The sequence below is a fragment of the Kitasatospora sp. NPDC056446 genome (assembly GCF_042796115.1).
Lineage (GTDB): Bacteria > Actinomycetota > Actinomycetes > Streptomycetales > Streptomycetaceae > Kitasatospora.
This window is the reverse complement of sequence record NZ_JBHTRF010000006.1, coordinates 32,969-147,213: the sequence shown is the minus strand read 5'-3', so window position 1 is coordinate 147,213 and position 114,245 is coordinate 32,969. Positions and strand designations below refer to the sequence as shown.

96 protein-coding genes, 1 pseudogene and 1 riboswitch (1 of these 98 cut by a window edge) are annotated in these 114,245 nt (G+C 74.0%); of the genes and pseudogenes, 35 read left to right on the top strand and 62 right to left on the bottom strand.

All coding sequences use genetic code 11. The features are described 5' to 3' along the window. A protein-coding gene (gene fabG, locus ACFQ6N_RS06385) for a 3-oxoacyl-ACP reductase FabG (RefSeq protein ID WP_380647297.1) crosses the window boundary here: on the top strand, positions 1-82 show its 3' portion. The gene continues 677 nt to the left of window position 1, outside the view; the window shows 82 of its 759 coding nt (coding positions 678-759); its start codon lies off the left edge, out of view; it ends in the stop codon at positions 80-82. A 213-nt stretch (positions 83-295) separates the two neighbouring features. Next, positions 296-1,666 carry a S8 family serine peptidase gene (locus tag ACFQ6N_RS06380; RefSeq protein ID WP_380647296.1) on the top strand — a complete coding sequence of 457 codons (1,371 nt, stop codon included), beginning with the start codon at positions 296-298 and terminating at the stop codon, positions 1,664-1,666. A 208-nt stretch (positions 1,667-1,874) separates the two neighbouring features. Here the strand turns inward: ACFQ6N_RS06380 and ACFQ6N_RS06375 are convergent, their stop codons facing one another. Continuing rightward, positions 1,875-3,875 (bottom strand): hypothetical protein, encoded by a 2,001-nt coding sequence (locus tag ACFQ6N_RS06375; RefSeq protein WP_380647295.1) that lies wholly within the window; start codon positions 3,873-3,875, stop codon positions 1,875-1,877. Between the two features lie 397 nt (positions 3,876-4,272). Here ACFQ6N_RS06375 and ACFQ6N_RS06370 point away from each other — a divergent pair, with 397 nt between their 5' ends. Then, a complete protein-coding gene (locus ACFQ6N_RS06370) occupies positions 4,273-4,791 on the top strand; it encodes an HAD domain-containing protein (protein WP_380647294.1) in 519 nt (172 codons plus the stop codon). 121 nt (positions 4,792-4,912) lie between these two features. On the opposite strand, the gene ACFQ6N_RS06365 is transcribed toward ACFQ6N_RS06370, so the two are convergent. The 13 genes from ACFQ6N_RS06365 to ACFQ6N_RS06305 all read right to left on the bottom strand — a co-directional run bounded on the left by ACFQ6N_RS06365 (position 4,913) and on the right by ACFQ6N_RS06305 (position 19,393). Next, a complete protein-coding gene (locus ACFQ6N_RS06365) occupies positions 4,913-8,881 on the bottom strand; it encodes a LysM peptidoglycan-binding domain-containing protein (protein ID WP_380647293.1) in 3,969 nt (1,322 codons plus the stop codon). After that, entirely contained in the window at positions 8,881-9,345 is a 465-nt protein-coding gene (locus ACFQ6N_RS06360; RefSeq protein WP_380647292.1) for a hypothetical protein, read from the bottom strand. The genes ACFQ6N_RS06365 and ACFQ6N_RS06360 overlap by 1 nt, the downstream gene beginning before the upstream one ends. A gap of 160 nt (positions 9,346-9,505) precedes the next feature. Next, positions 9,506-9,931 (bottom strand): TadE/TadG family type IV pilus assembly protein, encoded by a 426-nt coding sequence (locus ACFQ6N_RS06355; protein ID WP_380647291.1) that lies wholly within the window; start codon positions 9,929-9,931, stop codon positions 9,506-9,508. 179 nt (positions 9,932-10,110) lie between these two features. Further along, positions 10,111-10,485, bottom strand: a complete 375-nt coding sequence (locus tag ACFQ6N_RS06350; RefSeq protein WP_380647290.1) for a TadE/TadG family type IV pilus assembly protein — start codon at positions 10,483-10,485, stop codon at positions 10,111-10,113. A 38-nt stretch (positions 10,486-10,523) separates the two neighbouring features. Continuing rightward, entirely contained in the window at positions 10,524-10,808 is a 285-nt protein-coding gene (locus tag ACFQ6N_RS06345; RefSeq protein ID WP_380647288.1) for a hypothetical protein, read from the bottom strand. A gap of 80 nt (positions 10,809-10,888) precedes the next feature. Beyond that, on the bottom strand, positions 10,889-11,767 hold the full coding sequence (locus ACFQ6N_RS06340; protein ID WP_380647286.1) for a hypothetical protein: 879 nt from the start codon (positions 11,765-11,767) through the stop codon (positions 10,889-10,891). Continuing rightward, on the bottom strand, positions 11,764-12,726 hold the full coding sequence (locus ACFQ6N_RS06335; protein ID WP_380647285.1) for a type II secretion system F family protein: 963 nt from the start codon (positions 12,724-12,726) through the stop codon (positions 11,764-11,766). Before ACFQ6N_RS06335 ends, ACFQ6N_RS06340 begins: the two co-directional genes overlap by 4 nt. After that, positions 12,726-14,351 (bottom strand): CpaF family protein, encoded by a 1,626-nt coding sequence (locus tag ACFQ6N_RS06330; RefSeq protein ID WP_380647284.1) that lies wholly within the window; start codon positions 14,349-14,351, stop codon positions 12,726-12,728. The genes ACFQ6N_RS06335 and ACFQ6N_RS06330 overlap by 1 nt, the downstream gene beginning before the upstream one ends. After that, positions 14,341-15,924 (bottom strand): hypothetical protein, encoded by a 1,584-nt coding sequence (locus ACFQ6N_RS06325; protein WP_380647283.1) that lies wholly within the window; start codon positions 15,922-15,924, stop codon positions 14,341-14,343. Before ACFQ6N_RS06325 ends, ACFQ6N_RS06330 begins: the two co-directional genes overlap by 11 nt. After that, complete coding sequence (locus tag ACFQ6N_RS06320; RefSeq protein WP_380647282.1) at positions 15,924-16,769, bottom strand: SAF domain-containing protein; 846 nt, start codon at positions 16,767-16,769, stop codon at positions 15,924-15,926. The genes ACFQ6N_RS06325 and ACFQ6N_RS06320 overlap by 1 nt, the downstream gene beginning before the upstream one ends. Before the next feature lie 64 nt (positions 16,770-16,833). Continuing rightward, positions 16,834-17,787 (bottom strand): hypothetical protein, encoded by a 954-nt coding sequence (locus tag ACFQ6N_RS06315; protein ID WP_380647281.1) that lies wholly within the window; start codon positions 17,785-17,787, stop codon positions 16,834-16,836. Continuing rightward, positions 17,781-18,221 (bottom strand): hypothetical protein, encoded by a 441-nt coding sequence (locus tag ACFQ6N_RS06310; RefSeq protein ID WP_380647280.1) that lies wholly within the window; start codon positions 18,219-18,221, stop codon positions 17,781-17,783. The genes ACFQ6N_RS06315 and ACFQ6N_RS06310 overlap by 7 nt, the downstream gene beginning before the upstream one ends. Positions 18,222-18,541: 320 nt before the next feature. Beyond that, positions 18,542-19,393, bottom strand: a complete 852-nt coding sequence (locus ACFQ6N_RS06305; RefSeq protein ID WP_380647278.1) for a hypothetical protein — start codon at positions 19,391-19,393, stop codon at positions 18,542-18,544. A gap of 154 nt (positions 19,394-19,547) precedes the next feature. On the opposite strand from ACFQ6N_RS06305, the gene ACFQ6N_RS06300 reads away from it, so the two are divergent. From ACFQ6N_RS06300 to ACFQ6N_RS06290, 3 genes are all read left to right on the top strand, one after another. Continuing rightward, positions 19,548-19,991 carry a pyridoxamine 5'-phosphate oxidase family protein gene (locus ACFQ6N_RS06300; protein ID WP_380647277.1) on the top strand — a complete coding sequence of 148 codons (444 nt, stop codon included), beginning with the start codon at positions 19,548-19,550 and terminating at the stop codon, positions 19,989-19,991. Positions 19,992-20,165: 174 nt separating this feature from the next. Next, a complete protein-coding gene (locus ACFQ6N_RS06295) occupies positions 20,166-20,618 on the top strand; it encodes a MaoC family dehydratase (protein ID WP_380647276.1) in 453 nt (150 codons plus the stop codon). 407 nt (positions 20,619-21,025) lie between these two features. Further along, positions 21,026-22,228: an MBL fold metallo-hydrolase gene (locus ACFQ6N_RS06290; RefSeq protein WP_380647356.1), complete on the top strand. Its 1,203-nt coding sequence runs from the start codon at positions 21,026-21,028 to the stop codon at positions 22,226-22,228. 64 nt (positions 22,229-22,292) lie between these two features. Here the strand turns inward: ACFQ6N_RS06290 and ACFQ6N_RS06285 are convergent, their stop codons facing one another. Beyond that, positions 22,293-25,070 carry a DUF6493 family protein gene (locus tag ACFQ6N_RS06285; RefSeq protein ID WP_380647275.1) on the bottom strand — a complete coding sequence of 926 codons (2,778 nt, stop codon included), beginning with the start codon at positions 25,068-25,070 and terminating at the stop codon, positions 22,293-22,295. After that, on the bottom strand, positions 25,067-26,494 hold the full coding sequence (locus ACFQ6N_RS06280) for an SWIM zinc finger family protein (protein WP_380647274.1): 1,428 nt from the start codon (positions 26,492-26,494) through the stop codon (positions 25,067-25,069). Before ACFQ6N_RS06280 ends, ACFQ6N_RS06285 begins: the two co-directional genes overlap by 4 nt. A 137-nt stretch (positions 26,495-26,631) precedes the next feature. Between ACFQ6N_RS06280 and ACFQ6N_RS06275 the strand changes: the two genes are divergently transcribed. Both ACFQ6N_RS06275 and ACFQ6N_RS06270 read left to right on the top strand, forming a co-directional pair. Beyond that, a complete protein-coding gene (locus tag ACFQ6N_RS06275) occupies positions 26,632-27,540 on the top strand; it encodes an acyl-CoA thioesterase (protein ID WP_380647272.1) in 909 nt (302 codons plus the stop codon). A 149-nt stretch (positions 27,541-27,689) separates the two neighbouring features. After that, positions 27,690-28,340: a TetR/AcrR family transcriptional regulator gene (locus ACFQ6N_RS06270; RefSeq protein WP_380647270.1), complete on the top strand. Its 651-nt coding sequence runs from the start codon at positions 27,690-27,692 to the stop codon at positions 28,338-28,340. Between the two features lie 61 nt (positions 28,341-28,401). Here the strand turns inward: ACFQ6N_RS06270 and ACFQ6N_RS06265 are convergent, their stop codons facing one another. Next, the gene (locus tag ACFQ6N_RS06265) at positions 28,402-29,682 is read right to left on the bottom strand and encodes a sulfite oxidase (protein ID WP_380647269.1); all 1,281 of its coding nucleotides are present in this window, start codon (positions 29,680-29,682) and stop codon (positions 28,402-28,404) included. A 476-nt stretch (positions 29,683-30,158) separates the two neighbouring features. Between ACFQ6N_RS06265 and ACFQ6N_RS06260 the strand changes: the two genes are divergently transcribed. Then, a complete protein-coding gene (locus tag ACFQ6N_RS06260) occupies positions 30,159-31,826 on the top strand; it encodes a BCCT family transporter (RefSeq protein ID WP_380647267.1) in 1,668 nt (555 codons plus the stop codon). Positions 31,827-31,945: 119 nt separating this feature from the next. Further along, a complete protein-coding gene (locus ACFQ6N_RS06255) occupies positions 31,946-32,125 on the top strand; it encodes a hypothetical protein (RefSeq protein WP_380647266.1) in 180 nt (59 codons plus the stop codon). A 123-nt stretch (positions 32,126-32,248) separates the two neighbouring features. On the opposite strand, the gene ACFQ6N_RS06250 is transcribed toward ACFQ6N_RS06255, so the two are convergent. Then, positions 32,249-34,147 carry a DUF2398 family protein gene (locus ACFQ6N_RS06250; protein ID WP_380647264.1) on the bottom strand — a complete coding sequence of 633 codons (1,899 nt, stop codon included), beginning with the start codon at positions 34,145-34,147 and terminating at the stop codon, positions 32,249-32,251. Between the two features lie 296 nt (positions 34,148-34,443). On the opposite strand from ACFQ6N_RS06250, the gene ACFQ6N_RS06245 reads away from it, so the two are divergent. Further along, entirely contained in the window at positions 34,444-35,166 is a 723-nt protein-coding gene (locus ACFQ6N_RS06245) for a lysoplasmalogenase (protein WP_380647263.1), read from the top strand. Between the two features lie 149 nt (positions 35,167-35,315). On the opposite strand, the gene ACFQ6N_RS06240 is transcribed toward ACFQ6N_RS06245, so the two are convergent. The 7 genes from ACFQ6N_RS06240 to ACFQ6N_RS06210 all read right to left on the bottom strand — a co-directional run bounded on the left by ACFQ6N_RS06240 (position 35,316) and on the right by ACFQ6N_RS06210 (position 43,251). After that, positions 35,316-35,903: a hypothetical protein gene (locus ACFQ6N_RS06240; RefSeq protein WP_380647262.1), complete on the bottom strand. Its 588-nt coding sequence runs from the start codon at positions 35,901-35,903 to the stop codon at positions 35,316-35,318. 225 nt (positions 35,904-36,128) lie between these two features. After that, a complete protein-coding gene (locus tag ACFQ6N_RS06235) occupies positions 36,129-36,932 on the bottom strand; it encodes an exodeoxyribonuclease III (RefSeq protein ID WP_380647261.1) in 804 nt (267 codons plus the stop codon). Between the two features lie 110 nt (positions 36,933-37,042). Beyond that, positions 37,043-38,833: a gamma-glutamyltransferase gene (gene ggt, locus ACFQ6N_RS06230; protein ID WP_380647260.1), complete on the bottom strand. Its 1,791-nt coding sequence runs from the start codon at positions 38,831-38,833 to the stop codon at positions 37,043-37,045. Between the two features lie 275 nt (positions 38,834-39,108). Then, on the bottom strand, positions 39,109-40,215 hold the full coding sequence (locus ACFQ6N_RS06225) for an ROK family glucokinase (RefSeq protein WP_380647258.1): 1,107 nt from the start codon (positions 40,213-40,215) through the stop codon (positions 39,109-39,111). Further along, positions 40,212-41,129 carry an ATP-binding cassette domain-containing protein gene (locus ACFQ6N_RS06220; RefSeq protein ID WP_380647355.1) on the bottom strand — a complete coding sequence of 306 codons (918 nt, stop codon included), beginning with the start codon at positions 41,127-41,129 and terminating at the stop codon, positions 40,212-40,214. Before ACFQ6N_RS06220 ends, ACFQ6N_RS06225 begins: the two co-directional genes overlap by 4 nt. A 59-nt stretch (positions 41,130-41,188) precedes the next feature. Next, complete coding sequence (locus ACFQ6N_RS06215) at positions 41,189-42,235, bottom strand: ABC transporter permease (protein WP_380647257.1); 1,047 nt, start codon at positions 42,233-42,235, stop codon at positions 41,189-41,191. Continuing rightward, entirely contained in the window at positions 42,232-43,251 is a 1,020-nt protein-coding gene (locus tag ACFQ6N_RS06210) for a substrate-binding domain-containing protein (RefSeq protein ID WP_380647256.1), read from the bottom strand. The genes ACFQ6N_RS06215 and ACFQ6N_RS06210 overlap by 4 nt, the downstream gene beginning before the upstream one ends. 311 nt (positions 43,252-43,562) lie before the next feature. Here ACFQ6N_RS06210 and ACFQ6N_RS06205 point away from each other — a divergent pair, with 311 nt between their 5' ends. Beyond that, positions 43,563-44,687 carry an alpha/beta hydrolase gene (locus ACFQ6N_RS06205; protein WP_380647255.1) on the top strand — a complete coding sequence of 375 codons (1,125 nt, stop codon included), beginning with the start codon at positions 43,563-43,565 and terminating at the stop codon, positions 44,685-44,687. 102 nt (positions 44,688-44,789) lie between these two features. On the opposite strand, the gene ACFQ6N_RS06200 is transcribed toward ACFQ6N_RS06205, so the two are convergent. Then, complete coding sequence (locus tag ACFQ6N_RS06200; protein ID WP_380647254.1) at positions 44,790-46,382, bottom strand: PucR family transcriptional regulator; 1,593 nt, start codon at positions 46,380-46,382, stop codon at positions 44,790-44,792. 457 nt (positions 46,383-46,839) lie between these two features. On the opposite strand from ACFQ6N_RS06200, the gene ACFQ6N_RS06195 reads away from it, so the two are divergent. From ACFQ6N_RS06195 to ACFQ6N_RS06170, 6 genes are all read left to right on the top strand, one after another. Next, positions 46,840-47,727 carry an FAD binding domain-containing protein gene (locus ACFQ6N_RS06195; protein WP_380647253.1) on the top strand — a complete coding sequence of 296 codons (888 nt, stop codon included), beginning with the start codon at positions 46,840-46,842 and terminating at the stop codon, positions 47,725-47,727. Continuing rightward, complete coding sequence (locus ACFQ6N_RS06190; protein ID WP_380647252.1) at positions 47,724-48,212, top strand: (2Fe-2S)-binding protein; 489 nt, start codon at positions 47,724-47,726, stop codon at positions 48,210-48,212. Before ACFQ6N_RS06195 ends, ACFQ6N_RS06190 begins: the two co-directional genes overlap by 4 nt. After that, entirely contained in the window at positions 48,209-50,575 is a 2,367-nt protein-coding gene (gene pucD, locus ACFQ6N_RS06185) for a xanthine dehydrogenase subunit D (protein ID WP_380647251.1), read from the top strand. The genes ACFQ6N_RS06190 and pucD overlap by 4 nt, the downstream gene beginning before the upstream one ends. Positions 50,576-50,904: 329 nt before the next feature. Continuing rightward, positions 50,905-52,386, top strand: a complete 1,482-nt coding sequence (locus tag ACFQ6N_RS06180; protein ID WP_380647250.1) for an NCS2 family permease — start codon at positions 50,905-50,907, stop codon at positions 52,384-52,386. Between the two features lie 134 nt (positions 52,387-52,520). Beyond that, positions 52,521-53,735, top strand: a complete 1,215-nt coding sequence (locus ACFQ6N_RS06175; protein WP_380647248.1) for an XdhC family protein — start codon at positions 52,521-52,523, stop codon at positions 53,733-53,735. A gap of 86 nt (positions 53,736-53,821) precedes the next feature. Further along, a complete protein-coding gene (locus ACFQ6N_RS06170) occupies positions 53,822-54,124 on the top strand; it encodes a hypothetical protein (protein WP_380647247.1) in 303 nt (100 codons plus the stop codon). Positions 54,125-54,178: 54 nt separating this feature from the next. On the opposite strand, the gene ACFQ6N_RS06165 is transcribed toward ACFQ6N_RS06170, so the two are convergent. The 12 genes and pseudogenes from ACFQ6N_RS06165 to ACFQ6N_RS06110 all read right to left on the bottom strand — a co-directional run bounded on the left by ACFQ6N_RS06165 (position 54,179) and on the right by ACFQ6N_RS06110 (position 69,021). Continuing rightward, positions 54,179-54,799 (bottom strand): LysE family translocator, encoded by a 621-nt coding sequence (locus tag ACFQ6N_RS06165; protein WP_380647246.1) that lies wholly within the window; start codon positions 54,797-54,799, stop codon positions 54,179-54,181. Between the two features lie 54 nt (positions 54,800-54,853). After that, complete coding sequence (locus ACFQ6N_RS06160; RefSeq protein ID WP_380647244.1) at positions 54,854-56,608, bottom strand: SDR family oxidoreductase; 1,755 nt, start codon at positions 56,606-56,608, stop codon at positions 54,854-54,856. Beyond that, complete coding sequence (locus tag ACFQ6N_RS06155; RefSeq protein ID WP_380647243.1) at positions 56,605-57,546, bottom strand: M24 family metallopeptidase; 942 nt, start codon at positions 57,544-57,546, stop codon at positions 56,605-56,607. Before ACFQ6N_RS06155 ends, ACFQ6N_RS06160 begins: the two co-directional genes overlap by 4 nt. Positions 57,547-57,559: 13 nt before the next feature. Then, positions 57,560-58,666 (bottom strand): PDR/VanB family oxidoreductase, encoded by a 1,107-nt coding sequence (locus ACFQ6N_RS06150; protein ID WP_380647241.1) that lies wholly within the window; start codon positions 58,664-58,666, stop codon positions 57,560-57,562. A gap of 196 nt (positions 58,667-58,862) precedes the next feature. Next, positions 58,863-59,780, bottom strand: coding sequence for a metal-dependent hydrolase (locus ACFQ6N_RS06145; protein WP_380647239.1), 918 nt, complete (start codon positions 59,778-59,780; stop codon positions 58,863-58,865). Positions 59,781-59,982: 202 nt separating this feature from the next. Further along, a complete protein-coding gene (locus ACFQ6N_RS06140) occupies positions 59,983-60,762 on the bottom strand; it encodes an IclR family transcriptional regulator (RefSeq protein ID WP_380647238.1) in 780 nt (259 codons plus the stop codon). 403 nt (positions 60,763-61,165) lie between these two features. Then, on the bottom strand, positions 61,166-62,626 hold the full coding sequence (locus ACFQ6N_RS06135; protein WP_380647237.1) for a catalase: 1,461 nt from the start codon (positions 62,624-62,626) through the stop codon (positions 61,166-61,168). A gap of 310 nt (positions 62,627-62,936) precedes the next feature. Next, positions 62,937-64,004, bottom strand: a pseudogene (gene alc, locus ACFQ6N_RS06130) (allantoicase); the annotation flags it as partial. 67 nt (positions 64,005-64,071) lie between these two features. Further along, on the bottom strand, positions 64,072-65,433 hold the full coding sequence (gene allB, locus ACFQ6N_RS06125; RefSeq protein ID WP_380647236.1) for an allantoinase AllB: 1,362 nt from the start codon (positions 65,431-65,433) through the stop codon (positions 64,072-64,074). A gap of 291 nt (positions 65,434-65,724) precedes the next feature. Continuing rightward, a complete protein-coding gene (locus tag ACFQ6N_RS06120) occupies positions 65,725-66,867 on the bottom strand; it encodes a glycerate kinase (protein WP_380647235.1) in 1,143 nt (380 codons plus the stop codon). A 373-nt stretch (positions 66,868-67,240) separates the two neighbouring features. Beyond that, a complete protein-coding gene (locus ACFQ6N_RS06115) occupies positions 67,241-68,128 on the bottom strand; it encodes a 2-hydroxy-3-oxopropionate reductase (RefSeq protein ID WP_380647234.1) in 888 nt (295 codons plus the stop codon). Between the two features lie 47 nt (positions 68,129-68,175). Continuing rightward, the gene (locus tag ACFQ6N_RS06110; protein WP_380647233.1) at positions 68,176-69,021 is read right to left on the bottom strand and encodes a TIM barrel protein; all 846 of its coding nucleotides are present in this window, start codon (positions 69,019-69,021) and stop codon (positions 68,176-68,178) included. A 214-nt stretch (positions 69,022-69,235) separates the two neighbouring features. Here ACFQ6N_RS06110 and ACFQ6N_RS06105 point away from each other — a divergent pair, with 214 nt between their 5' ends. From ACFQ6N_RS06105 to ACFQ6N_RS06075, 7 genes are all read left to right on the top strand, one after another. Further along, complete coding sequence (locus ACFQ6N_RS06105; protein WP_380647354.1) at positions 69,236-69,481, top strand: thiamine-binding protein; 246 nt, start codon at positions 69,236-69,238, stop codon at positions 69,479-69,481. Continuing rightward, a complete protein-coding gene (locus tag ACFQ6N_RS06100; protein ID WP_380647232.1) occupies positions 69,478-69,858 on the top strand; it encodes a helix-turn-helix domain-containing protein in 381 nt (126 codons plus the stop codon). Before ACFQ6N_RS06105 ends, ACFQ6N_RS06100 begins: the two co-directional genes overlap by 4 nt. Before the next feature lie 294 nt (positions 69,859-70,152). After that, positions 70,153-70,656: a 2-oxo-4-hydroxy-4-carboxy-5-ureidoimidazoline decarboxylase gene (uraD, locus tag ACFQ6N_RS06095; RefSeq protein WP_380647231.1), complete on the top strand. Its 504-nt coding sequence runs from the start codon at positions 70,153-70,155 to the stop codon at positions 70,654-70,656. 92 nt (positions 70,657-70,748) lie between these two features. Continuing rightward, a complete protein-coding gene (gene uraH, locus ACFQ6N_RS06090) occupies positions 70,749-71,084 on the top strand; it encodes a hydroxyisourate hydrolase (protein ID WP_380647230.1) in 336 nt (111 codons plus the stop codon). Positions 71,085-71,116: 32 nt separating this feature from the next. After that, positions 71,117-72,037: a factor-independent urate hydroxylase gene (gene pucL, locus ACFQ6N_RS06085; RefSeq protein ID WP_380647227.1), complete on the top strand. Its 921-nt coding sequence runs from the start codon at positions 71,117-71,119 to the stop codon at positions 72,035-72,037. 370 nt (positions 72,038-72,407) lie between these two features. Then, positions 72,408-73,871: a nucleobase:cation symporter-2 family protein gene (locus ACFQ6N_RS06080; RefSeq protein WP_380647226.1), complete on the top strand. Its 1,464-nt coding sequence runs from the start codon at positions 72,408-72,410 to the stop codon at positions 73,869-73,871. Positions 73,872-73,949: 78 nt separating this feature from the next. Further along, on the top strand, positions 73,950-75,335 hold the full coding sequence (locus ACFQ6N_RS06075) for an 8-oxoguanine deaminase (protein WP_380647225.1): 1,386 nt from the start codon (positions 73,950-73,952) through the stop codon (positions 75,333-75,335). Positions 75,336-75,775: 440 nt separating this feature from the next. On the opposite strand, the gene ACFQ6N_RS06070 is transcribed toward ACFQ6N_RS06075, so the two are convergent. Continuing rightward, positions 75,776-76,951, bottom strand: a complete 1,176-nt coding sequence (locus ACFQ6N_RS06070) for an MFS transporter (protein ID WP_380647224.1) — start codon at positions 76,949-76,951, stop codon at positions 75,776-75,778. Positions 76,952-77,120: 169 nt separating this feature from the next. Here ACFQ6N_RS06070 and ACFQ6N_RS06065 point away from each other — a divergent pair, with 169 nt between their 5' ends. Next, positions 77,121-78,149, top strand: a complete 1,029-nt coding sequence (locus tag ACFQ6N_RS06065) for a helix-turn-helix domain-containing protein (RefSeq protein ID WP_380647222.1) — start codon at positions 77,121-77,123, stop codon at positions 78,147-78,149. A 100-nt stretch (positions 78,150-78,249) separates the two neighbouring features. Here ACFQ6N_RS06065 and ACFQ6N_RS06060 read toward each other — a convergent pair whose 3' ends face one another. Both ACFQ6N_RS06060 and aceB read right to left on the bottom strand, forming a co-directional pair. Continuing rightward, positions 78,250-78,651, bottom strand: coding sequence for a gamma-glutamylcyclotransferase (locus ACFQ6N_RS06060; protein WP_380647219.1), 402 nt, complete (start codon positions 78,649-78,651; stop codon positions 78,250-78,252). Positions 78,652-78,796: 145 nt separating this feature from the next. Then, complete coding sequence (gene aceB, locus ACFQ6N_RS06055; protein WP_380647218.1) at positions 78,797-80,476, bottom strand: malate synthase A; 1,680 nt, start codon at positions 80,474-80,476, stop codon at positions 78,797-78,799. Positions 80,477-80,677: 201 nt separating this feature from the next. On the opposite strand from aceB, the gene ACFQ6N_RS06050 reads away from it, so the two are divergent. Together ACFQ6N_RS06050 and ACFQ6N_RS06045 are read left to right on the top strand one after the other, a co-directional pair. Then, entirely contained in the window at positions 80,678-81,475 is a 798-nt protein-coding gene (locus ACFQ6N_RS06050) for an IclR family transcriptional regulator (protein ID WP_380647217.1), read from the top strand. A 170-nt stretch (positions 81,476-81,645) separates the two neighbouring features. Next, positions 81,646-82,305, top strand: coding sequence for a hypothetical protein (locus tag ACFQ6N_RS06045; protein ID WP_380647215.1), 660 nt, complete (start codon positions 81,646-81,648; stop codon positions 82,303-82,305). 71 nt (positions 82,306-82,376) lie between these two features. Here the strand turns inward: ACFQ6N_RS06045 and ACFQ6N_RS06040 are convergent, their stop codons facing one another. Next, positions 82,377-83,741: a hypothetical protein gene (locus ACFQ6N_RS06040; RefSeq protein WP_380647214.1), complete on the bottom strand. Its 1,365-nt coding sequence runs from the start codon at positions 83,739-83,741 to the stop codon at positions 82,377-82,379. A gap of 1 nt (position 83,742) precedes the next feature. Then, a riboswitch (cyclic di-AMP (ydaO/yuaA leader) is annotated at positions 83,743-83,909 on the bottom strand. 269 nt (positions 83,910-84,178) lie between these two features. Further along, the gene (locus ACFQ6N_RS06035) at positions 84,179-85,441 is read right to left on the bottom strand and encodes an esterase/lipase family protein (protein WP_380647213.1); all 1,263 of its coding nucleotides are present in this window, start codon (positions 85,439-85,441) and stop codon (positions 84,179-84,181) included. A gap of 293 nt (positions 85,442-85,734) precedes the next feature. Between ACFQ6N_RS06035 and ACFQ6N_RS06030 the strand changes: the two genes are divergently transcribed. After that, a complete protein-coding gene (locus ACFQ6N_RS06030) occupies positions 85,735-86,064 on the top strand; it encodes a phenolic acid decarboxylase (protein ID WP_380647211.1) in 330 nt (109 codons plus the stop codon). Between the two features lie 123 nt (positions 86,065-86,187). Here ACFQ6N_RS06030 and ACFQ6N_RS06025 read toward each other — a convergent pair whose 3' ends face one another. Beyond that, complete coding sequence (locus ACFQ6N_RS06025) at positions 86,188-87,330, bottom strand: alpha/beta hydrolase (RefSeq protein ID WP_380647210.1); 1,143 nt, start codon at positions 87,328-87,330, stop codon at positions 86,188-86,190. Positions 87,331-87,672: 342 nt separating this feature from the next. On the opposite strand from ACFQ6N_RS06025, the gene ACFQ6N_RS06020 reads away from it, so the two are divergent. Beyond that, positions 87,673-88,110, top strand: a complete 438-nt coding sequence (locus tag ACFQ6N_RS06020; protein ID WP_380647209.1) for a PPOX class F420-dependent oxidoreductase — start codon at positions 87,673-87,675, stop codon at positions 88,108-88,110. Positions 88,111-88,125: 15 nt separating this feature from the next. Here the strand turns inward: ACFQ6N_RS06020 and ACFQ6N_RS06015 are convergent, their stop codons facing one another. Next, positions 88,126-88,749, bottom strand: a complete 624-nt coding sequence (locus ACFQ6N_RS06015; protein ID WP_380647208.1) for a TetR family transcriptional regulator — start codon at positions 88,747-88,749, stop codon at positions 88,126-88,128. 137 nt (positions 88,750-88,886) lie between these two features. On the opposite strand from ACFQ6N_RS06015, the gene ACFQ6N_RS06010 reads away from it, so the two are divergent. Continuing rightward, positions 88,887-89,651, top strand: a complete 765-nt coding sequence (locus ACFQ6N_RS06010; protein WP_380647206.1) for an SDR family NAD(P)-dependent oxidoreductase — start codon at positions 88,887-88,889, stop codon at positions 89,649-89,651. 190 nt (positions 89,652-89,841) lie between these two features. Here ACFQ6N_RS06010 and ACFQ6N_RS06005 read toward each other — a convergent pair whose 3' ends face one another. The 5 genes from ACFQ6N_RS06005 to ACFQ6N_RS05985 form a co-directional block, all read right to left on the bottom strand. Further along, positions 89,842-90,750, bottom strand: coding sequence for a phosphotriesterase (locus ACFQ6N_RS06005; RefSeq protein ID WP_380647204.1), 909 nt, complete (start codon positions 90,748-90,750; stop codon positions 89,842-89,844). Further along, the gene (locus tag ACFQ6N_RS06000; RefSeq protein ID WP_380647202.1) at positions 90,747-91,295 is read right to left on the bottom strand and encodes a carboxymuconolactone decarboxylase family protein; all 549 of its coding nucleotides are present in this window, start codon (positions 91,293-91,295) and stop codon (positions 90,747-90,749) included. The genes ACFQ6N_RS06005 and ACFQ6N_RS06000 overlap by 4 nt, the downstream gene beginning before the upstream one ends. Before the next feature lie 16 nt (positions 91,296-91,311). Beyond that, entirely contained in the window at positions 91,312-91,941 is a 630-nt protein-coding gene (locus tag ACFQ6N_RS05995; RefSeq protein ID WP_380647200.1) for a DUF4865 family protein, read from the bottom strand. Between the two features lie 115 nt (positions 91,942-92,056). Next, complete coding sequence (locus tag ACFQ6N_RS05990) at positions 92,057-92,626, bottom strand: TetR/AcrR family transcriptional regulator (RefSeq protein WP_380647198.1); 570 nt, start codon at positions 92,624-92,626, stop codon at positions 92,057-92,059. A 319-nt stretch (positions 92,627-92,945) separates the two neighbouring features. After that, positions 92,946-93,965, bottom strand: a complete 1,020-nt coding sequence (locus ACFQ6N_RS05985) for an LLM class flavin-dependent oxidoreductase (RefSeq protein WP_380647197.1) — start codon at positions 93,963-93,965, stop codon at positions 92,946-92,948. Between the two features lie 525 nt (positions 93,966-94,490). Between ACFQ6N_RS05985 and ACFQ6N_RS05980 the strand changes: the two genes are divergently transcribed. After that, complete coding sequence (locus ACFQ6N_RS05980) at positions 94,491-95,483, top strand: aldo/keto reductase (RefSeq protein ID WP_380647195.1); 993 nt, start codon at positions 94,491-94,493, stop codon at positions 95,481-95,483. 126 nt (positions 95,484-95,609) lie between these two features. On the opposite strand, the gene ACFQ6N_RS05975 is transcribed toward ACFQ6N_RS05980, so the two are convergent. The 6 genes from ACFQ6N_RS05975 to ACFQ6N_RS05950 form a co-directional block, all read right to left on the bottom strand. Further along, complete coding sequence (locus tag ACFQ6N_RS05975; protein ID WP_380647194.1) at positions 95,610-96,686, bottom strand: LLM class flavin-dependent oxidoreductase; 1,077 nt, start codon at positions 96,684-96,686, stop codon at positions 95,610-95,612. Between the two features lie 3 nt (positions 96,687-96,689). Further along, complete coding sequence (locus tag ACFQ6N_RS05970; RefSeq protein WP_380647193.1) at positions 96,690-97,595, bottom strand: ABC transporter substrate-binding protein; 906 nt, start codon at positions 97,593-97,595, stop codon at positions 96,690-96,692. 80 nt (positions 97,596-97,675) lie between these two features. Next, positions 97,676-98,431 (bottom strand): ABC transporter ATP-binding protein, encoded by a 756-nt coding sequence (locus tag ACFQ6N_RS05965; protein ID WP_380647190.1) that lies wholly within the window; start codon positions 98,429-98,431, stop codon positions 97,676-97,678. After that, positions 98,428-99,234 carry an ABC transporter permease gene (locus ACFQ6N_RS05960; protein WP_380647353.1) on the bottom strand — a complete coding sequence of 269 codons (807 nt, stop codon included), beginning with the start codon at positions 99,232-99,234 and terminating at the stop codon, positions 98,428-98,430. Before ACFQ6N_RS05960 ends, ACFQ6N_RS05965 begins: the two co-directional genes overlap by 4 nt. Before the next feature lie 116 nt (positions 99,235-99,350). Next, positions 99,351-100,379, bottom strand: coding sequence for an ABC transporter substrate-binding protein (locus ACFQ6N_RS05955; protein WP_380647188.1), 1,029 nt, complete (start codon positions 100,377-100,379; stop codon positions 99,351-99,353). Between the two features lie 181 nt (positions 100,380-100,560). Further along, positions 100,561-101,529, bottom strand: a complete 969-nt coding sequence (locus ACFQ6N_RS05950) for an ABC transporter substrate-binding protein (protein WP_380647186.1) — start codon at positions 101,527-101,529, stop codon at positions 100,561-100,563. A 590-nt stretch (positions 101,530-102,119) separates the two neighbouring features. On the opposite strand from ACFQ6N_RS05950, the gene ACFQ6N_RS05945 reads away from it, so the two are divergent. Further along, positions 102,120-102,902 (top strand): IclR family transcriptional regulator, encoded by a 783-nt coding sequence (locus ACFQ6N_RS05945; protein ID WP_380647185.1) that lies wholly within the window; start codon positions 102,120-102,122, stop codon positions 102,900-102,902. Positions 102,903-103,118: 216 nt separating this feature from the next. Here the strand turns inward: ACFQ6N_RS05945 and ACFQ6N_RS05940 are convergent, their stop codons facing one another. From ACFQ6N_RS05940 to ACFQ6N_RS05915, 6 genes are all read right to left on the bottom strand, one after another. After that, on the bottom strand, positions 103,119-103,745 hold the full coding sequence (locus ACFQ6N_RS05940) for a winged helix-turn-helix domain-containing protein (protein WP_380647351.1): 627 nt from the start codon (positions 103,743-103,745) through the stop codon (positions 103,119-103,121). A 774-nt stretch (positions 103,746-104,519) separates the two neighbouring features. Continuing rightward, the gene (locus ACFQ6N_RS05935; RefSeq protein WP_380647184.1) at positions 104,520-104,663 is read right to left on the bottom strand and encodes a hypothetical protein; all 144 of its coding nucleotides are present in this window, start codon (positions 104,661-104,663) and stop codon (positions 104,520-104,522) included. Positions 104,664-105,111: 448 nt separating this feature from the next. Continuing rightward, on the bottom strand, positions 105,112-105,660 hold the full coding sequence (locus ACFQ6N_RS05930; RefSeq protein WP_380647350.1) for an ATP/GTP-binding protein: 549 nt from the start codon (positions 105,658-105,660) through the stop codon (positions 105,112-105,114). A 103-nt stretch (positions 105,661-105,763) separates the two neighbouring features. Continuing rightward, entirely contained in the window at positions 105,764-106,258 is a 495-nt protein-coding gene (locus ACFQ6N_RS05925; RefSeq protein WP_380647182.1) for a DUF742 domain-containing protein, read from the bottom strand. Positions 106,259-106,410: 152 nt separating this feature from the next. Continuing rightward, positions 106,411-106,830, bottom strand: a complete 420-nt coding sequence (locus tag ACFQ6N_RS05920; protein WP_380647181.1) for a roadblock/LC7 domain-containing protein — start codon at positions 106,828-106,830, stop codon at positions 106,411-106,413. Then, positions 106,827-109,928: a nitrate- and nitrite sensing domain-containing protein gene (locus ACFQ6N_RS05915; protein WP_380647180.1), complete on the bottom strand. Its 3,102-nt coding sequence runs from the start codon at positions 109,926-109,928 to the stop codon at positions 106,827-106,829. The genes ACFQ6N_RS05920 and ACFQ6N_RS05915 overlap by 4 nt, the downstream gene beginning before the upstream one ends. A gap of 818 nt (positions 109,929-110,746) precedes the next feature. Between ACFQ6N_RS05915 and ACFQ6N_RS05910 the strand changes: the two genes are divergently transcribed. Beyond that, positions 110,747-112,573 (top strand): AMP-dependent synthetase/ligase, encoded by a 1,827-nt coding sequence (locus ACFQ6N_RS05910; RefSeq protein ID WP_380647177.1) that lies wholly within the window; start codon positions 110,747-110,749, stop codon positions 112,571-112,573. Between the two features lie 389 nt (positions 112,574-112,962). Beyond that, complete coding sequence (locus tag ACFQ6N_RS05905; RefSeq protein ID WP_380647349.1) at positions 112,963-114,120, top strand: polysaccharide deacetylase family protein; 1,158 nt, start codon at positions 112,963-112,965, stop codon at positions 114,118-114,120. The last annotated feature ends 125 nt before the right edge of the window (positions 114,121-114,245 follow it).

The window sequence follows — 114,245 nt, the reverse complement described above, 5'->3', positions numbered from 1 at the left end:
GTCGGTGGTCGTCTTCCTGGCGAGCGAGGACTCCTCGTACGTCAGCGGCCAGACGCTCTACGTCAACGGCGGCGCGCGGTAGCCCCTGCGGTTTCTGACGTGTCGTCACCAGGCCGTCCCAGATGCGAGGTTACTTTCCCCTGGGACGGCCTTTACCTTTTCGCGTGGCCGAGCATGACCATGACGGTGATCATATGACCCCACCAAATGACTATGGCATGATCATGCGGCAATCGATGGGATGGCCGGACCGACCCGACCGGACCTGGTCGGGCCCTGCGTCCTTAGGAGTCCCATGGGCAGCCCCGCCACCCTCCGCCGCGCCCTGGCTCTGCTCGCCGTCGGGGCCACCGCCCTCACGGCCGGCACCGTCGCCGTACCGGCCGTCGGTACCGCGACCGCCGCCCCCTCGCAGAACCTCGCGGGCGTCCACGTGCGCCCCGCCTCCTTCGGGCACCACAACGCCCAGGCGCGCGTCGCCCCGCTGAGCACCACCCAGTGCGTCAGCCAGATCGGCATCCACTGCTACTCGCCGCTGCAGTACCGGAACGCCTACAACCTGAACCCGCTGTACCAGGAGGGCATCACCGGCAAGGGCCGCACGATCGTCATCGTCGACTCCTTCGGCTCGCCGACCATCCAGCACGACCTGGAGGTCTTCGACAAGCAGTGGGGCATCCAGGACACCAACGTCGAGGTCGTCAAGTGGGGCAACGTCCCCGTCTTCGACCCGAAGAACCCCGACCACACCGGCTGGGCCGGCGAGACCACCCTGGACGTCGAGTACGCCCACGCGGTCGCCCCCGACGCGCACATCATCCTGGTCGAGACCGGCGTCGCCGAGACCGAGGGCACCACCGGCCTGCCCGAGATGATGGACGCCGAGAAGGCCCTCATCAAGCAGGGCCGCGGCGACGTCATCTCGCAGAGCTTCGGCGCCACCGAGAACACCTTCCCGGGCTTCGACAAGGGCGACTTCAAGTCGCTCACCGACCTGCGCTACGCCTTCAAGGCCGCCGCCGACCACAACGTCACGGTGCTCGCCGCCTCCGGCGACAACGGCACCACCGACGCCAAGGAGAACGGCACCGACCTGTACCCGTACAAGGTCAACTCCTGGCCGTCCTCGGACCCGCTGGTCACCTCCATCGGCGGCACCCAGCTCACCCTGGACGACAACGGCGCGCGCACCGCGGACGACAAGGTGTGGCACGACAAGTCCGGCGCCGGCGGCGGCGGCGTCTCCGGCATCTTCGAGCGCCCGTGGTACCAGGCCGGCGTCGCCAACGTCACCGGCAACCACCGCGGCACCCCGGACATCAGCATGAGCGCGGCCGTGGACGGCGCCGCCTGGACCTACGAGTCCTACGACCCGACCGCCGTCGGCTGGCACCTCACCGGCGGCACCAGCGAGGCCACCCCGCTGTTCTCGGGCGTCGTCGCGCTCGCCGACCAGCTCGCCGGCTACCGCCTGGGCCAGATCAACTGGCGCCTGTACGGCCTCAGCCTGCTCCCGACCGAGTGGAGCGGCATCGAGGACGTGAAGCAGGGCGACAACGGCTGGAACGGCGTCACCGGCTACAACGCCACCGAGGGCTACGACCTCGCCAGCGGCCTGGGCACCGTCAACGGCGCCAAGTTCGTCCACGCGATCGCCGGTCACTGACCGGACGGCGGCTCAGCCGGGCGGCGGGTGGCCACCGATGGCTGACGGCTGACGGCTGACAAACGACAGCGGACAGATAACAGATTTCGAAATCTGTTATCTGTCCGCTGTTTTCTGTTTGCTGTTATCTGTCCGCTGTTCTCTGTTCGCTGTCGGCGGTCATCCGTCCGCGGTCGGCTGCCATCGGCAACCGACCGCCGACGGCCCGTCAGCCGGTGGCGGCCAGCTGGGCCAGATAGCGCTCGGCGGCCCGGAGCTTGCGGCCCCCGGGCCCCGGAAGGTGGGCACGCAGCTCGATGATCTCCGGGGCGATCCGGACGGCCTCCGCCCGGTCGGTGATCGAACGCCAGCACGCCTCGGCGTTGGTGGCCGCCTGCTGGGTCTCCGGGTGGTCCGGGCCCTGCGAACGGAGCAGCGCCAACGCCACCTCGCGGTAGATGTCCGCAGCCTCGGCCGACCGGCCCGCGAGCCGGCACACGTGCGCCCGGACCTGCCGCACCTGGAGGACCGGCTCGGAGACGGCGCCGTGCTCGGCGATCGCCTCCAGTTCGAGGGCGAAGGCCAGATCGGTGGCGGCGGCGTGGTCCCCGGCGTCGGCACTGCGGACGATCCGCCCGATCACCTCGCGGTAGTCCACGCTGGGCCGGACGGCCACCGGGGCATCGGCGGGCACGGCGTCGGTGGGCACGGCGTCGGCCGGAGCCTCGTCCGTCGGCACCTCCCCGCCCGGGATAGCGTCCCGGGGACCCTTCGCAGCCTCGGCGGTCTCCGTGGTCTCAGGGGCCTCCGTGACCTCGGCGGCCTCCTCCACGACGTCCACGACATCCACGACGTCCTGGACGCTCGTGGTGTCCGCGGCCTCCACCGAATCGGCGGCATCCGCTCCGTCCACCGCCACCGCGTCCTCGCCCTCCGGCTGCGCGAGTCCGGCCTCCACAACACCGTCGGCAACGGCTTCAGCCGCCTCCGGCCGGTCCTTGAGCAGGGTGACGCCCGCCAGGGACCCGACGTCCTCGGGCACGGCGTCGGACGGCGCGGGCTTGCGCAGCGTCACCCCCGAGGCGGCCTCGGACCCGCCCGCCTTCAGCAGGCTGACCGGACGGGCCGGCCGGGGCGGGGTGGGCGGCACGCCCGGCTTGACCAGGCTCACCGGGCCGCCGACGGGCACCGGCTCGGTCGTCGGCGGGGGGAACCCGACCGGAGGGACGGCAGCGTCGTCCCTCGGCCCCGCCGGACTCGGCAGCAGCGGTACCGGGGGCGGCGGGAACTCCGCGAGGACCACGTCCGCGACCGGAGCCAGGTCCGCGACCGGGGACACGTCGGCCACCGGGACCGTGTCGGCCACCGGCGGCAGGTCCGTCACCCAGCCGTCGCCGCGCCGAGCGGTGTTGCGGAAGAACGGGCGGTCCGGGGCGTGGGTGGCCACGATCACCACGTCCGGCCGCAGCACCGAGTACACCTGCTGCCGCAGCTGCTCGGGCGCGAGCACCTCGCCCGCGCCGGGACGGCCGCCGTGCAGCGCCTCGATCAGGGCGCGGGTGAAGGTGCCGATCTGCTCCGGGTCCGGACTGACGACGGCCCACAGCGGGATGCCCTCGCTGAGCGCCGAGGCGGCGCCCTGGACGTACGGCCAGGCGTTCTGGTCGGCACTCAGGTCGGCGATGACGAGGGTCTGCCACTCGGCCGGACGGTGGCTCAGCTCGGCGGCGACGGCCTGCCAGGGCAGGCCGTCCTGCTTGGCGTCGCGCAGGCTCAACTGGAGCTGGCCGCCCCGCTTGTCGGCGACGACGTGCCCGCCCACGTGCACCAGCAGCGGTCCCGGGTGCCGGGAGGCGGCCCGCAGGTGGGCCAGGACGGTCTGGGGGTCGCCGGCGCCGGGGAGGTGGACGGCGTCCACCGCGTCGGCGGCGAGCAGGACCTGCGGCGAGACGGCCGCGAGCATCGCCGAGAGCACCGGCGCCTGGGTCGGGCCGCCCCGGCCCCAGGTACGGCGGCCCGCGGTGCCGTAGCCGCCCTCGACGACCAGGATCCGGCCGCGCGGCGCCGCGCCGAGCCCGCTCGGACCGGCGGCGGGCACGGCCGCGACCGGCGCCGGTCCCTGCGGGGCTCCCGGCACGGGCGCCGGGAAGGGCGGCGGGGTCGCCGAGGCCACCGGGGACGCGAGGGCCATCGAGGGGGACACCGGGGGCGCCGCACCCGCGGCGGGCATCCCGGTGAGGGTCCATCCGGTCGGTGCCGCGGGCGGCGCGGCCGGCGGCACGGGCGGCGCCACCGGAGCGGGCGCCGCGACGGGCACGGGCGGCGGTTCGTAGAGCGCGGCAGGCCCCGGCGGGTGCTCCTCGGACGGGAGTCGCGGGGGCGGCGGTACGGCGTCCCAGGGGCCCGAGTCCGCTGCTGGGTCGGGACCTCCGGAAACTGCTGTCGTCTCCGCCATCTCTCGGTCACCGCCCCGCCCCGCCACTCCCGCGGCGTCTGATGCCCTTGCCCGCATGGTGCCTACCACCACACTCCGTGCGCGCCACCCTACGAGATCCCGGCTCACCCGATCCAGGCCGGGTGGCCGTTCGGCGCGCCACACCGCGTACGGTGCCCGCTATCGTGCCGTCATGACCGGTCCCGACCGCCCGTTGCTCTTCCTCGATGTGGACGGGCCACTCATCCCCTTCGGCGCCCCTCCACCGGGCGGGTACCCCACCTACCACGGCGGATACGACACGGGCCGGGTCCCGGGCGGGAACCCGCTGGTGACCCGCGCCGACCCTGCCCTGGGGCCGCGCCTGTTGAGCCTGCCGTGCGAACCGGTGTGGGCCACGACCTGGTTCGAGGACGCCAACGAATGCCTGGCGCCGTGGCTGGGCCTGCCGCAACTGCCCTTCGTGGACCGGCCGATGGAGGAGGCGGACGGAGAGGGAACCGAGGCGGGCGTGCACTGGAAGACCCCCGCGCTGGTCGCCTGGGCCGCCGGACGCCCGTTCGCCTGGGTCGACGACGAGATCACCGAGGCGGACCGCCGGTGGGTCGCGGCCCACTCCCCCGCCCGCACCCTCCTGCACCGGGTCGATCCCCAACGCGGCCTCACCGAAGCGGACTTCGACGCCCTGGAGAGCTGGTTGCGCGCCGCCTGAGCACCACACCCGGGCACCGCACCCGGGCACCGCGCGCGAACATCCGCCGACCGCAGCGCGGCCGCGCGGCATCCCTCGATGCCGCGCGGCCGTGGTCGCTCGCTCCCCGCCCCGGAGCCGGTCAGGACCCGGCGAGCAGGTCCCTGAGCAGGGCGACGGTGTCGGCATCGAGGTCCCGGCCGGTGCGGCGGCTGAGGGCGTCCAGGCGGTTGACGGCCCGCAGGAGCTGGTCGCGGGCGCCGGCCGAGGCGTAGGCGTAGAACAGGTCCCGGTGCAGGAGTTCGACGTCCGGGGCCACCGCGAGGCCCCGGAAGACGGCGGCCTCGGCGCTGCGGTGGTCGCCGTACTGCAGGCGGCGGGCGGCCAGTTCGTGCGCGGTGTCGACGATCGCCGCGATCATGTCCTGGCGCTCCGCCTCGGCCCAGCCGAACGAGGCGGGCGGGGCCTCGGCGAACGGGGCGCCCCGGACCAGGGCCAGCGCGTGGGCCAGGGCCGCGTCGGCCGTGGCACTGGTGCTGCGCATGCCGCGCCGGTAGAGGCCGCGGAACTCGTCCCAGTCGCAGGTGACCGTCGGGGCGAAGGAGTAGCCGTCAGTGGTGTCGGTGGGCAGGAAGGCGCGGCCCTCGGCCGAGGTGCCGAACCAGGCCGCCAGATCGGCGAGTTTGTCCGGCAGCGGACTCCTGGCGTCGCCCGAGGTGGGGTGCGGGTCGAGGTGCGCGGCACCCGGGTGCAGGTCGTGGTCGAGCGCGTGGTGGTCGGAGCCGGGCCGCAGCGCGAGGTAGACGGCGAGCTCGGTGAGCCGGGGCAGCGTGCCGGGCTCGGCGGCACCGAAGGCACCCGCGACGTTCACCGGCCCGAGCAGCCGGATCCGGGGCGCGTTGCGGGGGGCGTGCGCCTCCGGGGAGCGCAGGATGGCGAGCAGGTCGTCGCTGTCGCTGCGGCCGGCCGTGGTCCGGGCCACGGGAGCCACCGGAGCGACCGCCCCGGGGCCGGGCTCGACGGCGGTCCCGGTTGCCCCGGCGGCCTCCGTCGCCCCGGCCCCGGGGGCGACCCCGGCCTCGGGGACGGACTCGACCCGGGGAGCGGGCTCGTGAGGGGCCTCGGAAGCGGGCTCGGCGGGCGGCACCGGGTCCTCGGTCCCCGCCGGCGCAGCGGACACCGGCCCGACCGGCCCGACCGGCTGCGTCGGCCCCACCGGCGCCACCGGCGCCACGGGCACCACCGGCACCACGGGCGCCACCGGCTGAACGGCGAGCACGACCGTCGGAGCCGCCTCTACCGGAGCGTCCACCGACTCGGCGACGGACTCGGCGACGGACTCGCCGGCGCCCTCCTCCGCCTCCGGCACGTCCGGTACGTCCGGCACGTCCGAGTCCCCCGGCGTCTCCGGCACGCTCGGCCGCCGCAGGTCCCGGGTGGTCTCGTCGGTCGCCGCCTGCCGCCCCTGCCCGTTGACGGCGAACCGCGCGGGTCCGGCCGGCACCGGCGCCGGAGCGGGCGTCACCGGGTCGGTCCCCGCGAAGGGGCTGGCGCCGGTGCCGATGACCCGGGCCAGCAGGCGCGGGCCGGCGGCCGAGTCGGCGCCGCCCTCCACCGCGCCCGCGGAGGCCCCGACTCCCGCCAGCACCGGTACCGCGAGGGGCAGTTCGGTGGTGTCGGGGTCATCCGGGCCGTCCAGGGTCCAGGCCGGGGCCGGGTGCTGGGTGGTGTCGTCGGCGGCCCGGAGCAGTTCGGCGACCTGGTCGTACTCGTGTCCGCTGAGCCGTTGCAGTTCGACGGTGAGGTGCAGGCCCGGGATGGCGGCCTGGCCGGTGGTCGGGAGGGTCCAGCGGGCGACGGGGCCGGTGCCGCGCTCGGGGGCGCGGGTGATGACGGCGACGCAGGTGCGCGGCCGGGCGTCGAGCAGCCGGCCGAGTTCGGCGGGCACGCCGCCGCCGGGCTGCTGGGCGCAGAGCACGATCTCCGGGGTCCACGACTCGTCGGCCTGGCCCCGGCTGCGGGCCTCGCGCGGGCTGACGGCCTCGGCGGCGACCAGGGTGGCGCGGGCCTTGGCGGTGCGCGGGCCGAGGGCGGCCAGCGCGGCCTCCAGGGTGGCGTGGCGGTGCACGCGCTCGGCGGCCGGACCGGTGATCGGCACCTCCTCGGCGAGGTCGACGAGGTGCAGGTGGAGCCGGTCGGCGAGCGGGCTGTGGGCGAGCTCGATGGCGAGGGTGCGCAGCACGTCGCGGGCGTCGTCGGGGTGGCCGGAGAGGTGGAGCAGCCGGACGGCCTCCAGGTCGGCGAGGACCACCGAGCCGTCGGGCGAGGTGCCGAGGGTGACCAGCGCGGGGTAGGGCGCGGCGGTCTTGCGGGCCTGGGAGGCGCTGAGCATGTCGCCGGAGTCGGCACTGCACCACCAGACGTTGGCGGCGTGCGCGGCGCGGAACGGCGCGATGGGGGTGGCCGGGCCGGACAGGTGCAGTTCGACGGTGTGGCCGGGGGTGATCCGGGCGGCGACGATGGCGGGCAGCCGCTTGCCGCCGCGCACGGTGTTGCGGGCCAGGGTGCGCAGGGCTCGGTCCAGCAGTTCCAGGCCGGCCTGGTCCTGCCGGGCCATCAGCTCGTTCTCGAAGGCGGCGGCCTCCACCTCGGGCATCGCGATGCGGTGCCGGGGGCGGCGGGCGCGCTGCTGGGTGCCGCGCTTGTGGGCGACGGTGCCGACCATGATGGCGGCGAGCAGGACGCCGACGGTGGAGGCCGTCAGCGCCACGGTGTAGTCGCCGCCGGGGGCCGGGTCGGCGTGCGCGGCGGGGGCGGCGGCCTGGGTGGGCGCGGGTGTCGGCGCCTGCCCGGGCGCCGGAGTCGCGGGGGCCGGGGTCGCCGGCGCGGGCGGCTGCTCCTGCGAAGGCGCAGGGGCGGGGGCGGGCGCGGGAGCCGGATCCGGAGCGGGTGCGGGGGTGGCGGCACCGGTCCCCGGCACCGCGAGCACCATCCCGGGGACCACCACGTCCGGGTTCGTCAGCTGCTCCCCGTCCGGTGCCTGCACCCCCTTGTTCGCCTCGAACAGCTTCGGCCACGCCTCCCCGTCCCCCAGCTCCCGCTGGGCGATCGCCGACAGGCTGTCCCCGGCCTGGACGGTGACGCTCCGCTGCCCGGCCGTACCGGCACCGGCCTCCGTCCCGGACTGCGGCGTCGTGCCCGGCGGCGTGCCCTGCGGGGTGCCGCTCGACGGAGCCGGCGCCGGAGCCGGCGCGGGCTCGGGTGCGGGGGCGGGCGCGGGGGCCGGGCTCTTCGCCTCGTCCGGCTTGGCGTCCGCCGGCATCAGCAGTTCCCAGCCGGGCTGGATCGGCCGGTCGGCGTCGAAGCGGGTGTCCGAACCGTCCATCGAACGGCCGTCGTTGAGCTTGGCGATCTCCACCCACCGCTCGCCCGAGCCCAGTTGGCGCTCGGCGATGGACCACAGGCTGTCGGCGGGGCGGCTGTCACGCACGGTGTACGTGGGCTGCTGCTCGGCGGCGGGCGTCAGCGCGGGCGCGGACTGCGCGGCGGGCAGCGCGGCGCGCTGCACGCCCGGGGTCAACTGCGCCTGGACGGCGGAGGTGTGGGCGAGTTCGGGGACGGCGGCGAAGGCCGAGCCGGCCACCGGCAGCAGGGCGAGCACCGAGCCGACCAACCCGGCGGCGAGCCGCTGGCTCCAGCCGAAGGCCGGGATCCGGCGGGCGATCCGGCCGCGCAACTGGGCGGGGATCTCCAGCAGGACGGAGAGCGCGAAGCAGCCCCAGGCGAGCCACCCGACGACCACCAGCGCCCACAGGAACAGCCGTCCGTCGTCCGGGCCGGTGAGCGCCTCCCCGACGCCGCCCGGCGCGACCTCGCCCATCCCGGCGACCGCCTGGGTGCCGTACAGCAGCAGCGCGGGCACGCCGAACAGCAGGACGAGCAGGGCGATCAGCGCACCGAGCGCGGTGATCAGGGCGCCGCCGCGGCCGCGCGGCGGTCGGGGGGCCGGGGCGGCGGTCCGGCGCGCGGCGCCGCCTCGATGCGCGGCCCCGGCCCGGCCGTTGCGGGCCTGGGCGGTTCGGGCCTGGTCCTTGGCACGTGGCGCGGCCATCAGTCGGTCTCCGCTTTCTCGACTCCGTGGACGAGGGTCGCACTGCCCCAGCCCGTTACCTTCCGCTCCCCGAGTTCGCCCAGCAGCATCGGCCGGTAGTCGGCCAGCACGCTGACGGTGACGACCGTGTCCTTGCCGGAGAACCTGATCTCGCCGGCCTTCAGGCCGTAGAGGCCGAGGTAGGCGTCGACGGTCTCCCGGACGTCCCCCTCCTTGACCTTGAAGCCCGCCCCCTGGAGGAGGGCGGCCCGGTCGAGTTGCTGCCCGGCGACGCGGGCGGCCTCCTGGGCGTAGCCGTCGGTGCGCTCGGCGACGCGCAGCCGGCCGCCGGCGTCGATCACCAGGGCGATGACGAGCACGATGTAGGCGGCGCAGATCGCGACGAAGAGGGCGACCGCGCCGCGGTCGGAGCGGCGCGCCCGCACCGCTCGCCGCAGTCGGCCCACCGGCGGTCGACTCACCATTCGCTTCCCCTCCCCCCGATCCGCACGCTGCTCTCCCCACCGGCCCCCACCGGGCGCCGCTCGGTACCGTTGTGTCATCCCCCGAGCGCTCTCCGCTTGCGTCTCCCCCGCTCGGGCCGTCCCCAATCCCCCGTTTTCCGCGAGGCGGCGACGCGCGCTGTCATGTGCCCCGGTAACGGTCCACCACCGAGGTGAACTCGCCGACGAGGTGCTTCGTCACGGGCACGCCGGACGGTCCGCCGAGCAGGTCGGCGAGTTCGACGTCGCAGACCACCGTGACCTTGACGGTCGTCACCGGCCCGCCCGGCAGCGCCAACTCCCCCTTGGCCACCCGGACGTCACCGTTCCGGCAGGACACGCCCTGCTGGCGCAGTGCCGCCAGGGCGGAGTCCTTGGCGGGCTGTTCCATCCCGGCGACGCTGCGCTGCAGGGACGCGGTGCGGGCCCCGGCGCGGGCGGCGGCCTCGACGCTGCCCGCCGTGGTCTGCACCCGTCCGGCGGCGACGGCCACCAGGACCAGGCCGACCACCGGCGGCACCACGATCGCCGCCTCGATCGCGATCCCGCCCCGGTCCCGCCTGCGCACACGCCACCGACGCGGCCGCGCGGCGCCGGTGCGCCCACCCGGATCGGATCCCGCACCCGTACCGGGGCGCCCAGCCGTACCGGGGCCCGCACCCGTACCGGGGCGCGCGGCCGGATCGGGGCACACAGCCGTGCCGGGGCGCGCGGCCGGACCCGGGCGCGCGCCCGGCAGCCCCCGTCTCACGGTTTCACCACCGGCGGGACGAAGCGCTCGCGCGACGCCTCGGCGAACTGCGTGACGGAGGGCGCCGAGAGCCCGGGGATCAGCAGCGGCGGCGTCAGCTCCACGGTGACCCGGATGGTGTCCGGCGTGCTGCCGTCGGTCCGCACGGTGTAGGTGTGCGCGCCCTGCCGGTCGAGGAAGTCCCGGGCCTGGCGCCGCGCCGCCTCGTTCTTCACCTCGTCCGTCGCGTTCCCCTGCGACCGCCCGGCGTCCACGCCCTCACGGGCGGCGCTGAGCGCGACCTGGCGGTCGTACCACCACAGCGCGGCCTGGACGACGAGCAGCAGGAGCACCAGGACGACCGGGAAGACGATGGCGAGACTGATGCTCATCGATCCCCGGTCGTCCCCGCGGCGGAGAGGGCGGCGCATCACTTGGTGGCGCCGCCCGCGCCGCCCGGCATGTTGGGGTCCTGCTGCACCTTCTGGACGACCTTGTCCTTCAGCAGGTACAGCGCGGTCGCGACGGCGCCCGCGACGAACACCAACGCGATGATGGCGAGCGCGAGTTCGATGCTGATCGCGCCGCGGTCGCCGCGCGCCCGGGCGGCCCGCAGCCGGCCGAGCCGCAGGGTGAACAGCAGCAGGGCGAACTGCACCGGCAGCAGGACGGGTCGCAGCACCCGGCCGGCCAGGTGGACGAGTCGTACGGTCATCGGGTTCTCCCGGGGGGACGTGGCGTTCCGGAACCGTGGTGGTCCGGTCCGGTGTGGTGTCAGCCGCTCTGACGACGGTGTCAGTTGAGCATCTGGTGGAGCGCGGGGAAGACGATCAGGACGGTCATCAGCAGGGTCAGGGCGGCCCCGGGCGCGACCATCCGCTCGCTGTCGGCGTTGGCCCGGGCCAGGTCCTCGGCGAGCAGTTCGCCGCGCAGGCCCTTGGCACGGGCCCGCAGGGTGTCGTAGACGGCGGCGCCGTCGGTGCCGGACAGCCGCATGATGTCGGCCACGTCCTGGAGCGGGGTGAGGCCCAGCTCCTCGGCCAGCGCGTCGAGTCCGGCCCACGGCGGGAGCCGGTCGGTGGCCGCGCGCTCCAGCGCGTCGCGGATCCGCCGGAACACCGTGCCCTGCCCGACCGAGGCGGCCCGGCGCAGTGCCTCGGCGGGGCCGCAGTCGGCGGCCCGCTCCAGCGCGACGAGCTCCAGGTAGGCGGCGATGCCGTGCAGGTACTCGGTGCGCGCCTCCTTGGCCTCGCCGCGCACGATGGCGTCCGGCACGAACCAGAGCAGGCCGGCCAGGAGCGGTCCGGCGACCAGCGGGAGCGCGAAGGGCAGGCCGACGTCCATCAGCAGCGCCATCGCCCCCAGGTAGGCGGGCAGCATCAGGCCGAGCGCGGCGAACAGCAGCTTGTGCACCATGAACCGGGCCTGGGTGCGGCCGATCAGGGCGAGTTCACGGCGCGGGACGGAGACCCCGCGCAGGTGGACGGACTGCTCGCCGATCCGGTCGTACCAGCGCGGCCGCTCGTCCGGGTCCTGCTCGCGGTCGGCGGGCACGGCGTGCAGCCGGTCCAGCGCCTGGTGCAGGTCCGGGGGCGCGGGCCGCAGTTCGGCGACCAGCAGGGCGATGCCGCCGGCCGCGACGGAACCGGCCAGCACGGACCAGGGGGAGATCACCGGACCTCCCCGAGCTGCTCGGTCCGCTCCGGCCCGGACGCCCGCGCGCCCGACCGCCGCCCGCCCTTGCTGCGCCGGTCCGGCGTGAGCAGCCGGGGCACCGGCGGGTGGGAGGCCAGCGCGCGCATCCAGGCGATGATCGCCACGAACAGGGCGGCGACCACGGCGAGGACCAGCTGGCCGACGAAGCTCCCGTACGGGCGGGTGTACTCGGTGTTGAAGGACCCGACGGTGACGACCAGCACGATGATCCCTACCAGCCAGCGGATGGTGGTCCGGTGCTTGGCGCGGTCGGCTTCGATGGCGCGGCGCTGGCGGACCTCCTCGCGCACCGAGTCGGCCATGTCGGACAGGGTGCGGGCCAGGCCGGGGCCGCTGTCCCCGGACCGCAGCACCAGGGCGGCGAGCACCTTGTCGGCGGTGGCGTCGGCCAGGCTGTCGGCGAAGGCGTGCAGGGCCTCCTCGGGCCGCCAGCGGGCCTGGAGGCGGGCGGCCAGCTCGCCGATCTCGTCCTCCAGCGCGGCGGGGGCGGTGCGGCGGCTGGTGACGATGGCCTGGTTGAGGCCGACGCCGAGGAGCAGTACGTCGGCGATCCGCTGGGTCCACTCGGACAGCGCTTCGAGCCGCTCGATCCGGCGGGTGTCCGGGCGGGTGGTGTCGAACAGCCAGGGCAGGCCGAAGACGGCCAGCGGCACCAGCAGCGCGGTCAGCGGGATGCCGGTGAACAGCCAGGCCAGCGGCGCGCCGACGAGCGCGAGCGGCAGCTGGACCCGGCGCAGCCGCACCATCCGCGGCGCGGCCGAGCCGGGGGCGCCGTACCAGAACACGTGGACGCGCCCGGCCAGCGGACCGGTCCGCGGCTCGGCGTCCTCGTCGACGGGCTCGCTGCCGCGCGCCCAGGCCACCAGGGCGACCAGGCCGCCCGTGACCGCCAGCCCGCACAGGGCGAACAGCAGCATCACCGCGCGCCACCGCCGATCCGCAGCTGCAGGGGGGTGGTCCAACTCCCGTACCGGGAGCCGAGCAGGGACGCGTCGAAGCCCGCCCGGCGCAGGTCGTCCAGGCACTGCGGCGGGGTGTGCGGGACGGCCCGCGGCTCGCCGAGGTCCGGCCGGGGGCCGAAGACGGTGTTCAGCGCGGGCCGGCCGCTCTCCCCGAGGCCGGTGACCTCCAGGACGTGGGAGACGAAGCGGTGCCGGCGGCCGCCGACGGCGGTCTCGTCGACCATGGTGACGTGCACGATGAGGTCCAGGGCGTTGGCGGTGAGCCGGTAGGCGAGCGAGTCGGTCATGTGCGAGCCGTACTCCAGGCAGAGTTCGGCGATGCGGTCGACCACCATGTGCGGGCCGCGGGCGTGCAGGGTGCACATCGAGCCGCCCTCGCCGTTGGTCATCACCCGCAGCATCGGGACGACCTCGCCGGAGCGGACCTCGCCGACGATGATCCGGGACAGCGTCATCCGCAGGGCGGCCGGGATCAGGTCGCCGATCGTCAACTCCCCGGCCAGGCGGCCCTCGACGCGCTCGCCGTTGCCCTCGCGGGCCTCCATCGGGACGACCTGGCGCAGGTGCCCGAGGGTGTGCAGCCAGAGTTCGAACTCCGACTCCAGGGTGCCGATCCGCTCGTCCGGCGGGATCTCGGCGGCCATCGCGCGCAGCAGGCTGGTCTTGCCGACACCCTGGGTGCCGGTGATCATCACGTTCTTGCGGGCCCGGATCGCGGCGGCCAGGAAGACGGCCAGGGTGCTGTCCAGGGTGCCGAGTTCGACCATCTCGGGCAGCGTCGCGGAGGCCACCCGGTGGCGCCGGATCGCCACGTACGGGCGGGGCGTCACCTCGGTGAGCGCCTGGAGGCGCATGCCGCCCTCCAGGCGCAGCGCCAGGGTCGGGCTGGCGGTGGACAGGCTGCGCTCGCCACCGCCGTGCTGACGGGCCAGGTCCTGGAGCAGCTCGACGAGTTCGGCGTCGCTGTCGGCCACCGGCGGGACCTGGCGCAGCGGCTGGTGCACCTTGGAGACCCAGACGTCGTCGCACCCGTTGATCAGGATGTTCTCGATCTCCGGGTCGTCCAGGAAGGGCTGGAGCCGACCGGCCCGGAAGAGCAGGTCGAAGACGGCCTCGGCGAGGGCGCGGTCCTGCTCCCGGGTGGGCGGGATGCCGTGGGTCTGCGCGTAGGCGTCGGACCAGCGGGCGACGGACTCCTCGATCAGCGCCCGGCCGCGCTGGCGGCGGGTGGCACGGTCCGGCTCGGAGCCGGAGGAGGTGGTCAACCGGCTGATCTGCTGGTGCAGTTCGGCCGCGACCTGGCGCTTGAGCTCGCGGGCGACCTGCGGGTCGACGGCCGCCCGGGTGGCGGCGCCGCGCACGTCCAGCGAGGGCAGCTGGGAGGGCACGGCGGTCGGCCCGGCCGCGCCGGGTGCGACGGGCCCGGGGACGACGGCCCCCGGCGTGAAGGCCTGCGGCGCGACCGGGCCGGTGACCGGCCCGGTCATCGGCACGGCGGCCGGGGTCGGCGCCGCCGGTGCGGTCCAGGGCAGCGCGGCCGGGTCGGAGCCCGGACGCTGGTGCAGGGGGCTACCGCGCACGGAGCACCTCCCCGGGGTTGTACGGGTACGGACCGTCCATCGGCACCTGATCGTCCGTCACTGTCGTCTGCTGGAGCGGGTTCTGCCCGCCTGGGCCGCCGGGGTTGGCCTGCCCGGACTGTCCTGCCTGTCCGGCCTGCCCGGACTGCCCGGACTGTGCGGCCGGCCGGGGCTGCTGGACGTGCGCCGGGAACGGCGCGGGCGCGGCCGGCTGCGGGGCCAGCCCTGCGAGCGGCGCCACCGGACCGGTGACGATCACCGGCGGGACCGGCTGCGGCGGGGCGTACGAGGGCGGGCTGTACGACGGCGGGGCGTACGACGGCGGCTCGGCCTCCACCGGGCCGTAGGACGGCTGCGGGTACGCGCTCCTCTGCCCGTACACCGCCGAACCGTACGGGGTCGGCGCGGGCGCGGGCTGGGCGTAGGACGGCTCCTGGCGGCCGTACGAGGGCTGGGCGTACGACGCCTGCCCGTACCCGGTCGGCTCGTAACCCGCCGGCTCGTACGCCGTGGTCTCGTACGCCGCCGGCTCGTACGCCGTGGTCTCGTACCCCGTCGGCGCGGGCGTCGGCGTCGGAGGATTCGGCACGGCGGCCGCCACCGGACCGACCGCCACCGGGCCGACCGCCGTCGCCGGGCCCGCCACCGACATACCCGGCACCGACGTACCTGTGACCGACGCACCCGTCACCGCACCGCCCACCGGCGCCGGAGCCGGCACCGGTACCGGCACCGCCGGTGCCGTCAGGGCCGGGGCCTGGCCCGCCGCCCCCGCTTCGCTGCCCGGCGCGAGCCGCTGCCGCCGGCGCCGCACCAGCGCCTGCACCTCGTCCGCCGCCGAGCGCGCCGTCCGCATCAGCTCCGAGCGGATGAACCGCCGGTCGGTGGTGTCGCCGCCGTCGGAGAGCACCTTCGCGGTCCGGGTGGCGTACGGGAGCGTCCCGAGCACCGGCAGCCCGAGTTCACGGGACACCTCCGCCCGCGCGTACGGCCCTTCGTCGACCAGCAGCAGCCCGAGCGCGTCCGCGCCGGTGCCGCCGGAGGTGAGGTCCTCGGTGAGGGCGGACAGCCGGGGCCGGATCGAGCTCAGCCCGCGCAGCGTGGTCCGGACGGTCATCGCCACCACGTCCGCCCGGCGGGCCAGCACCCCGCTGGCGCCGGTGGCGCCGGAGCGGCCGAGGTCCACGATGACGTCGTAGCCCTGCTGCTCGATGCCGTGCAGGAGTTCGGCGAGCGGCTCCCAGGTGTAGGCGAGGCCGGGGGCCTGGGTGGGGTCGGTCAGTCCGGGCAGCAGCAGGCGGTGGCCGTCGCCGTCGGGTGAGAGGTCGATCAGCTGCTCCCAGATGGTCTGCACGAGCAGCCCGCGCCGGTCGGCGACGGCCAGGTTGCGCAGCCCGTACACGGCCTCGACCCGGCCCTCCAGGGCGCCCGCGAGCACGGCGCCGCCGTCCGGGTCGGCCTCGACCAGCAGGACCCGTCGGCCGGGCTGGAGCGGCCAGGCCAGCAGCAGCGCCAGCGCGGTCGTGGTCGCGCCGGGCGCGCCCGGGCCGCCGACCACCGCGATCACCGCCATCAGGCGCCTCCTGTCGCGGCCGGGGTCCCGGGCGTACCGGTCCCGGCGGAGGAGGGCGCTCCGGCGGCGGGCGAGCCGCTGGGTGCCGGGTTGGGCGCGGTGCCGCCGGAACCGCCGGCCGCGGCGCCGCGCGGCGCCAGCAGCACCTGGATCCGTCCGCTCGCCACCCACTGCGCCAGCCGGGGCCCGTCCGCGATGCCGACGGCGACGTCGATCACCTGGCTGCCGTCGGTGTCCACCCGGCCGACGGTGATCACCGTCGCGGGCAGCGAGTCGGGCCGGCCGTTGTCGGGCGTGAAGACCACGACCAGCTGCACGCCGGGCTGGAGCCGGCTGGCGGGCAACTGGCTGTGCCTGGCGGACACGCCGACCACGATCTGCCCGGGCTGCACGGTGAGGCCCTCGGCCACGTCGCCGCTGGTGAGCATCGCGCCGCGCTTGAGGTCGGTGGCGGCCCGCTTGCCGACGGCCTTCAGCCGGTCCTGGGCGGACACCGGGTGCAGCGCCGGGTCCCCCGCGATCCGGGCCACCACCAGGTCGTCCTCGGTGATCACCTGACCCCACGGCACGTCCCGGGCGAGCGCCAGCACCGCGACCCGCTGGCCGGTGCTGTTGTAGAGGACGGCGCCGCCCAGCCCGCCGGCCGCGATCAGCGCGACCGCCATCGCCAGCACGGCCGGGCGCCGCCGCCTCGCCCGCATGGTCCGCGCTGGGGCGTGCGGCGTCGCACGCCCCCGGCCCTTGCCGGGGCCGCCGCCCTGCTCCTGCTGCTCCGGGAGCGCCACGGACGCCACGGCGCCCGCGGGCGTGCCGGATCCCGGCGTCGCGAATGTACGGTTCTCCACCGGGCTTCGCCCTTCCCTCGATCGTCTCTGGCTCGTCAGTGGCCGGATCGCCGCCGTGGCGCGGTCAGTTGAGGACCTGCATCTCGGCGACCCTGAGCGCGAAGACCGCGCTCTGCCGCCTGATGCCCTTGAGCGTGTACTTGTCCGGGTTCGGCCCGGTGACGACCACGTCGGCCTCCCAGTACGTGGTCACGGTCCCGTCGAAGACGCCGCTCTTGCGCGTTCCCGACCCCACCGTGAACCGGTAGCCGCAGTCCGGGGACTCGGCGGGGCCGTACGTGTCGTCGTAGGGCGTGCCGGCCGTCGCGCAGGTGGTCTTGAGGCCGTTGCCGAAGTCCCAGTCTGCCTTCACCAGCCTGGGCGTGACGGTGACCGAGATGACACCGGGGATCTCGGCGACACCGGGCTTGGGCGGCACCGCGCCTTCCGCCCAGAGCCAGACCGGGGAGTTCACCACCGCCGTGCCGTCGGGCTTGACCCGGCCCTTCGGCTGCGGGAAGGCGACCCGGTCGAACGCCTGCTGCTTGAGCCTGGCCAGGTCGATCGGGGCCTGCCCGGGCCGGCCGTTGGCCATGAAGACGACCTCGGCACCGTCCTGGCCCCCGCCGGTCTGCGGGCAGACCTTCGAGTAGAGGGCGCCGTCCTTCGGGTCGTGCCCGCCCCACTCGGAGGCGCCCGCCGGGGGCGGGTTGTCCAGCGGGCGGAAGTAGCAGCCCTGGCCGCTGTCGAACCAGCCCCACTGCGGGTCGTGGCAGGCCCACGGGACGCCGTGGTAGCTGCAGACCTGCGGCCCGCTGTCCGAGCCGCCGCCCCCGCCGCCGGCCGGCGCGGTGGATCCGGGCACCGGGGTCTTTCCGCCGGAATTGGCGCCCGCGCAGATCACGTTCGGGAAACACTGCTCGGCCCCGCCGCTCGGCGGTTCGTCCGCCGTCGCGGTCACGGCCGAGCACAGCATCAACCCGGCGGTCATCGACGCCACGGCCGCGATTCGCCGGGCCGGTTTCCGCGCGTTCAGCATGTCCGGTCCACCTCCCGAGTGAACTCGTAGATCAGCCAATGTGCTTGGAACATGCGCAGGGACGCGGTCGCGACGTAGCGGTTCAGGCGCGACGCCGGATCCTTCCCGGCCCCGGAGACGGCGTCCACGCGGTGCCAGTCCGTCACGTCGACGCAGTCCTCGATCACGGCGGTCTGCGGATCGGTTTTCAGGTCGACGGACCTGACCACCGGCGAATTGCGCGGCGTGCCGGTCATCACCACTTTGGCGTCGCGGAGTTGGCGCAGGCCGACGAGGGTGTCGGACAGTGCGCGCCCGGAGGAGTACTGCTCCAACGCGAATCCGTCCGGATCCTTACCCGAGAACGCCTCCGCCTGGGCCTGCCACCAGTCCTGATAGCTCCTCAGGGCGAGTCGGCCCATGGCACCTTCCGGGCCTTCGGTCGGCGCGATCACGGCGTTTGACGAACCACTCGAAGGAGTTACCGGAGCCACTCCCGCAACCGTGGGCGCGGCCGTCCCGAGACGATCGACGGAACCGCCGGCACCACCGCTCGCACAAGCGCCGAGCAGCAACACCAGCACCGTCCCTGAGACCCCAACCGCCCCAGGGCGCAACACATTTCCGCGCTGCCGCATCGCCCCACCTCGTCGCGACCGATCCGATCCGTGATCCACGGCCGCCAGAAGAATTCCGCTGTCTTGCCGGCCTTTCCGCTGGGGATCGATTCTTCGCCAACCCACCCCATCACGGCAACACCTCAGGCCACCTGACCTTACGCGGAAGGCGGTTCCGTCGGGGCACTTTCCCGCCACAGAACGGCCAACAGTTCTTCGGAAAGCGACAATCCGGCCAATGCGCCCCGAACCGCGGCCCGATTGCGCATCAACAGGCGCCCGCCGTGCGGCGGAACGAGCAGGCGCGCGCCCGGCGCACCCGAACTACCGGCCGACTCTCCGCCGTCCGTGAGCGCGCCGACGGCCGGCTGGAGATCCAGCGGGGCGACGGCCGCGGGGGCACCCGGGACGCCGTGGCGCAGGACGGTGGTCAGGGCCCGGCTGAACGAGCCCTCACCGCCCGGCAGTACGGAGTCCCGGCCGCGTCTGCCCGGGACGAAACGGCCGATCCGGCCCCACAGCGGGACCCGCGGGTAGCTCAGCAGTTCGCCCGCGCTGTCCTCGCCGCCGCGCTCCAGCGCGGACCAGGTGTCCCGGTCGGCCACCGCGTCGACCAGCAGCAGCGCCTCCTCCTGGTCGCCGTGCACCATCGCGCTGACGACCCAGTCCCAGGCCAGACCCCGGCGGTAGGCGTTGTCGGCGGTGCTGCCGGCGGTGACCAGGGCGAGCCGGCGCCCGCGCGGATCGGCCACCAGCTGGCCGACCAGACAGACCACCAGCCAGCGGCCGGGGTGCTGCGCCGCGTCCCGGACGGCCGTGAGCATCGCGTTGGCGTCCGCGTCCGGCGGCGCCGTGGTGACCCGGCAGCCCGCCGCGCCGGTGTCGAAGCACATCCCGGGCAGCACCTCGGCGAGCAGCCGCGCGCCGTCCGGCGCCAGCGCCGAACCGCCGAACGCCCGGTCCGGCCCGCCGTCCGCCCCGATCACCACCAGATCGACCCCGCCCGCCATCGCTCCCCCTCCTGCCCGGCCCCGGCGCACCCGGGGCCGCCGCCCGCCGCCGGGCAGGCTACCGCCCGGACGGCCACCGACGGGGCTCCCGGCCCGTCCGCCCAGGGACCATGGGCCCTATCGACACGGGCGCCGACCGAGGACGATCGGACGCATGGAGCGTGAGGACCGTGTGGAAACCCTGAGCGAGGCCGAATGCCTACGGTTGCTCAGCACCGTGCCCGTCGGGCGCGTGGTGTACACCGAGCACGCACTGCCGGCCGTCCTGCCGGTCTCCTTCGAGGTCCTGGACGGGCGGCTGGTGCTCGCCGTACGCCGGGGAAGTGCCACCGCGCGCGGGCTCGACGGCACGGTGGTGGCCTTCCAGGCCGACCTGCTGGACCCGGTCACCCGCACCGGGTGGAGCGTGCTGGTGCACGGGCGGGCCGACGTGGTGCGCGACGCCGACCAGGTACGGCGGGTGCTGCGCTCCGGCCTGCGACCGTGGGTGGGCGACCCGGAGCCGCTGTTCGTCGCCCTGGTGCCGGAGCTGGTCAGCGGCCGACGGCTGTTCCCGACCGGGCTGGGCGCCCCGGGGCGCACCGCGCTGCGGCCGTGACGCGACGGCGCCCCGTCAGGCCCAGTGCCGTCCTCGGGAAGGCCCGGCCCGGCCCCGGGCAGCGCTCCTCCTCGGGCACCTGACAGATCCGGACTCCTGACAGATACCGGTGGGTAGGCATACGCTTCCGGCGTCCTGACCCCTCCCCGGGCCCGTCCCCTCCAGGAGCGCACCGTGACGACCTTCGCCTCCCTCGCCGACCTGACCGCCGCCGTCGGCACCGAACTGGGCACCAGCGCCTGGCACACCATCGAACAGCGGCAGATCGACCTGTTCGCCGAGGCGACCGGCGACCACCAGTGGATCCACGTGGACCCGGAGCGCGCCAAGGAGAGCCAGTTCGGGTCGACCATCGCGCACGGCTACCTGACCCAGTCGATGATCCCGGTGCTCGCCAAGGAGTGCTACGCGGTCGAGGGCGTGCGGATGGCGCTGAACTACGGCTCGGAGAAGGTGCGCTTCCCGGCGCCGGTACCGGTGGGCACGGCGATCCGGGCCACCGCCGAACTGGTCTCGGCCACCGAGGTGCCGGGCGGTGTCCAGGTCGTGGTGCGGTTCACTGTCACCAGCGAGCGGAGCAGCAAGCCGCACTGCGTCGCGGAGACGATCACCCGCTTCTACGCCTGAGCGCCGCGCGCCCGGGTTCCGCCCGTGGTTCCTACCGTGGTTCCGACCGCGGCTTCGACCGCGCCAGGCGGCCGGGGTACGCCGATTGGACCGTGCAGGGCCCTCCACCAGGTCCGGACGGCCCACGGCGAGTAATCTCCGACGAGATGGTTGTCGTATCGCAGTAGCCCCGGCCGCCGCTGCGGTACGCGCCCCGGGCATACCCGGTAGCCGTGACCGTCCTTGGAGGAGCCGTGCCCCGCCCAGTCCCCTGGTTCGCCCGCCTCGCCGGTCTGTCCTCGCAGTTCGCCCCACCCCCCGCCGGACCCGCCACCGACCGCGCCGTCCCCGGACTGGCCGGGCTGCCCCGGGCCGCCTGGCACCGGGTCCGCACCGACGCCTTCGGGGCCGAACCCCGGGGCGAACGACTGGCCCGGATCCGCCGCTCCCCGCAGTTCGCCGACGGCGCCTTCCGCAACCCGGTGCCGACCCGGCGCCTGGTGTACGAACGCAGCCCGCTGGAGATCACCCGCGCCCAGCTGACCGGGGACAAGACCCGCCGGATGCCCGCCGCCGCCGTACCGGTGCACCGACTGCTCCCGGCCGACCTGGCCGCGCCGCCCGAGTCCGGGCTCCGGCTGACCTGGCTGGGCCACGCCACCGTGCTCGCCGAGATCGGCGGGCGCCGCGTCCTGCTCGACCCGGTGTGGGGCGAACGCTGCTCCCCGTTCGGCTGGACCGGGCCCAAGCGGCTGCACCCGGTGCCGCTGCCGCTGTCCGAACTCGGGCCGGTGGACGTCGTGGTCGTCTCCCACGACCACTACGACCACCTGGACATGGCCACCGTCCAGGCCCTGATCGGGACGGACGCGGTGTTCGCCGTCCCGCTCGGGGTCGGGGCCCACCTGGAGCACTGGGGCGTACCGGCCGGGCGGATCGTCGAACTGGACTGGTGGGAGTCGGCCGAGGTCGCCGGACTGACCCTGACCGCCACGCCGGCCCGCCACTACTGCAGCCGCGGCCCGCGCACCAGCTCGCTGTTCCTCTGGGCCTCCTGGGTGGTGTCGGGCGGCGGGCACCGGATCTTCCACAGCGGGGACACCGGCTACTTCCCAGGCTTCGCCGAGATCGGCAGCCGGCTCGGCCCGTTCGACGCGACGATGGTGCAGGTCGGCGCGTACAGCGACTTCTGGCCCGAGGTACACATGACGCCCGAGGAGGGCGTCCGGGCGCACCTGGACCTGGGCGGCGAGCTGCTGCTGCCAATCCACTGGTGCACGTTCAACCTCGCGCTGCACCCGTGGGAGGAGCCCGCCGAGCGGGTGGTCACCGCCGCCCAGGCGCTCGGCGCCCGGCTGGCGATGCCCCGCCCCGGCAAGCCCTTCGAGCCTGCCGCCCCGCCCGCCCTGCGGCTCTGGTGGCGTGCCGTCGCCGTCGCCCCGCACGGCATCGAGCCGCTGCTCGGCGAGCGGGCGGCCGTGGCCGGGGCGGCCCCCGAGACGGAGGCCGCGGCTTCCGCTGCTCCAGCCGTGGCGCCGGAGGTAGCGGCGGTGGCGGACGTGGCAGAGGCGGCGGAGGCGGGCGAACAGGTGACAGAGTTCAGCGAACAGATTTCAAAATCTGTTCGCTGAAAGTTGTCATCTGTTTTCTGTCATCTGTTTCCTGTCATCCGTCCGCCGTCATCCGTCAGCTGTGTCAGCCGTCGCCCGCGAGGACGTCCCGCAGGACCCGGGCCTCCTTGACCACCCGGCCCGCTCCGGCCCGCTCCGCGACCGCCGTCACCTCGGCCACCGGCCCACGGGCTCCGGTGCGCCGGGCGCAGTCGGCGGCCAGCGCGACCAGGTCGCCCAGCCCTCGAAGGGACGGATCCGCCGTATCGAGCAGGCCCGGCAGCGCCGCCTCGAGCACCGACCAGACCGTCGCACGGGCGCCGGTCTCCGCCGCCATGGTGAGCGCCGCACCCGACCGGGTGGCCGAGACCGTGCCGCAGGCCACCAGCCCGCCCAGCTCGCGGCCGAGCAGCTCGCCGTCCAGTCCACCGCGCGCGGCCAGCACCAGCAGCGCGTCCACGGACGCCGTCCGGTCCTCGGCGTGCCGGGCACCCAGGCCGTAGGCCAGCGCCAGGTGCAGCGCGAGCCCGGCCGGGCCGCCCGCCTCGGCGAGCAGCGGGAGGTGCCGGCCGGCGCCGCGCTCGTCCCGGTCGGCGCCCTCGGCGAAGGGGTCGAGCCAGCGCGCGGCCAGTTCCTCCCGGTGCCAGGGGAGCATCGCGAACCAGTGCGCGACGGGCCGCCGGCTCCAGTCGTAGACCTTCCGGGCCCGGGCGACGCTCGGCTCGGTGCCGTCCAGCAGCGCCCGGAACTCGGCCGGCAGCCGCTCGCCGGCCGGCCCCTCCGGCCCGGTGCCGATACCCGGCTGGGCGACCGCGATCCGCTCGACGTCCTCCCACCAGCGGTCCCCGTGGACATTGGTGCGCCGCAGGCCCTTGCCGGGCGCGAACAGCACCCGCTCGGACGGCTGCCCGGGCAGGCCGCCGGTACGCAGCCAGTGCGCCAGCCGCCGCCCGGCCGGGGAGCCGAGCGCCCCGGCGGCCTTCAGCACCGCGTCGTCCGTACCCGCGTTGTCGGCGCCCGGGCCGCCCGTGCCCGCGCTGTCCGTACGAGGGCCGACCCGCAGCAGGGCCTGGGCCAGGTCGGCCTCCCCCGGTTCGACGCCCGCCGCCTCGTACCCGGCGAGCCGCTCCACCAGGACGGCCGGGTCCAGCGCGCCGGAGGCGTCCGTCGGGGTGGCGAGCAGGTACGGCGGAGGGGTCCGGCCCAGCTGCCCGGCCGCCTCCTCCAGCCGGACGGCGAGGACGGCCCCGTGCACGGTGGTGCGCGCGCCGCGCAGCGGGGAGCGCCCCTTGATGCCGAGGTACTCCCGGAACCGCCGCGGCGCCGTCTCGCCGGCGGCCGCCACCGCCACGTAGAGGACGTCCTCCGGCGTGCAGTCCCCCCAGTTGCCGTTGTCCTGCCACGGGTGCGCCCGGCGGACCGGCTCCAGCGCCTCGGTCAGCGCCTCCCTGTCCAGGTGGGCCTGCCGGACGAGGCCGTCCAGCACCCGCTCGAAGGCCGCGACTCCGGGGTCACGGGAGGCGAGCAGGGCGGACAGCTCCTCCGCTAGTTCGGCCGCCGAGGCGACCGGCGCGCCGAGCGGGACCGGCTCGGGGGCGGGCGGGAGGAATTCGCTCCACCCGGTGTCCGGGTCGTCGTCCTCGCCGCCGATCGTCGCACCGAACAGGTCGCCGGCCCGCCGGTGGTGGACGGGGCTCAGCGCCTCGGCCGCGAACCGCAGCTCCGGCAGCACCGCCTCGCCCGCCGCCTTCAGGTGGCGGGCCACCACGTTCAGCGCCCGCTCCTGGAGGCCCGGGTCCGCGTGGCCGAAGGCGTCGGCCGCGGCGAGCACCACCGGGCCGGAGCGCTCGGACGCGCGCCGGGCGGCCCGGTCCAGCCAGCCCAGCTGGGCGCGCACCAGCTTCTTCTCGGTCCGGAAGAGCACCACCGCCGAGGCCTCGGGGAGCAGTTCGGGCCCGATCAGTCCGGCCTCGTCCAAGCCGACGAGCACCCCCTGGGCGTGCCCGGCGACCACCGACAGCCCGTCCAGCAGCGCGACGACGTCCCGCACCCGGGCCGCGTACTCCTCCGGCGTCGGCGCGAGTTCCCCGAGCACCTCCAGGAACGCCCGCTGGTCGGCGGGCTTGCCGCCGCGCAGCAGCCGGGCCAGGCAGCGGTCGAGCAGTGCCGTCCGGTCCACGACGCCCTCGGCGGCCAGTTCGCCGATCGCCTCCGTCCAGACGTCCCCGCGGCGCGGGCTCATCCTCATCGTCAGCCAGCCGCCGATGTCGGCGAGTTCGAACACCAGGGGCAGCAGCACCGGGGTGAAGGGGTCCGTGCGCAGCTTCACGGCCAGGGTCGGGCGTGGGCCGCCCCCGTCGAGCGCGCGTTCCAGCCAGGCCCGGACGAAGGGCTCGCTGCTAGGCACCGCGCAGCCCGTCCGCAGGACCACGGACTCGACGAGCGGGTACATCGGCCAGCCCCACGCCCGGGAGGGCCGGGCGGCCAGCCGGGTGGCGACCTCGATCTGCCACTCCTGCGGCTGCGCCTCGACGACCACGTGGAGCGCCGAGTTCCGGGCCCAGTCGCGGACGTTGAAGTCGCTGCCGGCCAGCCAGGCCGCGGCCCCCGCCGGGCCGGTGTGGCACCCGGCCCCGGCCACCAGCAGCCTGCTCCTGGTGGCGAGCCCGTCCTGGGACCACTCCTGGCGCAGTTCCTTGCGCAGCTCCTTGAGCCCGGGCAGGCAGGCCCGCCGCTGCGCCGCGTCCAGCTCGGCGAGCAGGGCCGGTATGTCCGCCAGCCGCCCGGACCGGACGGCCGTCAACAGCTCCTCGACCGGGCCCGGCCGGGCCCCGTCCACGTCCGTACCCGCCGTCGCACTCACGCCCCGGCCCCCTTCGCCGACTCCGTACCCCGCACCGACTCCGTACCGTTCACCGGTCCCGCGCCCGGCTCCGTGCCCGACTCCCGCACCATCCCGACGGCCAGCGCGTGCTTGCACGGCCCGCGCCCGCCGCGGTACTTGCCCCACCACAGGCAGGTGCAGCTCAGCCGCCCCGCCTCGTCCGTCCGCACCCGCTGGATGTGGTCGTCCACCGTGACGACGGCCGTGGCCCCGCCGTCCTCCAGCCGCACCGCCCCCGCCTCGACCAGCGCCCGGGCCGCCCGCAGCCGCGGGTTGGCGGCTTCCGCGCGCCCGGCGGCGTACGGGAGCTGTCGGTGGAAGTACGCGGCCTCGGCGGTGTCGTAGCCGATCTGCCCGGCGGTGCCGAGCCGGGTGAGCGCGGCGCGGACCCGCGCGGGGCTGAGGCCGGACTGCGCGGCGAGGTCCCCGGTCTCGATCCGCGGCTCCCAGGCGAGCAGCGCCGAGACGAGGTCGGCGTCCTGCTCGGCCGTCCCGGTGGCGAGCGCGTCGAGCACGCCGCCCTCGCCGGAGAAGCCCCGGGAGGCGTCGGGCGACAGCGTCAGCGTGAGCCGCATGCCGGGCAGCACCGCCTCCCAGGCGGAGGCGGTCGGGCCCCCGCCGGCCACCGGCCCGTACACCCGCAGGGCGAGCGCGTGCCGCAGCACCCGCTGCAGCGCGACCAGCCGCTCGGGCCCGGGCAGGCAGACCGCGCCGGGCAGCGGGCGGGTGGTCGGCCGCAGCGTGCGCCCGGCCGGGACGACCCAGCCGACGCCGCCGCGCCCGCCGCGCGGCAGCGAGCGCAGGAAGCGGACCGCCTCGGCGGCGGGGAGCTCGGCGCGCAACTCGAAGCCGGCCGCGATGACCTGCGTCTCCGCGAAGCCGCGCAGCCAGCGCTCCGGCAGCGGCACCTTCTTCTCGACCAGCGGGCCGTCGAAGGTGGTGACCTCCAGTGCGTCCGGCCCGACCGCGAGGTGCAGCGGGTCGGCCGGGCCGATCCTGCCCAGCGCCTCGCGCAGCGGGTTGTTGACGTCCACGTTGGTGGTGCCGTGGCCTATCTCATCGCCGTCGAGCCCGGCCCGCAGCACGTCGAGCCGGGCGTAGACGCCGCAGCAGCCGGAGAAGGACTCGAACCGCAGCCGGTCCCCGTTGGCGGTGACCACCGGGTCGAGCGAGGCGCGCAGCTGCGGCTGGTAGTAGCGCGCGGCGGCGACGTCCGCGACCGCGAGCAGCGCGGCGGCGGCCGGTGCCGGGTCGGCCAGGAAGCCCGCGAAGAAGCGCGGGTTGGCGGCGGCGCCGAGCGGGGTGGCGCCGCCCGAGGTGGCCAGGTCCAGACTTCGGCCGTCGGCGCCGTCCAGGACGGCCGACGGACGGAGATAGGCGTACGCGTGTGCGGATTGCGTCATGCCAAACACGCTAGGTGAGGGGACTGACAATCCGTCGGGGCGGCACCGGAATGGAACGTGTTCTATACACCGCCGGCACCCCGGGTGCGTTATCCACGTCACACCACCGCACGGTTGGCTTCTGCCACTATGGGCTCGTGACCGACCTGACCGCACCGCCCGCACCTCCCGCCCGGGACCCCCGGCCGACCTCCCGGTTCGCCGATCTGCTGGAGATCGAGCAGCTGGACGAGAACACGTTCCGGGGCTACTGCCACGCCGGAGCCCCGATGCGCGCCTTCGGCGGCCACGTCGCCGCGCAGGCACTCGTCGCGGCCGGGCGCACCTGCGAGGACCGGCGCCCGGTGCACTCGCTGCACGGCTACTTCCTGCTGCCCGGCAGCCCGACCCGGCCGATCGACTACCTGGTCGAGCGGGTGCGCGAGGGCGTCTCGTACACCACCCGCCGGGTGACGGCGATGCAGAGGAAGAACGAGATCTTCTCCCTCACCGTCTCCCTCAAGCACCCCGAGCCGGCCGCCGACCGCCACCGGGAGATGCCTCCGCTGCCCGCCCCGGAGTCGCTGCCGGACGCCGTCGCTGCGGCGCCGGAGGAGGTCCGCAGGACGGTCGCCGCCACCGGCGGATTCCAGGACCTCGACGTGCGCTTCGTCCCGCCGGGGACCCCCGGGCTGCCGGCGGCCGTCCCCGGGCTGCTCCAGCAGCACGTCTGGATGCGCACCGCCTCGGCCCTGCCGGACGGCGACCCGCTCCTGCACGCCGCCGCGCTCGCCTACCTGTCCGACCTGACCCTGGCCTCCACCGCCGGGCTGGACGAGCAGCCGAACTTCTTCCAGCGCACCGAGCCGCCCACCCTGCTGATGGCCTCGCTGGACCACGCGATGTGGTTCCACCGCCCGTTCCGGGCCGACGAGTGGCTGCTGTTCGCCCAGCGCAGCCCGTCCGCCTCGGACGGCCGCGGCCTGGCGCTCGGCGAGTTCTACGACCGCGAGGGCCGGCTGGTCGCCTCGGCGGTCCAGGAGGCGCTGATCCGCCGCCAGCCGTAGGGAGTGTCCGACAATTCGCGTCGGGCGTGCGGCGTCGGGGCGCGCCCCGGCCCGGTCGCACCGGCGCCGGACCGGGTGACCTACGGGCGAACGGAGGGGGCCGGTCGGCGTCATACTCCTGAGCGGCCCCGGCCCGTATCATGGTGCGGGTGACCAAGGTTGACCTGTCACCACGGCCGGTGGAGGCGATGTCTCCGCGTCAGCTCGAACGCCGCGAAAGCCTGATCTCCGCCGCGCTCGCCCTGGTGAACGAGATCGGCGTCGAACGACTGCAGATGAAGCAGGTCTGCGAGCGGTCCGGAGTCGCCCTGGGGACGGCGTACCGCTACTTCTCCTCCAAGGACCACCTCCTGGCGGCGGCGATCGCCGAATGGCATCGCCTGCTGCTGGCCGATCTGGTGGCCGAGCTGCGCGGCCCCCGGGCCGGGCCCGGGGCCACCGACCGGGCCGTCCGGTTCGTCCGGGGCGGCATGCGGGCCTACCAGCGGCAGCCCGAGCTGGCGCGGCTGCGGGTGGCCGTGGCCGCCTCCACCGATCCGTTCGCCAGCGAGGCCCTCCAGGGCATGGCGCGGGCCGACAGCACCGCCCTCCAGGCGGTGACGGCCGAGGTGCCCGCCGCCGCGAGCGACCTGGTGCGGCACATCGTCGCCCACGCCTGGCAGGGCGAGCTGACCGCCTGGGTGACCGGACGGACCACCCTCGGGGACGCCCGTCGGCGGCTGGAGGACGTGGTGCGGCTGGTGCTGACCCCCTACGAGACCCGGTACCCGGCCCCGTACGAGGTCCAGTCCACCGGCTGACCCCCGTCCCGAGGGCCGGGCCGGCTCTCGGGACGGGGCTCAGGCAGGGGTCAGGCAGGGGTCAGGACGGACTCGGACACGGCTCGAACCGGGCTCGGACCACCGTCACCGGGTGGGCGACCACCGCGCCGAACAGGTAGCCCTCCCGGTTGAACACCGCCCGTTCGGGCTGGCTGTTGCCCAGACAGTCCGTCGCGCGGGCCCGCAGCTCGTACCGGCCGGGCCGGTCGGGGTGCCAGTCGATGCTCCAGCGCGTCCAGTCGTCGGCGGGCGACCCGCCGTGCAACGCGGCGGGCCGCCAGGTCCGGCCCCCGTCGGTGCTCACCTCGACCAGGCGCACCGGCGCCGTGCCCGACCAGGAGCGCCCGTGCAGCCGGTGTCCCCGGCCGGCCTCCAGCTCCGCGTCCGGCGCCAGCTCGAAAGCGCTCCGGACCACCTGCGTGGTGAGCGGAGCGCTGCCGCCGGACGGGTAGCCGGGGCCGAACATCCGGTAGAAGTCGGTGTTCCACGGCGAGTGCAGCGGGTGGTCGGCGACCTCGATGGCGCCGACCCACTTGATCGAGGCGATGCCGACCCAGCCGGGCACCACCAGCCGCAGCGGCGCGCCGTGGTCGGGCGTCAGCGGCTCGTCGTTCATCTCGTACGCGAGCAGCACGTCGTCCAGCGCCTTGGCGACCGGCAGCGGCCGGCGCACCGGGCCGTGGTTGACCCCGTCGAGCACGTAGTCCGCGTCCAGCCCGACCGGCAGCACGTCGACGGCGTCCGCGGTCATCCCCGCCGCCCGCAGCACCTCGGCCAGCCGGACGCCCCGCCACCGCGCCGAGCCGATGGCGCCCAGCGCCCACGGCGTACCCGGGACGGACAGGCCCTGCTGGCGGCGGAAGTAGTCGCGACCGTTGCCGGCGCACTCGATCAGGGCACTGATCCGGGTCGCGGGCAGCGCCCGGATGCCCGCCAGGTCGAACTCGACCGGCCGCTCGGCCGTCGGGCCGCCGCGCAGGCCGCTGCCGAACAGCCTGAGCCGCCAGGTGCCGGGGTCGATCAGCGGGGTACCGGTGTGGTTGCGGACGAAGAACCGCTCCACCGGCACGTGCCGGCCGACCGCGGCCCCGCCCCCGGCGTCGCGCAGGGCGTCCCACCGCATCTCGGCGTTGGTGCCGTGCGGGACGAACCACTCGGCGGGCAGCGGCTTGACGATGCCGGTCGGGACGCAGCCGGACCCGATGGTTCCGGGCGGGGCCCCTCCGGCCGGGGTGCTGCCGACCGGGATGCTGCCGGACGGGGTGCTGCCGGACGGGGTGCTGCCGGACGGAACGTTTCCGGGCGGGACGTTTCCGGACATGGGGCCTGGACACCTCCTCGACGGCCACCCGGCCCGGGGCGACACCGGCGCGGCCGACGCGGGCACGGCGAGCGCCCCGGCGAGCGGAGGCGTTCGTACGGTGTCCGAACCACACTCCACAGTCCCAGCGTAGCCACTCCGAAGCACTACGTGACCACCGCGACGTCCGCCGCACCGCCCGAACCGCTCGAACTACTCGAACCTCCCGAACCGCTCGAACTGCCCGGCCCGATGGCGGACTTCGCCGGAAAACGGCCCCGTGGCGCCCCGGGCGGACCCGGAACACCCCGGCCGCAGCCGCCGGGTGCTCTCCCACCACCTCGCCACCGCGTACGCCCCGGCCGAGGGGCACGCGGCCTGACGGGACGTAGGTCCTCACCCGCCGTCTCCCCGGCGCGCCCTCCCGCCGCTCGCGGAACGGACTGGACATAGTGCGACATACAGATCGAGTCCGCGCATGTCGAGAGGTCCGCCCGATGAGCAGCCAACCGCCGCAGCCCGACCAGCGCGTGAAGGAGCCCGACGAACCCGCCGCCACCCTCCCCACCGACCGGGCGGTCTTCGGCATCAGCGCCGTCCTGGTGCTGGCGGTGGTCGCCTGGGGCGTCTTCGCCCAGGACTCGCTCGGCAGCACCTCCGGCACCGCGCTGCGCTGGGTCCTGCACAACTTCGGCTGGCTGTTCGTGGTCGCCGCCGACGTCTTCCTCGTCCTCACCGTGCTGCTCGCGTTCAGCCGCTTCGGCCGGATCCGGCTCGGCCGTGACGACGACGAACCCGAGTTCTCCACCCTGGCCTGGGTCGCCATGATGTTCAGCGCCGGCATGGGCATCGGCCTGATGTTCTACGGCGTCGGCGAGCCGCTCCAGCTCTTCGCCGCCCCGCAGCCCGGCTCCGGCCTCGAACCGCAGAGCGCGGCCGCCGCCCAGCAGGCCCTGGAGTTCTCGCTCTTCCACTGGACCCTGCACCCCTGGGCGATCTACGCGGTCGGCGGCCTCGCCCTCGCGTACACGACCTTCCGCAAGGGGCGCGGCAACCGGATCTCCGCCGCCTTCGTCCCGCTGATCGGGCAGCGCGGCGCCGACGGCTGGGCCGGGCGGACCATCGACCTGCTGGCCGTCTTCGCCACCGTCTTCGGTTCCGCGACCAGCCTCGGCCTCGGCGCGCTCCAGGTCGCCGACGGCCTCGGCTACATCTCCTCCGTCCGCAACACCCAGAACGCCCAGCTGGTCATCATCGGCTCGCTGACCGCCGCCTTCGTGCTCTCCGCCTTCTCCGGCGTGCACAAGGGCGTGAAGTGGCTCTCCACCGCGAACGTCGTACTGGCTTCGCTGATCATGCTCTTCGTCTTCGTGTTCGGCCCGACGGTGTTCGCGCTGGACGCGATCCCGTCCACGGTCGGCGGCTACCTCTCCGACCTGCTCGGCATGTCCACCCAGACCGGGGCCTTCACCGACGAGAGCTGGCTCGGCACCTGGACGATCTTCTACTGGGCCTGGTGGCTCTCCTGGGCGCCCTTCGTCGGCACCTTCATCGCCCGGATCTCGCGCGGCCGCACCATCCGGCAGTTCCTGTTCGGCGTGCTGCTGGTGCCCAGCGGGGCGACCGTGATCTGGTTCTGCGTGATGGGCGGCACCGCGATCCGGCTGGCCTCCACCGGCGCGGCCGACCTGGTCGCGACGATTCCGCAGGGCGCCGAGGCCTCGCTGTTCGAGATGCTGGGCGCACTGCCGCTCGGCGGGGTCACCAGTGTCGTCGCGGTGCTGCTGGTGATGACCTTCTTCATCACCAGCGCCGACTCCGCCTCCCTGGTGCTCGGCTCGCTCTCCAGCCGCGGCTCGCTGCACCCGCGCACCTGGCTGGTGGTCGTCTGGGGCGTCCTGATGGGCGGGGTCGCGGCGGCCCTGCTGCTGGCCGGCGGGCTCAGCGCGCTGCAGAACGCGACCATCCTGGTCGCCCTGCCGTTCGTCGTGGTGATGCTGCTGCTGTGCGTCTCGCTGGTGAAGGAACTCCGCGAGGACCCGGCCGCGGGCCCGGGCCGCTTCCACCCCCAGCACGGCCTGCGGGACGCCGTCCGGGTCGCGGTCGGCGACCGGGCCTCGGAGCGGGCCACCGAGCAGGCCGCCGGCCGGACCACAGAGCGCTGACCAGCGCATACGCCCCATTCACGAGGAGTGGGGCGTATGCGGCCAACCGACGCCAAACCCCCGTCCGGACTTCACCCGCGCGTACCGACCGTTCACGCCGTCCTGGAAACCTCCCTGTCATGAACGCCAGCCCTCAGGCGCCCTACCAGGAACCGCGCTTCCCGCTCCCCCAGCGGCACCGCCGCCTCCTCGCCTGCATCGCCGTCCTCTGCTCCGTCGCCCTCGGCACCTTCGGTGTCGGCGCCACGGTGGAAACCGTCGACCACGGACCCCTGGCCCGCGCCAGCGCCGGCAAGTAACCGCCCCTTCCCTCCCAGCACCGCCGCCCTGCCATCGGGCGCGGTGCTTCTGCTTTTCCTGACCGGGGCTTCCTGGCCTGGGTTTCCTGGCCGGAGGCCGGGCCGGGACCAGCCGGGCCGGGATCAGCGCGGCGGGCGGGAGTGGCGGCCGGTGCCTGCGGCGGGCCGGAGGTCGGGGGCGGGGGCGAAGCGGGCCGCGTGCGGGCGGAGGTGCCAGGTCGGGGGCCGCTTGGGCTGGGGGGTGGGGGTGATCAGCCCGAGGCGGAGGAGGAGGTCCAGGGCGTCGCGGCGCAGCGCGGTGCGGTCGGAGAGGTAGCGGGCCGGGAGGCCGAACTCGTCGGCGATGTCGCCGAGGACGCCGTCTATCAGCGCGTCGGGGATCGGGACGTCGCCCTCGGTGGTCTCGCCGGGCAGCGGGCGGACCTCCTCGACCAGCCGCTCGACCAGCAGCAGCGCGGCCTGGGCGAGGGTGCCGACGCCGGGGAGCGCGAGGTCGGTGAGTTCGGCGGCCGGGTCGAGCAGGGCGACCCCCTCGGCGCGCAGTTCGGCCTCCAGGCCGAGGAAGTCGGCGAGGACGGCCGGGCCGCTGAGCCGGTGCTCGTCGAGCCAGGTCCGGTGGCCCTCGGGGAGGTCGGCGGCGAGGACGGCGGGGGTCTCGGCGAGGAGGCGGCGCACGGCGGTGGCGGGTTCGGCTTCGGCGGCGCGGCGGATGAGGTCGTCGGCGTCGTCGGCGAGGGCGGGCGGGCCGACCGGGACGGCGCGGGCGAGTTCGCGGTCCACCGTCAGCACGAAGGAGTCGTCGGCGGGACCGGCCGGGAGATCACCGAGCACCTGCCACCCGGCGAGGGCGGCCAGCGCCAGGTCGAGGTCGGCCGGGTCGGCGGCAAGGTCACCGGTCAGCTCGGGCGCGGCGGCGTGCATCGAGTCGAGCAGCCGACGGTACTCCAGCTTTTCCGGGGCGTCGACCAACAGGGCCAGGGCCAGGGCGAGTCGGGCGTAGCCGCCGGGGGTGAACGGCGCCCCGGTAGCGGGGTGTTCGAGCCGGCGGACGGCGCCGGGGCCCAGCCCGGCCTTGCAGAGCCGGGCGTGCCAGGGCCCGACGTCGAGGCGGTAGCCGAGCAGTGTGTCGAAGCGCTCGGTGAGCCAGTCGCGGTGACGGCGGATCAGCGGGAAGCCGTCGGCGTGCGGGCCGGAGGCGGTGACCAGCGGGTGGGCGAGCAGCAGCCGGGCGGCGATCCGCCGTTCGGCCGTGGGGAGTTCCTCGCCGGAACGATCCTGCGTGACCGGGGGTGCGTCGGGCGGTACGGGCGCGGCCGTCTCCGGCAGCGGGCGGGCGCGTTCGGGCTTGCGGTGCCTGCCGGGCCCGCCGGGCTTGGCGCCTGACCGGACGACGGGCAGGGCGGCCGAGTCGCGCCGGGCCCGGCGCAGGCCGCCGTCGGTGCGGTCCTCGCGCGAGCGCGGGGCCGCGGCGGGGTGGGCGGTGGGGCCGTGCCACCAGCTGACGCCCGGGTCGGCGGGCCCGGCGGGGGCGCCGAGGTGGCGGGCGGGGTAGAGGCCGAAGGAGGCGGTACAGAGGTCGTCGGCGGTGCCGGGGGCGGCGGCGGCGAACCAGTGGGCCAGCCGCAGCAGCCCCGGGTCGGGCGAGAGGACCGAGCCGTCGGCGGCACCGGCGACATCGGCGCTCCCAGGGGCAGCGGCGTGCTCAGGGGCACCGGCGAACTCAGGGGCAGCGGCGGCTTCGGGGACGCCGGGACCACCGAGGCCGGCGAGGCCACCGGGACCACCGAGGCCGGCGGGACCGCCGGATCCTCCGGGGGCAGCTGCGACAGCGGGTGCCTGCGGGGCGTCAGCACCGCCCGCACGGAGGATCCCAGGTGCCACGTCAGCGGTACCGGCGGGCGGCGCGGCTTCGCGTACGGCGAGGACGGCGGCGGCGGTCCCCCGGCCTGCCCCGCCCCTACGTCCGTCCGGCCGGCCGGCGGCCACCCGGGTGGCGCCGACCGCGTACTCCTGCTGGTCCATGTCGGGATCCAGACTAGACGGTGCCCGGGTCACCCGGTGGCAGCAACCGCCCTCCCGCGGAAGTCTCCGCAAGAGCCCTCGAAGCGGCCGCCCGCCCTCCGCTCCTCGCCCGCCCCGCCGGCCGTCCGCGGCCCCCCGGGCCGCTGCCGCCCCTTCCGGCATGCCGCCGGCCCGCTCGTCATCCGCCGGGCCCCACCCGGGTTACGCACCGGTAACCCGCCCTTCCGCCGTACGTTCGACTCCCTTAGGGTCAGTGCGGATCCCCCCACCGCCCGACCGTCGGAGGCCGCGCCAGCATGAGCATTCGTACGACCACCCGTGCCGTCCTCGGCGCGCGCCTGCGTTCGGCCAACGGCCTGCTGGGCGGCTTCGCGGCCGCCTCGGCGGCGCACCTGGGCGCGATCCTGTCCGGCGCCCAGGTGCTGCGGAACGCCACCAAGCCCGCGCTGATGCCGCTGCTGGCCGCGCACAGCCTGACGGCGGCCGGGACCGCCGAACGGGAGGCGCCGAAGCTGCTGGCACCGGCGCTGCTGCTGAGCGCGGGCGGCGACGTGCTGCTCCAGCTGAAGAACGACCCCGCGTTCCTGGCCGGCATGGGCTCCTTCGCGGCGGCGCACGTCTGCTACGTGACGATGTTCGTCCGGCGCGGCGCGCTCACCGACCGCCGCCGGTCCCTGGTGGTCGCGGCCGCGTACGCGACGGCCTGGGTGGCCCTGGTCGGACAGCTCTGGCCGGACCTCGGGGACCTGAAGGTGCCGGTGGCCGGCTACAGCCTGCTGCTCGCCTCGACGGCCGTCACCTCGGCCGGGCTGGGCTGGCGGACCGGGCTCGGCGGGGCGCTGTTCCTGCTCTCCGACACGCTGATCGCCACCCAGCTGGCGAAGTGGCGGGAGCTGCCGGGGCATCAGTTCTGGATCATGGCGACCTATGTGCTGGCCCAGTACCTGCTGGCCTCCGGCATCCTCGCGCACGAGGACGGGACGGCGCCGGACGCGCACCCGGAGGCCCTGGCCGTCTGACGGGCCGCCCGCCCGCTCGTCCGCAGCACGCCGGGTACGCCGCCGCGCCACCGGTCCCGTCAGGGTCCGGCGGCGCGGTGTCGGTCCGTGGTGAGCGGTAGCCCGCGGTGGCGGGGCGCGGTGGCGGGGCACAGGACGGGCGGATGCCCTCAGGCACCGCGCCTGCGCAGCAGCCAGAAGCCGCCGATGCCGCCCGCGACCAGGGCGAGGCCCCCGGCCAGCTCCGCCGGGTCCGCCGCGACCGAGCCGCCGAGGCCGGTCTGCACGGCGCCGTGCGGGGCGACCTGCTGGCTGCCGGCACCGGACTGCCCCAGCGAACCGGCCCACTCCCCCGCCGCCTTGCCCCAGTCGCCGAGGCCCTTGTCGGGGGTGGTGGCCGCGACGGTGGTGACCGTCACGGTGGTGGAGAAGGCGCCGCCGTCCGGGCAGGTGCCGTCGACCTTGCTGTCCCCGGTGTGCTGCGGGGCCAGCCGGGCGGAACCGGTGTGCCTGCCGTCGGAGCCCAGGGTGAGGGTCGCGGGGCCGCCCTCGAAGGCGGCGGAGCGGGCGGTGATGGTCTTGGCGTCGGGCTTCTCGGACTTCTCGCAGGTGACCGTGACCGTCACGGTCTGGCCCGGTGCGGCCTGGGACGGGCTGACCGAGGCCGCGCCGTCCCTGGCGGAAGCGAGGGGGGCCGTCAGACCGGTCAGCACCGTCGCGCCGATCAGGGCGGCGGCGGCCGTACGCGTGGGGCGCATGCCGGAACCTCCGGGATTCTCGGGCGCAGCCGGGGACTCCCATGTCCACTGGTTCGATCAACTGCACCCGGTCATTCACCGACGGTAGGCACGCGCCCCGCGCTCAGCCAGCGCTCAGGACCGTTCGGGTTACGGCCCGTGACCTGGGGTGACTCCCGGTACGGCGCCCGGCCAGGCCTGCGGCCCGGGTTGCGGAAGGCCCTACGGCGTGGTGCCCGGCAGCGCTCACAGGTCGAGGTCCACCACGACCGGCGCGTGGTCCGACGTGCCCTTGCCCTTGCGGGCCTCGCGGTCGACGTAGCTGTCGGTGACGGCGTCGGCGAAGGGCTTGTTGGCGTAGGTGAGGTCGATCCGCATGCCCCGGTTCTTGGGGAAGGCCAGCTGGCGGTAGTCCCAGTAGGTGTAGGGGCGGTCGTACTTCAGCGGGCGCGGCACCACGTCGTGCAGGCCGATCCCGTCGAGGGCCTCCAGGGCCGCGCGCTCGTCCGGGGTGACGTGGGTGAGGCCCTCGAAGGCGGCCACGTCGAAGACGTCCTCGTCGCTCGGGGCGATGTTGAAGTCCCCGAGGACGGCGAACGGGCGGGAGCCGGCGGCGTCCTCGACGGAGGCCTTGCGCAGCGCCTCCAGCCACTCCAGCTTGTAGTGGTAGTGCGCGTGGCCGACCTCGCGGCCGTTGGGCACGTAGACCGACCAGACCCGGACCGGGCCGCAGGTGGCGGCGATGGCGCGCGGCTCGACGTCGGGCAGCAGGGCGCCGTCGGCGAGGTAGCCCGGCTGGCCGGGCAGGTCGCGCACGACGTCCTCCAGGCCGAGCCGGGAGACGATGGCGACGCCGTTCCACCGGCCGGTGCCGTGCGCGGCCGTCTCGTAGCCGAGTTCGCGCACCTCGTCGTACGGGAAGGCGTCGGCCGCGCACTTGAGCTCCTGGAGGCAGAGCACGTCGGGCTTGGCGCTCTCCAGCCACTCCAGGAGCTTGGGCAGCCGCGCGGTGACGGAGTTGATGTTCCAGGTGGCGATGCGGACGGTCACGGCGGCGGCCTTCCCGGTGGTTCGGTACGGACGGGGTACGGACGGGGTGGGCCCCGCACGAGGCAGGCCCACCCCGAACATACCGCCCGGCACTGACAATCCGGACGGCCTCAGCCCGTGGGCCGGACCACCGCCGCCGAGCCGCCGCCGCGCCGCACCGGTTCGGCGGCGGCCACCCAGCGCCCGTCCGGGAGGCGTTCCACGCCCGTGGCGGCGCCGATCTCGGCCACGCCGGCGAAGCTGTGCCCGAGGCCCTCCAAGGCGGCCCGCTCGGGCAGCGCCAGGAAGGCGGGCTCGGCCTGGGTCGCGGCGGTGTTGCGCTGGCTGGCGCGCGGCGCGGCGATGGCCTGTTCCAGGCTCAGGCCGCGATCGAGCCGGCCGAGCAGCACCTGGAGGGTGGTGGTGACGATGGTCGCGCCGCCCGGGCTGCCGGTGGCGAGGAACGGCTCGCCGTCGCGCAGCACGACGGTCGGGGACATCGAGGAGCGCGGCCGCTTGCCCGGGCCCGGCAGGTTGGGGTCGGGGACGCCGGGGGCGAGCGGGGCGAAGTCGAAGTCCGTCAGCTCGTTGTTGAGCAGGAAGCCCCGGCCGGGGACGGTGATGCCGCTGCCGCCGGTCTGCTCGATGGTGAGCGTGTAGGAGACGATGTTGCCCCAGCGGTCGGCGACCGTCAGATGGGTGGTGTTGGGGCCCTCGTACGGCTCCGCGACGGCCTGGCCGGTGTCGGCGCAGTCGGCCGGATGGCGCGGGTCACCGGGGGCGAGCGGGCTGGTGAGCGCGTGGTCGGGGCTGATCAGGCAGGCCCGGGACGCGGCGTAGCGCGCGGAGAGCAGCTCCCGGGTGGGGACGTCGACGGCGGCCGGGTCGCCGACCCAGCGGTTGCGGTCGGCGAAGGCGATCCGGGAGGCCTCCAGGAAGTGGTGGTAGTACTGCGTGCCGCTGTACGTCGAGAGGTCGCCGCCCTCCTCCAGGATGTTCAGCGCCTCGCCGACGGTGGTGCCGCCGGAGCTGGAGGGGGCCATCGAGTAGACGTCGTAGGCGCCGTGGGTGACGTGGGTGGGCGCCTGGTCGCGGACCCGGTAGGCGGCCAGGTCGGCGGTGTCCACCTTTCCGGGGCGCGCGTTGCGGCCGGAGGCCGGGTCGACCGGCGGGTGCTGCACGGTGTCGGCGATGTCCCCGGCCAACGCGCCCTGGTAGAAGGCCTTCACGCCGTCCTTGGCGAGCAGCCGGTAGGTGGCGGCGAGGTCCGGGTTGCGCAGGACGCTGCCGACCTCGGGGGGCTTGCCGCCGGGCAGGTAGAGCTTGGCCGTCGCCGGGAAGTCCTTGAACCTGGCCTGGTTGTCGGCGGTCTGGCCGCGGAAGGTCTCGTCGACGACGAAGCCGTTGTCGGCGATCCGTTCGGCGGGTTCGAGGTTGCGGGCGAGCGAGCGGGTGCCCCACCGGCGCAGCGCGGCGTCCCAGGTGGCCGGGGTCCCGGGGACCCCGACGGACAGGCCGCTGGTGACGGCGTCGGCGAAGGCCAGCGGCTTCCCGTCCTCCAGGAACAGTCCGCTGTCGGCGGTGCGGCCGGCGGTCTCGCGGCCGTCGATGGTGTGCACCCGGCCGGTGGCGTGGTCGTAGTAGACGAAGTACCCGCCGCCGCCGACGCCGGAGGAGTACGGCTCGGTGACCCCGAGGGCCGCCGCGGCGGCGACCGCCGCGTCCACCGCGTTGCCGCCCTTGCGCAGGACCTCGATCCCGGCGGCGGTGGCGTCGGCGTCGACGGTGGCCACCGCTCCGCCCCAGCCCACCGCCTCCGGGGCCTTCGCCGGCGGTGTCGCGGCGCCGGCCGGTCCCACGGTGGACCAGACGAGCGCGGTGGCGAGCAGTAGGGGTGGTGCCAGACGGGTCAGCGCCCTCATCCGATTCCTCCTGAGTCGACGTCAACTCAGTTGTTCCACAGGAGGGATGATCCGACAACCACAAAGAGCCACTACCGGCCGGTAATTGACGAGATCGAATCAAACGGGGGCCGGTCGGGCGACGGACGGCGCGCGGCGGACAGATGTCAGAGTTCAGCTTTCAGACTTCAGACTTCAGCTGACAGATTTCAGCGAACAGAAAACGAAATCTGTTCGCTGAAATCTGTCAGCTGTTCGCCCGCACCGTCTCGCCGTCTCGCCGTCTCGCCGCCGCCCTACAGCGCGCTGCGCTCCACCCGGCGCCGCTTGATGGTGCGGAACCTGCGGGCCACCTGGCGGGCGAGGTCGGCGGCGCCGACCAGGCCGGCCTCGTTGCCCAGCGCGGCGTGCACGATGGCGGCCTCCGGCCGGAAGCCGCGGCCGGTGAGGGTGCGGCGGAAGGTGTCCCGGGCCGGGGTGAGCAGCAGGTCGCCCGCCTCGGAGACACCGCCGCCGATGACGAACCGGCCCGGGTCCAGCGCGGCGGCCAGGTTGGCGATACCGACGCCGAGCCAGGTGCCGACCTCGTAGAGCAGTTCGATGGCGACCGGGTCGCCCTCCCGCGCGGCCTCGGTGACCAGCGGGCCGGTGATGCCCTCGACGGTGCCGCCCGCCCGCGCCAGCAGCGGCTGCACCACCGGCGACTCCTCGGCGACCAGCTCGCGCGCGTCGCGCACCAGCGCGTTGCCGGAGGAGTACTGCTCCCAGCAGCCGCGGTTGCCGCACGGGCAGCGGTGGCCGCCGGGCAGCACCTGCATGTGCCCGAACTCGCCGGCCAGCCCGTACTTGCCCCGGTCGACGTAGCCGTCCCGGACGACCGCGCCGCCGATGCCGGTGCCCAGGGTGAGCATCACCATGTGGTCCTCGCCGCGCCCGGCGCCGAAGCGCCACTCGGCCCAGGCCGCGGCGTTGGCGTCGTTCTCCACGATCACCGGGAACCGCAGCCGCTCGCTGAGCGCCTCCTGGAGCGGCTCGTTGCGCCAGTTGAGGTGCGGGGCGAACAGCACCCGGGAGCGGTCGGCGTCGACCCAGCCGGCCGCGCCGATGCCGACGGCGTGCACGTCGTGCCGGTCGGCGAGCTGCAGCACCAGCTCGACGATGACGTCCTCGACCACCTTGGCGCTCTTGCTCTTGTCCGGCGTGTCGGTGCGCAGCTTCTCCAGCACCTTGCCCTCGCCGTCCACCACCCCGGCGACCACCTTGGTGCCGCCGATGTCGACGCCGATGGTGGGCAGCCGCAGTATCCCCGCGGGCAGCGCGCGGCGGCGGCGCTCGGCGCGCGGGCCGAGGCCGAGCAGGGTGGGCAGGACCGGTGGCCGGGTGCCGCCTTGAGGGCTGGTCACGGCTGCTGACGCTCCTCACGGGAGTCGGGATCTCGGTTGTCGGAGTCACGGGCACCGGAGTCACGGGCACCGGACTCGTCGGTGCCGGCGTCACGGGCGCCGGCGTCACGGGCGCCGGACACCGTGGGACGGGCCAGCTCGTGCGAGAGCTCGGCGAGGTCGGAGCCGCCGGCCATCTCGGTGGTGAGCTGCTCCAGGCCGATCTCGGCCCGCGGGTGGCTGCCCGCCATCCGGCCCCGCTTGAGCAGGGTGAAGTGGTCGCCGACCAGGTAGGCGTGGTGCGGGTTGTGGGTGATCAGCACGACCCCGAGCCCGGCGTCACGGGCGGCGGTGACGTACTTGAGCACCACCCCGGACTGCTTGACCCCGAGCGCGGCCGTGGGCTCGTCCAGGATCAGCACCTTGGCGCCGAAGTGCACCGCGCGGGCGATCGCCACGCACTGGCGCTGCCCGCCCGAGAGGGTGCCGATGGGCCGGTCGACGTCGTGCAGGTCGATGCCCATCTTCGCGAGCGCCTCGCGGGTGGTGGCGCGCATCCCCTCGGCGTCCAGGCGCAGGCCGCCCCAGCGGCGGGTGCCCCGCTCGGAGCCGAGGAAGAAGTTGCGCCAGACCGGCATCAGCGGGACGACGGCGAGGTCCTGGTAGACGGTGGCGATGCCGAGGTCCAGGGCCTGGCGCGGGGAGTCGAGGCGGACCTCCTCGCCGCCGACGGTGTAGCGGCCCTCGTCGTGCCGGTGCAGTCCGGCGATGATCTTGATCAGGGTGGACTTGCCGGCGCCGTTGTCGCCGAGCACGCAGCTGATCTCGCCGGCCCGCAGGGTCAGCGAGACGTCCTGGAGTGCCCGGACGGTGCCGTAGCTCTTGCCGACGCCCTCCAGGGAGAGCAGCTCGGCCCCCACCGGCGCGCCACCCATCGACGCGCCACCCACCGGCGCGCCACCCACCGGGGCGCCGTTCGTCGGTTCGGTGCTGCTCATCGCGGCCCCCGTTCGGCCCGGCGCTTGACGTAGGCGTTCAGCAGCGCGGCCATCAACAGCATCGCGCCGAGGAAGAACTTGAACCAGTCCGGGTTCCACTGGGCGTAGATGATCCCCTTGCTGACCATGCCGAAGATCAGCGCGCCGAGCGCGGAGCCGACCACCGAGCCGTAGCCGCCGGTGATCAGGCAGCCGCCGATGACGGCCGCGACGATGTAGATCAGCTCGTTGCCGACGCCCTCGCCGGACTGCACGGTGTCGAAGGAGAACAGCAGGTGCTGTCCGAGCACCCAGGCGCCGAAGCCGACGCCCAGGTAGAGCAGGGTCTTCGTCCGGGCGACCGGCACGCCGACCGCGCGGGCGGCGTCCGCGTCGCCGCCGACGGCGAAGATCCAGTTGCCGAAGCGGGTGCGCAGCAGCACCCAGCTGCCGACCACGAGGAGGCCCAGCCACCACCAGACGGTGGCCTTGACGGTCAGTCCGCCGATGGTGACCTCGGAGGCGAAGAGCCTGCGGCAGGCCTCGTAGCCCTCCATGTCGGAGATCGCCTTGGTGGAGACGGTGCCGGAGACGGCCTTGGTGATGCCCAGGTTGGCGCCGGTCAGCATCAGGAAGGTGCCGAGGGTGACGATGAAGCTGGGCAGCTTGGTGCGTCCGAGCATCCAGCCGTTGAACCAGCCGATCGCCAGCGTGGTGGCCAGCGAGACGAGGACGCCGACCCAGGTCACCGCGGTGAACTGGTAGGAGACCATCGAGGAGGTCAGCGCGGCGGTGGTGACCAGCACGCCGGCCGAGAGGTCGAACTCGCCGCCGATCATCAGCAGCGAGACCGGCACCGCCATGATCCCGATGGTGGACGCCGCGTAGAGCACGGTGCCCAGCGAGGAGACCCGCAGGAAGGGCTCGGCGACGGCGGCGAAGACCACGAACACCGCGACGGCGGCGATCAGCGCGCCCAGCTCGGGCCTGGCGAGGAGGCGCCGCAGCGCGGCCGGACGGTCCTGCACGAGACCGTCCTGGGCGAGGAGGTCCGGGGTGCTCACCTGGTCCCCCTCGCCACGTACTCGGCGAGCGCGTCGGCGTCGTCCTTGGTGAGGATCTGCGGGCCGGTCTCGACCGGCTTGCCGCCGCCGAGCATGTCCAGGTTGGAGCGGTACAGCCAGAGCAGGTCGACGCCCTCGTAGCCCTGGAGGTAGGGCTGCTGGTCGACGGCGAAGCCGACGCTGCCCGACTTCAGCCCGGCCACCACCTGCCCGCCCAGGTCGAAGGTGTCCAGCTCCACGGGGCGGCGGGCGTCCTGGACGGCCTGGAGTCCGGTGGCGGCCATCGGACCGGAGAGGGTGAGCACGGTGTCGATGGCCGGGTCGGCCTGGAGCTTGGCGGAGATCGCGGCGCGGGCGTCGGGCATGTCGACGCCGTTGACGTAGAGCACCTGGAAGGACCCGCCGGCCTTGGACTGGGCGCCGGAGCAGCGCTGCTCCTGGCCGACGTTGCCCTGCTCGTGGATCACGCACAGCACGTTCTTGCGTCCGCGCGAGGACAGTTCGGTGCCGGCCGCCTGGCCGGCCGTGGTCTCGTCCTGGCCGATGTGGGTGAGCGCGCCGAACTTCTGCGAGAACTCCTGGCCGGAGTTGATGGTGATCACGGGGATGCCGGCGGCCTTGGCCTTGGCGAGGACGCCGGCCATCGCGTCGCCCTTGGCGAGGGTGACCAGCAGGCCGTCGACCTTCTGGTCGATGGCGGCCTGGACGAGCTGGACCTGGTTCTGGGTCTGCGCGTCGTTGGAGTACAGGAAGGTGATGTTGTCCTTGGCGGCAGCCTGCTCGGCGCCCTTGCGCACAGTGTCCCAGAAGGCGTCGCCGGCGCCGGCGTGGGTCACCATGGCGACCTTCCACCGCGGGGTGGTGACGGCGCTGCCGGCCGTGGCCGCGGCCTTGGCGCGGGCCTCCTCGGCGCGTCGGCCTCCGGTACTGCTGCAAGCGGCCGCGGTGACCGCGATGGCCAGGACGGCGCACACGGGCCACAAACGGCGTGACGGGCGAAAGCGGGTGATGCTCATCCCCATAGTCTCCCTGGCCGGGCCGCGCGGGATCGCACCGCCTCGCCCGGCGGCCCGATCGGCCTGGGAGGTAAGGTCTCCCGGGGGACCTTTCCTGGAAGTTCGCTGAACATCTGGTCCGGACTACATCCGTCCGGGTGACAGACTGGGCGCCGATCCGAAGGGGGTTCATCACGAGAACGTGATGTTCCTCTCAGGTTCCGCACAGATTCGGACGGCAACCGATCATCGGTTATCGGCCGTCTGATGCCATTGACGTGCGTTCGGGCGACTGGGGCCCGGACGGCGAGCGAGCCGGATACGAGAACTCGATGGAACTGACAGGTACGCCATTCTTCATCCTCACCGTCATCCTGGTGCCGGTGTCCATCACAGTGGCGTTGCTGTTCTGGGGGAAGGTCCCCGGCCCCCAGCCGGTGAAGGCCCTGTCCCGGATCGTCATGATCATGTTCTGCCAGGTCACCGCCGTCCTGATGGTCTTCGTGATGGTCAACAACGCCAACCTGATCTACGGCAACTGGGACGACCTGCTCGGCACCGGCAACCACGTCCGTGCGGTGCCCCCGGTGCCGGCCTCGGAGCAGGGCGGCAACCCGGGCGGTGACGCCGCCAAGGAGCAGCCGAAGGTCAAGCAGAGCTTCGGCGGCGTGAACGACCCGGCCGTCCCGAGCGACGTGCAGAAGACCGACCTCAAGGGCCAGGTGTCCGGCGTCGACGGCGAGGTGCTGGTCTGGCTGCCGCCGCAGTACAACGACCCGGCGTTCAAGGACAAGAAGTTCCCCGTGGTCGAGCTGATCCCCGGCTTCCCGGGCTCCTCCTCCACCTGGTACGGCACGCTCAAGGTCTCCGAGCAGCTCAAGCCGCTCATGCAGCAGGGCAAGGTCGCCCCGTTCATCCTGGTCTCGCCGCGCACCCTGCTGCTCGGCAGCAACCAGGACGCCGGCTGCACGGACATCCCCGGCAAGATCAACGCGGACGCCTGGATCACCCGCGACGTCCCGCAGATGGTGCTGGACAACTTCCGCGCCGACCCGTCCGCGGACCGCTGGGCGATCGCCGGCTACTCGGCCGGCGCGCACTGCGCGACCAAGCTGTCGCTGGCCCACCCCAACCGGTACCGGGCCGCCATCGCGATGTCCGGCTACAACGACCCGGCGAACGAGAAGGACTCGCTGGTCGGCAAGGACGCCAAGCTGCGCGAGGCCAACAACCCGGTCAACATCCTCAAGGCCGCCCCGCAGCCGCCGAAGGTCGCCCTGCTGATCAGCGGCTCCAAGGGCGACGGCTTCGAGGACGGCGAGGCGATCCGCACCTCGGCCAAGCCCCCGACCACCGTCCAGGTCGAGGAGGGCACCGGCCCGCACACCACCGAGCAGTGGAAGAAGATGGTGCCGTCCGCCTTCACCTGGCTGACCTCGATCATCCCGGTGCAGTAGCCGACGGCCGTACGACGGGGGCCCGCCGCGAATCACTTCGCGGCGGGCCCCTCGCGTTCCTGCGCCGGAAGGGCGGCCCCGGCGTGCGGGGCAGGCGTGCCGTCAGGCCAGTTCGAGCGCCAGGTAGAAGTCCACCCGGTCCTCCAGCCGGGAGAGGTCACGCCCGGTCAGCTCCTCGATCCGGCCGATCCGGTACCGCAGGGTGTTCACGTGGACGTGCAGCTGCGCGGCGCACCGGGTCCAGGAGCCGTCGGAGCGCAGGAAGGCCTCCAGGGTGCGGACCAGGTCCGCCTGGTGCTCGATGTCGTACGCGATCACCTTGTCCAGCAGCCGGCTGCGGAAGGCCCGGCGGACCTCGTCCGGGACGGCGGCCAGCAGCAGGACGTGCGAGGCCAGCTCCTCGGGGCCGGCGACGCAGACCCGGCCGACCCGGGAGGCGGCGATCCGGCGGGCGTGCCGGGCCTCCTCCAGGGCGCCGCGCAGGCCGCCGGCCTCGGAGGCGGGGGCGGAGACGCCGAGGGTGATCCGGCCCTCCGAGCCGAGCCCGGCCTCCAGCGGGGCGAGCAGGTCGCGCAGGGTGTCGGCGGGCACCGGGCTGTCCAGGGCGGGCAGCACCACGACGGCGCCGGTGCCCGTCCCGGCGACCAGGGCGCGGTCGCCGGCGGTGCCGAGCGCCTCCTCCAGCACGGCCCGGACGGCGCCCTCGGGCAGGCCGGTGCCCTCGGCGCTGAGCACCAGCCAGGAACCGTCCTCCACCGGGGACTTGGGGTCGGGGCTCTCGTAGCGGGCGGCCATCGCCGAGGAGGCGTAGAGGGTGCGGCTGATCTCGGCGGGGTCGGCGTCGCGGCGCAGCAGGGCGAGCACCTCGTCGGCGAGGCGGCGGCGCAGCCGGCGGCCCTCGTCCCGGCGGTGGCGCTCGGCGGCGACCAGCCGGGCCAGGTTCTCGGCGAGCTGCTGGCGCTTGGTGGTCCATTCGGTGATGTCGCCGGCCACCGCGAGCATCCAGTCGGCCAGCGGCACCTCGTGCTCGGCGGAGGCCGCGGCGGGCAGCAGCGAGTAGGCGCCGACGGCCAGCCGGGCGCGGTGCGGGGGGCGGCGGCGCTGGCGCTGGGCGGCGAGGTGGGCGCGCACCAGCTGGTCGCGGTCCTCGGCGGTGAGCCGGTCGACCGGGCCGGCGATCACCGCGCCGGTGGGGGCGAGCACCCAGCAGTCCAGGTCGAGGTCGCCGCCGAGCAGGTCCAGTACCGCGTCCAGGCCGCCGCCGCCGGCCGCCGAGACCAGCAGCCGGTGCCGGTCCACCAGGGCGGCGAGGTCGGCGGCGCGGTCGGCGGAGACCTGGCGGCCGATGAACTCGGTGACGGTGCCGAAGGCGATGTCGTCGGGGACGGCCAGCAGCGGCATCCGGTGCCGGCGACAGGCCTCGACCAGGTCGTCGGGCACCGGGCCGACCTCGGCCTCGCCGGCCGCCAGGGCGACGGCGCCGCCGGCCGAGATGGTCCGGACGAAGCGCTCGGAGTCGGCCGGGACGGTGCGCCAGAGCATGCCGGTGAGCACCAGCTCGCCGCCGTGCAGGTAGCGGCCGGGGTCCTGCAGGTCCGTCGTCATCACGCCGCTGACCTGCCGGTCCAGCTCTTCCTCGGCCGCGAGCAGGCGCAGTCGCGGGGCACCGGGGGCGAGCAGGTCACGGACGCGCATCCGAGGACTCCTTCGGGCGGGATCGGGGCGATCGGTGGGATCGGGGCGGGATCGGGGCGGGATCGGGGGAGATCGGACGTGAGTCCGGGGCGGAACCCGGGAAGGTAACCGGGAGTCGGGGCGGGAATCGGATCGGGAAGGAGGTCGGGTGGGAGACCGGGTCCTCGGTCCGGGGGACACAGTGTGCCCGAACATCCGTGCTCGGTGTTACGTACCAGCGGGCGGTCGGCCCACGGGTCCGTAGCCCCTCCGTCACAGCCGGATTACGGTCGTAGGTAGCACCCGGTGAACACCTGGGCTGCGGGATTCCGCTCCTTAGAGGAACGTACAGGATGCCGGGCGGGACCACAGCCGGGGCTTCATGCCATCGGTGACTGCCAGTGGGCCGCGTCACAGGGGTTCACTGGGCGACACGCCGCCGGACACCCGGCCGGCGAAGACTTGAGGAGACACCCGCATGGAGTTCCTTCGGCCCGCCACCTGGGACGAGGCACTCGCGGCGAAGGCTGAGTACCCGACCGCACTGCCCATCTCGGGCGGGACGGACGTCATGGTCGAGATGAACTTCGACGTGCACCGGCCATCCGCGATTCTCGATCTGAACCGCATCACCGAGCTCACCGAATGGTCCGACGACGGCAGCGTCGTGAGGCTCGGCGCCTCGGTCCCGTACACCCGGATCATCGAGGAGCTGTCCGGCCCGCTGCCCGGTCTCGCCCTGGCGGCCCACACCGTCGGCTCGCCGCAGATCCGCAACCGCGGCGGCGTCGGCGGCAACCTCGGCGGCGCCTCCCCGGCCGGTGACGCCCACCCCGCGCTGCTGGCGGCCGGGCGGGACGTGTTCGTCGAGGCGGCCTCGGTGCGCGGCACCCGGATGATCCCGATCGACGACTTCTACGTCGGTGTGAAGCGCAACAGCCTGGCGGCCGACGAGCTGATCCGCGCCGTGCACATCCCGGTGGCGGACGGGCCGCAGCAGTTCTCGAAGATCGGCACCCGCAACGCCATGGTGATCGCGGTCTGCGCGTTCGGCTTCGCCCTGCACCCGAAGAACGGAACCGTGGGCACCGGGATCGGTTCGGCCGCCCCCACGCCGCGCCGCGCCGTCGAGGCCGAGGAGTACCTCCAGGGCGTGCTCGCCGAGCGCGGGCTCTGGGAGTCCGGCGACCTGCTGGGCGCCGAGGTGGTCCAGCGGTTCGGCGAGCTGGTGAAGGCCGCGGCCTCGCCGATCGACGACGTCCGGGGCACCGCCGACTACCGGCGCCACTCCCTGGCCGTGATGGCCCGCCGCACCCTCACCTGGTGCTGGAACGACTACGGCAAGCAGATCAGGAGCGCGGCATGAGGGTCACTTTCACCGCCAACGGGAAGCCCGTCGAGGCCGACGACGTGTGGGAGGGCGAGAGCCTGCTCTACGTCCTGCGCGAGCGGGTCGGCCTGCCGGGTTCGAAGAACGCCTGCGAGCAGGGCGAGTGCGGCTCCTGCACCGTCTACCTGGACGGCGTCCCGGTCTGCTCCTGCCTGGTCGCGGCCGGCCAGGTGCAGGACCGCGAGGTCCGCACGGTCGAGGGGCTGAGCGAGGAGAACGGCGAACTGGGCCTGGTCCAGCAGGCGTTCATCGACGCCGGCGCCGTCCAGTGCGGCTTCTGCACCCCCGGCCTGCTGGTGCAGACCGATGCCCTGCTGGAGCACGACGCCCAGCCGAGCGACAACGACATCCGTGAGGCGCTGTCCGGCAACCTGTGCCGCTGCACCGGCTACGAGAAGATCATGGACGCGGTGCGGCTCGCCTCGGCCCGCAAGTGCGCCGGGAAGGCTGGTGGGCAGTGACCACGCGGACCATTCAGGGCCAGAAGAACCTCCAGAACATCAACCAGGCGTCCAAGGACGGCATCGGCGGCTCGCCGCTGCGCCCGGACGGCAACCTCAAGGTCCGGGGCGAGTTCGCGTACTCGTCGGACATGTGGCACGAGGACATGCTCTGGGGCATGGCGCTGCGCTCGCCGCACCCCCGCGCCACCATCCTCTCGGTGGACATCTCCGAGGCGCTCAAGGTGCCCGGCGTCTACGCGGTGCTGACCCACGAGGACATCCCCGGCTCGAAGTACTACGGCCTGGAGATCAAGGACCAGCCCGCCCTGGCCATCGACAAGATCCGGTACCACGGCGAGGCGATCGCGCTGGTCGCCGCCGACCACCCGGAGACGGCCCGCCGCGCGGTGAAGAAGATCGTGGTCGAGTACGAGGTGCTCACCCCGATCGTCACCGAGGAGCAGTGCCTCGACCCGGAGACGTACGGCTACGTGCACGAGCCGCACGAGTACAAGTCGCACGCCTACGGCAACATCTGCCACGAGCAGCGGCTGGTCTCCGGCCTCGGCGTGACCGACGAGGTGCGGGCGCTGGCGGACGTCATCGTCAGCGGCGACTACGAGGTCGGCATGCAGGACCAGGCCTTCCTCGGCCCCGAGTCCGGCCTCGCCGTGCCCGCCGAGGACGGCGGCATCGACCTCTACATCGCCACCCAGTGGCTGCACGTCGACCGCGAGCAGATGGCCCCGGTGCTCGACCTGCCCGAGGAGAAGGTCCGGCTCACCCTGGCCGGCGTCGGCGGTGCCTTCGGCGGCCGCGAGGACATCTCGATGCAGATCCACGCCTGCCTGCTGGCGCAGCACACCGGCAAGCCGGTCAAGATCGTCTACGCCCGGGACGAGTCCTTCTACGGCCACGTGCACCGCCACCCGGCGCGGATGCACTACGAGCACGGCGCCACCCGCGACGGCAAGCTGGTCTTCGCCGACTGCCGGATCGTGCTCGACGGCGGCGCCTACGCCTCCGCCTCGCCGGCCGTGGTCGGCAACGCGGCCTCGCTCGGCCACGGCCCCTACGTGATCCCGAACGTCGGGATGCACGCCATCGCGCTGTACAGCAACAACCCGTCCTGCGGCGCGATGCGCGGCTTCGGCGCGGTACAGGCCGCGTTCGGCTACGAGTCGCAGATGGACAAGCTGGCGGCCGAACTGGGCATGGACCCGGTGGAGCTGCGGCAGCTGAACGCGATGTCGGAGGGCGACTTCATGCCCACCGGCCAGCGGATCGACTCGCCCGCCCCGGTGGCCGAACTGCTGCGGCGCGCCAAGGAGATGCCGCTGCCGCCGCCGCTGGACACCGAGCACCTGGACGTCCGTCAGCTGCCCGGCGCGCTGTCCAACACCTCGCACGGCGAGGGGATCGTCCGCGGCGTCGGCTACTCGGTCGGCATCAAGAACGTCGGCTTCTCCGAGGGCTTCGACGACTACTCCACCGCCCGGGTACGGCTGGAGGTCATCGGCGGCGAGCCGGTCGCCATGGTGCACACCGCGATGGCCGAGGTCGGCCAGGGCGGCGTCACCGTGCACGCCCAGATCGCCCGCACCGAGCTGGGCGTCGAGCAGGTCACCATCCACCCCGCCAACACCGAGGTGGGATCGGCCGGTTCGACCTCCGCGTCGCGCCAGACCTACATGACCGGCGGCGCCGTGAAGCTGGCCGCCGAGGCGGTCCGGCGGGAGCTGATCGAGAAGGGCCGGCGGCGCTACGGCTGGAGCCACCGGGACATCACGCTGGCCGGCGGAAAGGTCGTCTCGGAGAGCGCCGGCGTCCTGGTCCCCATGGTGGACCTGCTCGGCGACGAGGCCATCGACCTCACCCGCGAGCACCACCACCGGCCCACCGAGGCCTTCGACAAGGAGACCGGCCAGGGCTTCGGCCACGTCCAGTACACCTTCTGCGCCAACCGCGCGGTGGTGGACGTGGACGTGGAGCTGGGCCTGGTCAAGGTGGTCGAGCTCACCGCCGTCCAGGACGTCGGCAAGGCACTCAACCCGCTGTCCGTGGTCGGCCAGATCCAGGGCGGCTGCACCCAGGCGCTCGGCCTCGCCGTGATGGAGGAGATCATCGTCCGGGACGGGAAGGTGCGCAACGCCTCCTTCACCGACTACCTCATCCCCACCATCCTGGACACCCCGCCGATCCCGGTGGACATCCTCGAACTGCCCGACCCCCACGCCCCGTACGGGCTGCGCGGGGTCGGCGAGGCACCGACCGTCTCGGCGACACCGTCCATCGTGGCCGCCATCCGCAACGCCACCGGCCTCGCGCTCAACCGGATCCCGGTCCGGCCGGAGCACCTGACCACCGAGCGGCCGAGCTGAGCGCCGGGCCGGCACCGGTCGGTGTGCGACCGGCGCCGGCCCGGCGTCGAAGAACCCGGCTGAACGACGAACCACCCACCTGACGCCGGGAGTTCACACGTCCCGGGGCGGCGACCGTCTTCCCCGCCGCCCCGGGTGCACCACCCCACACCCGCTGCCCCACCCACGCCGGGGTTCAGCAGCGGTGCACACCACCCTCCACGCACCGCCGGCACTCCCCCCTTTTCGAGTGCCTCCACGTGAGTCGATACGTCCCCCTACGCCGCTTCGTTGACCGGCAGTCAGGTCGGCTCGCCCACCCCAACCCCCTTTGACACTTGGGAGTGGACATGCCCAGGATCCCCACGGAGCCCGGCACCACCGAAGACAGACCCGCCGAGGACGACCTCCACCCGTCGCCCCCGGCAGCACGCCCGAACAGCGCCCTCGACGCCTACTTCAAGATCTCGGCCCGGGGCTCGACGCTCGCCAACGAACTGCGCGGCGGCCTCACCACGTTCATGGCGATGGCGTACATCATCCTGCTCAACCCGCTCATCCTGAGCGGCGCGGACGTCACCGGCGTCAAGCTGGACCCCGCGGCGCTCACCACCGCCACCGCCCTGGCGGCGGCCGTCACCACCATCCTGATGGGCCTGGTCGGCAACGTACCGCTCGCCCTCGCCGCCGGCCTCTCGGTCTCCGGCGCGGTCTCCGCGCTCGTCGTCCCGCACACCACCTGGGCGCAGGCCATGGGCCTGTGCGTGATCTACGGCCTGCTGATCGTGCTGCTGGTGGTCTCCGGGCTGCGCGAGAAGATCATGAACGGCATCCCGCTGCCGCTCAAGCACGCGATCACCATCGGCATCGGCCTGTTCGTCACCGTGATCGGCCTCTACAAGGCCGGCTTCATGCACACCGGCGGCCCCACCCCGCTGTCGCTCGGCCCGACCGGTGAACTGGCCGGCTGGCCGGTCCTGGTCTTCTGCGTCACGCTGCTGACGATCTTCGTACTGATGGCCCGCGGCATCCGCGGCGCGATCCTGATCGGCATCGCCGGCGGCACCGTGCTCGCCGTGATCGTCAACAAGGCCGCGCACGTACCCGCCGCCGCCTGGAAGAACTCCGTCCCGGTGTGGCCCGGCAGCCCGGTCTCCGCCCCCGACTTCGGCCTGTTCGGCCACGTCGACCTGTTCGGCGCCTTCGGCGGCCAGGGCATGGGCGCGATCAGCGCCTCGGTCGCCGTGTTCACCCTGGTCCTGGCCGGCTTCTTCGACGCGATGGCCACCATCATCGGCGTCGGCACCGAGGCCGGACTCGCCGACAAGCAGGGCCGGATGCCCGGACTGTCCAAGGCCCTGTTCATCGACGGCGCCGGCGGCGCGGTCGGCGGCCTGGCGGGCGCCTCCGGCCAGACCGTCTTCGTCGAGTCCGCCACCGGCGTCGGCGACGGCGCCCGCACCGGGCTCGCCTCGACCGTCACCGGCGCGCTGTTCGCGCTGATGCTGTTCTTCTCCCCGATCGCCGGGATCGTCCCGGTCGAGGTGGCCTCCGCCGCCCTGGTCGTGATCGGGTCGATGATGATGAGCCAGGCCCGGCACATCGACTGGTCCGACCGCGAGGTCGCCATCCCCGCCTTCCTCACCTGCGCGCTGATGCCGTTCACGTACAGCATCACCGCGGGCGTCGCGGCCGGCGTCATCTCGTACACGGTGATCAAGGCCGGGGTGGGCCGCCGGCGCGAGCCCGGCGTCCTGATGTGGATCCTCACCGTGGTGTTCGTGGCGTACTTCGCGATCACGCCGATCAAGTCCTGGCTGGGCGTGCACTAGCCGCCGGGAGTGCACCGGCGGCGCCGCCCTCCCGCCGCCACCACCGCCCCCGGGCGGTACCGCCGCCGTCCGGGATCGTTTCCCGTACGGCGGCGTCCCCCGCTACTGTCGAAACCGTGTAAGGAGCCACCGCCATGCAGGACATCGCCGAGCAACTGCAGGCCTGGCACGCGGCCGGGCGCGCCTTCGCCGTGGCCACCGTGGTCGGGGTCTCCGGCAGCGCCCCGCGCGACCCGGGGGCCGCCCTGGCCGTGGACGCGGACGGGGAAGCCGTCGGCAGCGTCTCCGGCGGGTGCGTCGAAGGCGCCGTCTACGAGCTGTGCCGGGCCGCGATCGAGAACGGCGAACCCGTGCTGGAACGCTTCGGGTACAGCGACGAGGACGCCTTCGCCGTCGGCCTGACCTGCGGCGGAGTCCTCGACGTGTTCGTCCAGCCGGTGGTGCCCGGCGCCGACCCCGGCCTGGACGCGGGGATCGCGCACATCGCCGCGGGGACCCCGGTGGCCCTGGCCCGGGTGGTCGCCGGGCCCGGCGGGCTGGTCGGCGCCGCCCTCGCGGTCACCGCCGACGGCGTGTCCGGGGCGCTCTCCGTCGGACCGTCCACCGTCGGCGGCCTGGAGCGGGCGATCGTCGCCGAGGCCCGCGCCATGCTGGAGGCCGGACGCACCGGCCGGCTCGTCCTCGGCCTGGACGGGCGGCCCTGCGACGAACACGAGCAGGGCACCGTCACCTGCTTCGTCGAGTCCTACGTGCCCGCGCCCCGGATGCTGGTCTTCGGAGCGATCGACTTCGCCGCCGCCGTGGTGCGGATCGGCAAGTTCCTCGGCTACCACGTCACCGTCTGCGACGCCCGGCCCGTCTTCGCCACCACCCGCCGCTTCCCCGAGGCCGACGAGGTCGTGGTCGACTGGCCGCACCGCTACCTGGACTCCCAACTCGACCGGCTGGACGGCCGCAGCGTGCTCTGCGTCCTCACCCACGACGCCAAGTTCGACATCCCGCTGCTCGAACGCGCCCTGCGCCTGCCGGTCGGCTACGTCGGAGCGATGGGCTCGCGCCGCACCCACCGCGACCGCGAGGCGAAACTGCGCGAGGCCGGGCTCGGCACCGCCGAGATCGCCCGGCTCCGCTCCCCCATCGGCCTCGACCTCGGCTCCCGCACCCCCGAGGAGACCGCCGTCTCCGTCGCCGCCGAGATCATCGCCCACCGCCGGGGCGGCAGCTGCCTGCCGCTGAGCGCCGGGGACGGACCGATCCACCACGACCTCGCGGCGGCACCCGGCCACGACGGGCCGGCCGCCCCCGGCGAGGCCCTGCCCCCGGCCCCCGCGCGGACCCACGCCGCCTGAGCCCCGGCGTCACGTTGCGTGGCCGCCGGGGCGGCGGGAGGCTGGAGTTGCGGACTCACCGCGAGCCCGGGGAAGGAGCGGGGACCATGCGTGCCCTGCTGGAAGTCACCCTCGACACCGAAGCCTCCAACAAGCTCATCGCCGACGGCACGGTCGGCCCGACCCTGGAAGGGGTCATGGGCCAACTCAAGCCGGAGGCCGCGTACTTCTTCGCCCGCGACGGCCGGCGGACCATGCTCTTCGTCGTGGACGTCACGGACGAGCCCTCGGTGGTCACCGCCTGTGAGCCGTTCTGGCTCCAGCTGAACGCCGACGTCCGGCTGACCATCTGCATGAACGCCGACGAACTGCGCGAAGGGCTGTCCCGGCTCGGCCGTCAGTCCGCCTGACCCGGCCACCGGTCCGTCCGGGCCGCTGCCCGGACGGCTGTCCGGCCCGCCCGATCAGTCGCTCAACGCCAGCTTCACCCCGAAGCCCACCACGACCGCGCCGGTCACCCGGTCCATCACCCTGCGCGCGGCCGGCCGGCGCAGCCAGCCGCGCAGCACCTGGGCGAAGCCCACCAGGACCGTCGACCAGAGCATCCCCTCCACCACGTGGACGCAGGTCAGCGCCACCCCGGCGGCGAAGTGCGGGGCACCGGCGGGGATGAACTGCGGCAGCACCGCCACGTAGAAGACCCCGACCTTGGGATTCAGCAGGTTGGTCAGCGTGCCCCGCCGCCAGCCGTAGCCGAACCCGCCCTCCGCGGGCTCCTCCTCGGCCGCCGCCCCGGCACCCCGGCTGCGCAGCATCCCGACGCCCATCCACACCAGGTAGGCGGCGCCCGCCCAGCGCAGCACCTCGTACGCCACCTGCGAGGCGGTCAGCAGCGCCGTCACCCCCGCCGAGGTCAGCGTCCCCCAGATCAGCGTCCCGGTCTGGATCCCGAGCACGACCCCCCAGGCCTGCCGCCGCCGCCCCATCGCGGACGTCCGCAGGACCAGCGCGGTGTCGAGGCCGGGCGTCAGTGTGAGCAGCCCCACGACGAGGGCGAAGGACCACAGAGCCGTTGTCATCTCCATGGGCCTCGATGCTCTCACAGGCCCGTCGGGGTCGGTCAGGCGGCGTTCACCTGATCACGTGACGTTGAGGCGGGCGGCGAGGCGGAGGAGGCCGGGGCTGAGGCGGGAGAGGAAGCGGGCGGCCTTCGCCTCGGGGGTGACCGGGACGACGGGCTTCCCGGTGCGGACGGCGGAGAGGATGGCGGCGGCCACCTTCTCCGGGGGGAAGCCGCGGCGGGCGTACAGCCTGGCGGCGCGGGCCTGCTTGGCGGCCTGCTCGTCGGCGCTGGTCGCGGAGAAGGTGGAGGTGCGGGTGATGTTGGTGTTGACGATGCCCGGGCAGATGGTGGAGACGCCGATGCCGTGGTCGACGAACTCGGCGCGCAGGCAGTCGGAGAGCATGAACACCGCGGCCTTGCTGGTCGCGTAGGCGGTGAGCGCCTTGGAGGGCAGGTAGGCGGCGGCCGAGGAGACGTTGACGATGTGGCCGCCCCCGCCGGTGTCCGCCATCAGGGTGCCGAACGCGCGGCAGCCGTGGATCACGCCCCAGAGGTTGACGTCCAGGACGCGCTGCCACTCCTTCTCGGTGGTCTGCAGGAACGTCCCGGAGTGGCCGATGCCCGCGTTGTTGACCACCACGTCGGGCACCCCGTGCCCGGCGGCGACGCTCTGCGCGAAAGCGTCCATCTGCGCGCCGTCGGAGACGTCCACCCGGTAGGCGTGCGCCACCGGGCCGATCAGCGAGGCGAGTTCGGCGGTGCACTCGGCGGCCGCGAGGTCGAGGTCGCAGACCACCACCCGGGCGCCCTCCTCGGCGAAGGCGAGCGCGGTGGCCCGTCCGATGCCGCTGCCGCCGCCGGTGACGACCACCAGCCGGCCGTCGTCCGGGGCGGATCGGTCCTGCGCGGCCGCGTCCGCGTCCGTGCCCTCGTGCCCGGGCTCGTTGCGGGCGGCGAACCCGCGGATCATGCCGGCCACGGTGGCCCCCTTCTCCAGCAGCGCCGACCAGTGGCCGGCGTGCAGCGTCCTACGGGTCAGCCTGGGCACCCAGCGCTCCAGCCCCTCGGAGAGGTAGGTACCGACGTAGCGGTCCCGGGTGAGGGTGACCAGCTGGACCGGCACCTCGGTCGTCCGCTCACGCGGACTGCCCATCACCGGGCGGAAGTTGGCCCGGTACAGCTCGATGCCGCGGACCGCGTCGCGGCGCAGGCTGGGCTGCGGGTGGTCGGCGCGCGGCGTGACGTGCTCCAGGTCCCGCAGCACCCTCGGCCAGGCCCGGGCGAGGCCGAGGCGCCAGATCCCGGGCGCCAGGAAGGGCAGGTGGAAGGCGGTGATGTACCAGGAGTGCAGGCCCTGGTGGAGCAGCTGCTTCAGGTGGCGCGGGGTGGGGCGGCGCAGCCGGTGGCGCAGCCAGAAGCCCATGTGGTCCAGGCTGGGGCCGGACATCGTGGTGTACGAGGCGATCCGACGTTCGGCACCGGGGGTGGTGGCGGCCTCCCAGGACTGGATCGAGCCCCAGTCGTGGGCGACCAGGTGGACCGGGCGGTCCGGGCTGACCGCGTCGGCGACGGCGAACAGGTCCTCGGCCAGCAGCTCCAGCCGGTAGCCGTCCCGGTCCGCGGGGACGCCGGACTCCCCTGCGCCGCGCACGTCGTAGCGGACCACGTGGTGGTCGCGGGCGAGGTCGGCGGCGATGTCGTCCCAGACGGCGTGGGTGTCGGGGTAGCCGTGGACGAGGAGGACGGTGGGGGTGTCCGGGTCGCCCTGCTCGAAGACGGCGAGCGGCAGGCCGCCGGAGTGGACGGTCCGGCGGCGGGTCGGGGTCGTCATCGGGTGGCCTCCAGGGCGGTCGGCTCGGTGGTCGTCGGGTCGGCGGGCGTCGGCTCGGCGGCTGCGACTGCGGTCGGCTCGGCGGCTACGGCGGTCGGCTTGGCTGCTGCCGCCGTCCAGCGGTGGACGTGGGGCAGGTCGTCGTCGAGCCAGTAGGCGTCTTCCTCGGTGACCACCAGCAGCTCCTCGAACTTGATGCCCACCCCGCGGAAGCCGATGTGCGGCTCGACCGCCCACAGGCCCGGGGTGGGGGCGTGCCGGGACGAGCGGCCGTCCGCCCAGAGCGGGGACCGGCCGTGCAGGCGCTCCGCGACGAGCTCGCGGCCGAGGGTCTGCAGGGTCCGCACGCCGAAGCCCAGGACGTTCACCCCGGCCGGGCCGCGGGTCACGGTGCGGGTGACCTGGTGGCCGATCACCCGGCCCGGGTAGACCTGGTGGCGGTTGTCGTAGCCGTGCGCGGCGAGCTGCGCGTCCACCGCCGCGTACACCTCGTTCAGCGGCTTGCGGGCGCGCACCTCGGCGAGGATCAGCTCGCGGTAGACCCGGAGGTCGGCGGCGAGGCGGTCCCAGACCCGGTTCTCGCCGACCTTCCCGCCGTAGCCGATGTCGGCGGTGTAGCCGTCCACGACGGGCGCGCAGTCCAGGACGTACGGCATGCCTTCCTCCAGGCGGCGGTTGCCGGCGAAGAACTGCAGCGGGGTGTGGAAGTGCCGGAAGGCCGTGCGGTCGCCGAACCAGGCGAAGGGGACGTGGAAGAAGTCCTGCACCCCGGCGGCGACCAGGCGGCGGCGCAGCTCGGCGGTGGTCTGCCGCTCGGTGACACCGGGCTCGATCCAGGCGGCGACCTGTTCGGCGCAGTGGTAGGCGAGTTGCTGGGTCTCGCGGAACCGGGCGAGGTCGCGCTCGGTGTAGCGGAAGGCGGGGGTCGCATTCGCCATCGAAGGGCTCCTTCTAGAGGTCGAGCACGAGGGTCTCACCCTCGGCGGCCCGGGAGACGCAGGGCAGCAGGGCGCCCGCGGCGCGCTGTTCGGGGGTGAGGCGGCGGTCCCGGTGGTCGGGCCGGCCGGCCAGCAGGCGGACCTCGCAGGTGCCGCAGAAGCCCTGGTGGCAGGAGTACGGGAGGTCCGGGCGGGCCTCGCGCAGTACGTCCAGGGCGGAGCGGTCGGCGGGCACGTCGAGCGTCGGTCCTTCGGTGCCGAGGCGGACGGCGAAGGGGGCGCCGCCGGTGACCGGGGCGGCGCCGAAGCGCTCGAAGTGCAGGGCGGCGGCCGGCCCGCCGGGCGCCGCCGGGGCGCCGTCCAGGGCCCGCTGCACGGCGGTCAGCATCGGGGCGGGCCCGCAGCAGTAGACGGCGGCGCCGCGCGGGGCGTGGGCGAGCAGTTCGGCGCCGGTGGGGACGCCGCCGTGCTCGTCGTCGGTGCGCAGCACCACACGGTGCGGGTCGAGGGCGCGCAGCTCGTCCGTGTACGGGAGGGTGTCGGCGCTGCGGCCGACGTGCACCAGGCGCCAGTCCAGGCCGTGCCGCTGGGCCTCGCGGGCCATCGGGAGGAGGGGGGTGATGCCGATGCCGCCGGCCAGCAGGAGGACGGCGGGCTCGGCGCAGAAGGCGAAGCCGTTGCGGGGGCGGCGGGCGGTGAGGCGGGCGCCGGGGTGCAGGGTGTCGTGGACCTCGACGGACCCGCCGCCGCCCTCGGGCAGTCGGCGAACGGCGATGCGGTAGCTGCCGTGGTCGGCCGGGTCGCCGCTGAGGGAGTAGTGGCGCTCACGGCCGGAGGGCAGGGTGAGGCGCAGGTGGGCGCCGGGCTGCCAGGCCGGCAACGGGCCGCCGGAGGGGTCGGCGAGCCGCAACTCGACGACGTCGGCGGCGAGTCGGCGGCGCTCGGTGACCACCAGTTGCAGGGCCGGGGTGGGGCGGCTGAGCGGACGGCGGGGGTTGCGGCGCAGCAGGGGGCCGCCGAGGGCCGGGGAGTAGCGGTCGCCGAAGGCGGTGAGCCGGCGGAGGAAGCCGTCGGCGCGGGGACGGCCGTAGAGGTCGGGGGGCGGGGTGAGCAGGTCCATCCGGCGGGGTCCTTGGCGTCGGGAGGGGCGGGCTGGCGGCGGGGCGGGCGGGTCCTGCGGGGCGGGTGTCAGGTTTCGGGTTTCAGGTTTCAGCGAACGGATGACAGGTTTCAGATGACAGATAACGTCATCTGTTATCTGTCATCTGTTATCTGTCGGCTGAAACCTGTCGGCTGTCGACTTCGGCCGTCGGCCGTCAGCCCCGCCCGGCGGCCGCGCGGGCGGCCGGGGAGGTGGCGAGGTAGCCCAGCGCCTGACTGGAGGAGCCCTCCTGGGTCGGGTGGTAGCCCGGCCGCAGGTACCGCAGCCCGGAGCGGAGCGACTTGAGCGGGTCCGGCAGCAGGCCCCGCTTGGCGATCCGCCCGGCCTCGCGCCAGGTGGGCTTGAGCCGCCCCTTCAGGGTCGGGTCGGCGGCGAGCAGGAAGCGCGCGCCGCGCACCCAGAGGTGGACCAGCAGCGGCCCGGACACGGCCATCCCCCGGACCCGCCGGAAGTAGCCGGGGTCGAGGTGGACCATCAGGTCGTAGGCGACACTGCGGTGCTCGACCTCCTCGGCGCCGTGCCAGCGCAGCAGGTCGAGCATCGTCGGGTCGGCCTCGGCCCGGTCCAGGCCCGGCGAGTTGAGGGCCCAGTTGCCGAGGAAGGCGGTGAAGTGCTCGATGGCCGCGATGAAGGCGACCCGCTCGATGATGTTCTCCCGCTGCTGCGCCGGCGTCAGCCCCGGCTTGTCGCCCAGGACCCGCCGGAACAGCCAGGAGATCTGCCGGACGTACGGCTGCGGGTCGAGCCCCTGGCCGAGCAGGTGGTCGAGGACCTCCTGGTGGGCCTCGGCGTGGATGGCCTCCTGTCCGATGAACCCGAGGACCTCCTCGCGCAGTTGCTCGTCGCGGATGAGCGGCAGCGCCTCCTTGAACACCTTGACGAACCAGCGCTCGCCCTCGGGCAGCAGCAGGTGCAGCACGTTGATGACGTGGGTGGCCATCGGCTCGTCCGGGATCCAGTGCAGCGGCAGTCGGCTCCAGTCGAAGCTGACGTCGCGGGGTTCCAGGACGAGGCTGTCGTGCACGCTCGCGGCGGGGGCGGCGAGGGCGGGGACGGGGGTGGTTCGGGGCATGGCAGGCCCTCCTGACCTGGGGGCGGCGGCTCGGCTCAGGGAAACGTACTCGCGGGTAGCGGTCGGGACAAGGGTTTCGGCGACTCCTATCGACATCGAGTCTAATAAGTGATGTGCACCGCGCCGCACCCCGGGAAACACGCGGGCCCCGTCGGATCCCGAGATCCCGACGGGGCCCTGCACGCGGCACACGACCGTACGGTCAGACCGCCATCGCCAGCATCAGCGGTGCCGCCCGGGCCGCCAGCAGCTCGGCGGCGGCCTTCAGCTTGTGGATGTTGCCCACCGGCATCGAGGTGGCCAGGCAGCCGACCGTGCTGCCCGCCGTGATCGGCACGGCCGCGCACACCGTGCCCAGCGCGTACTCCTGAATGTCCAGCACCGGCACCGTGGCCGGCTGCCGCTCCAGCCGATGCATCAGCTGGTCGGCGTCGGTGACGGTGCGGGAGGTGAGCCGGGCGATCGGGTGCCGGGAGAGGTGGTCGCGCCGGGCGTCCGCGTCCAGCTGGCCGAGCAGGCACTTGCCGATCGCACTGGCGTGCGCGGTGGCCCGGAAGTCCACCCACTCCTGCACCGCGGGCGCGTAGTCGGCCGCCGCGACCGCTTCCACCGACAACTCGCCGTCGTGGTACCGGGTGAAGTAGACTGCGGCACCCAACTCGTCCCGGAGTTCGGCGAGTTTGCGGTCGAGTCGGGCCTTGACCAGCTGTTCCCGGTTGTACTGCCCGAGCAGGGCGAAGGTGCCGCCGAGCACCCAACCGCCGTCCTGGCACTGGAGGTAGCCCTCGATCTCCAGGATCTCGGCGAGCCGGCGCACGGTGGGCAGTCCGAGCGAGGTCTCCCGGGCGAGGCCCACCAGGGTGGCGCCGTCGGGGTGGCGGTCGACCGCCTCCAGCAGTCTGAGGGCGTGCTGCAGGGAGGCGAACGGGCCCGTCGGGCCCTGGTCCAGTGCGGCGTGACGACCCGGGGCTGGTGTCGACATGTCGTCCCCTTCCGATGTCCCCCCACGGAGCGACCGCGGGCACGCACCAGCCTATCGACCCTGCGGCGCGGACGACTGCCGTCCGTGAATATCGGTGAACATTCCGTGGAGCAACCTCCGGTCGACCTGGGGATTCGCTACGGGGGTGCGGCCACCGACGATCCCACCCGCATCCGTCGTATCAACCTGAATCCACCCGCACCACCTGCATCCGCCCGGATCCGCCTGGATCCGCCGAAGTCGCCCACCGGGAACGGCGACGGGCCCCTCCCCCACTGCCCGGGGGGAGGGGCCCGTCGCCACGGCCGCCGGGTGCGGGCCCGGCGGCCGTGCGGGGGTGCGGCAGGTACGGCAGGTACGGCAAGGCGGGGCAGGCGGGCGCGCGCCCCGGCGTGACGGTCGGTCAGCCCTCGTCGCCCGCCCGCAGCTTGGTGACGGCCGCCGCCAGGCGGGCGCCGTACTCCTCGTCCGCGGCGTGGAAGTGGGCGAGGTTCTTCTCCACGACGTCGTCGCGCGTGACCTGCGCGAGGAAGCCCGCGATGTTGTCGATCAGGCGGGTCTTCTCCCCGGCCGACATCAGCCGGTAGAGCTCGCCGGCCTGGAAGAAGTCGTCGTCCTTGCTGTGGGCCGGCGTGGTGTAGGTGCCGGTGTGGCCGTCGACCTTGACCGGCGCGGCGAGCGCGTTGTCGGTCTGGGCCGGGCCGTCGTACGAGTTGGGCTCGTAGTTCTTGCCGCGGCCCGCGCCGTTGACGGCCATCAGGCCGTCCCGGCCGTAGTTGGCGGCCTCGGTGGCGCGCGGGGCGTTCACCGGCAGCAGGGTGTGGTTGACGCCGAGGCGGTAGCGCTGGGCGTCCGCGTAGGCGAACAGCCGGCCCTGGAGCATCTTGTCCGGGGACGGGCCGATGCCGGGCACGAAGTTGTTCGGCGAGAACGCGGACTGCTCGACGTCGGCGAAGACGTTCTCCGGGTTCCGGTTGAGCACCAGGCGGCCGACCTTGACCAGCGGGTAGTCGGCGTGCGGCCAGACCTTGGTGAGGTCGAAGGGGTTGAAGCGGTAGTCCGCGGCCTCGGCGACCGGCATCAGCTGGACGTAGAGCGTCCAGGACGGGAACACCCCGCGCTCGATGGCCTGGTGCAGGTCGCGCTGGTGCGAGTCGGCGTCGGCGCCGACCACCTCGGCGGCCTGGTCGCCGTCCAGGCTGCGGATGCCCTGGTTGGTCTTGAAGTGGTACTTCACCCAGTAGGCGTCGCCCTCGGCGTTGACCCACTGGTAGGTGTGCGAGCCGTAGCCGTTCATGTGGCGGTACGAGGCCGGGATGCCGCGGTCGCCGAACAGCCAGGTGATCTGGTGGGTCGAGGCGGGCGAGTGGGCCCAGAAGTCCCAGACGTTGTCCGCCTCCTGCACGCCGGTGTACGGGTCGCGCTTCTGCGAGTGGATGAAGTCGGGGAACTTGACCGGGTCCTTGATGAAGAACACCGGGGTGTTGTTGCCGACCAGGTCGTAGTTGCCCTGCTCGGTGTAGAACTTCAGCGCGAAGCCGCGCGGGTCGCGCACCGCGTCGCTGGCGCCCAGGTTGCCCGCCACGGTGGAGAAGCGCAGGAAGACCTCGGTGCGCTTGCCGACCTCGGAGAGGAAGCCGGCCCGGGTGTAGCGCGACACCTCGTCGGTGACCTCGAAGTAGCCGTACGCGCCGGAGCCGCGGGCGTGCACGACGCGCTCCGGGATGCGCTCGCGGTTGAACCGGGCCAGCTTCTCCAGCAGTTGCTGGTCCTGGATCAGCAGCGGGCCGTACTCGCCGGCCGAGGCCGAGTTCTGGTTGTCGGCGACCGGGGCGCCGGACTCCGTGGTCAGGATCTTGGACATGGAGGGTCCTTCAGGTGTCGATAAGGGCGGTGCGTGGAGAGTGGACTGACGTGCCGTCAGGCACTGCGCCTCAGGCGCCTCAGGCGCCGAGCAGGCGACGGACCGCCGAGCGGCGGCGGGCGGCGTGCTCGCCGTCGGAGCCGCCCGGGCCGTCGGCGCCGTCGGCCGGCGGGAGCGCCGCGACGGCGGCGCCGACCGCGGCCGGGTCCGCCAGCGGGCGGGCGGCGGTCAGCGCGGCGGCCTCGTCGGCGGTCAGCCCCGCCTCGGTGAGGGCCGCAGCGGCCTCGGCGGCCGGGACGGCGTCGAACCAGCGCAGCGCGAGGGCCGCACGGCCGGCCTCGGTGAGGCGGCCGGTGAGCCGGAGGCGGGCGAGCCCGCCGTCCGGGTGGACGTTGATCCGCACGTGGGTCACCGGCCGGCCGGCGTCGAGCCGGAACCGGTGCCGGGTGTCGGGCTGCAGGCGGGTGCGGGGCAGCAGCTCGAACCACTCGCCGTCGGCCGGGTCGGTCCCGGCCGAGGCGTCGAAGCCGATCAGGTCGGCCCAGCCGGGGGCATTGGCAACGAAGTGGGTGGTGTCCACCTCGGCGGCCAGGACCTCACCGCCCCCGGCCAGGGCGATCTGAACCCAGTCGTTGGCCTTGTCGCGCCGACGCCGGGTCTCCCAGCCCTCGCCCATGACGGAGGCGCGACCGGGAGCGTTCAGGTTGTGCGGGGAGGAGAAGTAGCGGTCGGACGCCGCCTCGGCCACGCCGCCGTACTCCTGGGCGGCCAGGTCGAAGGTGAGGCCGTCCAGCTCGCGCGGGTCGGGCAGCACCTCGCCGTGCACGCGCAGCCGGGCGACGCCGCCGTCCGGGAAAATGTTCAGCCGTACGTGGGTGTAGCGGGCGGCGTCCTCGACGGCGAACTCGTGGGCGGTGTTCCCCCGGAGCGGGGTGCGCGGCACGATCACGGTCCACTCGGCGGCCTGGAGCTCCTCGGGCGAGGGGTGGCCGGGGACGGACGCCGCCTCGACCGAGCCGGACTCCGGGTAGTTGCCGGTGAAGTGGGCGGTATCCACGATCACGCCGCGGATCGCGCCGCCGACGCCGAGCCGGACGATCGCCCAGTCGTGGTCCAGGTCGGTGGGGTGCGGCTGTTCGGCGGAGACGCCGCGGCGGCGCTTGGACTCCCAGCCGTCCATGATCTGGCCCTTGTGGCCGAAGGTGTGCGGGCGGAACTCGGCCGGCTTGGCGACCAGCAGGTTCTCGGCGTCCGCGAAGGTGTCCTCGTTGGTGGCGACGACGCCCGCGCCGAGCAGTCGGGAGGCCAGGTTGACCAGCTCGGTGAAGGGAGCACTCGGGGTGTCGGCAGTGGTCACTGACTCTCCTTTAGGCGCGATCGGACGGAGCGGTGGTACGGGCGGTGGTACGGGGGCGGTGGTACGGGCGGTGGTGCTGCCGGCCGTTTCAGGTCGCGGTGGGCCGGGTGAGCTGCCGGCCGAAGGGCCGGGCCCCGGTGTCCACGGCGCGGCCGCGCAGCCAGGTGGTGTGCACCGCGCCGGTGAGGGTTCGGCCCGCGTACGGGGTCACCGGGTTGCGGTGGTGCAGCCCGCTCGCCCGGACGGCGAACTCGCCGTCGGGGTCGAAGGCGACCAGGTCGGCGTCGTGGCCGGGCGCGATGGCGCCCTTGGTGCCGGTGAGGCCGACCAGTTCGGCCGGTCCGGCGGACATCCAGCGCACCACGTCGCCCAGGGTGTGGCCGCGGCGGCGAGCCTCGGTCCAGACGGCCGGCAGGCCGAGCTGCAGCGAGGCTATCCCGCCCCAGGCGGCCGCGAAGTCGCCGCTGCCGCCGTACTCGGGCAGCAGTTTGAGGTCGGGGGTGGACGGCGAGTGGTCGGAGACGACGGCGATGAACTCGCCGTTCGCCAGGGCCTCCCAGAGCGCGTCCCGGTTGGACTCGTCGCGGATCGGCGGGCAGCACTTGAAGGCGGTGTCGCCGTCCGGCACCTGCTCGGCCGCGAGGGTCAGGTAGTGCGGGCAGGTCTCGGCGGTCACCCGGACGCCGTCCTCGCGGGCCCGGCGCAGCAGCGGCAGGACGGCGGCGGAGGAGACGTGCAGGATGTGCACCCGGGTGCCGGTGCGCCGGGCGGTGTCGAGCAGCCGGGCGACGGCCGCGGTCTCGGCGTCGGCGGGGCGGGAGGCCAGGAAGTCCCGGTAGTGGACGCCGGGTTGCTGCGGGGCGGCGGAGAGGACGGCCGGGTCCTCGGCGTGGATGATCGCCAGCGCCCCGATCCGGGCCTGTTCGGCGAGTGCGGCCTCCAGGTCGGCGGCCTCGACGTGCGGGAACTCGTCGACGCCGGAGGGCGCGAGGAAGCTCTTGAAGCCGAACACGCCCTCGTGGTGCAGGGGTTCGAGGTCCGGGACGTTGCCGGGGACGGCGCCGCCCCAGAAGCCGAGGTCGACCCAGGCCTGGCCCTCGGCGGTCTTCCGCTTGACCCGGAGCCCGTCCACCGTGGTGGTGGGCGGGATCGAGTTGAGCGGCATGTCGATGATCGTGGTGACGCCTCCGGCCGCCGCGGCGCGGGTGGCGGTGGCGAAGCCCTCCCACTCGGTGCGGCCGGGCTCGTTGACGTGCACGTGGGTGTCGACCAGCCCGGGGAGCAGGGCGGTGTCGCCGAGGTCGGCGAGCTCGCGGTCGCCGACCGTGAGCGAGCCGTGCGCGGTGACCTGCTCGATCTTCCCCTCGCGGATCAGCACGTCCGCGGGGCGCTCACCGTCGGGCAGGACCACCCGCCGGGAGCGGATCACCGTCGGTTGGCTGAAAGGCATGGGAGACCTCCGAAACCTGGGAGTCGAGGGGTGGTTTGGGGGGTGGGGCGACCGTGCGGGCGGTGCCTGCGGGAGCGGCTTCCGGGCTGTCGGCGGCACGTTCGGCGGCGTTCGGCGGCGGTCGGCGGCTGCTCGGCGGCTGCCCAGCAGTTGCTCGGCGGCGGTCGACGACGGGCCGTCGTCCGTCGGGCGAGGGTGGTCCGAGGCCGGTCGGACGCGGGCGGAGGGAAGGGATTGCCGGGAGCCTAGGCCCGCCTTCAACAAAACGTCAATGGAGGAACGTACGAGGGTTCAGCGCGGCAGCAGCTCGTCGGCCAGCTTCTCCCCCGCGGCCTCGGCCAGCTCGGCGGCCCTGGCCATGCTGTCCCCCGGCTGTTCGGCCAGGTCGGTCAGCGCGATCGCGGCGGCGAAGCCGGCGGCCCGCCACTCGGGCTCGGAGAGCTCCAGCCGGCCCGCCACGGCGGCCACCCGAACCCCCGCCCGGGCGGCCGCCGCGGCGACTCCGGCGGGAGCCTTGCCATGGAGCGTCTGTGCGTCCAGGCAGCCCTCGCCGGTCACGACGAGGCGTGCCCCACGCACGGCCTCGTCGAAGCCCAGCAGGTCGAGCAGCAGCTCGATGCCGGGTCGCATGGTCGCGCCGAGCAGGGCGAGGGCGGCGAAGCCCACCCCGCCCGCGGCCCCGGCGCCGGGGGCCTCCCGGACGTCCCGGCCGGTGGCTTCGGCGACCAGGTCGGCGAAGCGGGTCAGCCCTTCCTCCAGGACCACCAGGTCGTCGGCGTCGGCGCCCTTCTGCGGGCCGTAGACGGCGGCGGCGCCGCGCCGCCCGAGCAGCGGGTTGTCCACGTCGCAGGCCACCACGACCTCGATGCCGGCCATCGCGGCGGCCAACGGGCCCGGGTCGACCTCCGCCAGCCTGCGCAACGCGGCGCCGCCGGGCGGGAGTTCGACGCCGTCGGCGTCGCGCAGCCGCGCCCCGAGCGCCTGCACCATGCCCGCGCCGCCGTCCGTGCAGGCGCTGCCGCCCAGGCCGAGCACGATCCGTCTGACACCGAGCAGCGCGGCCCTGGCGATCAGCTGGCCGACCCCGTAGGACCCGGCCGCGAGCGGCGCGGTGCGCCCGCCGGGCAGCCGGGCGAGCCCGGAGGACTGCGCCAGCTCGATCACGGCGGTGTCGCCCCGGACGGCGAACGCGGCGTCGACCGGCAGCCCGGTCGGGCCGGCCACCTTGGACGGGACGCGGCGGAACCCGGCCGCGAGCGCGGCGGCCAGGGTGCCCTCGCCGCCGTCGGCGACGGGCAGCTCGCGCACCTCGGCGCCGGGCCGGGCGCGCCGGATGCCGGCGGCGATCCGGGCGGCCGCCTCGGCACCCTCCAGGGTGCCCTTGAACTTGTCGGGGGCGACGACCACATGGCCCTGGCGGGGGGTGGGGGGCATGGTGCGGTCCTCGATTCGGTACGGGTGTGGCAGTGGTCCTGCGGGGTGCTTCCAGCATGTGCCCGGGAATCCGGGGTGCGACCCCCTCCCCGCCGTTCTCCCCCGGCCTGGGCCGGGGGAGAACCCCTCGTCCCGCTTCCGACGTACGAGGGGCTCCCCTCGGCGGGGAGGGGGCCAGGCGACGCGCAGGCACGACCGAAGTGCCCCCGGGAGGGTACGCGTCACCGGCTGGATCGACCGGCGGGCGGGCGGATGAGCCCCGGGCCCGCACGCCGGTCGGGTCCGACCTCCTGGCGGCGCGGGCACGACCGGATGGGTACACGCCGCCAGGAGGAGCTTGGGGCGGGGGCTCCGCGCGGGAGCCCCCGGGGTACTACGCGACCTCGCGGCCGGAGAGCCGCTCGACTCCGCGCAGCAGCGCCGAGTGGTCGAGCGAGCCGTCGCCGTTGGCCCGGGCGGAGGCGACCAGCTGGGCCACCACGGCGCCGACCGGCAGCGCGGCGCCCACGGCGCGGGCGGCGTCGGTGACGATGCCCATGTCCTTGTGGTGCAGGTCGATGCGGAAGCCCGGGGCGAACTCGCGGTTCAGCATGTTCGCCTTCTTGCGGTTGAGCACGGTCGAGCCGGCCAGGCCGCCGCCGAGCACCTCCAGCGCCGCCTGGAGGTCGACGCCGGCGTTCTCCAGGAACACCACGGCCTCGGCGAGCACCTGGATGTTGACCGCGACGATCAGCTGGTTGGCGGCCTTGACGGTCTGGCCGGCGCCGGCCGGGCCGACGTGGATGACCGTGGTGCCCAGCGCGTCGAACAGCGGCTTGGCCTCGGCGAAGTCCTCGGCCGCACCACCGACCATGATCGACAGCACCGCTTCGACGGCACCGGCCTCGCCGCCGGAGACCGGGGCGTCCAGGGTGCGGACGCCCTTCTCCTTGGCGGCCGCCTCGACCTTGATCGAGGTCTGCGGGGTGATCGAGGACATGTCGATCACCAGGGTGCCGGGCCGGACGTTCTCCAGCACGCCGCCCTCGCCCAGGATGGCCTGCTCGACGTGCGGGTCGGCCGGGACCATGGTGATGACGACCTCGGCGTCCTTCACCGCCTCGGCGATGGAGCCGGCGCCGTGGCCGCCGACCGCGACCAGGGCGTCGATCTGCGGCGTGGTGAGGTTGAAGCCGGTGACGTGGTGGCCGGCCTTGACCAGGTTGGCGGCCATCGGGCTGCCCATGATGCCGAGGCCGATGAAGGCGATCTTGCGGCTCATCGCGTCGTTCCTTACGTCGTTCGTGGGGTGGGGAGGCTTGCGGGGGCTTACTCGGCGGCGCGCAGCTCGCGCGGCAGCCACCCGAAGCTGTCGGCGCTGACGCCGGTGGAGGGGCGGTACTCCAGGCCGATCGGGCCGGTGTAGCCGGCGGCGGTGAGCCGGGCGAACAGGTCCTCGAAGTCCAGGTCGCCGGTGCCGGGCTCGTTGCGGCCGGGGTTGTCGGCGATCTGCACGTGGCCGATGCGGTCGGCGTGGGTGTCGATGACCCGCGCCAGGTCCTCGCCGTTCCTGGCCAGGTGGTACAGGTCGCACAGGAACCGGGCGTTGCCCAGGCCGGTGGCGGCGTTGACCCGGTCGACCACGTCGACCGCGGCGGCGGCCGAGACCAGCGGGTAGTCCGGGGACTCGACCTTGTTCAGGGCCTCGACCAGCAGGACCGCGCCGACCTCGTGCGCGGCCTTCGCGGCGAGCACCAGGTTCTCCAGTGCGAGCGCGTCCTGCTCGTCCGGCCCGACGCCCTCGACCCGGTTCCCGTACAGCGCGTTGAGCGCCTTGGTGCCGAGCGAGCCGGCGAGTGCGGCGGCGACCGGGACGTTGGCCCGGAAGCGGTCCCGCTCGGCGGGCACCGAGACGGTGCCGCGGGCGCCCTTGCTCAGGTCGTCCAGGAAGTTGAGGCCGGTGAGCCGCACGCCGGCGTCGGTGAACGCCTTGCGCAGCGCGTCCAGTTCGCCCTGGGAGGGGTCGTGCTCCTCGCCGAAGGGCCACCAGAGCTCGGCGGCGGTGAAGCCGGCCGCGGCGGCCGCGGCGGGGCGCTCCAGCAGCGGCAGTTCGCCGAACAGGATCGACAGGTTGACCGTGAAGTGGTGCTTGGCAGCGGCCGTCACGTCAATCACCTCTCATCTCTCTTCCGTCATCCGCAACTTCCACGATCCGGAAGAGGGATTCTGTGTGGTGGAAGCATCTCCGGCCGATGAAGCGAGTGTCAAGGGAGCCGCAACATTTTGTTGAAGACGCCCCGGGGCGCGCCGCCGCTGGTGGCCCCCCTGTCGGATCACCCGACCCCTGCCCGCCCGCACCCCCGCTCGATAGAGTGATCCCGTGCGATTGATGGTGGAGTTCACGACAGAACCGTTCGAACTGGACACGTTCCCGGAGCACGCCTCGGCGGCCCGCAGGGCCGTCGACGAGGCAGGCCTGGCCGTGTCGGTCGGCCCCTTCGGGACCGGCGCCGAAGGCGAGGCCGACCAGGTCCTCGCCGCCGTGACCAAGCTGCTCCGGGAGACCCTGGACGCCGGGGCCACCCGGATCTCGGTCCAGGTCAGCGTGCTGGACGAGGAGGGCGGTACGCCGTGACCGAGCACGTCGATCACCCGCTCGCCACAGCGCTGAAGCCGCTGCTGGACGCGGTCGGCGCGACGCCCGTCCCGCTGGACGGCGCCAGACCCGAGGACGTCGTCCTGGAGTGGGAGGGCACGCCGGCCCTGGCCGTCCGGCTGCCGCACCTGAGCAGCGCGCTGGACCGGCTGCTGGCCGAGATGGCCCGCCAGTTCGACGGCCGCCCGCTGGCCGAGCTGGACCGGCTGGAGAAGCAGCGGGTCGTCGCCCTCCTGGAGGAGCGCGGTGCCTTCACCGTCCGCCACGGCGTCGAGACGGTCGCCTCGGCCCTGGGCGTCAGCCGCTTCACGGTGTACAACTACCTGAACCGCCAGGACGGCTCGAAGCCGTCCTGAAGCCGCCTGGGCACCCCCGGGTGGGTGCGGCGACCCGGGTGGGGTGCCGGCCCCGCCCGGGCGGGCGCACGCGGACGGGCACGGCCCCCGGCGGGGCTTGCGAACGGGTGACCCCGCCGGTGCCGCGGGTCCTGATCGGCCTGCGGCGGGGCGCACTTGGCGAATCGCACACGAAAGGGCCCGGCATCACGGGCCGGTTCAAAACGTAACCACCAACCGTTCAACAAAGTGTTGACGACCGGGTGGGGTCGATCTAGCTTTTCCGGGTGGCACCACTCTTCAGGAGGTCCACCCGTGACCAACCACCCCCACACCCTTGACACCCTGGCCGCGTCCGACGCCGCCGAGCTGGAAGAGATCCTGCTGGAGGTATGCTCCAGCCCCCGCTGGGCCGCCGCGGTCGCCGAGGCCAAACCCTGGTCCGGCCGCGAGGCCCTGCTCGCCGCCAACGCGGCGGCCATGGCGTCACTGACCACCGAGGACCTGCGCGCCGCGATGGCCGGCCACGCCCGGATCGGCAAGCCCCGGACGGGCGACGCCACCTCCGAACGCGAACAGGCCGGAATCCAGGGCGTGGACCGAGCGGTCCTCGACGAACTGCACGAGGCCAACGCCGCCTACGAGGCGAAGTTCGGCCACGTGTTCCTGATCTGCGCGACCGGCCGCACCGCGGCCGGCATGCTCGCCGCCCTGCGCGAGCGCCGGCCCAACGACGCCGCCACCGAGGCGGAGATCGTCCGCGAGGAACTGCGCAAGATCAACGACATCCGGCTCGGCCGTCTCATCGACGGGTCCTGACGCACCATCAGACCCGTCGCACCCACCGGCCGGGCGGGACGTCCGTCGGATGACGCATCATCACATCTGCCATCAGTAAGGTCACTTCACCCATGACTGGCATCTCCACCCACGTGCTCGACACCAGCCTCGGCCGCCCGGCCGAGGGCATCCGGGTCGAGCTCGCACTGCACACCGAGGGTGGCTGGAAGGTGCTCGGCACCTCCGCCACGGACTCCGACGGCCGGGTCAAGGACCTGCCGGCCGTGGAGGCGGGCTCGGTCGTCCGGCTGCTCTTCGACACCGGCGCCCACTACGCGCACACATCGTCCGAGCCGCCGTTCTTCCCCGAGGTCTCGATCGTCTTCACGGTCGCGCCCGAACAGCACCACTACCACGTGCCGCTGCTGCTCAACCCGTTCGGATACTCGGTCTACCGCGGAAGCTAGTAGACCGACCTGGAAGCTCTAGGAGCCACGTCATGGCCCACGTGCTCGGTCAGAACCAGTACGGCAAGGCGGAGAACCGCATCGTCCGGATCTCCCGCGACTCCACCCGGCACGAGATCAAGGACCTGAACGTCTCGGTCTCCCTCCAGGGTGACTTCGAGGACGTCCACCTCACCGGCTCCAACGCCAACTGCCTCCCCACCGACACCACCAAGAACACCGTCTACGCCTTCGCCAAGGAGTACGGCATAGAGTCGGCCGAGGCCTTCGGCATCCTCCTGGCCCGCCACTTCGTCGACGACACCGAGCGCGGCGTCGTGCACTCCGCCCGGATCCGGATCGAGGAGTACACCTGGGACCGGATCAAGACACCCGACAGCTCGGCCCGCTTCATCGGCTCGGAGGAGGTCGGCCACTCCTTCGTCCGCACCGGCCAGGAGGTCCGCACCAGCGAGATCGTCTACGACGGTGAGAACGTCCGAGTGATCTCCGGCCTCAAGGACCTCGTGGTGATGAACTCCACCAACTCGGAGTTCTGGGGCTACATCAAGGACAAGTACACCACCCTCCAGGAGGCGTACGACCGGATCCTCGCCACCCAGGTGACCGCCCGCTGGAAGTACGGCTACCACGGCAGGGACGGCGAGGCCCAGCCCAACTGGAACCGCTCCTACGCCCACGTGAAGCGGCACATGCTGGAGGCGTTCGCCGAGACCTACTCCTACTCGCTGCAGCAGACCCTGCACGCGATGGGCACCCGGGTCCTCAACAACCGCGCCGAGGTCGACGAGGTACGCCTCGAACTGCCCAACAAGCACCACTTCCTCGTCGACCTGGAGCCCTTCGGCCTCAAGAACGACAACGAGGTCTACTACGCCGCGGACCGCATGTACGGCCTGATCGAGGGCACCGTGCACCGCGAGGGCGTCGTGCCGGTCATCCCGGTCGCCTGACCTCCCCCACCTCGTGGACTCCGCCCGGAACCGCCGCTCCCTCCGGCCCCCACGGGCCGGTCGAGTCCGGGCGGGCAGGTCCATCCGCAGGACGTGCAGCACCTGCACGACCCGCACCATCCGCTCCACCCGCAGGTCGTGCAGCACCTGGACGACCCGAACCACTCGCACGACCCGCACCATCCGTACCGGCAGTTTCTCCACCCCCACCCACCGGAGTTCGTGTTCGCCTCGCGGCGGCCGGCCCGGGCCACCGGAGAGGCCGGCCGAGGGATCCTTGCACCGCCGTCCCGCCCTCGGTCACATCACCACCAGCCGCACTCCGGCGCCACGGGCGCGCCGGGAGCCACGGGCACAAGAGGGGCTCGACATGGCACCCAGCAGCACCAGCAGTTCAGACGGCGGCTCCACCCCAGCAAGAACGAACGGCCCGGTCGGCACACCGGCACACCCAGCCGGCGAGCCGACCGGGTCCGGGACCCACCCCGTGGACGAGTTGCTGCCCCCGGTGAAGCTGTTCTCCACCGGACTCCAGCACGTCGCCGCGATGTACGCGGGGGTCGTCGCACCCCCGCTCATCGTCGGCGCCGGCGTCGGGCTCTCCCCCGCCGAACTCGCCCTGCTCATCTCGGCCAGCCTGTTCACCGCCGGACTGGCCACCCTCCTCCAGACCCTCGGCGTCTGGAAGATCGGCGCGCGACTGCCGTTCGTGAACGGCGTCTCCTTCGCGGGAGTCGCGCCCATGATCGCCATCGCCAAGGAGCACGGCCCGAAGGACGCCCTCCCGGTGATCTTCGGAGCGGTGATCGTCGCGGGGACCCTGTGCTTCCTCGCGGCACCGTACTTCTGCAAGCTCATCCGGTTCTTCCCCCCGGTCGTCCAGGGCACCGTGATCACCCTCATCGGGGTGTCCCTGCTCCCGGTGGCGGTCAACTGGGCGCGCGGCGGCTCGCCGGGCGCCCCCGGATTCGGCTCCATGCGGGCCATCGGCCTCGCCGCGGTCACCCTCACCGCGGTGGTGCTCTGCAACCGGCTGCTGCGCGGCTTCTGGCAGCAGCTGTCCCTGCTCATCGGCCTGGCGTTCGGCACCCTGATCGCCTTCCCGCTCGGCCTGACCGACTTCGGCGCGGTCCAGGACGCGAAGGTCTTCGCGCTCCCCTCCCCGTTCCACTTCGGCGCGCCCGTGTTCGACGCTGCCGCGATCGTCTCGCTCTGCATCGTCATGGTGGTCTCGATGACCGAGTCCACCGCCGACATGCTCGCGCTCGGCAAGATCGTCGACCGCGAGGCCGACGAGCCCACGCTCGCCGCCGGACTGCGCGCCGACGGCCTGGCCACCGCGCTCAGCCCCGTCTTCAACGGCTTCGCCGCCAGCGCCTTCGCCCAGAACATCGGGCTGGTGGCGCTGACGAAGATCCGCAGCCGCTTCGTGGTCGCGGCCGGCGGAGGCATCCTGGTCCTGCTGGGGCTGTTCCCCGTGCTGGGCTCGGTCGTCTCCGTGGTGCCGCAGCCCGTCCTCGGCGGCGCCGGGATCGTGCTCTTCGGCACGGTCGCGGCGAGCGGCATCCGCACCCTCGCGGAGGCCGGCATGGAGTCCAGCTCCCACACCATCCTGGTGTCGGTCTCGCTCGGCGTCGGCATCATCCCGATCGCCGTACCGGCGTTCTACGACTCCTTCCCGGAGGCCGTCCGAACCCTGATGCACTCGGGGATCTCGGCCGGGTGCGTGATGGCCGTCCTGCTCAACCTGCTGTTCCACCACGTCGGAGCCGCCCGCCGGTCCAGAGCCGGCCAGGGCTCCGGTGCGACGGTGCCGACGGCGACACCGTCCTGACCGGCCCGGGAGGGGCGCGCCCCCTGCACCCCGCTCGACGCGCGCCCCTCCCGGCCCACCCCCCATAGGAGTGACACCATGGCAGTCCAGCCCCCACCCGCCGACCAGCGGATCGTGATCGAGAACGTCGCGATCGCCACCGTCGACGCCGCCGACACCGAGTACGCCCGCGGCCACGTGGTCATCCTCGGGAACACGATCGAGTCGGTGGGCGACGGCCCCGCCCCGGCGTGGCTGGACAACGTGGTGCGCCGGATCAACGGCGAGGGCCACCTGGTCACCCCCGGCCTGGTCAACACCCACCACCACTTCTACCAGTGGATCACCCGCGGCCTCGCCCAGGACGACATCCTGTTCGACTGGCTCGTCGCCCTCTACCCGACCTGGGCGCGGATCGACGAGAAGCTCGTCCACGCCGCCAGTCAGGGCTCCGCCGCCGCACTGCTCAAGTCCGGCTGCACCACCGCCTCCGACCACCACTACGTGTTCCCCAAGGACGGCGGCGACGTCCTCGGCGCCTCCATCGAGGCCGTCCAGGAGCTCGGGCTGCGCTTCACCGCGCTGCGCGGCTCGATGGACCGCAGCAAGAAGGACGGCGGCCTCCCGCCCGACCACGCCGTCGAGGAGCTGGACGACATCCTGGCCGCCTCCGAGGCCGCCGTCGACCGCTACCACGACTCCTCCTTCGGCTCGATGCTGCACGTCGCGATCGCGCCCTGCTCGCCCTTCTCGGTCTCCACCGACCTGCTCCGCCAGTCCGCCGAACTCGCCCGCCGCAAGGGCGTCCGGCTGCACACCCACGGCTCGGAGACCGCCGAGGAGGAACAGTTCTGCAAGGAGCTGTTCGGCATGGGCCCGACCGACTACTTCGAGTCGGTGGGCTGGCTCGGCGAGGACGTCTGGATGGCGCACTGCGTCCACATGAACGACTCCGACATCGCCAAGTTCGCCGAGACCGGCACCGGCGTCGCCCACTGCCCGTCCTCCAACGCCCGCCTCGCCGCCGGCATCGCCCGGGTACCCGACATGCTCCGGGCCGGCGTCCCGGTCGGCCTCGGCGTCGACGGCACCGCCTCCAACGAGTCCGGCGAACTCGGCACCGAACTGCGCAACGCCCTGCTGATCAACCGGCTGCACGGCTCCCCCACCGCCCTCACCGGGCGGCAGGCGCTGCGGCTCGGCACCATGGGCGGCGCCCGGGTGCTCGGCCGGCAGAACGAGATCGGCTCCATCGAGGCCGGCAAGCTCGCCGACCTGGCGCTGTGGAAGATCGACGGCGTCATGCACTCCTCCATCGCCGACCCGGTCGCCGCGCTCACCCTCGGCGCGCTGCCGCCGCTGACGGCGCTGTTCGTCAACGGCAACGCGGTGGTCGAGAAGGGGCAGCTGACGACCGTCAACGAGGACCGGATCGCGCGCGACTGCGCCCGGGCCGCCAGGGAACTGGCAGCCCGGCCGGTCTGACGCCGGCCTGACACCGTCACCGATCGGACACCGACGCCGGCCTGACACCGGCACCGATCGGACACCGACCGCGGTCTGACACCGGCACCGGCATCGGTCGGGCACCGGCACCGGTCGGACCCACCCGAGGACTCCGGGAGCGCCCAGGGACGGCGCGCTCCCGGGCTCCGCACACCCCACTCCGTGCACCCTGCGGCGGGTGCGCGGACCTCGGCCCCGGACCCACGGCGAGGGTCCGGGGCCGAGGCGTGTCCCGGCGCCGGGGCCCGCTCCCACCCCCGTGGGGCGCGGTCCCCGGCGTCCGGACTCCCGGGCGCTTCGGCCTTCGACGGCCTGACACCCGGGCGGTCGGGGGGCTTCGGCCCTGCCGGTCAGCGGGCTTCGGTCCGGACGGTCGGCGCGCCTCGGTCCGGACGGTCAGCGGGCTTCGGCCCTGCCGGTCAGCGGGCGAAGGCACGGGTGGCGGCGGGGAGGGCGGCGCCCGCCAGGGCGAAGAGGGCGGCCAGGACCGCCCAGCCGAGGGCGCCGTGGTCGACCACCGTCAGGGCGATCACCGACGGGCCGATCACATGGGCCGCCGCCTGGCCGCTCATGAAGACGCCCTGGTACTCGCCGTGGGACCGCGGATCGGCCAGATCCAGGCTCAGCGTCCAGCCGCCGGCCGAGGTGAGCAGCTCACCGAGGCTGTGCACCAGGGCGCCGGCGAGGATCGCCGCCGTGGCGGCCACCGCCGAGCCGGCTTGCGCCGCCGCGTAGAGCAGGCAGCCGACCGCCAGCAGCAGCGCGCCCCGCAGACAGGCCCGTGCCGCCGTCGGGACGTCCACGACGCCCCGGCTCGCCCGGACCTGGAACACCACCACCAGCAGGCAGTTGACCACGTTCACGGCGGCCACCACGGCCGGGGGCGCCTCCGTGGCGAGCACCGTCCAGAGCGGTATCCCCACGGAGAGCACCGCGAGTTGGAGCTCGAGGACGGCGTGCAGGGCGGTGACCAGCAGGTAGCGGCGGTCCCGTAGGGCAGGGCTCCGATCCTTCACCGACCCTTCCTGACCTGCGTTCTGACGATTCGTCATGTCGACGCCCGGCAGGCCGGCCAGCAGCACCGTGGCACCGAGGAAGCTCACCGCGTCCAGGGCCAGCAGCACCACGTACCCGGTGTAGCTGTCGGCCTGAAGGGCCAGCGCCGCGCCGCCGGAGCCGACCACCAGGCCCGCGTTCATCACCGACCGCAGCAGCGCCCGCGAACGGACCTGGCTCTCCGCCGGGAGCACCCGGGCGATCAGCGCACTGCGCACCGCCGCCGAACCGCGCTCCAGCACCGTCGCCACGCAGGCGAGGGCGACAAAGGCGGCGAAGGTGTGCACGAAGGCGTAGCCGAGCACGGCGAGCGCCTCCAGCGGCCCGACCACGACCAGCAGCCGCTTGCTGCCGACCCGGTCGGCGAGCCGCCCCGCCGGCACCCCGGCGAGCACCCCGCACACCCCGGCCGCGGTGAGGCCGAGCGCGATCCGACCGGGCGTCAGGCCCACCGAGCGGGTCAGGAAGAGCACGCTGACCGTCACGAACAGCCCGTTGCCGATGTTGGTCACCAGGCCCATCAGCGCCAGCCTGCGCACCAGCGGGTCATGGCGGAGGACCCGTCCGGGCCCTGGTGGGCGGGGCGGATCGGGCCGATCGGGCGGCGCGGACAGGCCGGGCGGACCCGACGGAGGCACGGCGGCGGAAGTCATGACAGAAGGACAGCGGGGTTTCCGGGCCCTCGGAATTCCTTTACCGTTACGGTCAATGTTCACGTTCCGCTTCGGCGTAGACGACCTCGCCGCCACCTGGTTCTCCTGCTCCCCGCTGCAGGAAACCGTGTTGAGCCTGCGCGCCCGCCGCTCACCGACCTACTACCCGGAGCAGCAGCCGTGGATCGTCGGCTGGCAGTCCCGCTACGAGACGCTGGACACCGTGCTGCTGGCGTCGCTGGCCGCGCCGAGCGGCTTCGTCCCGGACTTCCTGACGCCCCGTCCGGCCGTCCCCCGGCCGGAGTTCGCCGCGGAACTCGCCGGGATGGCCGCCACCCCGCCGGAGGTGGCGCGCGCGGACGTCCTGGCCGCGTACCGGGGGGACGGGAGCCCCGTACCGCCGGTGCTCGCGGAGCTGCTGGACGATCCGTCGCGCCTGGTCGCCCGGGCCGCCGAGGCGCTGGAGGCGTACTGGACGCGCTGCCTGGCGCCGGCCTGGTGGCCGCGGGCGCGCTCGGTCCTGGAGTCGGACATCGTGTACCGGGGCCGGATGCTCTCGGAGCGCGGCGCGGAGGGGCTGTTCGCCGACCTCGACTACCGGCTGTCCTGGCGGTCCGGCGTGCTGACGCTCGACGACGAGCACCCGGCGACCCGCGCACTGGGCACCTCGGTGGACCTCGCCGGGCGCGGGCTGGTGCTGATGCCGACACTGTTCGGGCGCGGCGCTCAGACCGACATCACCCAGGTGGGGCCGCCGCTGGTGTGCTACCCCGCGCGGGGGAAGGCCACCATGGCCGAGGGCCTGGGGACGTACGGACGGGCGGCCATGGCCGACGGGCCGCTGACCGCACTGATCGGCGTCCCCCGGGCCAGGCTGCTGGCGATGCTGGAGACCCCGGCCAGTACGACGGAGCTGGCGCACCGGCTCGGGGTCACCCCGGGAGCGGTCAGCCGCCACCTCACCGCGCTCACGGCGGCCGGACTGCTGGAACGCAACCGGCACGGCCGGAGCGTGCTCTACGGGCGCAGCGGGCTGGGCGACGCGCTGGTGGCGGGGGTTCCGCACGTCACGGCGGGGCGCTGACAACTTTCAGCGAACGGATTTCAGCTGACAACTTTCATCATCTGTTATCTGTCGGCTGTCATCTGTCAGCCGTCGGCCGTCATCTGGCGCCCGTCGCCCGTCAGGCCTCGCGCCCGATGGTCGCGAGGTAGGCGCGCCAGCCGCCGTGGTGGGTGATCTCGCGGTGGACGCCGCGCTCGACCTCGCCCCGGGCGAGCAGCATGGAGAAGCACGCGGAGCCGTCCTCCAGCTTGATCACGCCCAGCTCCAGCTCGCGCGGCTCGCCGGGCAGGATGACGTCCCGCAGCCGCTCCAGGCTGATGTCGTACAGCTCGCCCTCGATGGCGGTGTCGACGTCCGGGGCGGGCAGCAGGCCCGGGCAGACGTCCGTCCCGCCGCTGTGGTCGATGGAGAAGAAGCGGTAGCCGGGGGCGGTCCTGGCCGGGCCGATCAGCGCGTCGGCGACCTTGGCGTGGAACGGGCCACCGGCCATCGCCTGGCCGTTGAAGAAGATGCGCGGCATGGGTGGAACTCCTCGTCGGGAAGCGGCCGTTCCGTACGGCGACGAGAGGACAGGTGGGTTCGTCGCCGTACGGAACGGAGTAACGGGCCGCCGGAGTGCTACAGCCCGGCAGGCGGCAGCGGTGGCACCGGCGGATAGATTGGGCTCAGCCCAGGAGGGGGAGCGCGGGGAGGGTCAGGAAGTCCGCGAACTCCTCGGCCAGGGCGACCTGTTCGAAGAGCTGGGCGGCCTCGCGCCAGCGGCCGGCGCTGTAGGCCTCCTCGCCCGAGTCGGCGAGCAGTTCGGCCAGTTCCGCGGCGACCATGGCGCGGACCAGTTCGGCGGTGGCCTTCTCGCCGGTGTCGGACAGCACGACTCCGTTGTGGATCCACTGCCAGATCTGCGAGCGGGAGATCTCCGCGGTGGCGGCGTCCTCCATCATGTCGAAGATGCCGACCGCACCCATCCCGCGCAGCCACGCCTCGATGTAGCGGACGCCGACCTGGACGGCGTTGTGCAGCCCCGCGCGGGTGCAGGTGCCGCCGGCGCCTGCGATGTCGAGCAGCTGGGCGGCGGTGACCGGCTCGGAGGGGCCCGGGTTGTCCTTCTGGTGCGGCCGCTCGCCGAGCACGGCGTCGAAGCAGGCCCGGGCGACGGGCACCAGGTCCGGGTGGGCGACCCAGGAGCCGTCGAAGCCGTTGCCGGCCTCGCGGTCCTTGTCGGCCCTGACCTTCTCCAGCGCGGCCGCGTTGACCTCGGGGTCCTTGCGGCTGGGGATGAACGCGGCCATGCCGCCGATCGCGTGGGCGCCGCGCTTGTGGCAGGTCCGCACCAGCAGTCGGGTGTAGGCGGCCATGAAGGGCGAGGCCATGGTGACGCTGTTGCGGTCGGGCAGGATGTAGTGCTCGCCGGCGTCGCGGAAGTTCTTGACGATGGAGAACAGGTAGTCCCAGCGCCCGGCGTTGAGGCCGGCGGCGTGGTCGCGCAGCTCGTAGAGGATCTCGTCCATCTCGAAGGCCGCGGTGATGGTCTCGATCAGCACGGTGGCCCGGATGGTGCCGTGCGGGATGCCGAGTTCGGCCTGGGCGTGGGTGAACACGTCGTTCCAGAGCCGGGCTTCGAGGTGGCTCTCGGTCTTGGGCAGGTAGAAGTACGGCCCGGAGTTGGGGTCGTCGGAGCCCTTGGCGAGCAGCCGGGCGGCGTTGTGGAAGAAGTAGAGCCCGAAGTCCAGGAAGGCGCCGGCGACCGGGGTGCCGTCGACCAGCAGGTGGTTCTCGTCGAGGTGCCAGCCGCGCGGGCGGACCACGACGGTGGCGAGTTCGGCGGCGGGCTTGAGGGTGTACGCCTTGCCGGCCGGGGTGGTGAAGTCGATCCGGCCCTCGTAGGCGTCGATCAGGTTGACCTGGCCGCTGACCACGTTCTCCCAGGTCGGGGAGGTGGCGTCCTCGAAGTCGGCGAGCCAGATCCGCGCGCCGGAGTTGAGGGCGTTGATGACCATCTTGCGGTCGGTCGGGCCGGTGATCTCGACCCGGCGGTCCTGGAGGGCGCGCGGTGCCTCGGCGACCTTCCAGTCCCCGGCCCGGATGCCGGCGGTCGCGGGGAGGAAGTCCAGTGTGCCGGTCGCCGCGATCTCGGCGCGGCGGGCCTTGCGCCCGGCCAGGAGCTCCTGCCGGCGGCCCTCGAAGGCGCGATGGAGTCCGACGACGAAGGCGACCGCCTCCGGAGTGAGCACCTCCTCCGCCCGGTGGACGCGCGGGCCGGCGACGGTGACGACCGGAGCGGCGGTGGAAGTGCGTGGGGGTACCCCCGGCCGGAGGCTGGGGGAGGGCCCCTGATCTGCAGCCATGAGCAGGACACTCCTAAGACGGTTGAGCCTGGCGAAGGGAGCTCCGGTGGGAGCCTCCTCGGGAACTTCCTCGATCGATACCCGCCTGTCGGCGAGATCGATTCTGTAAGGTGGAGACTAGTTTCCGCGATACAGAATTTCAACGATTTGTTGAAGAGGTCGCCGGGACTCTACTCCTCCCCGACAGCGAAGGGAACGCCGGTGGTTGCGACCCCCGACACAGCATCGACGACGGGCGCCGACCGTGCGAGCGGCGGCGTGCAGTCCGTCGAGCGCGCCTTCCAACTCCTGGAGGCGCTGGCCGACTCCGGCGGCGTGGCCACGCTCAGCGAACTGTCCACCACGTCCGGCCTCCCCATGCCGACCATCCACCGACTGGTTCGTACCCTCGTCCAGCAGGGCTATGTCCGCCAGGACACCGCGCGCCGCTACACCCTCGGCCCCCGGCTGATCCGGCTCGGCGAGACCTCCGGCCGGCTGCTCGGCAGCTGGGCCCGCCCCTACCTGGCCGAACTCATGGAGGCCACCGGCGAGACCGCCAACCTGGCGGTGCTGGAGGGCGGCGAGGTGGTGTACGTCGGGCAGGTGCAGTCGCGGCGCTCGATGCGGATGTTCACCGAGGTCGGGCGGCGGGTCCAGCCGCACTGCACCGGCGTCGGCAAGGCGCTGCTCGCCCAGCTCCCCGAGGACGAGGCGCGCGCCGTGCTCGGCCCCAACCCGCTGCCCGCGCACACCGAGTACACGGTCACCGACCCGCAGGAGCTGATGCGCCAGCTCGCCGAGGCGCGCGAGCGCGGCTACGTGGTCGACGACCAGGAGCAGGAGATCGGCGTCCGCTGCATCGCGCTCGCCGTCCCGGGCGCGCCGACGCCCACCGCGCTCTCGGTCTCCGGACCGGAGGCCCGCATCAGGGCCCTGGAGGAACAGGCCGGGGCCGCCTCGCTGGTGCCGGTGATGCACGAGATCGCGACCCGGCTCGGGCAGGTCCTCGCTCCCTGACGAAACGTCAACCTCCGGTGCCGCCAGGAGAGGCCGGAAGGCCGCCCGGCGTCCGCCGTTCGGGCGGACGCCGGGCGGGTTGCGCGCCCGTCCCGACGACGCCCGGCCACCCTGGTGCGGACGCGGTCCGCGACGGCGCGGACGGCCGGCACGAGGGCAGGGTGAACGGCATGGAGCACCAGGGAGTGCGCGACACCGTACGGTTCGGCACCAGGCACAGGAGGTTCGGCACGGGCGGGACGGTCGCGGCGGTGGCCGCCGTGGCGGCGGGCTGCGCCGTGGCGGTACTGGCCACCGGCCCGTCCTGGGCCCTCCGGCAGCCGGAACCCCGCCCGACGGTGGAGGTCGTCGCGCCGGGCGCGCCCGAGGCGTCCGTCCTGCCGGCGGTGGTCGGGGCGTCCACCCTGCCCGTCGTGGTCGCCGCGCCGTCCGACTCCGACCTGGAGGTGATCCGGCTCGACCCGGACCCGGCGCCGCCCGGCGAGACCACCACCATCCACGCCTTCGTCGCCAACCGGGGCCCGGACACCACCGCCTCGCCCTTCACGGTGGTGGTCACCCTGCCGAAGGGCGTCACCCCCGAGGGCCCGTACTTCCCCGAGGACTGCGAGGTCGCGGAGCACGGCCGGCAGGTGCGCTGCGTCTTCGGCCCCGGGCTGAAGGAGGGGCGCAGCGCGACCGCGCTCGTCCCGGTCCTGCTCTCCCCCGACCTGCCGCTGGGCACGCTGGTCGGCGGCTCGGTCGCGGTGCGCAGCGCGGACGACCGGGACGGGGACAACAACCGGCAGCCGTTCGACATCAGGGTCGTCGAGACGGCTGCCGGTTCCTGAACGCGGACGGCACCGGGGAGGACGGCCGGTCCGGGAAAGGGCCGTCCTCCCCGGCCACGAGGGCGCGGGGCCTAGCGGTAGACGCGGACGTAGTCGGCGGCCATGGTGATCGGGGCGGTCCCCTGCGGCGCGGGGTGGTACTGCCCGGCGCACACCGAGAGGTTGAGGATCAGGTACGCCGACCAGTTGGCGCCCACGCCCTTGCCGTCCGAGTGGACCTTGACGCCGTTGACGTACCAGTCCACCGAGTTGGCGCCGTAGTAGGTGCCGATGGTCACCCACTGGTCCTTCGCGACGGCGCTCGCGTCGGTGTAGTACTTCGGGGTGCCCGGGTTGACGTGGTTGGTCAGCTCCAGCAGGTTCGGGTTGTCGGGGTGGTACTCGAAGGAGTCGATCTCCCCGTTGCCGTTCTTCCAGGTCCACAGGGCCGGCCAGGCACCGGTGCCGGCGGGCAGCTTGACCCGGGTCTCGGCGTAGTCGCCGGTCTTGACCTGGAAGCCCTCGCTGGAGCCCTCCGTGGTCAGGAAGCCGGTGTTCCAGGACTGCTTGCCGTTCTCCAGGGTCGGGCCGCCGGGGGTGGCGGTGAAGGTGGCGACCCCGTTCGCGACGCTGACGTTGTTCTTGTTCAGCCAGTCCAGCTTGTTGTCGTCCGGGTTGTGGTTCCCGTACTTGTACGAGGTGCTCTTGTCGCCGACCCAGCGCTGGCCCCAGGAGATCGGGCCGTTGAACTCGTCGGACCAGGTCAGCGACTTGCCGGCGACCGGGGAGGACGGCGCGGGGGTGCTCGGGCTCGCGGTGGCGCTCGGGCTGGGGCTGGGGGCCGTGGTGGGGCTGGGCGCTGTGGTGGGGCTGGGCGTCGCGGTGGGCGTCTCGGTGGGCTTCGGGGCCGGGGTGGCGGTCTTGGTCGGCGCCGGGGTGGGGGTGGGAGTGGCCGTCGGGGTCGGGGTCGGGGTCGGGGTCGGGGTGCCGGTGGCCGAGACCACCAGCTGCTGCGAGGGCAGGTTGTGCCAGGCGCCGCCGAGGTCCTGCCAGAAGCCGAACTGGGTGTACGTCCCGGCGGGCAGGGTGCGTGCACCGCTGGTGAAGTTCACTCCGCTCGGGCAGATCTGCACGTTGGAGGCGTTGCCGGGGAAGTCGAGGTTGGTGCCGCGCGCGTCGCGCACGCCCACGCCGACGGTCTTCGCCGTGAAGCAGGCCGAGGAGTGCAGGGCGAGCGACGCGGTGGTGGCCTTGCCCGCGACCATGGCGGCGGGGGCGAGGCGGTCCTGGGTGACGGTGGGCGCGGTGGCGGCCTGGGCACCGGTGACGGACGGCAGTCCGAGCAGGCCGGCGCCGCTGATGGCGAGCGCCCCGGTGGCGGCGAAGGCGGCGTTGCGGCCGCGGTGGGTCGGACGGGCGTGGCGCGGCGCGCGGCGCCGGGCGGCAGGCTGGGGCATGAGAGGACCTCTGCGACGCCGGCGAGGTTAGCTGTCGGGTTCGGGCTGCAGTTGGCCCGGCCGCCTGTGGAGCGGCTTCACCCCTAGCCTCGGCCCGTACACGGTTGCGCACGGGCCGGGCGCCGACCTTGGTTCCCCCGCTCCTGTCCGCTGTGGTGCTCGGTGACCCGCCGACGGGTGGACAGGACTAGGCGTCCCGGCGGCGGGGTCCGCGGGGGCGGACGACCGTTGCAGGCTAGGCAGGCCGTACGTGAACGGACAACTGTCTCGGGCCGGTTGTCGCACAGCTCACAGTGGTGTCGATCAACGACACTGCGTGGCGGCCGAGTTGATCACTTCGCGCGCGCCGGTGGAGCGGTTCGGTGCGGTGGGGTGCGGCTCGGTGTCGGCGTCGGCGTCGGTGCGGCTCGGCCTCGGTTCGGCTCGGCGGAGCGGCCTCAGCCCAGCCAGGCGTCGACCTGGCTCTCGGCCTCCGGCGCCCAGGCCAGCTCCAGGTGGTTGAGGCCGCTCAGCAGCCGGGTGCCGCCGACCGTCGCGATACCGGTGGTGTCCAGGGCGCTCGCGGTGAAGACGATCCCGTCGCTCGGGCCCCGGTTCTCGTCGAGCACGCCCGGGATGTCGGCCGACCCGCCCGCCAGCAGGTAGGTGCGCACCGCGGGCGGGATCCCGGCCTGCTGGAGCGGGGCGATCAGCGAGCCCGCGTCGATCGCCGCCTGGATGCCCTGGCCGGAGGTGTAGAAGCCCTGGCCGCCGTAGTAGGTGGTCCACCAGTCCTGGGCGGTGGTGTCCACCCCGTACTTCCCGTCCCAGCGGGCGAGCAGCTGGCGCTGGCCCGGGTAGCAGTCGTACCCGCCGGTCGGCAGCACGCCGAGGCAGGGCTGCGCCGTGTACGTGCCGTAGCAGGTCATGTACAGGTGCGGGGACGGCGCGTTGGCGCTGCCGCCGCAGGCCGGCCAGGTGGCGAGGTCGAAGGACCAGCCGTGCGCGTACACGTAGTCGAGCCCGCCGTTCGGCCCCCCGAGCGTGACCAGGCGGCGCACGTCGCCCGCGTACGCCCTCCCCCACGACGGCCGCACCGAGGACACGTACGCCCGGGCGGCGACCTCGCCCTTGCTCCAGGCCACCACGTCGACCTGGGGCACCCCGAGGCGGGCCCGGATCAGCGCGATCGCGTCGCCGACGGCCTGCGCCTGGAGCAGGTTGTCGCCGTGCTTGTGGGCGAAGCCGACGGCGAAGACCCGGTGGCCGGTACCGGCGAGGTACTGGGCGAGACCGGTGGACGGGCAGGAGGCCGCGCCGCAGGCGCCGGACTCCCCCGGGTTCGCCCAGGCCCGGTCGGCGTTGTCGTTGGCGCCGTGGACCAGCAGGACGGGGGTCGCGCGGCCGCCGGTGTCCCAGCCGGCGGCGGAGTAGAGCAGGAAGCGGCCGGAGGAGGGCTCGCCGGTGCCGAAGTACGTCCGCCGGGCGCCGTCCTGGTCGCCGCGCCCGTCGGACGGGAACTGCTCGGTGCGGAAGCCGGGGGTGGTGTCGAGGTAGCGCTCGACCTTGGCCCAGCCGTTGCCAGGGGCGGGGAAGGCGGCCTCCAGGGTGAGGGAGGCGGTGGCCGCCCGGCTCGCGGGGGTGCCGAGGAGGAGGGCGGCGAGGCTCAGGAGGACGACGGCGAGCGCGGTGGGGGCGCGCCGCGTGCGGATACGTCGCATGGGGGTACGTCTCGTGGGGGTACGTCGCATGGGGACGTGCCGTGCGGGAACGTGCCGTGCGGGGGCCGGTCTCGTGGGGGCTGGTCTCATGGGCCGGACGGTAGGACCGGCGCACTCCGGGTGCCCATGTGCCGGTCGCACACCCCGGCGGACGGCACGATGGCGGACCGTACCGTGGCAAAGGTCGGACCGAGTGCACCCGGTCGGATAAATTGGGGGTCCGACATCTTCCGCAGTGCACAAGAGCGCCGAACCCGGAAGCGCCTAGCCCAGAAACGAGGCCCCGCCCAGCCATGACCGCGCCCCTGCCCGCCTTCGCCGGCCGTACCTACGTCTTCCGGGCCGACAACGGCGCGGCGTTCCGCAACACCTACTCGGCCGACGGCACCCGGCTGCGCTGGGAGGGCCTCGGCGAGTCCGCGGGCCAGTGGGAGGACGTGCGGCTGCACGTCGCCGAGGTCGCGCCGGAGGTCTACTTCGTCAGCTGGACGGAGCAGAGCGGGATCACCGTCAGCCATGTGATGGACCTCAGGCAGCTGACCGTCCGGGCCTTCTGGACCTTCGAGGGCGAGGGCGGCCGGGTCGGCCAGCTGCACACCGGGACGCTGGAGCGCGTGGCCTGAGCCGAACGGCCCCGGCTGGGCGGCCTGAGCCGAGCGCCCTCGGCCGAACGCCCTGAACGCCGTGTGACGACGGGACCCCCGGAGTGTCGACTCCGGGGGTCCCGTACGTTTCGGGCGTCGCTGTCAGGCGGCCGGGTTCGGCACCTTGAGGTGATCGGACAGCCACTCCAGCGAGGACGGCAGCAGCGCGCTCCACGTCTCGAAGTTGTGGCCGCCGTTCTCCAGCATGCTGTACGAGACCTTCATCGGGCTCTGCGCCGCCTCGACGAACGCCTCGGTCTCCCTGCGGTAGTCGCCGTCGCCCTTCTTGGTGCCGGCCAGCAGCACCGACACGTTCGGCGACGGCAGGTTCTTCAGGCGCCACATCAGGTTGGCCTCGTCGCGGCGCTGCTTGCTCCCGCCGAAGAGGTCACCGGTGGTCGGGTCGTCGGCGGCGTCGTAGTAGGCGGAGAGGGCGACGGCGGTCGGGAACACGTCCGGGTGGCGCATGGCCAGCTTGAGCGCGCAGTAGCCGCCGGTCGAGTTGCCCATGAAGGCCCAGGCCTGCGGGTCGGACGAGACCCGGAAGCTGGCCTGGATCGCCGAGGGCACGTCCTTGGTGAAGTACGTGTCGGACTGCGGGCCGTTCGGGATGTCCTCGCACTCGGTGTCCTGCGGCAGCGCGGGTGACGGGCGCATCAGGATCATCACGGTCGGCTGCATCCGGCCCTCCTGCAGCAGCTTGAGCGCCGCGCCCGGGTAGTTGAACCGGGTGATCAGGTTCTCGGCGATCCCCGGGAAGCCGGTGCTGACGATCACGGCCGGGAACTGCCTGTGCGCGTACTCCGGCTGGAAGTACTGCGGCGGCAGGTAGACGTAGCCCTCGGTGGACAGCCGGCTCACGGCGCCGTCGATCCGGACCTTGCGGATCTCCCCGGACTGGCTGGGCTCACGGCCCATCGCGCCGCCGCCCTTGACCGAGGCCTGGCCGATCGTCTCCACCAGGAGGCGTCCGGAGGCGTCCGCCTTGTTGTGGATCACCACCGGGCCGGTACTGCCGGTGCCCAGCAGGTCGTCCCAACTGCTGTAGAAGGCGAAGTAGTTGTTCGCCACCAAGCCGAGTGCGGCGAGCACCGCAAGCTGGGTGGCGAACAGCGCGCCGATCCGGCCCAGCACCGCCTGCCACGTCTTCCTGGCAAGTCGGGGCCAGAGCCAGACCGTGCCCCCCATCACCACGATGGCCATCAGTGCGGTCAGCGCCAGCACCTTGTGGCTCGTCAGACCCATGTCCTACTTGCTCCCACGCCTCGAACTCCAGTCCCCTCGGCTGGGGACATCCGAGGTGGTCACCCCGGTTCCCCCTCCAGGGCGCGAGGACCAACCCTAACGCCAGCTGGGAGAACGCTGACGACGGCTGGGAGGTTGCGGGGAGGGGCGGCTGACAGCTGACGGGGTTCAGCAAACAGATGACAGATAACAGATTTCGAACTCTGCCATCTGTTACCTGTCGCCTGTCCGCCGTTGACCATCGGCCGTCTGCCGCCGGCCTCGGCTTCGGCCGTCGACCGCCGGGGAACAGACCGGTTCAGGCCGGTACGGTCCGGCGCGAACCGACAGAGGAGGCGGCCGATGGGCGGCTGGACGGCGGAGACCAGGGAACGGGTGCGCGAGCCGAGGATCTGGTACGTGGCGACGACCGGGGCGGACGGAGCCCCCCACGTCACCCCGATGTGGGTGGACCTGGAGGGCGACCGGGTGTTCTTCAACACCACCATCGGCCGGGTCAAGGAACGGAACCTGCGCCACGACCCTCGCGTCTGCCTCTCCCACGCGGACCCGGCCGACCCGTTCGACCGCGTCCAGATCCACGGCCGGGCCGTGGAGTTCGTGACCGGCGACGAGGCCGGCCGACAGATGGACCGCCTCGCACGGAAGTACCTCGGCGTGGAGCGCTACGAGTGGCTCATCCCGGGCGAGCGGCGGGTCAGCGTCTTCATCGAGCCCACCCGGATCCGCCGGGTCGTGGGGGTCGAGCCCCTGCCGGCCGCCGCCCGCCGGCTCGGCTGATCCCCCGCCCCGGGCTCAGGCCACCCGCTCCCAGAGCCGCAGCCCGGCCGTGAGCTCGCGCATGCAGCGCGCCCCCAGGTCCTGCGGGGAGCCCGGGCCTCCCCCGACGGGGGCGTCGGAGGAGGCCCACTGCTCCAGAGCCACCCGGATCGCCGCGGTCGCGGCGGCGGCGGCCAGCCGGATCTCCAGCGGGTCGACCCCCGCCGGACAGCGCTCGGCGAGGACGGCGCGGAGCCGCACCTCGGAGTCCGCGTGGACGCGCCGCCAGGCGCCCTCCAGCTGCGGGTCGCGCAGCAGGCTGCGGGTCCAGCGCATCATCTCGACGCCGGCCTCGTCCGTCGGCGTCAGCGACGCGACCGCCGCGCTCTCCAGCGCCTCGCGCAGCGGCAGGTCGGCTGCGCCCTCCGCGAGCCGCTCCACCCACTGCCGCCCGCCCGCCGCGAGCAGCGGGGCCACGGCGTCCTCCTTGACGGAGAAGTACCGGTAGAAGGTGCGCAGCGAGATGCCCGCCGCGAGGGCGATCTCCTCGGCCGTGGTGGCCTCCGCCCCCTTCTCGGCGAAGAGGGCGGCGGCAGTGCGGGCGATGTCCAGCCGGGTGGCGTCACGGCGGCGCTGGTTCAGGGTCGGGCGTCCGGTCACGTGGGCAGCCTACGCGGGCGCATGCCACTGCGGCATGACATGCCCCGATGGCACCTTGAGACTTATTGGCACATCGTGCCACTTGGGCGTACCGTGACTCTTGAGGTCGAGAGACCACGAACGAACGGAGAACCACCATGGAGCGCTTCAGCGGACGGAACGTCCTGATCACCGGCGGCGGCTCGGGCATCGGCCAGGCCACCGTGCACCGGATCCTCGCCGAGGGCGGGCAGGTCGTCGCCGTCGACGTCAACGAGGACGGCCTGAAGAAGACCCTGGACCGCGCGACCACCGACGGCACCGCGGACCGCCTCGCCATCCGGGTCCTGGACATCTCCGACGAGGCCGCCGTCGTCGCGGGCGTCGCCGAGGCGGTCGCCGGGCTGGGCGGCCTGGACGTCCTGGTCAACGCGGCCGGCATCCTCCGTTCCTCGCACACCCACGAGACCACCCTGGAGTTCTGGAACAAGCTCCTCGCGGTGAACCTCACCGGCACCTTCCTGATGACCCGCGAGGCGCTCCCCGCGCTGCTCGCCGGCGGCAAGGGCGTGGTGGTCAACTTCAGCTCCACCTCCGCGACCTTCGCCCACCCCTACATGGCCGCGTACGCCGCGACCAAGGGCGGCATCCAGTCCTTCACCCACGCCATCGCCTCGGAGTACTCGAAGCAGGGCCTGCGCGCGGTCTGCGTCGCACCGGGCAGCATCGACAGCGGCATGACCAACAACCCCGGCCTGCCCGCCGACACCGACTTCAGCCTGCTCGCCAAGCTCGCCCCCGCCCTCGGCCAGGGCTTCGCGGGCCCCGAGACGGTGGCCGGGGCGATCGCCATGCTCGCCTCCGACGACGGCGCGTTCGTCACCGGCACCGAGCTCCGCATCGACGGCGGCACCCACATGTGACCGCCCGCCGCCCTACGGCCCGGAACCGCGGGGCCTGTGCCGTCCCCCGTTACGGCGCAGGCCCCGCTTCCGTGGCCCGCTGCGGCGCCATCCCGCGCGGTGCTTCGCGGAGCGCGGCGCTTCGCAGTGCGGCACAGGGCAGTGCGGCGCTTCGCAGGGCGGCGCAGGGCAGGGCGGCGCAGGGCAGGGCTTACGGGGTCTGCCAGTCGGCGGCGAAGGCGGCGGCGGGATTGGTGGTGAGCAGCAGTTCGGGCAGGCCGGGGCCGTACGTGCGGGCGAGCCGCGGTGCGAGGTCGGTGAGCAGCCGGGTCGGGCCGCCGACCTGCCGGGCGGTACGGGTGGTGGTGTCGGCGCCCAGGAGCAGTCGGTCGGAGTGGCCCGCCTCCACCAGGTCGGCGATGACGTCGAAGGCCTGGAGGTCGTCGGGGTGGCCGATCCGGGAGGGGCTGTCCAGCGCGAGGTACACGCCTTCGGCGGCGAGGCTTCGGTGCACGGCCCGGTCGGGGAACCGGGTGAGGTGGCCGAGGACGATCCGGTCGGGCCGGACGCCGTGCCGGGCGTGGAGCCGGTCCAGGACCCAGTGCGGAGCGCCGCCGGGTTCGAGGTGGACGGCGATCGGGGCGCCGGTGGCGTGGTGGGCGTCGGCAGCCGCCGCCATCGTCGAACGGGTGTGCCGGGTGGCCTCCCCCACGTCGCACGCGACCTTGATCAACCCGGCCCGGACGCCCTCGGGCGCGCCGGGCAGACCGGTGGTGAGCTCGGCGACGAAGCGTTCCGCGAGACCGGCGTACGGGAACGGGTCCGGCGCGTAGTGGGCCGCCTGGTGCGCACCGGAGGCGGCGAGGACGTGCACGCCGGTCGCCCGGGACAGGGCCGCGAGCGAATCCGCGCCCCGGCCCATGCCGAACGGGGTCCACTGGACGAGGGTGCGGCCGCCGGCCGCGGCGTAGGCGCGCAGGACGTCCTCGGCGGCGGCCGGATCGTCCAGTTCCTGGCCGGGGAGCAGCGGGCTGCGGATGAAGAGGTGGTCGTGGGCGTCGGTGACGCCGAGCTCGGCCGGGTCGAGGTCGCCGAGAACGGTGCGGACGGTGCGGCTCATGCCCGCGCCTCGCTCGGGTCGGCGGGGGCCGTAACGGCAGCGGCTCCGGCTCCGCCTTCGGCTTCGGCTCCGCCTTCGGCTTCGGCTTCGGCTTCGGCGAAGGTCGCGGTGGCGACGCGCAGGCCGGCCAGGGCCTTGGGGACGCCGACGTACGGGGCGAGGTGGACCATGACCTCGGTGACCTCCTCCTTCGTCAGACCGATCCGCCGGCTGTAGCGGACGTGGTCGGCGAGCTGCGGCTCCACGCCGCCCAGGGCGGTGAGGGCGGCCAGGTTGGCGATCTGGCGGTCGCGCAGGGCCAGGCCGGGGCGCTGGTAGGTGCCTCCGAAGAGGCTGGTGACGATCCAGTCGGGGAAGCCGGGGGCGAGGGCGTCCAGGCCGCCGAGCGAGGCGGCGGCGCCCGGGCCGGCGAGGTCGGCGAGCAGGGCGTACCCGGCTTCGCGGTCGAGCGGGGCAGGCGTCACCGGAGCGGGCGCCTCCACCGGGGCAGGCGTCACTGCGGCGGGCGGCGTCATCGGGGCGGGTGTCATCGCGGTCGGAGCCATGGGGTGGGGAGTCCTTTCACCAGTGGCGGCCGGCCGGCAGCCGGTCCAGTTCGGGGCGGGAGAGGTGCAGCACCCGGTAGCGGGCACCGGGGACGTCCTCCGGGGCGGGGCCGCGCCAGAGTGCGAAGCGGAGCAGTTCCCAGCGGCTCGGGTCCACGGCGACGGCGGCGGTGTGCAGCGCCGGGTGCGCGGGGAGTCCGGCGAGCGCCTGCTCGACCGCCTCCGCCGGGTCGGCGGCCTCCGGCAGCCGTACGGTCTCGCGGGTCGCGGTGGTCGGGCCCTCGGCGCCCGGTCCTGCTTCGCCCGGTCCCGTGTCGCCTCGTCCCGTGTCGCCTCCTCCCGCTTCGCCCAGGGCCAGGCCCGCGCCGAGCCAGTGACGGACGGCGGGGCGGCCGAAATCGGCGCTGAGGCCTCGGAAGCCAGGGCCCCAGAGGAAGCTGTTCATGCCCTGAGGGGTGCGCCAGAGGTAGAACGGCGCGTACTGGTTGACCGGCGAACCGTCCAGGCCGCGCTCCCTGATCAGGTACGCCTTGAGGCCGAGGCCAGGGTAGGTGTCGAGCAGGTGGCCCTTGTCCGCGACGCGCTTTCGGATGATGCCCATGTCGTAGTCGGCGGGGAGGGTGATCTCGTACTGCATGGCGTGCACGGCTGGACTCCTCGGGGGTCTGCGGGTGCGTGGGCCTTGCGCGGCGTGCCGGCCCGGCCGCCCGGCGTGCGCTCCGGGCGGGACGGGGCGCGTGTCGGGCGGGACGGACCGCGTGTCAGGCCGGGCGGCGGTGTGCCGCGAGCAGGCCCAGGGCGCCACGGACGGCCTGGTCGAAGGGCTCGGAGCTGCCCGCCGCACGGGCCAGGACGTAGCCGCCCTGGACGACGGCGACCACGGCCGCCGCGGTGTCGGCCGGGTCGAGGCCGGGGGCGAACTCGCCGGCGGACCGGCCCTCGGCGACCAGGTCGGCGATCCGGCCGCGCAGCCAGTCGAAGGTCTCCTCGACCGGGGCACGCAACCGCGGGTCGGCGACCACGTCCGGGTCCTGGGCCAGTCGGCCGATCCGGCAGCCGCGCAGGACGTCGCGGTCGCGCCGCAGGTAGGCGGCGATGCGGTCGTACGCGCTGCCGGGGGCGGCGAAGTCGGCCTCGGCGATCCCCCGCATCTGCTCGGCGCTGCGGCGCAGGGCGGCGGCGGCGAGATCGGGCTTGCCGGTGAAGTGGTGGTACATGCTGCCCTGCCCGACCCCGGAGCGCTGCTGGATGGCCTTGGGGCTGGTGCCGACGTAGCCGCGCTCCCAGAGGAGGGCCTGGGTGCTCTCGATGAGACGGTCCTGGGTCGTCATGGGCATCACTGTACATACCAGTAGGTACAGAAGGCCAGTGGCTTTCCCGTGCCGGCCCGGTCCGCCAGGACCGCCCCTGCCACCGCCACCGCCACCGCCCCCGCCCCCGCCCCCGGGAAGGCCCACCCGACGATTGAGGGCCGTGCGCCGCCCCCCGGCGGCCACGGCCCCTCGACCGTTCGTCATCCCCCGCACCGCCGAGCCGCATTCCGGCGCGGTCGGTGGCGCGCGTCACGTCACCCACGGTTGCCGGCGTCACTCCGGGTAGGGGGTGCACGGCGCGCTGCGCGGGCGGGCGGCGTGCGGACGACTACGGGAGCTACGGGAGTTCGCGCCGGATCACGGGCGCCACCTCGCTCGCGAACAACTCCAACTGCTCCCGCTGCGCCCCCTCGGTGAGCGCGTCCACACCGATCCCGACCACCTCGTTCCCGAAGGCCTCGTGGTAGCGGTGGATCTTCTCGACCACCTGCTGCGGACTGCCGACCAGCGCGGAGCCGCGCTCCAACGCGTCCTCCAGCGAACCGAACGGCGAGTTGTTGTGACGGCCGGCGGCGGAGCTGAACAGCGCATCCCAGTAAGGGCGGTAGCCCTCGACGGCATCCTGCGAGCGCTTGGCGACGAACAGTCCGCCGAAGCTCGCGCCGACCCGGGCCTGCGCCGGATCGTGCCCGTAGTGCTCCCAGCGCTCGCGGTAGTGCTCGACCAGCGAACGGTATTTCGCCAGCGGGTGGAAGGAGTTGGCAGAGAAGAGCGGGTCCCCGTGACGGGCGGCCAGGTCGGTGGACCGCGTGCTGGTCGCACTGCCGTGCCAGACCGGGATCGGGTCCTGGAGCGGGCGCGGCGAGACGGTGGCGTCCCGGAGCGGCGGACGGGTCGAACCCTCCCAGGTGACCTTCTCCTCGCGCCAGAGCCGCCGCAGCAGGGCGTAGTTCTCGGCGAGCGCCTCCCACTGGCGCTCCTCGGGCAGTCCGAACAGCCCGAAGTGGCGCGGGTCGTTGCCCTTGCCGATGATCAACTCGATCCGGCCGACGGAGAGTTGGTCGAGCATCGCGTAGTCCTCGGCGACCCGGACCGGGTCGAGGATGCTGAGCACCGTCACCGTGGTGAACAGCCGGATGGTGGAGGTGCGGGCGGCGATGGCACTCAGCAGGACGGGCGGCGCCGGGGAGAGGAAGGGCTCACCGTGCCGCTCCCCCACGCCGTAGCCGTCGTAACCGAGCTGCTCGGCGAGGACCGCCTGGTCGATGACGTTGTGCAGCTTCTGCTGCGGAGTGCGCCGGACACCGGTGACGGGATCGGGGGCGTTGGCGACGAGGGACGAGACGGTGAACCGCACGGCGGTCTCCTTGGGGCGCTCGAAGGGGCTCGGGTGGGGCACGCGCGGGGCGGCGCGCACGGGACGGCTCGGGTGGGGCGGCTCGGGTGGGGCTTATCGGGTGGGGGTTTCGGGTGGATCGGGTGGATCGGGCGGGGATCGTCGGCCGGGTGGGCTCGATCGAGGCATCGGCGCGAACGGAAGGGGCACCGGAGTCCGGTACGACGCTCCGGGCCGCGTCCCGCGCTGGGCGGCGCCCGGATCACGACCGGATCACCGACCGGATCACCGACCCGACTACCGGCGGGACCACCAGCGAGGCCGGGGCGGCAGGCCGCTCGGGCAGGGTGTCAGCGCGCGGTGCTGCTGCGGTGGCGACAACAACAGCGGGGTGCGGCCGGGGCGCCGGGGGCAGCGGGGAAGCCGGAGACTGCCATCACGCCCCTCCCCTCGCCTCGCACGCGCACGATCCTCCGCGAGCATAGGCACCGGTCGGAAGCGGGGCAAGGGCTTGATCGACCGGGACCGACTGGCAAGATGTCCGGCATGAGCTACCTCGCCTCGGATGACCGCTATGCCTCGATGACCTACCGGAAGGCCGGCCGCAGCGGCGTCCAGCTGCCCGCCGTCTCGCTCGGGCTCTGGCACAACTTCGGTGACGCCCAGCCGCTGGAGGTGCAGCGGGCAGTGCTGCGCCGGGCCTTCGACCGGGGCGTCACGCACTTCGACCTGGCGAACAACTACGGACCCCCGTACGGCAGCGCCGAGCGCAACTTCGGCTACCTGTTCGCCCAGGACTTCCGGCCGTACCGGGACGAGCTGTTCATCGCGACCAAGGCGGGCTGGGACATGTGGCCCGGCCCGTACGGCAACGGCGGAAGCCGCAAGTACCTGCTGGCCAGCCTCGACCAGTCGCTGGAGCGGATGGGGCTGGACTACGTCGACGTCTTCTACTCGCACCGCTACGACCCGGACACCCCGCTCGAGGAGACGATGGGGGCGCTGGACAGTGCGGTGCGCTCGGGCAAGGCGCTGTACGCCGCGATCTCCAACTACCCGACCGAGCAGCACCGGGAGGCGGTGGCGATCCTGCGGGAGCTGGGAACGCCGGTGCTGATGAACCAGTCGGCGTACTCGATCCTCAACCGGTACGTGGAGGAGGGCGGCGTGCTGGACGCGGTGGGCGACACCCAGACCAGCCTGATCGCCTACTCGCCGCTGGCCCAGGGGCTGTTGACCGACCGCTACCTCTCCGGTGACGTGCCGGCGGGCTCGCGGATGTCGGTCGGGAAGTTCCTGACCGAGGAGGCGCTGACCGGGTCCAAGCTGGAGCAGCTGCGGGCGCTGAGCAAGATCGCCGAGGGGCGCGGGCAGTCGCTGGCGCAGCTGGCGCTGTGCTGGGTGCTGCGGGACCCGCGCGTCGTGTCGGTGATCATCGGCGCGAGCAGCGTGGCCCAGCTGGACCAGAACCTCGACGCGCTGGCCGGCGGCCCGCTGACGGCGGAGGAGCTGGCGGAGATCGACCGGCTGAGCCGTTGAACCGGTGAGCTGTTGAGCTGTTGAGCTGTTGACAGACGATGGATGACAGATGACAGATTTCGAAATCTGTCATCTGTCATCTGTTATCCGTTACTTGTCAGCTGTCAGTCGCCGACCGCCGTCCTGTCAACGGCGGCCGATGCCCAGCGCGGGCAGAACCGTTTCTGCAACCCGGTGGGCCTCCTCCAGCAGCGGGTTGCCGGACAGGATGAAGGTGTCGACGCCCAGCGCCTCGAACTCCTTCAAGCGCTCGACCACCTGGGCGGTCGAGCCGACCACCGCCGTCCCGGGGCCGGGCCGGAACAGGCTCATCCCCGGCCAGAGGTTGGGGTAGGCCTCCAGTTCCCGGGCCCGCGCCGGCACCTTGCCCCCGTGCTGGCGGAACTGCCGCTGCCAGCCGACCCCGTCCTCCCCCGCGACTCCGCCCAGCTGACGCGCGTACGTGGCCTCGCTGGTGACGTCCAGCAGCCGGTCGGCGGCCGCCCAGGCCTGGTCCTCGGTGTCGCGGACGATCAGGTGCAGCCGCAGTCCGATCCGCAGGGTCCGGCCGTGGGCGGCGGCGCGCTCACGGACCAGGTCAAGCTTCTCCTTGAGCAGGTGCGGCGGCTCGCCCCAGGTCAGGTAGACATCCACGTGCTCGGCCGCCATCTCGATGCCGGCCGCCGAACTGCCGCCGAACCAGAGCGGGATACCGCCGGGCTGCGCCGGGGTCAGCTCGCGCAGGCTCGCGCCCGCGTTCTTCAGGTCGTAGAACTCGCCCTTGTGGTCGAAGACTTCACCGGCCGTGAGGCGCTTGACGATCGACCAGTACTCGGCGCTGAGCCGGTAGCGGTCGTCGTGCTCGACGTCCAGACCGTACTCGCGCAGCTGCGCGGTCGAGCCGTTGACCACGTTGAAGCGCAGCCGTCCGCCGTGCAGGTGGTCGAAGCTCAGTGCCATCTTGGCCAGCAGGGTGGGCGAGACCAGTCCGGGGTGGACGGCCAGCAGCGGCTTGAAGGCCGGGGTGGTGGCGGCCGCGAGCGCGCTGCCGAGGGTCCAGACGTCGTACAGGTCGGTCGCCAGCAGGGCGCCGGTGTATCCCAACCGCTCGACACTGCCCGCGAGTTGCTGGAGGTAGCGCAGGTCCACCGGGCGGCGCCCGGCCGGCTCCCAGGGGTAGTGGCCCTCGCGCGGGATGATGTACCAGAGGACTTCGGAGGCCACGGGTCAGACCGCCTTCGCGAGCGCGGCGGCCACCGGGGCCTCCAGGGCGGGCAGGTGGGCGTCGGCGACGGTCAGCGCGCGGTCGATGAAGCCGACCCGGTGGAAGATGTCCGCGGCCTCCTGCTGCTCGGCGACGAACCCGGCGGTGGCGGGCTCCAGCCGCCACGGCAGCGCGGCCAGCGCGCTCTGCCAGTCCTCCGCCGTTCCGCCCAGTTCCCCGGCCGCGATCGCGGCGGCCTCGGCCGGGTTGGCGGCCACCCACGCGTCGGCCCGGCGCAGTGCGGTGGCGATCGCGGCGACCACCTCGGGGCGCCCGGCCGCGAAGTCCCGGCGGGTGAAGAACACCGAGCGGTCGGTGATCACGTCACCGGTACGGATCAGCTCGCGGAACTCCCCACTGCGGCGGGCGGCGGCGAGTTCGGCGCCCTGGGCGATCCAACCGGCGATCTCGCCGTCGCGCAGCCGCCGCGCCTGGTCCGCACCGGCCGCCGGGCGCTCCGGGGTGACGTCCTCGCCGTAGGTGAGCCCGACCGCGTGCAGGGCCTTGGCGAGCAGGTGGGTCTGCCAGGAGCCGATGCCGAGGACGACGGTGCCGCCCTTGAGGTCCGCGACCGTCCGGGCCGGGCCGGAGGCCGGCACCAGCAGCGCGCCGTGGTCCGGACGGGGTGCGGAGACCGCCGCGTAGACCAGGTCGTGGCCGGCCGCCTGGGCGGTGATCGGCGGGGTCGAGCCGGTGCCGCCGAAGTCGATGGTGCCGTCGGCGAGCAGCGCTCCGGTGCGGGTGCCGTCGGCGTAGTGGTGGAAGGCGCCGGTCTCACCGAGCGGGGCGAGTTCCTCGTCCAGATAGGGGAGCCGGGCGAGGTAGTAGAGCGAGGGGTTGCTGGCGTGGACGCCGAGGGTGACGGTCATCTGTTCAACTCCGGTGGTACGGGCTCGGTTCGGCCGAAGGACCGACGCGCGGGGGAAGGGGTCAGGGGAAGGCGAGGAGGTCAGTGGACGCCGAGGTCGGCGAGCAGGCGGCGCCGCAGTTCGGCGAAGGCCGGGTCGGCGGGGTCGCGCGGGTGGTCGACGGCGACCTCCTCGTCCCGGGCGAGCAGGCCGTCGCGCAGGACCACGACCCGGTCGGCCAGCCGTACGGCCTCGTCCACGTCATGGGTGACCAGCAGCACGGCCGGGCGGTGCCGGCGGACCAGGTCACCCACCAGGTCCTGCATACGCAGCCGGGTGAGCGCGTCCAGGGCGGCGAACGGTTCGTCGAGCAGCAGTAGTTGGGGTTCCCGCACGAGCGCCCTGGCGAGTGCGACGCGCTGTGCCTCGCCGCCCGAGAGGGTGGCCGGCCAGGCGTCGGCGTGCCGGTCCAGGCCGACCTCGGCGAGCGCCTTCCGTCCGGTCTCCCGGGTCGCGGCGCCGCCCGGCAGGCCGACCGTGACATTGGCCAGCACCCGCTTGGACGGGACGAGTCGGGGCTCCTGGAACACCACCGTACGGACCGGTGGGACGAGCACGGTGCCCTCGTCGGCCTGGTCGAGCGCGCCGAGGATGCGCAGCAGCGTGGTCTTGCCGGTACCGCTGGCCCCCAGCAGGGCGACGAACTCGCCGCGGGCGATGGAGAGGTCGACGCCGTCGAGCACCGCCCGGGTACCGAACACCCTGCGCAGGCCGCGCAGGTGGACGGCCGGGACCCTCGACTCGGACGCCCGGCCCGCAGCCCCGGTGGTCGCGGTGGCGGAGGTGGTCGCGGTCATCGGGCTGCTCCCTGGACGGCCTGGCGCCACGGCATCAGCACGCGTTCCAGGATCCGGACGACTCCGTCGGCGGTGAGGCCGAGCAGTCCGTAGATCAGGATGCAGACGGCGAGGACGTCGGTGCGCGAGTAGTTCTGCGCCTGGGCCATCAAGTACCCGATCCCCTCCGTGGAGTTGATCTCCTCGGCGGCGATCAGGGCGATCACGCTCAGCGTCATGGACAGCCGGAGCCCGGAGAGCAGCGAGGGCAGCGCGCCGGGCAGGACGACCGTGCGGACGATCGCCCAGCGGCCGAGGCCGAAACTGCGCATCGCCTCGACCAGCTTCCGGTCGGTGCTGCGGACGCCGCCGGAGGCGGACACGTACATCGGGAAGCTGGTGGCCACACCGATCAGGGCGACCTTCGCGGTCTCGGTGATGCCGAACCACACCATGAAGAGCGGGACGAGCGCCAGGAAGGGCACGGTGCGCAGGACTTGGATCGCCGAGTCCAGCAACTCCTCGCCGAGACGGGTGAATCCCGTGACCACACCGAGCACCAGACCGATGGTGGCGCCGAAGAGCAGTCCGAGACCGGCGCGGGTGAGGGAGACGGAGAGGGCGTCGGTCAGCTGGCCGTTGCCCCACAACTCCCCCACGGCCTGGGCGACCTGGGCGGGCGAGGCGAGCACGTCCTGGGTGAGCGCGCCGGTGGCGGAGGCGAGCGCCCAGCCGCCGAGCAGGGCCAGCGGGCCGATGGTGCGCAGGACCACGGCGAGCGCGCGGGGGCGGGGGCGGTGCCGTCGGGCGTGCGGGGGGACCAGCCCGGCGTCGAGGGCGGCCCGGGTGTCGTCGGGCGCGCCGCCGGCTGTGGCACCGGGTGCGGCGTCGGGTGCGGCGTCGGGTGCCGTTTCGAGCGCGAGTTCCGTTGCTGCGGTGGTCACTTGGCACCGTCTCCGAGCTTGTTGATGTCGATCAGGTAGGGCTTGACGTCCACGAGCTGCTTGGTGACCTTCTGGTCCGCGAAGAACTGGGCGACCGTGCCGAAGCGGGCGATGTCCGCGTCGGAGATCGCGTCCGCCGGGGTGCCCTGCTTGCTTACGTTCACCGCGACGTCCTTCTCGGCGGGGGTGACGGCGGTGGGGCCGGAGTCGGTGAAGACGTTGAGGTAGGCGGCCGGGTCGGCCTTCTCCTGTCGGCCGCCCTCTCCCAGGAAGGCGTAGAAGGCCTTGACCACCTCGGGGTGCTTGTCGGCGAAGCCGTTGCGCACGGCCCAGACCGCGTAGTTGTCGGAGCCGACCTCCTGGCCGTTCACCAGGAAGTGCGCGCCGGCGTTGGCGATGGCGGGGGTCGAGAAGGTGTTCCAGGTCGCCCAGGCGTCCACCTGGCCGGAGTTGAAGACGCCGGAGGTCTGGTCGGCGCGCAGGTAGACGCGCTCCACCTTGTCCGCCGGGACGCCGTTCTTGGCCAGCGCCTTGAGCAGCAGGTACTCGCTGGTGCCGCCCTGGGAGACGGCGACCTTCCTGCCGACCAGGTCCTGGACGGACTTGACGGGCGAGTCGTTCTTCACCAGGATCCCCTCGCCGACGCCGTCGGGCGCGGTCTGGGCGAACAGCTTGAAGCCGGGCTTCTGGGCGAGCGCGGCGACGGCCGAGGTGATCGACCCCTGGGCGACGTCGAGCTGGTCGGCGGAGAGGGCCTGGGCGGCGGGGGCGAACGGTCCGGCGCTCCCGGTCCAGGCGACCTTGGCGTGGACGGCGGCCAGGGCCCGGTCCAGCGAACCGTCCTTCTTGCCGCGGGCGAGGAAGCCGTTGTTCCCGGGGTCGGGCAGGCGGAGCACCACGTCGGCCTTGCCGCCCGCCCCGCCGTCGGCGGAGGCCTTGGCCCCGTCGGCGGACGAGCCGCAGGCGGCCAGGGCGGTGGAGGCGAGCAGCGCGGTGGCGGCGAGGGCGAGGCGGGGGGTCTTCACGGGGGTCTCCAAAATGGTGACAGATGACAGCTGACAACTTTCGAAATCTGTTATCTGAAAGCTGTCGTCTGAAAGTTGTTCTCTGAAAGCCGTCGGCTGAAGTCTGTTGACGGTGATCTGTCGGCCGGCACCGGGCGGGTCACCCGCACCGGCAGTGGCGCTGCGCTGACGCCTGCCCGGCTCAGCCGTCCGCGCCGCCCCCCCGCCGCTCGCGCAGCAGCTGCCGGGCGGCGCGGAGCGGCTCCGGGTCCGCCCAGGCGTGGACGTCCACGGGGGCCGCCAGGAAGCCCTGCTCCCGCAGGAAGCGCTCCTGCCGGGCCAGCAGCTCCAACCGCTCCGCCGACAGGTCCAGGTGCAGGGTGCGGTGGCTGCCCGCCGCGTAGGCCCCGGCGACGCCCTCGGCGCCGGCCCCGGTCTCGGCCTGGAGGATCCGGGCCACCTCGGCCGGGCGCTCGGCCGCCCAGTCGGCGGCCTTCAGCAGGACGGCGAGGAAGCGGGCGACCAGCTCCGGGTGCTCGTCCAGCAGGCGCTGGTGGACGGTGACCGGCCGAGGCGTCCCGTTGTTGACCCGGGCCCGGCGGTCCGGCGCCGCGTCCAGCTCGACGGCCACCTCCGCGCCGATCCGCCGGGCCGCCTCGACCGCCAGCGCCCCCTTCACGTACACCGCGTCCACCGTGCCGTTCCGAAGCGCGGCGAGTTCGGCCGACCACTGCCCGTCACCCGGCGTGCCGGGGACGTCGACCTGTTCGGCGTCGTCCAGGGTGAGGCCGGCGAGTGCGAGGGCCCCGCGGAAGCCGGCCAGCGCCATGGCCCGCCAGAAGTCGATGCCTATTCCATGATGTGGGACGGCCAGCCGGAGTCCGCGCAGCTGCCCGGGCTCGGTGACCCCACTGCCGGCCCGGACCAGGATCACCTGGCGCTCCTCGATCCAGGTGAGGCCGATCAGCCTGGTCTCCTCGCCCCGCGAACGGGCCCACAGCGCGGGCACATTGCCGCCCTCGCGGAAGAGGCCGGTGAGCGCGTGGGTGTAGTGGTGGTCGGCGGCCGTCTCGGGCGGGGCGTCCTGGAGCGAGCGGACGGCGATCCCGTCGACGGCGAACTCGCGGGCGAGCCAGCCCTGGTCGGCGGCGATCCCGGTCGCGGTGGGCACCGGGCAGCGGGTGAACCAGAGGGTGTCGGGAAGGGCCGGCGTGCCTGCGGAGGTGCCTGCGGTGGTGCCTGCGGAGGTACGTGCGGAGGTACGTGCGGACGGGCTTGCGGAACTGCTGGACACGGGGCTTGGTCCTCTACGGAGGCTCCGACGACCGTCGGAAGGGTGCGGATTCGGGTCCACCCCGGGCGGGCCACGGGGCCCGGGAGGCAGGGGGGTTCGCGCTCCACGGAGCAGGCGGGAGCGCGGCGCGGGGAATGCGGGGAGTACGAGGAACGCGGGGAGACGCGGGGAACGCCGGTCAGCGACAACACGCACAGGAGAGGAGACACCGGTGGGACGTCACGGCGCTGCTCCTTCCTGCGAGTCGGGGTACGCGCGCCGCCCTGGCCGAGGGCCGTCCGGCGCGATGTGAGGAGCGTTCCACGGCGATCGAGCCGGAAGCAAGCCTTTGCCACATCGTGGGATCAGTTGTTCATCAACGCCATTCCATTGCAACGTCCTCGACACATTTCCGCAGCACCGGCTGCCCTACGCTGAGACTCCCTCCGGCGGTCCGCCCGGAGCCCCTGACCGAAACGCGAGGTGCCATGGCCGAGGCCGCCACCGCCGTCCAGAGCCCGCCGGCCGGTGCGCAGGCCGTCCAGCGCGCGCTGGGGCTGCTGCACTGCTTCCACGACAACGGCCCAGACCTCAGCGCCTCGGACCTGGCCCGCCGGGTGGACCTCTCGGTCTCCACCGCGCACCGGCTGGCCCGCACCCTGGTCAGCGCCGGGTTCCTGGAGCAGGACGAGCAGACCGCCCGCTACCGGCTCGGCCCCGCGGTCGCGGAACTCGGCCAACTCACCTTCCACCAGCGCGGACTGCACCTGGCGGCGCCCGAGCTGGAGGTGCTCTCCCGGCGCACCAACGCGACGGCGGACCTCGCGATCCGCAGCGGACCGCACGCGGTGATCCTGGTCGGCGGCTCGGTCCGCCCGGACACCGGACTGGGCCTGCGCCGCCCGCTGCACTCCACGGCGCTCGGCAAGGTCCTGCTGGCCTGGCCGCGCCCGGGCGAGGCGGCGGCGTCGACGCTCGGTCCGCTGCGACCGTTCACCGGCCGGACGATCACCGAACCGGCCTTGCTGGACGAGGAGTTGGAGCGGGTCCGCGCCACCGGGTACGCGCTCAACGACGGCGAGTCGGCCGCCGGGGTGCGGACGGTGGCCGTGCCCGTCCTGGACGGCGGCGGGCAGGCCCGTTTCGCACTGGCGGTCCGCTCGACCCCTGCTCACCTCACCGACGACCGGTTGGACTGGTTCCTGGGCCACGCCCGGAGCTGCGCCGACGCCCTCGCCGTACTCCTGCTGCCGCCCGATCAGCGGGCCTGACCGTCCGCCTCCGACGAACCGTCGGCATGCCGGAAGCGGCGGGCCGCCACATCCGTCCGGGAGGAAGGACGGGCGGCCCGCCGCTGCGCCCGGCGTTCGGGAACGAGCACCCGGGACCGGCAGCCGGAGCCGGCGGACCGGACCGGCGGGGCGGCCGGGAGCCGACGATCAGCCGATCCGGCGAACCGGCGAACCGGCGAACCGGCGAACCGGCGATCAGCCTGCGGCCGGCGTGTACTTGTAGCCGACCCGACGGACCGTCACGATCGTGTCCCGGTAGGCGGTTCCGAGCTTGCGGCGCAGTCGGGCGACGTGCACGTCGACCGTGCGGCCGTCCCCGACGTGGCCGTAGCCCCAGACTGCGGAGACCAGGTGGTCCCGGGTGTGCACCCGCTGCGGGTGCTCGGTGAGGTGGGCGAGCAGCTCGAACTCCAGGTAGGTGAGGTCGAGGAGCCGCCCGTCGACGTAGGCGTTGCGCCGCTCGGTGTCCACGCTGATGCCGCGCCCGGTCGGGCGCGCCGGACGTCCGCCGGGGACCGGCGCGCCGTGCACCCCGGCAGCGCCGAACGCACCCGAGGCGCCGTGCACCCCGGAGCCGCCGGGTCCGCCGTGCGCCCCGGAGGGGGCGGACCCGACCGGCAGCCCGGCCCCGACGGCGGCGCCCGGCAGGGCAGTTCCCCCCGCCAGCGGGCTCTCGGCCGGCACCAGCACCAGGTACCCGACCATCGGGCTCCCGTTGGCACCGCCGAACTGCTGGCCGTACTGGGCGAGCAGCCCCTGCGGCAGCGCGCCCGGCGGCAGGGCGGCGACGACGGTCGCGCCCTCCGGCAGCGCGGCGAGCAGTGCCTGCGGCGCCGGCGGGACGGCCCCGCCCGGCTGGGACGGGAGGGTCGTCGGAACGCCTGCCGGACGGGCCGGTCCGGTGTGCGGCGGACGGGCGCCCGCCCCGGGCCATCGCTCGGCGACCGAGGCCGGGGGGACGGACGGCCCCGCGGCCCCGGCCGGGCCGGAGGCACCCGGGACGGCCGGGGGAAGGGGGGAGGCGGAGGAGGCGGACGGAACCGAGCGGACCGCGCGCAGGTGCGGGGTCGCGGTCGGCAGGGGCAGGGTGGCCGTGGATGAAGAAGACATGGTGTGCCGCTCATTTCGCGCGTGACGGACGGGGTGGAGTCGTCTGCGCGTCGACCGGGCGTACTACCGGGGCTGGACCGGACGGAACCGGGTCAGCGGGCGGAGGGCCGGGACGCGCTGGGCGAGCCCGGACACGTCTGATCGAACAGGTGCGGCTGCCGGGACGGCCAGAACGGTTCGAGGTCGGGGCGACCCCGTCGGCTGTCCGCGGCGCGGCCCGCGCGCCCGTTCCACCGTCCGGTCCGTCCACCGCCCGGGCGCATCGCGGAGGCCGTACCGGTCATTCGCGTACGGCCGACGACGTCGGGGGCAGGTCTGGGGCAGACGATGTTCACTGGTGGTCTCTCCGCTGGGCGGGTCCGGTTGGTCGGCCGCGGGCGCGCCGGACGGCGGTCCGCTACGGCCTGGTCGACGGGGTCTGCGGTGCGTCGGGCGTGGCCTGGTGGGCCGGGAACGCCGGGGACGGACCGGGACGGGACAGGCCGGTCAGCGACAACACGCGCTGCAGATCAGCGCGTGGTCGATGTAACGGCGGACGGTGAGCACCTGGGCGGCAGCGCCCGAGATGGCGGAGCCGGGCATGAGGGATCCGGACGCGTCGGTGACGGTGTGTCGTCGGCTGACGGTCACTCTGCTGCCCTCCCCCTCGTTCTGCGTGCGGCCGCGCACCGCTCCCGGTGCGCGCCGACGGTGTCTCGCCGGATCGTCGAAGGCCGTCCGCCGGTCGGCAACGCCCGTGTGAACGGAGCGTTTCCGGCATTCCCGACGGCAGGGCCGGGCGGCCTTCGTCCACAGAGCCTTCCACGGCCGGGGCTGTCTAGGCAACCTTCCGCGCGCCGAACGTCCGGGATACGGACATTCGGATGAGACGGCGGGCGTCCCGGGGCGTCTGCGGCACCGCCGTCCGGGGCCGTCCGGGGCACCGCTGGGGCACTGCTGGGGCACTGCTGGGGCACTGCTGGGGCACTGCTGGGGCACTGCGAGGCCACTGCCGGGCTGGTCCGGCACCCTCCCGGACCGGCCGGGAACCCGCCCCCGGATCCGCCCGGAACGCGCCCGCCCCCGGGTCGAGACTCCCTCAGGTCCGGGCGGAGGCAGGGGCCCTGCGGGTCGCGGCGTGCTCGACCAGCGCGACGAGCAGGTCCTTCCCGTCCTCCCGCAGCCGGGCGTCGCAGAGCAGCACCGGGATGTCCGGGTCGAGGTCGAGCGCGTCGCGGACCTCGTCCGGCGAGAACAGCTCGGTGCCCTCGAAGCAGTTCACGGCGACCACGAACGGGATGCCGCGCTGCTCGAAGAAGTCCACCGAGGGGAAGCAGTCGGCCAGCCGCCGGGTGTCGGCGAGCACCAGGGCGCCGAGCGCGCCACGGGCCAACTCGTCCCAGACGAACCAGAACCGGTCCTGCCCGGGCGTGCCGAACAGGTAGAGCGCGAGGCCCGGCCGCAGGTCGATCCGGCCGAAGTCCATCGCCACCGTGGTGGTGCGCTTCGTCTCCACCCCCGAGGTGTCGTCCACCGGTCGGCCCAGCTCGCTGAGCTCCTCCTCGGTGCGCAGCGGCCGGATCTCGCTCACCGATCCGACCAGGGTGGTCTTGCCCGCGCCGAAGCCGCCCGCGACCAGGATCTTCACCGCGACGGCCGGACCGCCGCGCCAGCGCGGGTCGTTGGAGTTCCCCCCGCGGGGGGTGCCGACGTCCGGGCGGGACGCGGCGCCGGCCGGGCGGGAGTGGTGGTCAGAGCGCACGGAGTCCATTGATCACGTCTCGCAGCAGGCGCTCGTCCGGCAGCTCGGCGAGCGGAACGGGTCGGGTGACGCTGATCAGGTCGGCGTCGTAGAGGTCGCCGAGCAGCACCCGCACCACGCTGACCGGCAGGTCGGTGTAGGAGCCGAGTTCGGCGACGGAGAGCGGCTCGCGGCGGCACAGGGCCAGCAGCGTCTGGTGTTCCGGATCGAGGACGTGCGCGGGCACGGCGCCCGCGTCCGGCCCGGGGTCGACGGCGGTGACCAGCGAGATCAGGTCGAACAGCCCCTCCTCGACCGGCCGGGTGCGGCCGCGCGTCATCGAGTAGAGCCGCACCACCGGGCCGGCCTCGTCGTCGAACCAGCGGTCGTCGACCGGGGTGCGCGGCACGAACAGGTCGACCTCGGGCCCTTCCGGGTCGGGCGGCTCCGCGTCCGCGGCAGCGGTGCCGCCCTCGGACGCGGGTCCGTCCGAGGAACTGTCCACGGAACCGTCCGCATTCCGGGCAGCCCCGCCGTCCGCCGAGGGCCCCGCACCCGGGGACGCCCCCGTGCCGGACGGCCCGACCGGGCCCACCGGCACCTCCGGGCCGTCCGGGCGGTCCGGCACGTCCGCCTTCCGATCCGCCATCGGCCCGCTCATCTCCCCGGCGGGGCGGTTTCGGTTCGCGGCTCGGCGGCCAGGTGCTCGCCGACCCGCTTGACCAGCAGGGCCATCTCGTAGGCGATCTGGCCGATGTCCGCCTCGGCGTCGCTCAGCACGGCCAGGCAGCTGCCGTCGCCGGCGGCCGTGATGAACAGGAACGCCTCGTCCAGCTCGACCATGGTCTGCCGGACGCCGCCGACCTTGAAGTGCCCGCCGGCGCCCTTGGCCAGGCTGTGGAACCCGGCCGCGACGGCGGCCAGGTGCTCGGCGTCCTCGCGGTCGAGGTCGCGGGAGGCTCCGGTGGCGAGGCCGTCGCCGGAGAGGATCACCGCGTGCCGCAGGGCCGCGACGCGCCCCACCAGGTCGTCCAGGAGCCAGTTGAGGTCTCCGGACGGCTGCGTCGAAGTGGTCATGAATCAGTTCCTTCCGCTGGAGCGGGTGGTGCGGGTGGTGCTGGTCGTGCCGGTGGTACGGGTCGCACAGGCAGTACGGGTGACTCGGGCGAGCCGGATGGTGCGGGTGAAGCGGGTCGTACGGGTCGTACGGGTCCTGCTGGTGGTGAGGGTGATGTGGATGGTCCCGGCGGCACGGGTGATCCGAAGCCGGGAGTGCGGCGGACCGGTTGCCCGGGCGGCAGCCGGCGGGCGAGCGGCGCCCGGCCGGTGTCCGAGGGCCCGGGCAGCGCCGCCGGGGCGGGGGCCGGGCTGATCGCCCGACGGGACTGGTCCGGCGGCTGCCAGACCGGTACGGCGGCGGGCCGGGCGCTCCCCCGGGCCGCACGGTCGGCGGCGGCCCGGTCCGCGGCGGTGGCGGTGCGGTCGGCCGGGGCGGTGGCACCGCGCCCCCGGGTGAAGCCGCGCTGGAATGAGGCGAAGGTGGCCCTGGCCTCCTCGGGCGAGCGCTCCCGCACCTCGCGCTCCTCCCGGGCGGCCCGGGCGGCCCGGGCGGCCCCGGTGTCCCCGGTCGGGTCCGCCCCGGTTCCGTCGTCGGTCCCGCCCACAGTGCGGAATCGTTCCTTCAGCTGCTCCGTGAGCTGTTCCCTGAGCTGCGGCGCCAGGTTCGCCTGCCGGACCCGGCGCGGCAGACCGCCCGGAGTCCGGGGTGCCGCGCCCACCGGCGCGGCCCCGGCGGCCTCGGCACCTCCGCCGGCGGCGGCCTCCGCGGCCTCGGCAGCCGCCACGGCCTCCGCGGCGGCGGCCACCACCAGGTCCTCCCGGCGGTGCCGCCCCCTCCCCCGCGCGTCCTCGGGGTCCGCTCCGGGCGCGGGCACCAGGACCGGTCCGCCCTTGGTCCGCGAGGCACGGCGCGGCAGACCGCCCGCCGTACGCCCCGACTCGGGCACGGAGGGCCGCGGCCCTCCCGTCCCCCGGTGCCGTCCGCCGGTGTCGTCGTCGGAGTCGGCCACGGGCCCGGCCACAGCCCCGGTCACGCCCCCGGACCGGGTCGCGGTCCCGGGCGAGGACCCCGCCGCAGCCCCCGCCGGCGTCCCGGGAGCGCCCCCTGAGGCACCCCCCGGACCACTCCCGGCGCCCGGCACCGCGACCAGGTCCCGCTGTCCGCGCCGACCGCCGCCCACCGGCCGCCGCCCGGCCGCGGTCGGCTCGGGCAGCCCGTCCGTGGCCTCCGCGAGCAGCTCGCGCGGGATCAGCACCACGGCCGTCGTCCCGCCGTACGGGGACGGCCGCAGGTGCACCCGGATGCCGTGCCGCCGGGCCAGCCGGCTGACCACGAAGAGGCCCAGCCGGTCGGTGTCGGCGAGGTCGAACTCCTGCTCCACGGCGAGGCGTTCGTTGATCTCGGCGAGCATCTGCTCGCTCAGCCCGAGCCCGCGGTCGTCGATCTCCAGCGCGAAGCCGTGCGCCACCACCTCGCCCTGGACGGTGACATGGGTGGTCGGTGGGGAGAACACCGCTGCGTTCTCGACGAGTTCGGCGACCAGGTGGGTGACGTCCGCGACGGCGCTGCCGAGCAGGCCGGTGCCGGGGAACGGCCGGACGGTCACCCGGGCGTAGTCCTCGACCTCGCCGACCGCCGCCCTGACCACGTCGACCATCCGGACCGGCTTGCGCCAGGCACGGCCGGGCGAGCCGCCGGCCAGGATGATCAGACCCTCGGCGTGCCGGCGCATGCGGGTGGTGAGGTGGTCGACCTTGAAGAGGTCCTCCAGCTCCGCCGGGTCCTCGGTGCGGCGCTCCATGGTGTCGAGCAGGGTGAGCTGCCGGTGCAGCAGCACCTGGCTGCGCCGGGCCAGGTTGACGAACACGGCCGAGACGCCGCGCCGCAGATCGGCCTGCTCCACGGCGGCCTCGACGGCGGCCCGCTGGACCGCGTTGAAGGCCTGGCCGACCTGGCCGATCTCGGCGTCCCCGAAGTGCAGTTCGGGTGCCTCGGTGGCGACGTCGACCGGTTCGCCGCGGCGCAGCCGAAGCATCACGGAGGGCAGCCGGGTGCCGGCGAGTTCGTTGGCCGCGTTGCGCAGGCCGATCAGCTCGCGGGCCAGGCCCCGGCCGATCCGGAACGAGATCAGCACCGACAGCACGACCGCGACCAGGCCGATCGCACCGGCGATGCCACCGCGCCAGAGCATCGCGATCGCGCTGGACCGGGCGCGCTCGTCCAGCCCGGCGGCGATCCGGCTGTTGATCGAGGCGAGGTCGCCGAGCGCGCGGTCGGCGGTCTCCCGCCAGGAGTCGGTGTTGAGGGCCTGGACCACCCGGTCCGGGCCGCCCGCGCCCACGAAGTCCGCCTCGGCGCGGGCCAGCGCGCCCCAGGCCTCGCCGCCGCGCAGGGCGATGTAGTCGGACTGGTCGGCGGGTTCGAGCTCGGCGATGTAGACGGTGAACAGCGCCTGCTGGTTGTGCAGGGCGTCCAGCGCCACCTGGTACTGCTCGGAGGTGGGCTTGGCGGCGCCGGTGCGCAGGCCCTCCATCGCCGCGTCCTCCTGCGAGAGGTACTCACGGGCGCGCACCAGCTCGATCAGGATCGTGCCCTGGCGCGGGAGTTGGCCGGTCTGCCGGGCGACGTAGGCGGAGCGGAAGCCGAACACCGGTTTGACCAGGTCGCTGTACTGGTCGAGCGCGAACTCCCAGTTCAGCGCGGCGCGGCCGACCTGGGCGCGCAGCGGGCCGATCTGGTCGGCGGCGGCGATGATCTGCACGAAGCGGCCGCGCTGGGAGGCGGAGAGCTTGTTGCCGTCGGTGTCCTTCTTCTGCCGCAGCACGGCGAGGCTGCGGTCGGTGACGGCCTTGGCGTGCTCGTAGCCATCCCGGGCGACGGGCGAGCGGGGGTCCGCCAGCCGCTGGACGGCGGCTCGGCGCTCGCTCTGCAGGTCGGTGGCGTACTGGTCGACCGGGCCCGCGAACTCCTTGTACGTACGGCTGATTCCCAGCTGGTTCCAGACGTCCCCGGTGGTGGCGAGCGTGGCGTACACCCACAGGGCGGTGAGCGCCACGATGGGCACCAGGAGCAGCGCGATGATCTTCGCGCGGATCGAGCTGCTGCGCAGACGCATGGAGTCCTCGGTCGGGAAGTGCCAGGCGCGGACGGGGAGGCCGGAGGTCGCGGGGCGGGGTCGTGGGGGCGGCGGAAGCGGTGCGGGCGGCGGGGGAGGTGAGGCGCGGGAGGGGACGGTGAGGAGGGTTGCGGAGGGGGCTCCCGGCCACGGGTCTGCGCGACTCTACTACGCCCTGACCACTCGTTCGAGGGTCGAACCGGTCCGCTTGTCCACCTTGCCCCGCACACGTCAGAAACCGGTCGTGATCGCCTCCGCTTCGCAGCCGGATTGTCCGCCTTCGTACCGAATGGGCCGGTGTCGGCCGCGCCGCCCCCGGCCGGACCCAGCTCCCTGGCGCGGCCCGCCGGGGGGCGTCGAGGGGCGCCAAAGGACGGCCCGGGGGCCGCCGGGACACCCTCGGGGGGCTTCCTGGGACTTCCCTGGGGATTCCCTGGATCCCCCCCCGGGGCCGTGCCCGGGCCGTGCCCGGGAGCTGAGTCCGGGCTGCCCCGAGCCGTCCCCGGACCGCCCCCGGGCTCCGCCCGCCCCTCCCCCGTTCCTCCGCCGGTCCTCCCCCGTTCCTCCCCGCCGCGGCACCGTCCGGGCGGACCGGTGCCGATCTCGTCGCGGCACGGTCACAACCCTGGGCAGTACCGGACCGATCCGATAGTTTCGCTCCACCCGCGAAACCGGGCGCCGACGCCCCGGCGGCCCGGCGGCCGGTCCGGCCGCGGGGCCGGACGCCGGCGACGTCGCAGGACGGCGGGCCGCAAGTCGGCGGGGTCGGCGGACCGCGCCTGGGAGACGGCACCGGAAGACGCGAACTGGGGAGGAACGTGCGCGAGTTCACCACCCCTGCCCCGGCCGCGCCCGAGGTCACCGGAGGACTCGCCGACTCCCTGTACGACACCGCCGAACGCGCCCCCGGCCTCGCCCAGCTGTCCCGGCGGACCGGCGACGGGCAGTGGCAGGACGTCACCGCCCGGCAGTTCCGGGACGAGGTCCTCGCCCTCGCCAAGGGCCTGCTGACCCACGGCGTGCGCTACGGCGACCGGGTCGCGCTGATGTCCCGCACCCGCTACGAGTGGACGCTCTTCGACTACGCGCTCTGGTCGATCGGCGCGATCACCGTGCCGGTCTACCCCACCGCCGCCCCCGAACAGGTGCGCTGGATCCTCGCCGAGACCCAGGCGGTGGCCTGCCTGGTCGAGGACGAGGACGCCGCGATGACCGTCGGCGCGGTCTGCGACGCGCTGCCCGACCTCACCGGCATCTGGCAGCTGGACCGCGACTGCGTCGCCGCGATCACCGAGGACGGTCACGGCGTGCCCGACTCCCTGGTGCACCGGCAGCGGCTCGGCGTCACCGCCGGGAACATCGCCACCGTCGTCTACACCTCGGGCACCACCGGCCGCCCCAAGGGCTGCCTGCTCACCCACGCCAACCTGGCCGCCGAGGCCGACGCCCTGCTGGCCGGCTGGGGCGACGTCCTGCGCGACACCGGCGGCGGCCAGCCCGGCACCCTGCTGTTCCTGCCGCTCGCCCACGTCTACGGACGGGCCGTGCAGGTCGCGGCGATCCGCGGCGGCTTCCGGATCGGCCACGTCCCCGAGGTCTCCACCGACGCACTGCTGCCCGCGCTGGAGACCTTCCGGCCGACCTTCCTGCACGCCGTCCCGTACGTCTTCGAGAAGATCTACCAGCAGGCCCGGCGCGCCGCCGAGGACGCCGGACGCGGCGAACTCTTCGAGCAGGCCCGGCAGGTGGCCGTCGACTGGGCCGCCGCCCGGGAGCAGAAGGCCTTCGGGCGCGGCCCCGGACCGAGCCCCGGACTGCGGCTGCGCCACCTCGCGTACGACCGGAGCGTCTACCCGAGACTGCGCGCGGTGCTCGGCGGCCGGGTGCGCAGCGTGATGTGCGGCGGCTCGTCGCTGCGGCGCGAGGTGGCCCTGTTCTTCGCCGGCGCCGGCCTCCAGCTGTACGAGGGCTACGGGTTGACCGAGACCTCCGCCGCGATCACCGCCAATCCGACCGGGCGGCAGAAGCTCGGCACGGTCGGGCAGCCGGTGCCGGGCGCCTCGGTGGCGATCGCCGACGACGGCGAGGTGTGGGTGCGCGGCGGCTCGGTCTTCGGCGGCTACCTCAACCACCCCCGCTGCACCGCCGAATCGCTGGTCGACGGCTGGTTCGCGACCGGCGACCTGGGCCGCCTGGACGAGGACGGCTACCTCACCATCACCGGCCGCAAGAAGGACCTGATCGTCACCAGCAGCGGCAAGAACCTCGCCCCGGCGGGGCTGGAGGAACGGGTCGAGGCGCACGTGCTGGTCTCCCAGTGCCTGGTGGTGGGCGACGACCGCCCGTACGTGGCCGCACTGATCACGCTCGACCCGGCGGCCCTGGCGCACTGGCTGAAGACCCGCGGCCGGGCGCAGCTGGACCCGTGGGCGGCACTCGCGGACGAGGAGCTGCACAGCGAGATCCAGCGCGCGGTGGCGGCGGCCAACACGGCGGTGTCACGGGCCGAGTCGATCCGCGCGTTCCGGCTGCTGGCGCGGGAGTTCAGCCAGGAACAGGGGCTGTTGACGCCCTCGCTCAAGCTGCGGCGGGCGGCCATCGCGGAGCACTACGCGGAGGACATCGAGGAGCTGTACCTCTCCTGACCAGCCGCCGGCCGGCTGCTGACCGGTTTCCGGCCGGTTTCCGACCGGCCGCTGATCGGTTTGTCCGGTACCGGCTCTGACGGTCCGTCTTGTCCCGTGCGGCAGCGGCGCTCAGACGGAGCGGTTCACCCGCCGTTCCCTTGACGGGCCGATTGGTCCAGTCCATTGTTTCTCTTCGGTCCGAGTGCGGCGCACCACCACCCCCCTCCGCTCCCGCCCCTCCGGGAGCGCCCCGGTTCCACGGCCCCGTCCCGTCAGCCAGCTCCCGTCACCCGTTTGCGTTCGCCCGTTTGCGTCACCCGTTTCCGTTCACCCGGCTCCTGTCAGCCGGTTCAGCTCACGCCCTCCCCACGGGCGTCTCCCCCACAAGCTGGAGTCCTCACGTGTCGATGTCCACGCGCCTGCCCGCACGCCTGTCCGCGCTGGCCGCATCCGTCGCGCTGCTCACCGCCCTCGCCGTGCCGGCGGCCTCCGCCGACCCGGCGCCCGCCCCCGTTCCCGCCCCAACCGGCCCGAGCGCCCCGACCGTCAATCTGGCGACCAACCCCGGGTTCGAGATCCCCGCCCCCAGCCTCGCCGACTGGGGCAGCATCCCCGGCTGGAGCTGCACCGGCGGTCCCGCCGAAGCGGCCGTCACCACCAACGCGCCCCACTCCGGCACCTCCGCGCTGACCGTCACCCCGGCCGGCGCCGACTCCACCGGCGAATGCGCGCAAACCGTCGCCGTACAACCCAACACCACCTACACCGCCTCCGCGTGGGTGCGCGGCAACTTCGTCTACCTGGGCGCCACCGGCACCGGCAAGGACCTCCCGCCCGCCTGGACCGAGAGCACCGGCGGCGGCTGGCAGCGGCTGGCCACCCGGTTCACCACCGGCCCGAACGCGCGCAGCGTCCGGCTGTACGTGCACGGCTGGTACCAGCAGGGCCCGTTCTCGGTCGACGACGTCCGGGTGGACGGCCCCGCGCCCACCCTGGCGGTCGCGGCCGCCTCCGTCCCGACCAACGACAAGGTCGTCTTCTTCACCGTGGACGACGGCTGGCAGCGCACGCCCGAAGCGGAGCGGTTCATCGCCGACCACCGGCTGCCGATCACCACGTTCCCGCTGCCGATGCCGGCCGGGACCGACCCGGACTTCTTCAAGCGGGTCACCTCCGTACCGGGCTCCTCGATCCAGGACCACACCGTGTCCCACTCCGACCTCAGCAAGCTCCCGCTGGACCAGCAGCAGGTCGAGATCTGTGACGCCCGCGACGCCATGACCCGCCTCTTCGGCACCACGCCGGTGGTCTTCCGCCCGCCGTACTTCGCTTCGAACGCCGACACCCTGCAAGCCGCCGCCAACTGCGGCATCCGCACCGTGCTCACCGCCGACGCCGACTTCAGCTGGGGCGCCTCCAACATCTGGCACCCCGGCCTGCTGCAGCCGGGCGACGTCATCATCATGCACTGGACCGACACCCTGGCCGCCGACCTCCAGCGCGCCCTGGCCGCCGCCGACGCCGCCGGCCTCAAGCCCGCCGGCCTGGTCGACTACCTGCGCTGACGCGCCGCACCGACGGCCGTCACAGACCCGACGCGCCGCCGCCTCCAGGGGGAGCGGCGGCGCGTCGCCACAACCGGGGCGCGCCGCCGGCTGTGTCTTTTACACATATGACGCTGCCGACGGTA

Bases quoted from the DNA above. Each gene is read 5' to 3' on its own strand.
- uraH (WP_380647230.1), top strand. From the start codon at position 70,749: ATGACTGGCATCTCCACCCACGTGCTCGACACCAGCCTCGGCCGCCCG.
- ACFQ6N_RS06025 (WP_380647210.1), bottom strand. From the start codon at position 87,330: ATGGGTCTGACGAGCCACAAGGTGCTGGCGCTGACCGCACTGATGGCC.
- ACFQ6N_RS06365 (WP_380647293.1), bottom strand. From the start codon at position 8,881: ATGGCCGCGCCACGTGCCAAGGACCAGGCCCGAACCGCCCAGGCCCGC.
- ACFQ6N_RS06280 (WP_380647274.1), bottom strand. From the start codon at position 26,494: ATGACGCAATCCGCACACGCGTACGCCTATCTCCGTCCGTCGGCCGTC.
- ACFQ6N_RS06380 (WP_380647296.1), top strand. From the start codon at position 296: ATGGGCAGCCCCGCCACCCTCCGCCGCGCCCTGGCTCTGCTCGCCGTC.
- ACFQ6N_RS06300 (WP_380647277.1), top strand. From the start codon at position 19,548: ATGGAGCGTGAGGACCGTGTGGAAACCCTGAGCGAGGCCGAATGCCTA.
- ACFQ6N_RS06260 (WP_380647267.1), top strand. From the start codon at position 30,159: ATGAGCAGCCAACCGCCGCAGCCCGACCAGCGCGTGAAGGAGCCCGAC.
- ACFQ6N_RS06265 (WP_380647269.1), bottom strand. From the start codon at position 29,682: ATGTCCGGAAACGTCCCGCCCGGAAACGTTCCGTCCGGCAGCACCCCG.
- ACFQ6N_RS05965 (WP_380647190.1), bottom strand. From the start codon at position 98,431: ATGACCGCGACCACCTCCGCCACCGCGACCACCGGGGCTGCGGGCCGG.
- ACFQ6N_RS06075 (WP_380647225.1), top strand. From the start codon at position 73,950: ATGGCAGTCCAGCCCCCACCCGCCGACCAGCGGATCGTGATCGAGAAC.
- ACFQ6N_RS06045 (WP_380647215.1), top strand. From the start codon at position 81,646: ATGGAGCACCAGGGAGTGCGCGACACCGTACGGTTCGGCACCAGGCAC.
- ACFQ6N_RS05920 (WP_380647181.1), bottom strand. From the start codon at position 106,830: ATGACCACTTCGACGCAGCCGTCCGGAGACCTCAACTGGCTCCTGGAC.
- ggt (WP_380647260.1), bottom strand. From the start codon at position 38,833: ATGAGGGCGCTGACCCGTCTGGCACCACCCCTACTGCTCGCCACCGCG.
- ACFQ6N_RS06120 (WP_380647235.1), bottom strand. From the start codon at position 66,867: ATGCCCCCCACCCCCCGCCAGGGCCATGTGGTCGTCGCCCCCGACAAG.
- ACFQ6N_RS06305 (WP_380647278.1), bottom strand. From the start codon at position 19,393: ATGGCGGGCGGGGTCGATCTGGTGGTGATCGGGGCGGACGGCGGGCCG.
- ACFQ6N_RS06335 (WP_380647285.1), bottom strand. From the start codon at position 12,726: ATGCTGCTGTTCGCCCTGTGCGGGCTGGCGGTCACGGGCGGCCTGGTC.
- ACFQ6N_RS05990 (WP_380647198.1), bottom strand. From the start codon at position 92,626: ATGACGACCCAGGACCGTCTCATCGAGAGCACCCAGGCCCTCCTCTGG.
- ACFQ6N_RS06000 (WP_380647202.1), bottom strand. From the start codon at position 91,295: ATGGCTCCGACCGCGATGACACCCGCCCCGATGACGCCGCCCGCCGCA.
- ACFQ6N_RS06080 (WP_380647226.1), top strand. From the start codon at position 72,408: ATGGCACCCAGCAGCACCAGCAGTTCAGACGGCGGCTCCACCCCAGCA.
- ACFQ6N_RS06105 (WP_380647354.1), top strand. From the start codon at position 69,236: ATGGTGGAGTTCACGACAGAACCGTTCGAACTGGACACGTTCCCGGAG.
- ACFQ6N_RS06220 (WP_380647355.1), bottom strand. From the start codon at position 41,129: ATGGGTGGCGCGCCGGTGGGGGCCGAGCTGCTCTCCCTGGAGGGCGTC.
- ACFQ6N_RS06315 (WP_380647281.1), bottom strand. From the start codon at position 17,787: ATGCTGAACGCGCGGAAACCGGCCCGGCGAATCGCGGCCGTGGCGTCG.
- ACFQ6N_RS06140 (WP_380647238.1), bottom strand. From the start codon at position 60,762: ATGTCGACACCAGCCCCGGGTCGTCACGCCGCACTGGACCAGGGCCCG.
- ACFQ6N_RS06005 (WP_380647204.1), bottom strand. From the start codon at position 90,750: ATGAGCCGCACCGTCCGCACCGTTCTCGGCGACCTCGACCCGGCCGAG.
- ACFQ6N_RS06160 (WP_380647244.1), bottom strand. From the start codon at position 56,608: ATGACGACCCCGACCCGCCGCCGGACCGTCCACTCCGGCGGCCTGCCG.
- ACFQ6N_RS06255 (WP_380647266.1), top strand. From the start codon at position 31,946: ATGAACGCCAGCCCTCAGGCGCCCTACCAGGAACCGCGCTTCCCGCTC.
- ACFQ6N_RS06030 (WP_380647211.1), top strand. From the start codon at position 85,735: ATGACCGCGCCCCTGCCCGCCTTCGCCGGCCGTACCTACGTCTTCCGG.
- ACFQ6N_RS06370 (WP_380647294.1), top strand. From the start codon at position 4,273: ATGACCGGTCCCGACCGCCCGTTGCTCTTCCTCGATGTGGACGGGCCA.
- ACFQ6N_RS06245 (WP_380647263.1), top strand. From the start codon at position 34,444: ATGAGCATTCGTACGACCACCCGTGCCGTCCTCGGCGCGCGCCTGCGT.
- ACFQ6N_RS06375 (WP_380647295.1), bottom strand. From the start codon at position 3,875: ATGCCCGCCGCGGGTGCGGCGCCCCCGGTGTCCCCCTCGATGGCCCTC.
- ACFQ6N_RS05970 (WP_380647193.1), bottom strand. From the start codon at position 97,595: ATGACCGTCACCCTCGGCGTCCACGCCAGCAACCCCTCGCTCTACTAC.
- ACFQ6N_RS06170 (WP_380647247.1), top strand. From the start codon at position 53,822: ATGCGTGCCCTGCTGGAAGTCACCCTCGACACCGAAGCCTCCAACAAG.
- ACFQ6N_RS06345 (WP_380647288.1), bottom strand. From the start codon at position 10,808: ATGACCGTACGACTCGTCCACCTGGCCGGCCGGGTGCTGCGACCCGTC.
- ACFQ6N_RS06020 (WP_380647209.1), top strand. From the start codon at position 87,673: ATGGGCGGCTGGACGGCGGAGACCAGGGAACGGGTGCGCGAGCCGAGG.
- pucL (WP_380647227.1), top strand. From the start codon at position 71,117: ATGGCCCACGTGCTCGGTCAGAACCAGTACGGCAAGGCGGAGAACCGC.
- ACFQ6N_RS06060 (WP_380647219.1), bottom strand. From the start codon at position 78,651: ATGCCGCGCATCTTCTTCAACGGCCAGGCGATGGCCGGTGGCCCGTTC.
- ACFQ6N_RS06350 (WP_380647290.1), bottom strand. From the start codon at position 10,485: ATGAGCATCAGTCTCGCCATCGTCTTCCCGGTCGTCCTGGTGCTCCTG.
- ACFQ6N_RS05980 (WP_380647195.1), top strand. From the start codon at position 94,491: ATGAGCTACCTCGCCTCGGATGACCGCTATGCCTCGATGACCTACCGG.
- ACFQ6N_RS06240 (WP_380647262.1), bottom strand. From the start codon at position 35,903: ATGCGCCCCACGCGTACGGCCGCCGCCGCCCTGATCGGCGCGACGGTG.
- ACFQ6N_RS06115 (WP_380647234.1), bottom strand. From the start codon at position 68,128: ATGAGCCGCAAGATCGCCTTCATCGGCCTCGGCATCATGGGCAGCCCG.
- ACFQ6N_RS06195 (WP_380647253.1), top strand. From the start codon at position 46,840: ATGGAGTTCCTTCGGCCCGCCACCTGGGACGAGGCACTCGCGGCGAAG.
- ACFQ6N_RS05915 (WP_380647180.1), bottom strand. From the start codon at position 109,928: ATGCGTCTGCGCAGCAGCTCGATCCGCGCGAAGATCATCGCGCTGCTC.
- ACFQ6N_RS06360 (WP_380647292.1), bottom strand. From the start codon at position 9,345: ATGGTGAGTCGACCGCCGGTGGGCCGACTGCGGCGAGCGGTGCGGGCG.
- ACFQ6N_RS06040 (WP_380647214.1), bottom strand. From the start codon at position 83,741: ATGCCCCAGCCTGCCGCCCGGCGCCGCGCGCCGCGCCACGCCCGTCCG.
- ACFQ6N_RS06175 (WP_380647248.1), top strand. From the start codon at position 52,521: ATGCAGGACATCGCCGAGCAACTGCAGGCCTGGCACGCGGCCGGGCGC.
- ACFQ6N_RS06180 (WP_380647250.1), top strand. From the start codon at position 50,905: ATGCCCAGGATCCCCACGGAGCCCGGCACCACCGAAGACAGACCCGCC.
- ACFQ6N_RS06010 (WP_380647206.1), top strand. From the start codon at position 88,887: ATGGAGCGCTTCAGCGGACGGAACGTCCTGATCACCGGCGGCGGCTCG.
- ACFQ6N_RS06190 (WP_380647252.1), top strand. From the start codon at position 47,724: ATGAGGGTCACTTTCACCGCCAACGGGAAGCCCGTCGAGGCCGACGAC.
- allB (WP_380647236.1), bottom strand. From the start codon at position 65,433: ATGCCTTTCAGCCAACCGACGGTGATCCGCTCCCGGCGGGTGGTCCTG.
- ACFQ6N_RS06150 (WP_380647241.1), bottom strand. From the start codon at position 58,666: ATGGACCTGCTCACCCCGCCCCCCGACCTCTACGGCCGTCCCCGCGCC.
- ACFQ6N_RS06210 (WP_380647256.1), bottom strand. From the start codon at position 43,251: ATGAGCATCACCCGCTTTCGCCCGTCACGCCGTTTGTGGCCCGTGTGC.
- ACFQ6N_RS05905 (WP_380647349.1), top strand. From the start codon at position 112,963: ATGTCCACGCGCCTGCCCGCACGCCTGTCCGCGCTGGCCGCATCCGTC.
- ACFQ6N_RS06325 (WP_380647283.1), bottom strand. From the start codon at position 15,924: ATGGCGGTGATCGCGGTGGTCGGCGGCCCGGGCGCGCCCGGCGCGACC.
- ACFQ6N_RS06035 (WP_380647213.1), bottom strand. From the start codon at position 85,441: ATGCGACGTATCCGCACGCGGCGCGCCCCCACCGCGCTCGCCGTCGTC.
- ACFQ6N_RS06205 (WP_380647255.1), top strand. From the start codon at position 43,563: ATGGAACTGACAGGTACGCCATTCTTCATCCTCACCGTCATCCTGGTG.
- ACFQ6N_RS06065 (WP_380647222.1), top strand. From the start codon at position 77,121: ATGTTCACGTTCCGCTTCGGCGTAGACGACCTCGCCGCCACCTGGTTC.
- ACFQ6N_RS06165 (WP_380647246.1), bottom strand. From the start codon at position 54,799: ATGGAGATGACAACGGCTCTGTGGTCCTTCGCCCTCGTCGTGGGGCTG.
- aceB (WP_380647218.1), bottom strand. From the start codon at position 80,476: ATGGCTGCAGATCAGGGGCCCTCCCCCAGCCTCCGGCCGGGGGTACCC.
- ACFQ6N_RS05945 (WP_380647185.1), top strand. From the start codon at position 102,120: ATGGCCGAGGCCGCCACCGCCGTCCAGAGCCCGCCGGCCGGTGCGCAG.
- ACFQ6N_RS06155 (WP_380647243.1), bottom strand. From the start codon at position 57,546: ATGGCGAATGCGACCCCCGCCTTCCGCTACACCGAGCGCGACCTCGCC.
- ACFQ6N_RS06250 (WP_380647264.1), bottom strand. From the start codon at position 34,147: ATGGACCAGCAGGAGTACGCGGTCGGCGCCACCCGGGTGGCCGCCGGC.
- ACFQ6N_RS06200 (WP_380647254.1), bottom strand. From the start codon at position 46,382: ATGCGCGTCCGTGACCTGCTCGCCCCCGGTGCCCCGCGACTGCGCCTG.
- ACFQ6N_RS06135 (WP_380647237.1), bottom strand. From the start codon at position 62,626: ATGTCCAAGATCCTGACCACGGAGTCCGGCGCCCCGGTCGCCGACAAC.
- ACFQ6N_RS06145 (WP_380647239.1), bottom strand. From the start codon at position 59,780: ATGCCCCGAACCACCCCCGTCCCCGCCCTCGCCGCCCCCGCCGCGAGC.